The organism is Novosphingobium sp. PY1, from assembly GCF_017312445.1.
GTDB lineage: Bacteria > Pseudomonadota > Alphaproteobacteria > Sphingomonadales > Sphingomonadaceae > Novosphingobium.
Map to the genome: position 1 here is coordinate 513,541 of NZ_BLTI01000008.1, position 113,630 is coordinate 627,170.

At 64.3% G+C, this 113,630-nt stretch carries 104 protein-coding genes, 1 tRNA gene and 1 other RNA gene (2 of these 106 only partly in view); 51 read left to right on the plus strand and 55 right to left on the minus strand.

The genetic code is table 11. The annotated features are described in order from the left end of the window. The 3 genes from J3474_RS13795 to ykgO form a co-directional block, all read right to left on the minus strand. On the minus strand, positions 1-797 hold the 5' portion of the coding sequence (locus J3474_RS13795) for a circularly permuted type 2 ATP-grasp protein (protein ID WP_013833144.1). It extends 640 nt beyond the left edge of the window; only the first 797 of its 1,437 coding nucleotides appear in the window; its start codon is at positions 795-797; its stop codon lies off the left edge, out of view. Positions 798-942: 145 nt separating this feature from the next. Then, entirely contained in the window at positions 943-1,554 is a 612-nt protein-coding gene (locus J3474_RS13800; protein ID WP_207094566.1) for an HAD family phosphatase, read from the minus strand. 101 nt (positions 1,555-1,655) lie between these two features. Beyond that, positions 1,656-1,781, minus strand: a complete 126-nt coding sequence (gene ykgO / locus J3474_RS13805) for a type B 50S ribosomal protein L36 (RefSeq protein WP_004210176.1) — start codon at positions 1,779-1,781, stop codon at positions 1,656-1,658. Positions 1,782-1,995: 214 nt separating this feature from the next. On the opposite strand from ykgO, the gene J3474_RS13810 reads away from it, so the two are divergent. The 3 genes from J3474_RS13810 to J3474_RS13820 all read left to right on the plus strand — a co-directional run bounded on the left by J3474_RS13810 (position 1,996) and on the right by J3474_RS13820 (position 4,533). Then, a complete protein-coding gene (locus tag J3474_RS13810) occupies positions 1,996-2,724 on the plus strand; it encodes a DUF4136 domain-containing protein (RefSeq protein ID WP_242528404.1) in 729 nt (242 codons plus the stop codon). 64 nt (positions 2,725-2,788) lie between these two features. Then, entirely contained in the window at positions 2,789-3,397 is a 609-nt protein-coding gene (locus J3474_RS13815) for a DUF4136 domain-containing protein (RefSeq protein WP_207094567.1), read from the plus strand. Continuing rightward, complete coding sequence (locus J3474_RS13820) at positions 3,394-4,533, plus strand: M14-type cytosolic carboxypeptidase (protein ID WP_207094568.1); 1,140 nt, start codon at positions 3,394-3,396, stop codon at positions 4,531-4,533. Before J3474_RS13815 ends, J3474_RS13820 begins: the two co-directional genes overlap by 4 nt. A gap of 35 nt (positions 4,534-4,568) precedes the next feature. Here J3474_RS13820 and J3474_RS13825 read toward each other — a convergent pair whose 3' ends face one another. From J3474_RS13825 to J3474_RS13835, 3 genes are read right to left on the minus strand one after another with little or no spacing between them, the layout of a single operon-like run. Next, a complete protein-coding gene (locus J3474_RS13825; protein ID WP_207094569.1) occupies positions 4,569-5,003 on the minus strand; it encodes a cytidine deaminase in 435 nt (144 codons plus the stop codon). After that, positions 5,000-5,722, minus strand: coding sequence for a glycoside hydrolase family 25 protein (locus J3474_RS13830; RefSeq protein WP_013833138.1), 723 nt, complete (start codon positions 5,720-5,722; stop codon positions 5,000-5,002). Before J3474_RS13830 ends, J3474_RS13825 begins: the two co-directional genes overlap by 4 nt. An 11-nt stretch (positions 5,723-5,733) precedes the next feature. After that, entirely contained in the window at positions 5,734-6,216 is a 483-nt protein-coding gene (locus J3474_RS13835) for a UPF0262 family protein (protein ID WP_007011542.1), read from the minus strand. Between the two features lie 132 nt (positions 6,217-6,348). Here J3474_RS13835 and J3474_RS13840 point away from each other — a divergent pair, with 132 nt between their 5' ends. Then, positions 6,349-7,875 carry a replicative DNA helicase gene (locus tag J3474_RS13840; protein WP_013833137.1) on the plus strand — a complete coding sequence of 509 codons (1,527 nt, stop codon included), beginning with the start codon at positions 6,349-6,351 and terminating at the stop codon, positions 7,873-7,875. Further along, positions 7,868-8,608: an SDR family NAD(P)-dependent oxidoreductase gene (locus J3474_RS13845; protein ID WP_207094570.1), complete on the plus strand. Its 741-nt coding sequence runs from the start codon at positions 7,868-7,870 to the stop codon at positions 8,606-8,608. Before J3474_RS13840 ends, J3474_RS13845 begins: the two co-directional genes overlap by 8 nt. Before the next feature lie 27 nt (positions 8,609-8,635). On the opposite strand, the gene egtD is transcribed toward J3474_RS13845, so the two are convergent. From egtD to J3474_RS13865, 4 genes are all read right to left on the minus strand, one after another. Then, a complete protein-coding gene (gene egtD, locus J3474_RS13850) occupies positions 8,636-9,631 on the minus strand; it encodes an L-histidine N(alpha)-methyltransferase (RefSeq protein WP_207094571.1) in 996 nt (331 codons plus the stop codon). Between the two features lie 3 nt (positions 9,632-9,634). Next, entirely contained in the window at positions 9,635-10,870 is a 1,236-nt protein-coding gene (egtB, locus tag J3474_RS13855) for an ergothioneine biosynthesis protein EgtB (protein ID WP_207094572.1), read from the minus strand. 50 nt (positions 10,871-10,920) lie between these two features. After that, positions 10,921-12,294 (minus strand): class II 3-deoxy-7-phosphoheptulonate synthase, encoded by a 1,374-nt coding sequence (locus tag J3474_RS13860; RefSeq protein ID WP_013833133.1) that lies wholly within the window; start codon positions 12,292-12,294, stop codon positions 10,921-10,923. A 183-nt stretch (positions 12,295-12,477) separates the two neighbouring features. Next, positions 12,478-15,396 (minus strand): pitrilysin family protein, encoded by a 2,919-nt coding sequence (locus J3474_RS13865; RefSeq protein WP_207094573.1) that lies wholly within the window; start codon positions 15,394-15,396, stop codon positions 12,478-12,480. Between the two features lie 136 nt (positions 15,397-15,532). On the opposite strand from J3474_RS13865, the gene J3474_RS13870 reads away from it, so the two are divergent. The 6 genes from J3474_RS13870 to J3474_RS13895 all read left to right on the plus strand — a co-directional run bounded on the left by J3474_RS13870 (position 15,533) and on the right by J3474_RS13895 (position 19,146). Beyond that, positions 15,533-16,111, plus strand: a complete 579-nt coding sequence (locus tag J3474_RS13870; protein WP_207094574.1) for a NifU family protein — start codon at positions 15,533-15,535, stop codon at positions 16,109-16,111. 71 nt (positions 16,112-16,182) lie between these two features. Further along, positions 16,183-16,806 carry a tRNA (adenosine(37)-N6)-threonylcarbamoyltransferase complex dimerization subunit type 1 TsaB gene (gene tsaB / locus J3474_RS13875; RefSeq protein ID WP_207094575.1) on the plus strand — a complete coding sequence of 208 codons (624 nt, stop codon included), beginning with the start codon at positions 16,183-16,185 and terminating at the stop codon, positions 16,804-16,806. Next, entirely contained in the window at positions 16,803-17,264 is a 462-nt protein-coding gene (locus tag J3474_RS13880; RefSeq protein ID WP_013833129.1) for a GNAT family N-acetyltransferase, read from the plus strand. The genes tsaB and J3474_RS13880 overlap by 4 nt, the downstream gene beginning before the upstream one ends. A 158-nt stretch (positions 17,265-17,422) precedes the next feature. Next, complete coding sequence (locus tag J3474_RS13885; protein ID WP_013833128.1) at positions 17,423-17,866, plus strand: MucR family transcriptional regulator; 444 nt, start codon at positions 17,423-17,425, stop codon at positions 17,864-17,866. 79 nt (positions 17,867-17,945) lie between these two features. After that, complete coding sequence (locus J3474_RS13890) at positions 17,946-18,383, plus strand: Fur family transcriptional regulator (protein WP_013833127.1); 438 nt, start codon at positions 17,946-17,948, stop codon at positions 18,381-18,383. Further along, positions 18,367-19,146: a 1-acyl-sn-glycerol-3-phosphate acyltransferase gene (locus tag J3474_RS13895; RefSeq protein WP_207094576.1), complete on the plus strand. Its 780-nt coding sequence runs from the start codon at positions 18,367-18,369 to the stop codon at positions 19,144-19,146. The genes J3474_RS13890 and J3474_RS13895 overlap by 17 nt, the downstream gene beginning before the upstream one ends. A 50-nt stretch (positions 19,147-19,196) precedes the next feature. Here J3474_RS13895 and J3474_RS13900 read toward each other — a convergent pair whose 3' ends face one another. Beyond that, complete coding sequence (locus J3474_RS13900; protein WP_013833125.1) at positions 19,197-19,859, minus strand: hypothetical protein; 663 nt, start codon at positions 19,857-19,859, stop codon at positions 19,197-19,199. 67 nt (positions 19,860-19,926) lie between these two features. Between J3474_RS13900 and ispH the strand changes: the two genes are divergently transcribed. From ispH to J3474_RS13920, 4 genes are read left to right on the plus strand one after another with little or no spacing between them, the layout of a single operon-like run. After that, the gene (gene ispH / locus J3474_RS13905) at positions 19,927-20,889 is read left to right on the plus strand and encodes a 4-hydroxy-3-methylbut-2-enyl diphosphate reductase (RefSeq protein ID WP_207094577.1); all 963 of its coding nucleotides are present in this window, start codon (positions 19,927-19,929) and stop codon (positions 20,887-20,889) included. Positions 20,890-20,899: 10 nt separating this feature from the next. Continuing rightward, a complete protein-coding gene (thrB, locus tag J3474_RS13910) occupies positions 20,900-21,880 on the plus strand; it encodes a homoserine kinase (RefSeq protein WP_207094578.1) in 981 nt (326 codons plus the stop codon). Beyond that, a complete protein-coding gene (rnhA, locus tag J3474_RS13915; RefSeq protein WP_013833122.1) occupies positions 21,877-22,314 on the plus strand; it encodes a ribonuclease HI in 438 nt (145 codons plus the stop codon). The genes thrB and rnhA overlap by 4 nt, the downstream gene beginning before the upstream one ends. Then, positions 22,289-23,449, plus strand: coding sequence for an FUSC family protein (locus J3474_RS13920; protein ID WP_242528405.1), 1,161 nt, complete (start codon positions 22,289-22,291; stop codon positions 23,447-23,449). The genes rnhA and J3474_RS13920 overlap by 26 nt, the downstream gene beginning before the upstream one ends. A 4-nt stretch (positions 23,450-23,453) precedes the next feature. Here the strand turns inward: J3474_RS13920 and J3474_RS13925 are convergent, their stop codons facing one another. The 3 genes from J3474_RS13925 to J3474_RS13935 all read right to left on the minus strand — a co-directional run bounded on the left by J3474_RS13925 (position 23,454) and on the right by J3474_RS13935 (position 25,858). Continuing rightward, positions 23,454-23,636, minus strand: a complete 183-nt coding sequence (locus J3474_RS13925) for a DUF1508 domain-containing protein (protein WP_013833120.1) — start codon at positions 23,634-23,636, stop codon at positions 23,454-23,456. A gap of 93 nt (positions 23,637-23,729) precedes the next feature. Continuing rightward, positions 23,730-24,815 carry an FAD-binding oxidoreductase gene (locus J3474_RS13930; RefSeq protein ID WP_207094579.1) on the minus strand — a complete coding sequence of 362 codons (1,086 nt, stop codon included), beginning with the start codon at positions 24,813-24,815 and terminating at the stop codon, positions 23,730-23,732. A 65-nt stretch (positions 24,816-24,880) separates the two neighbouring features. Beyond that, positions 24,881-25,858: an alpha/beta hydrolase gene (locus J3474_RS13935; protein ID WP_207094580.1), complete on the minus strand. Its 978-nt coding sequence runs from the start codon at positions 25,856-25,858 to the stop codon at positions 24,881-24,883. 123 nt (positions 25,859-25,981) lie between these two features. Between J3474_RS13935 and J3474_RS13940 the strand changes: the two genes are divergently transcribed. The 7 genes from J3474_RS13940 (at position 25,982) to J3474_RS13970 (ending at position 33,336) form a co-directional block, all read left to right on the plus strand. Beyond that, the gene (locus J3474_RS13940; RefSeq protein ID WP_242528406.1) at positions 25,982-26,641 is read left to right on the plus strand and encodes a prepilin peptidase; all 660 of its coding nucleotides are present in this window, start codon (positions 25,982-25,984) and stop codon (positions 26,639-26,641) included. Between the two features lie 81 nt (positions 26,642-26,722). Then, positions 26,723-27,745 (plus strand): Flp pilus assembly protein CpaB, encoded by a 1,023-nt coding sequence (cpaB, locus tag J3474_RS13945; RefSeq protein WP_207094581.1) that lies wholly within the window; start codon positions 26,723-26,725, stop codon positions 27,743-27,745. After that, complete coding sequence (locus tag J3474_RS13950) at positions 27,745-29,319, plus strand: type II and III secretion system protein family protein (RefSeq protein ID WP_207094582.1); 1,575 nt, start codon at positions 27,745-27,747, stop codon at positions 29,317-29,319. Before cpaB ends, J3474_RS13950 begins: the two co-directional genes overlap by 1 nt. A 14-nt stretch (positions 29,320-29,333) precedes the next feature. Further along, positions 29,334-29,993: a CpaD family pilus assembly protein gene (locus tag J3474_RS13955; RefSeq protein WP_232512729.1), complete on the plus strand. Its 660-nt coding sequence runs from the start codon at positions 29,334-29,336 to the stop codon at positions 29,991-29,993. Positions 29,994-29,996: 3 nt separating this feature from the next. Beyond that, complete coding sequence (locus J3474_RS13960; protein WP_207094583.1) at positions 29,997-31,271, plus strand: pilus assembly protein CpaE; 1,275 nt, start codon at positions 29,997-29,999, stop codon at positions 31,269-31,271. A 69-nt stretch (positions 31,272-31,340) separates the two neighbouring features. Continuing rightward, on the plus strand, positions 31,341-32,312 hold the full coding sequence (locus J3474_RS13965; protein WP_007011569.1) for a type II secretion system F family protein: 972 nt from the start codon (positions 31,341-31,343) through the stop codon (positions 32,310-32,312). Between the two features lie 13 nt (positions 32,313-32,325). After that, complete coding sequence (locus J3474_RS13970; protein WP_207094584.1) at positions 32,326-33,336, plus strand: type II secretion system F family protein; 1,011 nt, start codon at positions 32,326-32,328, stop codon at positions 33,334-33,336. Between the two features lie 104 nt (positions 33,337-33,440). Here J3474_RS13970 and mtnP read toward each other — a convergent pair whose 3' ends face one another. From mtnP to J3474_RS14010, 8 genes are all read right to left on the minus strand, one after another. Further along, positions 33,441-34,331 carry an S-methyl-5'-thioadenosine phosphorylase gene (gene mtnP / locus J3474_RS13975; protein WP_207094585.1) on the minus strand — a complete coding sequence of 297 codons (891 nt, stop codon included), beginning with the start codon at positions 34,329-34,331 and terminating at the stop codon, positions 33,441-33,443. Then, positions 34,321-34,956 (minus strand): TetR family transcriptional regulator, encoded by a 636-nt coding sequence (locus tag J3474_RS13980; protein WP_013833110.1) that lies wholly within the window; start codon positions 34,954-34,956, stop codon positions 34,321-34,323. The genes mtnP and J3474_RS13980 overlap by 11 nt, the downstream gene beginning before the upstream one ends. A gap of 37 nt (positions 34,957-34,993) precedes the next feature. Beyond that, positions 34,994-35,779: an SDR family oxidoreductase gene (locus tag J3474_RS13985; protein ID WP_207094586.1), complete on the minus strand. Its 786-nt coding sequence runs from the start codon at positions 35,777-35,779 to the stop codon at positions 34,994-34,996. Positions 35,780-35,990: 211 nt separating this feature from the next. Beyond that, entirely contained in the window at positions 35,991-36,296 is a 306-nt protein-coding gene (locus J3474_RS13990; protein WP_207094587.1) for a hypothetical protein, read from the minus strand. A 71-nt stretch (positions 36,297-36,367) separates the two neighbouring features. Then, positions 36,368-37,834, minus strand: coding sequence for a putative 2OG-Fe(II) oxygenase (locus J3474_RS13995; RefSeq protein ID WP_207094588.1), 1,467 nt, complete (start codon positions 37,832-37,834; stop codon positions 36,368-36,370). 10 nt (positions 37,835-37,844) lie between these two features. Next, positions 37,845-39,014: an aspartyl/asparaginyl beta-hydroxylase domain-containing protein gene (locus J3474_RS14000; RefSeq protein ID WP_207094589.1), complete on the minus strand. Its 1,170-nt coding sequence runs from the start codon at positions 39,012-39,014 to the stop codon at positions 37,845-37,847. A gap of 4 nt (positions 39,015-39,018) precedes the next feature. Continuing rightward, the gene (locus J3474_RS14005; protein WP_242528407.1) at positions 39,019-41,016 is read right to left on the minus strand and encodes a tetratricopeptide repeat-containing sulfotransferase family protein; all 1,998 of its coding nucleotides are present in this window, start codon (positions 41,014-41,016) and stop codon (positions 39,019-39,021) included. Positions 41,017-41,172: 156 nt separating this feature from the next. Beyond that, a complete protein-coding gene (locus J3474_RS14010) occupies positions 41,173-44,289 on the minus strand; it encodes a TonB-dependent receptor domain-containing protein (RefSeq protein ID WP_242528408.1) in 3,117 nt (1,038 codons plus the stop codon). Positions 44,290-44,883: 594 nt separating this feature from the next. Here J3474_RS14010 and J3474_RS14015 point away from each other — a divergent pair. Then, entirely contained in the window at positions 44,884-45,420 is a 537-nt protein-coding gene (locus tag J3474_RS14015; RefSeq protein ID WP_207094592.1) for a hypothetical protein, read from the plus strand. Positions 45,421-45,794: 374 nt separating this feature from the next. Then, positions 45,795-48,818: a TonB-dependent siderophore receptor gene (locus tag J3474_RS14020; protein ID WP_242528409.1), complete on the plus strand. Its 3,024-nt coding sequence runs from the start codon at positions 45,795-45,797 to the stop codon at positions 48,816-48,818. 60 nt (positions 48,819-48,878) lie between these two features. Here J3474_RS14020 and clpB read toward each other — a convergent pair whose 3' ends face one another. Next, positions 48,879-51,458: an ATP-dependent chaperone ClpB gene (clpB, locus tag J3474_RS14025; RefSeq protein WP_013833106.1), complete on the minus strand. Its 2,580-nt coding sequence runs from the start codon at positions 51,456-51,458 to the stop codon at positions 48,879-48,881. A gap of 192 nt (positions 51,459-51,650) precedes the next feature. Beyond that, positions 51,651-52,784: a S8 family serine peptidase gene (locus J3474_RS14030; protein WP_242528410.1), complete on the minus strand. Its 1,134-nt coding sequence runs from the start codon at positions 52,782-52,784 to the stop codon at positions 51,651-51,653. 332 nt (positions 52,785-53,116) lie between these two features. Between J3474_RS14030 and J3474_RS14035 the strand changes: the two genes are divergently transcribed. Beyond that, positions 53,117-56,038, plus strand: coding sequence for a pitrilysin family protein (locus tag J3474_RS14035; protein ID WP_207094594.1), 2,922 nt, complete (start codon positions 53,117-53,119; stop codon positions 56,036-56,038). A 50-nt stretch (positions 56,039-56,088) separates the two neighbouring features. Then, a complete protein-coding gene (locus tag J3474_RS14040) occupies positions 56,089-56,391 on the plus strand; it encodes a hypothetical protein (protein ID WP_007011580.1) in 303 nt (100 codons plus the stop codon). A 116-nt stretch (positions 56,392-56,507) separates the two neighbouring features. On the opposite strand, the gene gatB is transcribed toward J3474_RS14040, so the two are convergent. The 5 genes from gatB to rpsU all read right to left on the minus strand — a co-directional run bounded on the left by gatB (position 56,508) and on the right by rpsU (position 60,953). After that, a complete protein-coding gene (gene gatB, locus J3474_RS14045) occupies positions 56,508-58,007 on the minus strand; it encodes an Asp-tRNA(Asn)/Glu-tRNA(Gln) amidotransferase subunit GatB (RefSeq protein WP_013833103.1) in 1,500 nt (499 codons plus the stop codon). Between the two features lie 5 nt (positions 58,008-58,012). Further along, positions 58,013-59,500, minus strand: coding sequence for an Asp-tRNA(Asn)/Glu-tRNA(Gln) amidotransferase subunit GatA (gatA, locus tag J3474_RS14050; RefSeq protein ID WP_207094595.1), 1,488 nt, complete (start codon positions 59,498-59,500; stop codon positions 58,013-58,015). A gap of 133 nt (positions 59,501-59,633) precedes the next feature. Next, positions 59,634-59,936, minus strand: coding sequence for an Asp-tRNA(Asn)/Glu-tRNA(Gln) amidotransferase subunit GatC (gene gatC, locus J3474_RS14055; protein WP_007011583.1), 303 nt, complete (start codon positions 59,934-59,936; stop codon positions 59,634-59,636). 133 nt (positions 59,937-60,069) lie between these two features. After that, on the minus strand, positions 60,070-60,591 hold the full coding sequence (locus J3474_RS14060) for an FKBP-type peptidyl-prolyl cis-trans isomerase (RefSeq protein WP_013833100.1): 522 nt from the start codon (positions 60,589-60,591) through the stop codon (positions 60,070-60,072). Between the two features lie 155 nt (positions 60,592-60,746). Beyond that, positions 60,747-60,953, minus strand: coding sequence for a 30S ribosomal protein S21 (rpsU, locus tag J3474_RS14065; protein ID WP_007011585.1), 207 nt, complete (start codon positions 60,951-60,953; stop codon positions 60,747-60,749). A 338-nt stretch (positions 60,954-61,291) separates the two neighbouring features. On the opposite strand from rpsU, the gene crcB reads away from it, so the two are divergent. The 6 genes from crcB to J3474_RS14095 are packed head-to-tail and all read left to right on the plus strand — an operon-like array spanning position 61,292 to position 65,257. Continuing rightward, on the plus strand, positions 61,292-61,699 hold the full coding sequence (gene crcB / locus J3474_RS14070) for a fluoride efflux transporter CrcB (protein WP_038576384.1): 408 nt from the start codon (positions 61,292-61,294) through the stop codon (positions 61,697-61,699). Then, positions 61,696-62,958, plus strand: coding sequence for an RluA family pseudouridine synthase (locus J3474_RS14075; RefSeq protein WP_013833097.1), 1,263 nt, complete (start codon positions 61,696-61,698; stop codon positions 62,956-62,958). Before crcB ends, J3474_RS14075 begins: the two co-directional genes overlap by 4 nt. Then, the gene (locus J3474_RS14080; RefSeq protein WP_207094596.1) at positions 62,955-63,605 is read left to right on the plus strand and encodes an HAD-IA family hydrolase; all 651 of its coding nucleotides are present in this window, start codon (positions 62,955-62,957) and stop codon (positions 63,603-63,605) included. The genes J3474_RS14075 and J3474_RS14080 overlap by 4 nt, the downstream gene beginning before the upstream one ends. Further along, positions 63,602-63,811, plus strand: a complete 210-nt coding sequence (locus tag J3474_RS14085; RefSeq protein ID WP_207094597.1) for a hypothetical protein — start codon at positions 63,602-63,604, stop codon at positions 63,809-63,811. Before J3474_RS14080 ends, J3474_RS14085 begins: the two co-directional genes overlap by 4 nt. After that, the gene (locus J3474_RS14090; protein ID WP_207094598.1) at positions 63,808-64,506 is read left to right on the plus strand and encodes an ATP12 family chaperone protein; all 699 of its coding nucleotides are present in this window, start codon (positions 63,808-63,810) and stop codon (positions 64,504-64,506) included. The genes J3474_RS14085 and J3474_RS14090 overlap by 4 nt, the downstream gene beginning before the upstream one ends. A gap of 10 nt (positions 64,507-64,516) precedes the next feature. Further along, a complete protein-coding gene (locus tag J3474_RS14095) occupies positions 64,517-65,257 on the plus strand; it encodes a hypothetical protein (RefSeq protein WP_207094599.1) in 741 nt (246 codons plus the stop codon). Positions 65,258-65,364: 107 nt separating this feature from the next. Here J3474_RS14095 and J3474_RS14100 read toward each other — a convergent pair whose 3' ends face one another. The 5 genes from J3474_RS14100 to J3474_RS14120 all read right to left on the minus strand — a co-directional run bounded on the left by J3474_RS14100 (position 65,365) and on the right by J3474_RS14120 (position 69,854). Continuing rightward, positions 65,365-65,922, minus strand: coding sequence for an outer membrane protein (locus J3474_RS14100; protein ID WP_013833093.1), 558 nt, complete (start codon positions 65,920-65,922; stop codon positions 65,365-65,367). Positions 65,923-66,277: 355 nt separating this feature from the next. Then, entirely contained in the window at positions 66,278-66,898 is a 621-nt protein-coding gene (locus tag J3474_RS14105) for an ABC-type transport auxiliary lipoprotein family protein (RefSeq protein ID WP_376706539.1), read from the minus strand. An 11-nt stretch (positions 66,899-66,909) separates the two neighbouring features. Further along, positions 66,910-67,848 carry an MlaD family protein gene (locus J3474_RS14110; protein ID WP_013833091.1) on the minus strand — a complete coding sequence of 313 codons (939 nt, stop codon included), beginning with the start codon at positions 67,846-67,848 and terminating at the stop codon, positions 66,910-66,912. A 9-nt stretch (positions 67,849-67,857) separates the two neighbouring features. Then, positions 67,858-68,742, minus strand: coding sequence for an ABC transporter ATP-binding protein (locus tag J3474_RS14115; RefSeq protein ID WP_207094600.1), 885 nt, complete (start codon positions 68,740-68,742; stop codon positions 67,858-67,860). After that, the gene (locus J3474_RS14120) at positions 68,739-69,854 is read right to left on the minus strand and encodes an ABC transporter permease (protein ID WP_013833089.1); all 1,116 of its coding nucleotides are present in this window, start codon (positions 69,852-69,854) and stop codon (positions 68,739-68,741) included. Before J3474_RS14120 ends, J3474_RS14115 begins: the two co-directional genes overlap by 4 nt. Before the next feature lie 182 nt (positions 69,855-70,036). On the opposite strand from J3474_RS14120, the gene J3474_RS14125 reads away from it, so the two are divergent. From J3474_RS14125 to J3474_RS14135, 3 genes are all read left to right on the plus strand, one after another. Then, positions 70,037-72,742, plus strand: a complete 2,706-nt coding sequence (locus tag J3474_RS14125) for a valine--tRNA ligase (RefSeq protein WP_207094601.1) — start codon at positions 70,037-70,039, stop codon at positions 72,740-72,742. A gap of 274 nt (positions 72,743-73,016) precedes the next feature. Next, a complete protein-coding gene (locus tag J3474_RS14130; protein ID WP_207094602.1) occupies positions 73,017-73,763 on the plus strand; it encodes a 7-carboxy-7-deazaguanine synthase QueE in 747 nt (248 codons plus the stop codon). Next, positions 73,760-75,178, plus strand: a complete 1,419-nt coding sequence (locus J3474_RS14135; protein ID WP_242528411.1) for an MATE family efflux transporter — start codon at positions 73,760-73,762, stop codon at positions 75,176-75,178. The genes J3474_RS14130 and J3474_RS14135 overlap by 4 nt, the downstream gene beginning before the upstream one ends. Positions 75,179-75,189: 11 nt before the next feature. Here J3474_RS14135 and J3474_RS14140 read toward each other — a convergent pair whose 3' ends face one another. The 5 genes from J3474_RS14140 to J3474_RS14160 form a co-directional block, all read right to left on the minus strand. Then, entirely contained in the window at positions 75,190-76,878 is a 1,689-nt protein-coding gene (locus J3474_RS14140) for an ATP-binding protein (RefSeq protein WP_013833085.1), read from the minus strand. Between the two features lie 125 nt (positions 76,879-77,003). Then, positions 77,004-77,768 carry a TIGR02186 family protein gene (locus tag J3474_RS14145; RefSeq protein WP_207094603.1) on the minus strand — a complete coding sequence of 255 codons (765 nt, stop codon included), beginning with the start codon at positions 77,766-77,768 and terminating at the stop codon, positions 77,004-77,006. After that, the gene (locus J3474_RS14150) at positions 77,765-78,679 is read right to left on the minus strand and encodes a sulfite exporter TauE/SafE family protein (protein ID WP_013833083.1); all 915 of its coding nucleotides are present in this window, start codon (positions 78,677-78,679) and stop codon (positions 77,765-77,767) included. Before J3474_RS14150 ends, J3474_RS14145 begins: the two co-directional genes overlap by 4 nt. A gap of 47 nt (positions 78,680-78,726) precedes the next feature. Then, positions 78,727-79,929: a hypothetical protein gene (locus tag J3474_RS14155; protein ID WP_207094604.1), complete on the minus strand. Its 1,203-nt coding sequence runs from the start codon at positions 79,927-79,929 to the stop codon at positions 78,727-78,729. Beyond that, positions 79,926-81,314 carry a glycosyl transferase family protein gene (locus tag J3474_RS14160; protein WP_207094605.1) on the minus strand — a complete coding sequence of 463 codons (1,389 nt, stop codon included), beginning with the start codon at positions 81,312-81,314 and terminating at the stop codon, positions 79,926-79,928. Before J3474_RS14160 ends, J3474_RS14155 begins: the two co-directional genes overlap by 4 nt. A 129-nt stretch (positions 81,315-81,443) precedes the next feature. On the opposite strand from J3474_RS14160, the gene nhaA reads away from it, so the two are divergent. Further along, positions 81,444-82,643 carry a Na+/H+ antiporter NhaA gene (gene nhaA, locus J3474_RS14165; protein WP_051010044.1) on the plus strand — a complete coding sequence of 400 codons (1,200 nt, stop codon included), beginning with the start codon at positions 81,444-81,446 and terminating at the stop codon, positions 82,641-82,643. A gap of 46 nt (positions 82,644-82,689) precedes the next feature. Here nhaA and J3474_RS14170 read toward each other — a convergent pair whose 3' ends face one another. Beyond that, positions 82,690-83,124, minus strand: coding sequence for a VOC family protein (locus J3474_RS14170; RefSeq protein WP_013833079.1), 435 nt, complete (start codon positions 83,122-83,124; stop codon positions 82,690-82,692). A 195-nt stretch (positions 83,125-83,319) separates the two neighbouring features. On the opposite strand from J3474_RS14170, the gene J3474_RS14175 reads away from it, so the two are divergent. Beyond that, positions 83,320-83,970, plus strand: coding sequence for an SIMPL domain-containing protein (locus tag J3474_RS14175; RefSeq protein WP_148275107.1), 651 nt, complete (start codon positions 83,320-83,322; stop codon positions 83,968-83,970). A gap of 78 nt (positions 83,971-84,048) precedes the next feature. Here the strand turns inward: J3474_RS14175 and J3474_RS14180 are convergent, their stop codons facing one another. Next, entirely contained in the window at positions 84,049-84,807 is a 759-nt protein-coding gene (locus J3474_RS14180; protein WP_207094606.1) for a TorF family putative porin, read from the minus strand. A gap of 241 nt (positions 84,808-85,048) precedes the next feature. Here J3474_RS14180 and J3474_RS14185 point away from each other — a divergent pair, with 241 nt between their 5' ends. After that, on the plus strand, positions 85,049-85,849 hold the full coding sequence (locus J3474_RS14185) for a metallophosphoesterase (RefSeq protein ID WP_207094800.1): 801 nt from the start codon (positions 85,049-85,051) through the stop codon (positions 85,847-85,849). Between the two features lie 43 nt (positions 85,850-85,892). Here J3474_RS14185 and rnpB read toward each other — a convergent pair. The 4 genes from rnpB to J3474_RS14205 form a co-directional block, all read right to left on the minus strand. Then, positions 85,893-86,350: RNase P RNA component class A (rnpB, locus tag J3474_RS14190), an RNA gene on the minus strand. 7 nt (positions 86,351-86,357) lie between these two features. Then, a complete protein-coding gene (locus J3474_RS14195; protein ID WP_013833075.1) occupies positions 86,358-87,062 on the minus strand; it encodes an N-acetylmuramoyl-L-alanine amidase in 705 nt (234 codons plus the stop codon). Between the two features lie 35 nt (positions 87,063-87,097). After that, positions 87,098-87,739 carry a histidine phosphotransferase family protein gene (locus J3474_RS14200; protein WP_013833074.1) on the minus strand — a complete coding sequence of 214 codons (642 nt, stop codon included), beginning with the start codon at positions 87,737-87,739 and terminating at the stop codon, positions 87,098-87,100. 195 nt (positions 87,740-87,934) lie between these two features. Further along, complete coding sequence (locus tag J3474_RS14205; protein WP_207094607.1) at positions 87,935-88,330, minus strand: Mov34/MPN/PAD-1 family protein; 396 nt, start codon at positions 88,328-88,330, stop codon at positions 87,935-87,937. A gap of 18 nt (positions 88,331-88,348) precedes the next feature. Here J3474_RS14205 and J3474_RS14210 point away from each other — a divergent pair, with 18 nt between their 5' ends. The 3 genes from J3474_RS14210 (at position 88,349) to mtgA (ending at position 91,208) form a co-directional block, all read left to right on the plus strand. Next, complete coding sequence (locus J3474_RS14210; protein ID WP_207094608.1) at positions 88,349-89,305, plus strand: RluA family pseudouridine synthase; 957 nt, start codon at positions 88,349-88,351, stop codon at positions 89,303-89,305. Positions 89,306-89,394: 89 nt separating this feature from the next. Beyond that, complete coding sequence (rpoH, locus tag J3474_RS14215; RefSeq protein ID WP_013833071.1) at positions 89,395-90,306, plus strand: RNA polymerase sigma factor RpoH; 912 nt, start codon at positions 89,395-89,397, stop codon at positions 90,304-90,306. A 233-nt stretch (positions 90,307-90,539) separates the two neighbouring features. Continuing rightward, positions 90,540-91,208, plus strand: coding sequence for a monofunctional biosynthetic peptidoglycan transglycosylase (mtgA, locus tag J3474_RS14220; protein ID WP_376706536.1), 669 nt, complete (start codon positions 90,540-90,542; stop codon positions 91,206-91,208). Positions 91,209-91,289: 81 nt separating this feature from the next. On the opposite strand, the gene J3474_RS14225 is transcribed toward mtgA, so the two are convergent. Then, positions 91,290-93,764 carry a TonB-dependent receptor gene (locus J3474_RS14225; RefSeq protein WP_207094609.1) on the minus strand — a complete coding sequence of 825 codons (2,475 nt, stop codon included), beginning with the start codon at positions 93,762-93,764 and terminating at the stop codon, positions 91,290-91,292. Positions 93,765-94,111: 347 nt separating this feature from the next. Here J3474_RS14225 and J3474_RS14230 point away from each other — a divergent pair, with 347 nt between their 5' ends. Beyond that, positions 94,112-95,092 carry a cation diffusion facilitator family transporter gene (locus J3474_RS14230; RefSeq protein ID WP_148274986.1) on the plus strand — a complete coding sequence of 327 codons (981 nt, stop codon included), beginning with the start codon at positions 94,112-94,114 and terminating at the stop codon, positions 95,090-95,092. Positions 95,093-95,173: 81 nt separating this feature from the next. Here the strand turns inward: J3474_RS14230 and clpX are convergent, their stop codons facing one another. The 4 genes from clpX to J3474_RS14250 form a co-directional block, all read right to left on the minus strand. Beyond that, entirely contained in the window at positions 95,174-96,436 is a 1,263-nt protein-coding gene (clpX, locus tag J3474_RS14235; RefSeq protein WP_007011619.1) for an ATP-dependent Clp protease ATP-binding subunit ClpX, read from the minus strand. A 133-nt stretch (positions 96,437-96,569) separates the two neighbouring features. After that, the gene (gene clpP, locus J3474_RS14240; protein ID WP_007011620.1) at positions 96,570-97,238 is read right to left on the minus strand and encodes an ATP-dependent Clp endopeptidase proteolytic subunit ClpP; all 669 of its coding nucleotides are present in this window, start codon (positions 97,236-97,238) and stop codon (positions 96,570-96,572) included. 194 nt (positions 97,239-97,432) lie between these two features. Further along, positions 97,433-99,082 carry a trigger factor gene (gene tig / locus J3474_RS14245; protein WP_207094610.1) on the minus strand — a complete coding sequence of 550 codons (1,650 nt, stop codon included), beginning with the start codon at positions 99,080-99,082 and terminating at the stop codon, positions 97,433-97,435. Between the two features lie 78 nt (positions 99,083-99,160). After that, positions 99,161-99,245 (minus strand) — tRNA-Leu (locus J3474_RS14250). Positions 99,246-99,386: 141 nt separating this feature from the next. On the opposite strand from J3474_RS14250, the gene J3474_RS14255 reads away from it, so the two are divergent. After that, positions 99,387-99,548, plus strand: coding sequence for a hypothetical protein (locus J3474_RS14255; protein ID WP_007011622.1), 162 nt, complete (start codon positions 99,387-99,389; stop codon positions 99,546-99,548). A gap of 17 nt (positions 99,549-99,565) precedes the next feature. On the opposite strand, the gene sppA is transcribed toward J3474_RS14255, so the two are convergent. After that, entirely contained in the window at positions 99,566-101,452 is a 1,887-nt protein-coding gene (gene sppA / locus J3474_RS14260) for a signal peptide peptidase SppA (RefSeq protein WP_207094611.1), read from the minus strand. Positions 101,453-101,598: 146 nt separating this feature from the next. Here sppA and J3474_RS14265 point away from each other — a divergent pair, with 146 nt between their 5' ends. Then, positions 101,599-102,579: an aspartate carbamoyltransferase catalytic subunit gene (locus J3474_RS14265; RefSeq protein WP_013833065.1), complete on the plus strand. Its 981-nt coding sequence runs from the start codon at positions 101,599-101,601 to the stop codon at positions 102,577-102,579. Further along, on the plus strand, positions 102,576-103,826 hold the full coding sequence (locus tag J3474_RS14270) for a dihydroorotase family protein (RefSeq protein WP_207094612.1): 1,251 nt from the start codon (positions 102,576-102,578) through the stop codon (positions 103,824-103,826). Before J3474_RS14265 ends, J3474_RS14270 begins: the two co-directional genes overlap by 4 nt. A gap of 132 nt (positions 103,827-103,958) precedes the next feature. Here J3474_RS14270 and J3474_RS14275 read toward each other — a convergent pair whose 3' ends face one another. The 3 genes from J3474_RS14275 to J3474_RS14285 all read right to left on the minus strand — a co-directional run bounded on the left by J3474_RS14275 (position 103,959) and on the right by J3474_RS14285 (position 106,643). Beyond that, entirely contained in the window at positions 103,959-105,266 is a 1,308-nt protein-coding gene (locus J3474_RS14275) for a lipopolysaccharide assembly protein LapB (RefSeq protein ID WP_242528413.1), read from the minus strand. An 89-nt stretch (positions 105,267-105,355) separates the two neighbouring features. Next, on the minus strand, positions 105,356-105,910 hold the full coding sequence (locus tag J3474_RS14280) for a hypothetical protein (RefSeq protein WP_207094614.1): 555 nt from the start codon (positions 105,908-105,910) through the stop codon (positions 105,356-105,358). A 13-nt stretch (positions 105,911-105,923) separates the two neighbouring features. Next, a complete protein-coding gene (locus tag J3474_RS14285) occupies positions 105,924-106,643 on the minus strand; it encodes a ParA family protein (RefSeq protein ID WP_013833061.1) in 720 nt (239 codons plus the stop codon). Positions 106,644-106,922: 279 nt separating this feature from the next. On the opposite strand from J3474_RS14285, the gene J3474_RS14290 reads away from it, so the two are divergent. The 5 genes from J3474_RS14290 (at position 106,923) to J3474_RS14310 (ending at position 111,204) form a co-directional block, all read left to right on the plus strand. Then, a complete protein-coding gene (locus J3474_RS14290) occupies positions 106,923-108,035 on the plus strand; it encodes an SPOR domain-containing protein (RefSeq protein WP_376706537.1) in 1,113 nt (370 codons plus the stop codon). Positions 108,036-108,052: 17 nt separating this feature from the next. Further along, the gene (locus J3474_RS14295; protein WP_242528414.1) at positions 108,053-109,315 is read left to right on the plus strand and encodes a DUF418 domain-containing protein; all 1,263 of its coding nucleotides are present in this window, start codon (positions 108,053-108,055) and stop codon (positions 109,313-109,315) included. 51 nt (positions 109,316-109,366) lie between these two features. Beyond that, positions 109,367-109,561, plus strand: a complete 195-nt coding sequence (locus J3474_RS14300) for a bacterioferritin-associated ferredoxin (protein WP_007011633.1) — start codon at positions 109,367-109,369, stop codon at positions 109,559-109,561. 88 nt (positions 109,562-109,649) lie between these two features. Continuing rightward, a complete protein-coding gene (bfr, locus tag J3474_RS14305) occupies positions 109,650-110,132 on the plus strand; it encodes a bacterioferritin (RefSeq protein ID WP_007011634.1) in 483 nt (160 codons plus the stop codon). Between the two features lie 16 nt (positions 110,133-110,148). After that, a complete protein-coding gene (locus tag J3474_RS14310; RefSeq protein ID WP_207094615.1) occupies positions 110,149-111,204 on the plus strand; it encodes a nitronate monooxygenase family protein in 1,056 nt (351 codons plus the stop codon). Here the strand turns inward: J3474_RS14310 and J3474_RS14315 are convergent. After that, entirely contained in the window at positions 111,194-113,275 is a 2,082-nt protein-coding gene (locus tag J3474_RS14315) for a S9 family peptidase (protein ID WP_207094616.1), read from the minus strand. The genes J3474_RS14310 and J3474_RS14315 overlap by 11 nt on opposite strands. 139 nt (positions 113,276-113,414) lie before the next feature. Between J3474_RS14315 and J3474_RS14320 the strand changes: the two genes are divergently transcribed. Next, positions 113,415-113,630, plus strand: the beginning of a protein-coding gene (locus J3474_RS14320; protein WP_013833056.1) for an AI-2E family transporter. Its footprint extends 960 nt past the window's final position; 216 of the gene's 1,176 nt are visible here — the first part of the coding sequence; it begins with the start codon at positions 113,415-113,417; the stop codon falls past the right edge of the window.

A 113,630-nucleotide genomic window follows, 5' to 3' on the forward strand; every position in this document is an offset into this window, starting at 1 on the left:
GTGCGCATCGCGACGCGGCCGTCGACGACGCGAAGGTCGCTGCCCTCCACCAGTTCCGCGCCCATCTGGTCGGCCAGGAAGGCGTGCTCGAAATAGGCCGAATTGTAGATGCCCGGAGTCAGCACCGCGACCACCGGCCGCTTGCTGCCCTTGAAGGCCGGCGGCGCGCAGGCACGCAGCGAGCGTGCAAGGCGGCGCGGATAGTCCGAGACCGGTCGCACCGGGATCCTGGTAAACAGCTCGGGGAACATCGCCATCATCGTCTCGCGGTTCTCGAGCATGTACGAGACGCCGGACGGGGTGCGGGCATTGTCCTCCAGCACCATGAATTCCTCGGGGCCGGTGCGCACGAGGTCGATGCCGACGATGTGGGTATAGACCGCGCCCGGCGGCGTGAACCCGATCATCTGCGTCAGGAACGCCTCGTTGTTGCGCAGGGCGTGGATCGGCAGGCGCCCGGATCGGATGATTTCCTGCCGGTGGTAGAGATCCTGCAGGAAGGCATTGAGCGCCCTCACCCGCTGCTCGATCCCGCGCGTCAGCTTGCGCCATTCGCGCGCGGTGATGATCCGCGGGATCATGTCGAACGGGATCAGCCGCTCTTCGGCGGCATCGTCGCCATAGACGTTGAAAGTAATTCCGATGCGGCGAAAAAATCTTTCGGCCTCGGCGTCCTGGCGTTTCAGCCAGGCCTTGTCCTGAGAGTCGTACCAGTTTCTGAAATCGGCGTAGGCAGGACGGACCGAGCCGTCCTCGTCGAGCATCTCGTCATACTTGATACTGTTAGCAGCCGACATTGTGACTCCCGTTTGTCCATGTGATGCAACATGGATGGGGAGTTGCCAAGGGTTTACGCTGCAGTTGCGAAATAAATTTTCTGCACGCGAAAGCGGCCGAAACCGGACCGATCCGCTCCCGGTCAGCTGACCGGAGCCAGTGCCTTCAGAGCAGCCCGCGCCGCGTCAGGTCCTCGCGCAGCCGGGGCGCGTCGGTAAAGTGATGGACGTTCCAGCCGAGCCTGTCCGCAGCTTCGATGTTTGCCGCATTGTCGTCGATGAAGATCATCGCGCCGGGCTCATGGCCGAAACGGCGCGAGGCGATCTCGAAGATGCGCGCATCGGGCTTGGCGATCTTCTCGTCGCCCGAAACGACGATGTCGCCGAACAGGTCGAACAGCGGCTCGCTCTCCCGGTACTCGCGCCAGAACGGACTGGCGAAATTGGTGATGGCAAAAAGCGGCACATCGCGCCCGGCCAGTTCGCGCACGATCTCGTGGCTGCCCGGAACATTGCCGGGAATGGTCTCGAGAAAGCGGGTGGCATAAGCGTCGATCAGGTGATCGTTGCCGGGAAACTGCGCCTTGCGCTCAGCGACCAGTTCGCCAAGATCGCGGCCGGCGTCGTGCAGGAAGTGCCATTCCTCGGTCACGACATGGGTCATGAACCAGTCGAGCCGATCGGCATCGTCAATCAGTTTCGCAAAGAGCCGGCGCATGTCCCACTGGACGAGCACCCGGCCCACGTCGAAAACGACGGCTTCGATTGTTCCGGACAAGACAAGACCCCCGCGAATGGCGGGGGCCTCATGTCTTTCAGAACCAATGGGCCGGTCCGCCGGTTATCCCTGCCGGGTTCGACAGGGATGGGCGAAACGAATCAGCCCTGACGCGCCTTGAAGCGGCGATTGGTCTTGTTGATGACATAAGTACGGCCGCGACGGCGGATCACGCGGTTGTCACGGTGACGGCCCTTGAGCGACTTGAGGCTATTGCGAATCTTCATCGTTTGTCTCGTCTGCGTGTGTCGGGCGGTTACCGACCGCCGGAAAATTGAAGCCGCGCCGTTAATGGTCGCTGCCTGCAAAGTCAAGCGCCGGTGGGCAATTCCTGCGGCATCCGACTGAGATTTAGGCTCCGTTCATCGCCCGGCAATGGCACGCCATCATATACCATCGCCGGGCGCGACGACACTGAACTCGAAAAAAGAGAAGACGGTAATGCACAACCACAAGCGCGCGCTTCTCGCCGCGGGCATGGCCGCCATGGCGCTATCCCCTGCCTTCGCGCCGATCCCGGCTTTCGCCCGCCCGCTGGGCTGGGGTTCCGGCTGGGACGATCCGCTGGACCGCTATCCCGACCGCCTTTCCGCGCGCGCCGCATCGCGGTCCCGCGATTCGCGCGAGGGCCGGGTAGAGGTCAGCCGCTTCGCGGCCCAAGGCGATGCCGCCGCGGCCCTGGGTCACGGCCCGGTCACCGTCGAATCGGAATCGGGCGACGGCCCCTGGTTCGATTCCGGCAAGCGGGCCACTTACGAAGCAGCAATCGAGAACGCGCTGGTCGGTGCGGGCTACGACACGCTCCATCCCGGCGCAACGCCGGGGCAGGTCGCCCGGCTGCGCATCACCCGGCAAGTGCTTGCCCCTGCCGAGCAAAAGCGCAGTCCCGTAAGCGGCACCGCCGCTATGGGCGTGAGCAATCGGGGTTCGGCCTATGGCCTTGGCATCAACATCGACCTTACCAAGCCGCGCGCCGCGCTGATTTCCACCCGGCTCGACACGCGCATCGTCGACGAGGCCAGCGGCAAGGTCCTGTGGGAAGGCTACGCCACGATCGCCACGCGCGAAGGCGACGGAGACTGGAGCGACGACCGCATCGCCAGCAAGCTGGCCACCGCTCTCTTCGACAATTTCCCCAAGGCGGACCCGGTAGCCGCCCCGGAAAACTGAGCGACTTGCATCCTCCCGGTGCAGGCGGCACACCGGCACATGCCTGAGCACCGGAGAGGTTGAAATGCGCCATACCCTGCAAGCCCTTGGCGGCGCCGCCGTCCTGGCGACGAGCCTGTTCCTGGGCGGCTGCGTCGCGCCGGTCGGACCGGTAGAAGTCACCCGGTTTCATGCCGCCGGCGCGATTCCGCTGGGCCGGGGCACGATCGCGGTCGAACCGTCCGAAGGCCAGGAGGCCGGGATGGAATTCGGTGCCTTCTCCGGCGCCGTCCTGCGCGAACTGACCCGCGTCGGCTACACCGCGCCCCTGCCCGGCGCGGCCCCCAGCCAGCAGGTCGCACAGCTGTCCGTCGAGCGCCACACCCTCGCCCCGGTCCGCAACGGCAGCCCGGTATCGGTCGGCGTGGGCGGCAGCACCGGGAGTTACGGCTCGGGACTGGGCGTCGGTCTCGGCATCGACCTGTCCGGACCGCCACCTGCGCAAGTGGAAACGCAAATGCACGTGATGATCCGCGAACGCGAAAGCGGCCGCACCATCTGGGAAGGCCGCGCGCAGTTCTCGGTCAGCAGCAAGTCTCCCCTCGCCCAGACGTCGCTGGGGGCCGCGAAAATGGCCGAAGCGCTGTTCAAGGACTTTCCGGGCCAGTCCGGGGAAACTATCCTCGTGAAATGACAGAGATCCAGATCACCTCCGCATTCGATTCCGGCAACATCGAAGTCCTTTCCATCGACGGTACCGAGGCGCGCCTTGCCATCCGGCGCGACCACGAGTCCGACTTCTACCAGTGGTTCCACTTCCGCGTCAGCGGCGCGCAGGGACGCGAAGTGACGCTGCGGATCACCGGCCTCAACGGCTCGGCCTATCCGATGGGCTGGGCAAGCTACAATGCGGCCGTCAGCGAAGATCGCCGGTTCTGGGGCCGCGCCGCCGGACAATGGGACGAGAGCCGCGACGGCGGCACCCTCACCATCACTTACCGCCCATCAGGCGATCTTGCCTGGTTCGCCTATTTCGCGCCCTATTCGATGGAGCGGCACCATGACCTGGTGGCGCGCATCGCGGCTGCGGACGGCGTCGCCTACAGCTGCCTGGGCACCACCCTGGACGGTCAGCCGGTCGACTGCCTCGAGATCGGCGATGGCCCCGTGCATGTCTGGCTCTATGCGCGCCAGCACCCGGGCGAATCGATGGCCGAATGGTGGATGGAAGGCGCGCTGGACCTGCTGGCCGACCCGGCGAGTTCGGTGGGCCGCGAACTGCGCCGTCGCTGCCGCCTGCATGTCGTGCCCAATGCAAACCCCGACGGTTCGCGCCGCGGCCACTTGCGCACCAATGCCGCGGGCGTGAACCTCAACCGCGAATGGGACGAGCCGAGCGCCGGACGTTCGCCCGAAGTGCTGGCGATCCGCAAGGCCATGGACACCAGCGGGGTCGACTTCGCCATGGACGTGCATGGCGACGAAGCGATTCCCGCCGTATTCCTGGCAGGGTTCGAGGGCATCCCCTCGCTCAAGCCCGAGCAGAAGGAAGGGTATGACCGCTACGCCGCCCTGCTGGAGCGGCGCACGCCCGATTTCCAGAGCAAGCTCGGCTACCCGGTCGCGCGGCCCGGCAAGGGCAATCTTGCGATGTCGACGAACCAGCTTGCCGAACGCTTCGGCTGCGTCGCGATGACGCTGGAAATGCCGTTCAAGGACCACAACCCGGCTGCCGACCCGAAACAGGAATGGAGCCCGGAACGCTCGATGCAACTGGGCCGCGACTGCCTTGGGGCCCTGCTGGAATGGCTGATCGAACGCGAAGGCTGAACGCCCGCTGACTTCGCCGCGCCTGCCGCCTTCGGTTACCCCAGATTGGCGGGACCGAAGGCGTGGGGCAGCAGTTCGGACAGGCGCAGCTCAAGCCCGCCGTTATCGCCATCGCACCAGATGAGCGGATCGGTACCGCCCAGCTGCGCCAGTTCGTTGAGAACCTGCCGGCAGCGCCCGCATGGCGTGACCGTGGCCCCGCTGCCCGGCTGGCCGGGCACGCTGCCTGTCACCGCCACGGCGATCAATCCGCCCCTCCCGCCGGAGGACAGGACTTTCGCCGAAGCCACCGTCTCTGCGCACAGTGACAGGCCGTAACTCGCGTTTTCGACATTGGCGCCGGTCACCACCGAGCCGTCCGCGAAAAGCAGTGCGGCGCCGACATGGAACTTCGAATAAGGCGCATAGGCCAGACCCGCCGCCTCGCGGGCCGCCGCGATCAGGGCCTCACGGTCCGGCGCCGCGCTCATGGCTGCACGACGACCCAGCGTAGGCCGTCGGCCGCCACCTCGTTTGCCAGCGCACCGTTCGCCGTCCACAGCGTCCAGGGGCGCCCGCCATAATCCGGCAGCAAGCGGTCGCGCATGAGCCAGAGGTTGCGGTCGAGCTTGTTGGCCACCTGATAACGCGACTCGAACCCGGGCGAGACTTTCAGGATCACCGCCTTGCCGGCATGGGTCTCGACCTGGTTGAGGAAAGTCATCAGTTCGCTTTCGACTTTGGCGTCGGAGACTTTCACCGGGCAGTCGCCGGCCAGCATCTCGAGATCGACGACCGGCGGCAACAGATCCGCATCGCGCGGCACCGTGGTGACGAAATTCGCCGCCTGCTTTTCTGCCGGCTGGCAAGGATCGTAGCGGTGAACCGCGCCCACCTGCATGCCGATTGCCCGTGCAGCCTCGAAATTCTCCACGAAACGCGGATCGCGGGCAAATGCGCTGGCGCTGGCGTCGATATAGGCGAAGTCGGCGCCGATGGCCTTGATCGACTTCCAGTTCACCGGACCGTCGTCGACGCCGATCTCCACGCCCTGCACCGGATAGATCGCGCGATCCGGCGTCCAGTGGCGCAAGTGCCACCAGCCCCAGGCACCTGCGACGATCGCGATGAGCAGGACCGCGCCAAGCAGCCGCAGCTTCCAGCCGGTGCCGCCTGCCCGCGCCCTTCCGGCGCTTTTTCTTCGTGCCATGTCCTGCCCCCTCAACCGCGGATATGCAGGACGCAGATCAGGGTGAAAAGCCGCCTTGCCGTGGGGAAGTCGGTCTCGATCTTCCCCTCGAGCCGTTCGACGAGCAGTTCGGCCGCCTCGTTGTGGACGCCGCGCCGGGCCATGTCGATCGTTTCGATTTCCTGCGGCGTCGCCTTGCGAATCGCCTGGTAGTAGCTTTCGCAGATCGCGAAATATTCGCGGATGGGACGGCGGAATCGCGCGAGTCCCAGCACCATCGTCTCCAGCGCGGCGCCCTTCTCGTCCGAGATTTCCAGCGAAAGGCGCCCGTCCCGCACCGAAAGCCGCAGGTGGTAAGGGCCTTCGTGACCGGCCTCGAATGCGCGTATCGGCTTGAAAATATTGTCTTCGATAAGATCGAAGATGGCGATACGCCGTTCCTGCTCGATATCGGCGTTGCGCCACAGAATGGTCGCGTCGTCGAGTTCGATATGCGTGATGCGCGGGTCCGCCATGATGCGAACGGCCTTTACGCGCTTGCAGCATGGGCGGGCAAGCCGTTCCGTATCCTTCCACAAGCTGTGGATGAAAATGGCAACACTCGTGGCTTGCTGGCAGCACTCGAGAAGAGCATTGTCGACCTCCTCATGTCGCAAGAACAGCTTCTACTTCGGGTCTCCGATACCAACGATTCCGCCCAAGTGCGGGCCCTGCCCTCCAACGTCGAGGCCGAGGCCGCGTTCCTGGGCGCGGTCCTGATCGACAACCGCGTGATCGAGGAACTGCAGACCCAGCTTGGGCCGCAACACTTCTTCGAACCCGTCCATGCCCGCATCTACGAGCGTATCCTGGGACTGCTGGACCGCAAGGCGGTGGTTACCCCGGTCACGTTGCGGCCGTATTTCGAAGCGGACGAACAGCTCAAGGCGCTGGGCGGCGTTTCCTACCTCGCCCGCCTGACTGCCGATGGACAGGGCCTGCTGGCCCCGCGCGAACTGGCCGAACAGATCTACGACCTTGCGCTCCTGCGCGAACTGATCTCGGTCGGCCGCGGCCTCGTCGAAGGGGCCATGGACACCTCCGAATCGGTCGAGCCGATGGAGCAGATCGAACAGGCCGAGGCTGCGCTCTACAAGGTGGCGGAAGGCGCCGCGACCGCGAATGAGGCGCAGAGCTTCGGCGTCGCCACCCGCACCGCCATTTCGGCCATCGAGAAGGCGTTCAATTCGGGCGGCCACATCTCGGGCAAGACCACCGGCCTCACTTCGGTCAACCAGAAGATCGGCGGCCTGCACGATTCCGACCTCATCATCCTCGCCGGACGTCCCGGCATGGGCAAGACCTCGCTCGTCACCAACATCGCCTTCAACGCCGCCGACCGGCTGCAGCGCGACCATGCCGACGGCATCGAGACCGAAAAGTCGGTGGGTGCGGCGGTTGCCTTCTTCAGCCTGGAAATGAGCGCCGACCAGCTCGCCACGCGTATCCTCGCCGAACAGTCGGGCATCAGTTCCGAAGCGCTGCGCATGGGCAAGATCAGCCGCGAGGACTTCCAGCAGCTTTCCTTCGCCAGCCAGCGACTGGCGGAACTGCCCCTGTTCATCGACGATACGCCCGGCCTTTCCATCGCCGCGCTACGCACCCGTGCCCGCCGCCTGAAGCGCCGCCACGACATCGGCCTCGTCATCATCGACTACCTGCAGCTCCTTTCGGGCTCTGGCCGCGCGACCGACAACCGCGTCAACGAGATTTCGGAAATTTCGCGCGGTCTCAAGACCCTGGCGAAGGAACTTCACGTTCCGGTTATCGCCCTTTCGCAGCTTTCGCGTGCGGTCGAACAGCGCGACGACAAGCGCCCGATGCTTTCCGACCTTCGCGAGTCGGGCTCGATCGAGCAGGACGCCGACATGGTCTGGTTCGTCTACCGCGAAGACTATTACGTGAAGGCGACCGAGCCGAAGTTCCCCAGCGACACGGACTCCCCCGACGTCAAGGACAAGTGGGAAGCCTGGCGCCAGAAGATGGAAGAAGTCACCGGCCTGTCCGAACTGATCATCGCCAAGCAGCGCCACGGCGCCACCGGCAAGGTGCGCCTGCGCTTCGAGGCGCGCATTACCAAGTTCTCCGACCTCGCTCCGGACGATCTCAGGGCCAACCAGTACGACAGTGACTGACGGCCGGGTCCTGCTGGTGGCCGGGGGCAGCGGCTCGGTCGGCAGCGCCATCGCGCACGAGGCATTGGCCGAAGGCTGGAAGGTCGCCGTTCACGGGCGCAGCGAGGACAAGGTTCACGCCCTCGTCGCCGGCCTTTCCGACCAGGGCACGATAGACGGGTTCATTGCGGATATCCGGGAGGACGAGGCCGCCGAAACGCTCGTCGCGGAAGTGGCCGAACACTTCGGCCGGATCGACGCGGTGATCGACTGCACGACTTGCGGACCGATGGGTATAACCGGCCTGTTTCCAGAGACTTCACCCGATGTCTTCACGGACTTTCTCGACGTCTCGGTGGGCTGGTTCGAGAGGCTGGCCCATGCCGCATTTGCCTTTCTCGCGCAGGAAGGCGGAACGCTGATCGCTTTCGTTTCCGATGCCGGAATCCATGCCGCACGCCGCCAGACCCTTGTCGGCGCGGCGCGCGCCGCGACCATCGGCTTCATCCGAAACTTCGCCATCGAGGCCGCGCGCGACGGGATTCGGGCTCACGCGATCTCGCCAAGCTATGTCGCTGGAACCGACACCTCCCGGCGCAAGGGCGCGGAATTCATGTCGCGCGTGTCCCGAAGGGCCGGCCTCAGCCTGCCAACGCCAGAGGATATCGCGCCGATTGCACTGTTCTTGTGCGGCGACAGGGCCCGCAGGATCACCGGGCAAGTGATCAGCATAAACGGCGGCCTGAGCGCCTGAGAGCCGCCGCTTCGCTTGCGAACGGTCTCAGGCGGAAAGATCGTTGCGCATCGCCCGGGCAAGGACGACCATGAAGCGGCTGTCTTCGTCGCACCATGTCGAGAGCGGTTCCCAGCCGCCGCCGAGAAGCAGTGTCGCAGCGCTACGCATGTCGTACTTGTGGCTGTTCTCGGTGTGGATCGTTTCACCCTCGTCCATGGTGAAGTGCCGTCCGCAGACTTCGAAACCGATGTCCCGCTGCGCTACCAGATGCATCTCGATCCGCGCGTGACGGTCGTTCCACACGGCGCGATGACGCAGGCCGTCGAGGGGCAGCGATCCATCGAGTTCGCGGTTGATGCGGGCGGCCAGGTTGAGGTTGAAAGCGGCAGTCACGCCGCGCGCGTCGTCATAGGCAGCCTCGAGAACCGGACGCGGCTTGACCCGGTCCATGCCGATCAGCAGCAGGCTGTCCGGCCCCAGCGTCTCCCGCATGGAGCGCAGCAGATCTATCGCCGCGCGCGGTTCCATGTTGCCGATGGTCGAGCCGGGAAAGAAACCCAGCCGTTGTTCCTGCTCCATCCCATCGGGCAGCAGCGCCTCTATCGCGATGGGCTGCATGAAATCGGCCTCGGCGGGTACGATCGGCAGTTCGGGATAGGAGTCCTCCAGCGGGCCGCAGGCATCGCGCAGGAAATCGCCGGAAATGTCGATGGGCAGATAGGCGCTGGGCGCCGCGGCATCGAGCAGAAGCGGCGTCTTGGTTGCGCTGCCCGCGCCGAATTCAACGATCACCCGGCCCGAACCGACGGCGCGGCCGATTTCGTCCTGCCGGTCGGTGAGTATGCCGATCTCGGTGCGCGTGGGATAGTATTCCTCGAGCTGGGTGATTTCCTCGAACAATTCGCTGCCGCGCCGGTCGTAGAACCAGCGGGCGGGGATCGCCTTGCGCGGTTGGGACAGGCCTTGCAGCACCTCTGCCCGGAATTGCGCCTGGAGTGTATCGCGCGGTATTTCGGAAAGGCAGGGTGCGGCAGTGGCCATGGCTTACAGATCCCTTGCTAGACGCAGGCCGGTGAACTGCCAGCGCTGATATGGTTGGAAGAAATTGCGGTAGGTGGCCCGTGAATGGCCACGCGGCGTGGCGCAGCTTGCGCCTTTCAGCACACATTGGCCGCTCATGAACTTGCCGTTGTATTCTCCCACCGCGCCCTCAGCCGGGCGGAAGCGGGGATAGGGAAGATAGGCCGAGCGGGTCCATTGCCAGCAGTCGCCGAACAACTGGTCCGTGCCGGAGGGATGGACCGCACCGCCGTCCCACTGCACGCCCGCTGACGGATCGCTGTCGCGCGCGGCGACTTCCCACTCGAACTCGGTGGGCAGCCGCAGCCCGGCCCAGGTCGCAAAGGCGTCAGCCTCATAATGGCTGATATGCGTGACCGGCGCATCCGGATCGCGGTCTCGCCACCCGCCGAGCGTGAAGGCCTCGCCCTCGCGCCAGTAGAACGGCGCTGCGATGGCATTCTCCTGCACCCAGGCCCAGCCGTCCGAAAGCCACAGGCCCGCCGTGCGATAGCCGCCATCGGCGATGAACGCGTCCCATTCGCGGTTGGTGACGAGCCTGCGCGACAGGGCGAAGGGTTCGAGCAGAACGCGGTGCGCAGGGCCTTCGTTGTCGAAGGCGAAGGCGGGGCCCTTGTGTCCGATCATCGCGATCCCGCCGGGATGCTCGATCCAGCCCTGATCGCCCTGCCCGCGATCCACCCCGCCCTCGGGCAGGTCGCCGTAAGCGGGACCCAGCGGATTGCGCCAGAGCGCGTGCTTGATGTCGGTGAGCAGCAGTTCCTGGTGCTGCTCTTCATGGGCGATGCCCAGCGCGATCAGGTCGGCCAGTTCATCTCGCTCGAGCAGGCCTTCCATCGCCGCGTCGACATGGGCGCGATAGTCCAGCACCTCGTCGAGCGAGGGGCGCGAGAGCATGCCGCGCGCGGCTCTGGCGTGGCGTTCGCCCTCGGCCTCGTAGTAGGAATTGAACAGGTAGGGCCAACGCTCGTCGAACAGGCCATAGCCGTTCAGATGATCGCGCAGCAGGAAGGTTTCGAAGAACCACGTGGTATGCGCCAGATGCCACTTGGCAGGCGATGCATCGGGCATCGACTGGATCGTCGCATCGGCATCCGACAGCGGGGAAACCAACGAGACGCTGGCACTGCGCAAGGTCCGAAAGCGTTCGGACAGGCTGCGGGATCGCCCCGCCGCGGACAGACTGTGCGCAAGGTCCATGGGAAGCCTAACGCCCTTGCGGCGCTCAGGCTCCCCATCGACCAATTAATTTATGCTGCCTGCTTGTGGTGAGCGGTCGCTTCGAGGTTGAGCAGGTCTGCCATTTCGAACGCGAGTTCGATCGACTGCGCGCCGTTGAGGCGCGGGTCGCAATGGGTGTGGTAGCGATCGGCCAGCGCCTCGTCGGTAATGGCGATGGCGCCGCCGGTGCACTCGGTCACGTCCTGCCCGGTCATCTCGATGTGGATGCCGCCCGCATGGGTGCCCTCGGCTCGGTGGACGGCGAAGAAGCCGCGGACTTCGCCGAGGATACGTTCGAAGGGACGGGTCTTGAAGCCCGATTCCGCCTTGATGACGTTGCCGTGCATCGGGTCGCACGACCAGACGACCGGGTGCCCTTCCGCCTTTACCGCGCGCACCAGCTTGGGCAGCCCGGCCTCGACCTTGTCATGCCCGAAGCGGCTTATGAGGGTCATGCGGCCCGGCTCGCGCGAGGGGTTGAGCGTGTCGAGCATATGCAGCAGCGCGTCGGGCTCCAGCGAAGGGCCGCACTTCATGCCGATCGGATTGCCCACGCCGCGCAGGAATTCGACGTGAGCCGAACCCTCGAAGCGGGTGCGATCGCCGATCCACAGCATGTGGGCCGAACAGTCGTACCAATCGCCGGTCAGCGAATCGCGGCGGGTCAGCGCCTGCTCGTACGGCAGCAGCAGCGCCTCGTGGCTGGTGTAGAAGCTGGTGCCCTGCAGCTGCGGCACGGTCGTCGGATCGACGCCGCAGGCCGCCATGAAGTCCAGCGCCTCACCGATGCGGTCCGCCATCTGCGAGAACTTCTCGCCCCAGGGACTGCGGTCGATGTGATCGAGCGTCCACTGGTGAACCTGCCGCAGGTTCGCATAGCCGCCGCCCGCGAAGGCACGTAGCAGGTTGAGCGTCGCAGCCGACTGCGAGAAGGCGCGCAGCATGCGCTCCGGATCGTTGCGGCGCGTTTCCGGCTCGAACTCGATGCCGTTGATGATGTCGCCGAAGTAGCTGGGCAGTTCCAGGTCGCCGGCCTTCTCGGTCGGCGCGGAACGCGGCTTGGCGAACTGGCCGGCCATGCGGCCGACCTTCACCACCGGCTGCTTGCTGGCGAAAGTCAGGATGACCGCCATCTGCAGCAGCACGCGGAACGTGTCGCGGATATTGTCGGGATGGAACTCTGCAAAGCTCTCGGCGCAGTCCCCGCCCTGGAGCAGGAAACCGCGGCCTTCGGCCACTTCGGCCAGGTCCTTCTTGAGCTCGCGCGCCTCGCCGGCAAAGACCAGCGGCGGGAACTTTGCAAGCGTGGCCTCAACCTCGCTCAGCTTCTCCGCATCGCCATAAACCGGAAGGTGGCGCGCTTCGTGCGCCTTCCAGCCGTCCGGGGTCCAATTGCTAGCCACTTCGGTTACTCCTCAAGTCGCGCCGCTCTCCCTGGCGCGCGCAAGCTAATGTAAGGCGGGCCCCATACCCTCCCGAAGCAATTTTTGCAAAGCCGGTTTGGCCGATCAGTATGATCGATTGCGCCCCGATTTCGCGGCGCCGGCCGCAAGGCCATGTGCCGCAAGGGTTTGCGACCGCCTGCTTCAGCGGCTGGCAATAGTCCCCGAAGTCTTGCCCTCGGGCATCACTTCCAGCCGCCACGAGGCATTCTTGCCCAGATAGCGGGCGGCCAGCGCCTGCATCTTTTCCGGCGTCGTCTCGGTATAATCGTAAAGGACGGTGCGGATCGTGCCGAAGCGCGAAGGCTCTTCGGTCGCGCCTTCGAGCTGGCTCATGAAGAACGAGGTGCTCGAAGCCGCGCGCGTTACCTGCTGCCGCAGCGGTTCGGTTACACGCGCCAGTTCGTCGGCCGTCGGCGGATTGTTGATCAGGTCCTGCGCGATCTCGTCGGCGGTCTGGAAGAACACGGAGACCGACTTGGGATCGACCTGCGCCATCGCCGTGATCGATCCGCCCGCCTGCAGGTCCACCGGCCAGGAGGAATAGACGTAGGGCGCGTAGCTCACGCCCAGCTTCTCGCGCACGGCATCGAGCAGGCGGTTGGTGAACAGCTGGGTCAGGATCTCCAGCTGGCGGGATTCGCGAATGCCCATCGAACCGCCGCCGGTCGGCCAGGAAATGACCGCCGCCGCCTGATCCGGGTCGCCGTGATGATGCAACACGATAGGCTTGTCGGATGGCTGGGGCACGGAGACGTTGGCAAGATCGGCAGTCGACGGCGCGGGCGTGCGCGGCTTGAGCGCGCCGAAGGTCTTCTCCAGCGATGCGATCGCCGCGGCCTTGTCGAAATCGCCGAAGATCTGCACTTCGACCGGACCGTCGTGCAGGGCCTTGCCCCACACACGCTTGAAGCCCTCGGGTGTGGTCGCCTCGATTTCGGCCGGGGTCGGCGTTGCGAAGCGCGGGTCCTCGCCGCGCTGGTAGAACTGCAGGTCGCGGTTCAGCACGCCCTGCGGCGACGTGGCGAAGGTATCGTACTGGATCTTCGCCGCTGCCTTCGCGCGCAGGAAAGGACTGGTGTCCCACTTGGGAAGGTCGAGCTTGGCCGCGAAAAGATACAGCTGGTCGGCAAGGTCGGACGGGCGCGTCTCGGCAGAGAACTGGAACGAGGCGTCCTGCACGTCGAAATCGAAGCCGAGCTTGCGCCCGGTGGCGACCCTGTCGAGATCTTCCTGGCCCAGCGTGGCCACGCCCGAGCCGACCAGCGCGTACTGGCCCAGCGTGATGTAGGGCGCATCCTTGGGATCGATCGAGCGATAGCCGCCGCCGAAGCGCACCTTGACCATGACCCGGCCCGGCTCTTCCTGAACCGGCCAGAGCAGGACCTTCACCCCGTTGGCGAAAGTCAGTTCCTCGATGTCGAGCAGCCCCACCGGCAATTCCGCCTCGGGCTTCGCCGGTTTGCCGATAGCCGGCAGCTGGTCGAACGATACGGGAGCCGCATTGGCGGCCAGACGCACGCTCTCATCCGGCTTGACCGGATCGAGCAGGGCCTGGCGCAATTCGGCATCGCTCGCCTGTCCGGCCTTCTGCGTGGTGAACAGCCCGCGCGTCACGGTGCCCGAGAACAGCGCCTGTGTGTGCTCGAGGACGGCCTTGGGCGTGAAGAGCGGCTTCGTCTCGCGGAAGATGCGCAGCACGTCCTGCGGCGCGGCCACAGTCTCGCGGATGTCGAGCGCGTTGACGAGATCGTCGGCCAGCTTCGAGCCGGGCAGGATGCGCTGCTGCTCGACCGGGACCTGGAAGGCCACATCCAGTTCGGCCACTTCGCGGTCGATCTCTTCCTGCGTCGGCGGGCGGGAGACGGCATCGGCGATGACCGCGCGCACGTCCTTCAGCGCGGCTTCCCAGTCGTCGCCGAGCGGGGTCACGGAGACGAACGTCGCATCGGCCGAGCGCGAGACGTCGTCCTGGTTGACCGAGGCAGAGAGATAACTGCCCCCTGCCCGCGCCTTCGATTCCAGACGACGGTTGATGATGGCCTGCGCGATCGAATCGATCATCAGCCCCTGATTATAGACGATGTTGTCCGTCACCTGCCGCCAGGGACGCAGGATTGCGTACATCATCGAGGGCGGCAGGTCGGGTTCGACGAGCACGCGGGTTTCGCCCACGGGGTTGCGGGGATCGGCCCCGGCCGGCGCAGCCGGATCGCCGAAGCTGGGCGCGGGAGAACGCGCGCCGCTGGCCTTCCAGTCGCCGAACCACTTCTTCACGTAGCTGGCCAGCGTCGCCGGATCGGCGTCACCCGCCACGATCACCGCCACGTTATCGGGCCGGTACCAGCGCGAATAGAAGGCCCGTACCGACTGCGGCGTCGCCGCAGTCAGGGACTGCACGGTGCCGATCGGTTCACGCACGGACAGCGGCTGCCCGGCGTAGAAGACTTGCTGCATCGCGTCCTGCACGCGCTTGGAAGCGCCGCCGCGTTCGCGCATTTCAGCCAGCACGATCGGCAGGTCGGACTTGAGGTTGGAGGCCGACAACGTGGGCGCGCTGACCATGCCCGACATCAGCTTGAAGGTCTCGTCGAGCGATTCCGGCGTCGCATTGGGCAGATCGAGCTTGAACACCGTCTGCGTCGTCGAGGTCACGGCATTGGTATCGCTGCCGAAGGTCGCGCCCAGGCGCTGGAAGGCGGCAATCGCCGTGCCCTCGGGAATGTACTTCGACTGGCGGAAGAGCATGTGCTCGAGAAGGTGCGCATAACCGCGCTCGGAGTCCTTCTCATAGAGAGAGCCGGCATCGACGCGAATGCGGATCGAGACTTGCCCGGGCGGCACGCCGTTCTTGCGCACGGCGTAGCGCAGACCGTTCGAAAGCTCGCCAAAGTGCCAATCCGGATCGTGCGGAATGTCGCTGCCGCGATAGAGCCACGGGTCGCTGTCATCGAGCTTGGCCGGAGCGGCGACTTCCTGGGCCAGGACGGGCTGGACCGGAGTCTGGCTGAGCAGCATCAGGCAGGCGAGCGAGCGAGCGGCGGCGCGCGAATAATTCGTCATCCCGCAAGCTATAGGACTGCCCAGCCTTAAGGACCAGTGAATAGCACGGAAAACCCCGTCGATGCGGCACATTTCGGGACTCTTAACCTACCGCTGCACTTGACCCTCCGGCCACATTACCTAAATCGCAGTCACCATGTTCATCGAAACCGAAACCACGCCCAATCCCGCCACGCTCAAGTTCCTGCCCGGGCGGCAGGTGATGACCGGCGGGACGCGCGAATTCACCTCGCCAGAAGATGCCGGCGCCTCCCCCCTCGCCGAAGCACTGTTCGATCTGGGCGACGTGACCGGCGTGTTCTTCGGGCAGGAATTCATTTCCGTCACCGCGGCGCCGGGGGTCGAATGGCCGGGCCTCAAGCCCCAGGTCGTCTCGATCCTGCTCGACCACTTCGTTTCGGAAGCTCCGCTCTTCGTCGGTGGAGACGCCAGCGGCATCGCCGTACCGCCCGATGCGGACGAGGATTTCGGAGACGATCCCGCCGATGCCGACATCGTTGCGCAGATCAAGGACCTGATCGAGACGCGCGTGCGCCCGGCCGTTGCCAACGACGGCGGCGACATCATCTATCGCGGCTACCGCGAGGGCGTCGTCTACTTGGCGATGCAAGGCGCCTGCTCGGGCTGCCCGTCCTCTACCGCAACGCTCAAGCATGGCATCGAAAGCCTGCTCAAGCACTACGTCCCGGAAGTCAGCGAAGTGCGAGCCGCGTGAGCCTGCGCAATACCGCGCGCTGAGCCGCCGTGACTGCAGACAACACGTTCGACAAAACCAGACCAGGAAGAATGAGAACCCTCGTAATCGACAGCGCTACCGAGGCTTGTTCGGTTGCCTTGTTCGACGGCGACGATCTTGTCGCCGGAGAGTTCCGCATGCTCGGCCGGGGCCACGCCGAGGCCCTGGTGCCGATGATTTCGGCCCTGCCCGAACGGGGCCGCGCCGATTGCATTGCCGTCGCTCTCGGCCCGGGCAGCTTCACCGGCGTGCGCGTGGGACTGGCAACGGCCCGCGCCCTGGCACTGGCATGGGGGGCCGAGACGCGCGGCTATTCGAGCCTCGCGATGATCGCCGCCATGGCCCGCGCCGAACACGGGGACGTTCCCGTCGCAGTCGCGATGACCGGCGGACACGGAGAATGGTTCACCCAGGGCTTTGCCCCCAACGGCGACACGACTCGCGCCCTCGCCTCGCTCAAGCCGGGCGATGCCGCACAGGCGAGCACCGAGGCGATGGTTGCCGGCAACCAGGCCAGAGCGCTTGTCGACAGGCGCGGTAGCGGCGAAGCGCTTGAGACCTGGCCGGACGCGCGCGCCTTTTCCCGGTTGCCGTACCAGGCGTTCCTGGCCGAACTGCATCCGGTCTATGGCCGCGAACCCGATGCGAAATTGCCGCTGGCGAAGCAGGCATGAATGACGACATAGACCGGCTCATGGCGGTCATGTCCGCCGGATTTGATCCGATCTGGGGCGAAGCCTGGAACCGTCGGCAGGTCGAAGATGCCATCGCGTTCGGCTTCACGCATTACTTCCTGATCTCTCCGGAGGGCAAAGCCTCACCCGAAGGTGAAGTTGTCGCCGGCTTTTCTCTGTCACGCACCGGTTTCGAAGAAGAGGAATTGCTGCTTCTTGCCGTTCGCCCGGAATACCGCAGGCGTGGCCTTGGGCGCATCATGCTCAATTCTTTGCGGGAATCCGCTCGCGAAAGAGGCGCAAAACGCCTGCTGCTTGAAATGAGAAGAGGTAATCCGGCCGAATCCCTTTATAGAGATTTCGGATTTGGCGTCATCGGCGAAAGACCAGACTACTATCGAACAGCCGATGGTCAGCGGATCGACGCAATTACCTTCGCCTGCGACATCTCAAGGTAAGGTGTTACAAATTGATGCAAGTGATTTGAACTCATCTACGATTGAGTCCGAATCGCTGAAATGAACTTGTATTCTTCAAAGAAATGGTTCAGTGGACGCAGCGGCTAGTATAAGCTCGCCCAATCCCCCCAGTAATGCGGTCGCAAAGAGGTCCAAACATGGAAGACATCCAAATCGATACCAATGAAACGCTGATCACGCTGACGTCCGACATCGTCGCAGCGCATGTAAGCAACAACAGCGTTTCCGTCGAAGATCTGCCTGCGCTTATCACCAACGTCTACGGTGCACTCTCCGGACTTGGCAGCGCTGCGGCCGTTGAAGAAGAAAAGCCGGAACCGGCAGTATCCGTGCGCGCTTCGGTGAAGCCGGACTATATTATCTGTCTTGAGGACGGCAAGAAGCTGAAGATGCTCAAGCGCCACCTCATGACCCACTACAACATGACCCCGGAAGAATATCGCGCGCGCTGGAACCTGCCCGCCGACTATCCGATGGTCGCCCCCAACTATGCCGAAAAGCGCCGCGAACTCGCGAAGAAGATCGGCCTCGGTCGCAAGCCCAATGCTCGTCGCGGACGCAAGCCCAAGGCTGCCGCCTGATCGACCGACAGACGGTTGAGATTCCGGGCGCATCGGCCTAACGTGGCCGGTGCGCCCTACTTGTTTTTATAGGTCAAACGTGCACCAACCCATCGACCTCGAAGCTCTTTGTCATGAACGTGGTCTTCGGATCACCGATCAGCGCCGAGTCATTGCAAAAGTTCTTTCCGAAAGCACCGATCACCCCGACGTCGAAAAACTGTACGAACGCGCCACGGCCATCGACCCGGGCATCTCGATTGCCACGGTCTACCGCACGGTTCGCCTGTTCGAAGAAGCGGGCATCCTCGATCGTCACGATTTCGGTGACGGGCGCGCCCGCTACGAAGCTGCACCGGAAGCGCATCACGACCACATGATCGACGTCGAATCCGGCGCCGTCATCGAATTCGTCGATCCGGAACTGGAATCCCTGCAGCGTCAGATCGCCGAAAAGCTGGGTTTCCGGCTTGTCGATCACCGCATGGAACTGTTCGGCGTCAGGATCGACCGCGAGGACGGTGAAGCCCGCAAGTAACATCACGGACCCGGCCCGTCTGCAGCGCATCGCGCCGCTGGGCTGGGTCCTGATTGCCTGCCGGATCGTCCTCCTGCTGGCCAGCGTGGTGACGTGCGTCGCACTCTATTACCTGTTGGCGCCCTTCACATCGGCCAATCCCATCCCCCGCCTGTTCCTCAGGCTCGTCGCGGCCATCGCCGGCCTGCGCCTGCGCACGGCGGGCGAGCACCCCGGCCCCCGCGCGTTCTTCCTCGCCAATCACGTAAGCTGGCTGGACATTCCGGCCATTGCCGGCGTCACCGGCTCCGCCTTCGTCGCGCATGACGGCCTGGCGGCGATCGGCCCGCTACGCTGGCTGTGCGCAATGAACGACACCGTCTTCATCGCCCGGCACGACCGCCGCGGCGTTGCCGCCCAGGTCCGCCTGGTTCGCGAGGCGCTTCACGATACCGGCGCGCTGACGATCTTTCCGGAAGGAACGACAGGCGAAGGCACGCGGCTCCTGCCCTTCAAGTCCTCTCTGCTGTCCGCTATCGATGCCGACATCGAGCATGTGCCGATCCAGCCGGTCTGGCTCGACTATGGCCCGCGGGTTGCGGACATTGCATGGGTCGGTAGCGAACCGGGGCTGAGCAATGCCATGCGGATACTCGCCCGGTGGCGGCCGATCCCGCTGACCATCCACTTCCTCGCCCCGCTGGTGGGTGAGGAGCGCACTGACCGCAAGGCCATCGCCCGCGCCGCTCGTGCGCGAATCGAAGCGGCCATGCACGAAACCTGACCGGAGCCTAATGGCCCCGGACAGTCACCCGCCGCACATTCTGTGAGGAATCAGCGCGTCGCGTTGTAGGCGAGTTGCTTGTCGTCGAGCTGGAAGCCGACCAGCACTTCGAAGGACGCGCGCGCCAGGGCGGCCTTCACCGTCGGGTCCGCCAGCGGATCGAGCGCGGCATCGCTTTCGCCCGCCTTGCGCTTGCGGGTGATCTGATCGCGGATTTCCGGCGGCAGAGTCGCAGCGGCGCGATCGATATAGGCGATGCCGGTGCCCTGGGCCTGCGCCCGAGCCTGTCCATCGGCGAAATTGAGCGTCACGCTGCCCACGCGCTTGGAAACAACCGATGTGCCACCCTGCAGGACAGTCACGAAATAGGGCAAGGTCACCTGGCGCGGCCCGCTGGTGTCGGTGCGGTTGGCGAACACATCGAAGCTGACATTGGCGGTGACCCTGTCGCCCACATCCTCGTTGCACTGGCTGCGCACGTTGGTCATCGCGCCCACGACGTCGATATTGGCGGCGGTATGTTCGCCTGCGCCGCGGAAAAGCGTCACGTCGCCGGTGTAGTTGGGAATGCCCACCGCCGGACAGCGACTGCGCACTGCCGTGATGCCTACGCCGGAGTCGACCACGATCTCACCCTTCTTGGCACAACCACTGAGCCCGGTCAGCGCGGCGGCAGAGCAGAGAATTGTGGCAGTCAATCGGCGTGCATTCATCTTGGCTTCCTCGAATGGCATGCGCTTGCCCTAGCGATGCAAGCGGCAAAGCGCTAGAGGCGGCAACATGAATGCCCCCTTTCCGTCCACGAGCAAGCTGCCATTGCGGCTCCTTATCGCTGCCCCGCGCGGATTCTGCGCCGGAGTCGACCGTGCCATCGAGATCGTCGAGCGCGCGCTCGAGATATACGGTGCGCCCGTCTATGTCCGCCACGAGATCGTCCATAACAAGTTCGTGGTCGATGGCCTGAAAGCCAAAGGCGCCATCTTCGTCGAGACCGTCGACGACGTTCCCGACGGGGTCCCGGTGATCTTCAGCGCGCACGGCGTTCCCAAGTCGGTGCCGGCCAAGGCCACCGAGCGCGGCCTTGAATGGCTCGATGCCACCTGCCCGCTGGTCAGCAAGGTCCATCGCCAGGCCGAGCGGCAGATCGAGGCCGGCCGCCACATCCTGTTCATCGGCCATGCCGGCCACCCCGAAGTCATCGGCACTTTCGGCCAGGTTCCCGAAGGCAACATGACGCTGGTGGAAACCGTCGAGGACGTGGCCCGCCTGCCGTTCGGGCCGGACGATGCGCTCTCCTATCTCTCGCAGACCACGCTTTCGGTGGACGATACCGCGCAGATCATCGCCGCCATTCAGGAGCGCTACCCGCAGGTCGTCGCGCCCAAGGCCGAGGACATCTGCTACGCGACCTCCAACCGCCAGGCCGCGGTCAAGGAAGTGGCGCCCAAGTGCCAGCTGATGTTCGTGATCGGCGCGCCCAACAGCTCCAACTCGCTGCGCCTCGTCGAGGTCGCCCAGCGTGCCGGGGCCTGTGCGCAGCTGATCCAGCGCGCTGCCGACATCAATCCGCGCTGGCTCGATGGCGTCGATACGGTCGGCATCACCGCCGGCGCATCCGCGCCCGAGGAACTCGTTAACGAAGTCGTCGCCCGCCTCAAGGAACTGCGGCAGGTCGATCAGGAAGAAGTGGTGACCGAAAAGGAGCACATCACTTTCAAGCTTCCGCGCCAGCTCGTGCGCTGAGGGACAGGACATGGCAGTCTATACCCGCCTCGGAGCAGAGGACATGGCCGGCATCATCGCGGCCTTCGACGTCGGCACGCTGATTTCGGCAAAGGGCATCGCGGAAGGCGTGTCCAACAGCAACTGGCTCATCGAGACGCAGGACACGAAGGGCCAGGCCCGCCGCTTCATCCTGACGATGTACGAAACGCGCACGGATGTTGCGGACCTTCCGTTCTTCCTTGGCCTGCTCGATCACCTCGCGGCGAAGCAATGCCCGGTGCCGCGTACGATTCACGATCGCGAAGGTGCCAGCTTTCGCCTTCACGAAGGCAAGGCGCTGGCGCTGATCGAATTCCTTCCCGGGGTCTCGGTCAGCGAACCGACCACGGGACAAGCGCGTGCCGTAGGCGCAACGCTGGCACAGGTTCACCTTGCCGCGCAGGACTTTCCCGCCGCACGCGACAACTCGATGGGACTGGCGGCCTGGCAGGAACTGCTGGGCGCCTGCGGCCATGACGGGCTCGCATCGATCGACCCGGATCTGGCGCGCCTCGTCGACCACGAGCTGCCGCTGATCGCGTCGCTTTGGCCATCCAACCTGCCGCGCGGCGTGATCCATGCCGACCTTTTTCCCGACAACGTGCTGATGCTGGGCGACAAGGTCACCGGCCTGATCGACTTCTACTTCGCCTGCACCGACGTGACTGCATACGACATTGCCGTGACCCACGCAGCATGGTGCTTCAGCGCCGACGGCACCACGTTCCAGCCCGAGCTGTCGAGCGCCTTGCTCGAAGGCTACGAGACGGTGCGTCCCTTGCTGCCGGAAGAGCGGATGGCCCTGCCGATCCTTGCGCGGGCAGCGGCGATGCGCTTCCTTGCCACGCGCGCCTACGACTGGCTGAATACGCCGGACGACGCGCTGGTCACCCCCAAGGACCCCATGGCCTTCGCCCGCCGCCTGCAGTTCTACGCCGATCCCGCCAACGAAGGGATTTTTGCGCGATGAAGCAGGTCGACATCTTCACCGACGGCGCCTGCAAGGGCAATCCCGGCCCGGGTGGCTGGGGCGTGCTCCTGCGCATGGGCCCGCATGAGAAGGAAATGTCCGGCGGCGAGCCGGAGACCACCAACAACCGCATGGAGATGACCGCCGTCATCAAGGGCCTCAATGCCCTGATCGAGCCGTGCGAAGTGGTGATCCACAGCGACAGCAAATACGTCATCGACGGCATGACCAAGTGGGTCCACGGCTGGCGCAAGAAGGGCTGGGTCAATGCCAGCAAGCAACCTGTGCGCAATGCGGACCTGTGGCACGAGCTGATCGAAGCGGTCGCCCGGCACAAGGTGCACTGGCAATGGGTGCGTGGCCATTCCGGCCATGTCGAGAACGAACGAGTAGACAAGCTGGCGAGCGATGCCGCCCAGTCCGCAGGACACTAGGACAGCCCCCCTGCCCGACACTGCCGATGCCGGTTCTGCCGGCCTGCTTGCCCGAACCAACGCACGAATTCGCGGCGAGCTGCATGCCCTGATCACCCCCGGGCCGCGCATGGCCGATGAATGGGCCTGCGTGGCATCCGTGCTGCTTTCCATCGTCTTCGCGCACCTGATCGGCGCGAAGATGATCGCCTGGGCCGCATTCTCGGCATACGTCCTGCTCAAGAGCGATGTCGGCGAAACCCTGCTGCGCGGCGTGCTGCGCATGACGGGCACTTCCATCGGCATTCTGCTTGCGGTCCTGCTCGTGCCCATGGCGGCCAATTCGCTGCCCATGGCGATGGTCTGCGCGGGCGTGATCGGCGCGCTCGGCCTTTATGGCATGTTGACCGCCCGGCGCGCCTATGCCTGGCTGCTCTTCGGCCTGACCTTCGAGATGATCCTGCTCGACAAGCTGGAAAGGCCCGGGCTGGACACGATGGATTTCGCGCACACACGCCTGCTCGAAGTCGCTGCCGGGACCATGGCCTGCACGATCGTGAGTATTGTTGCGGCCCTACTCGCCCGTCAGAAGTGGCTGGGTTTCAAGCCTGACAAGCCGAAGCGCATCACCTGGAACCCGGTGGCCGCACGCCATGCGGCGCAAGCCGGCGTGGCGCTTGCCGCCCTGCCCGCGCTTCACGCCATTCTCGGGCTGCGCGAGCTGGCGCAGGCGGGCATCACGATCCTCGTCGTGATGATCGTGCCGGTTTCCGGCATTGGCCCGAGCGGCTTCATCCCCGTCACCCGGCGCCTGTTCCATCGTGCACTGGGAAGCCTGGCGGGCGGCGCGCTCGCGCTGGGCGTGCTGGCCATAGCCCATGGCAGCCCGCCCCTGCTCATCGCCGGGACCTGCCTTGGCATCGTGCTGGGCCGCCATATCGAGAACGGCCTGCCCAGCGTGACCTATATCGGCCTGCAATTCACCCTGACAGTGCTCATCGTGCTGATCCCGGACAGCTACGAAAACGTCGCCATCGAACCTGCATTGATGCGGCTCGCCAGCGCTTTCATCGGCATGATCGTGCTCGAGCCGGTCCTGCTGGCCTGGCACCTGATCGCACCGCGCAAGGCGGCTCACGCAAAGCAGGAACCCTAGTCAGTCAATCGGTCGTCGTATCGACGACTTCGGCGCCCGGTCCGTTTCTGATGATCGATTCGATGGCATTCTTCGCCGAAGCCTTGCTGGAATAGCCTTCCGTCCAGAACATCGTTTCCGCGTTGTAGCAGAAATAGGCCACATACTCGCCGGCCTTGTTCTTACGGATCTCGAAGCGATGCGCCATCAAGTGTCTCCTCGGTTGGGGCTGTCCGGGTAACTGAGCAATTCCGGCAGGAGAACGCAAGGCGATTGGCCCGCCGTTGCAACCTGGAAGCTGTCAGCCAAGCCGCGCCGGAGCGTAAGGCGCGGGATCGACCGGACCGCCCGCCTCTCCCATCAGCAGCCGCGCGCCCAGTTCGGCGGCGGCAGGCGCGGTCTGGATACCGAAGCCGCCCTGGCCAGCGAACCAGAAATAGGCCGGGTCCTCGCTGGCGAAACCGTAGACCGGCAGCCGGTCCGGGGCGAAACTGCGCAGACCGGCCCAGCGATGCTCCAGTCGCTTTATCGGCCAGTCGACCACCTGTTCGAAGCGATCGATCGCAAGCGCCACGTCGAATTCCTCCGGAGCGGCATCGCAGGGGCAACTCGGCGTCTCGTCATGTGGGCTGAGCCAGAGCCGGCCGCTTTCGGGCTTGAAGTAGAAGCCGCCGGAAATGTCGAGCACGAGCGGCAGGTCGCCGGGAACCTCAGGGATCACGGCAAGCTGCACCACCGTACGGCGATAGGGCGTGATGCCAATGGGGCGCTGCCCGGCGATCCCCGCGACCGGATCGGCCCAGGCCCCTGCCGCGTTGACGAGGATCTCTGCCCGAACCTCTTGTCCGTCGGCCAATTTCAGCGTCCAGCCGGAGGCCTCGCGCCGCGCTTCGGCAAGCCTTGCCCTGCATCGCAGTTCGATCCCGGCCTTGCGCGCCTGTGCAAGGTAGTACTGGTGCAGGCTCCCGACGTCGATGTCGCAGGTGCTCGGCTCCAGCGCGGCGCACGTCCAGCCTTCGCGCAAGTGCGGCACGCGCGCTTCCATCCCGGCCCGGTCGAGCAGTTCCACCTCGACTCCGATCGCCCGATAGGTCTCGGCAAAGGCCTCGATCTCGCTTTCCTGCCCGGCCCTGCCCAGGGTCACGGCGGTGCGCGGCGTGAGCATGCCAAGTTCACGCAGGATCGGGCCGGATGCACTGGTCAGCGGCTGCACGCCGGGGCCACCGTAGCTTTCGGCCCAGAAGGCAGCGGAACGTCCGGTGGTGTGGTAGCCGGGCCGATCCTCACCCTCGATGACGAGCACCCGCGCCCGCGTCCCGATTGCCGCGGCAAGCGAGGCGCCGGCCATACCGGCCCCGACAATCACGATATCGTAACGCGCGTCCATTGCCGGGAGCCCCTAGAGCATTGCGGCAAAGCCTGTGAACCGGTTTTTATGCAACTTGCTTTGCGTTACCGGCAGGCGGGGGCGACGCGGTCGAGGAACTTGCGGATCTCGGCCAGCGCCCTTTCGCGCACCGGATCGAGTTCGCGCAGGATCTCGTGACGGCATTCCGGGCCGAAAGCGACCAGCTTGCCGCCCGGCAGGCGCTTTGCCGCCCGGGCGATGGCTCGCCACGACACGAGGCGATCCCGGGTCGTCCCCAGCAGCAGGACCGGCACCGGCACCGCCTCCAGCGCACCTGCCTTTTCCAGTCCGCGAATCGAGTCGAGCGCCCGTTCGATCCAGCCCCAGCTGGCCGCGCCCATGGTGATCGCAGGGCGCTCGCGCCGCCAGAATTGTTCGTCTTCGTAGCGCGAGGCATCGTGCGTCAGCAGCAGATTGCGGGCCCGGTGGACGAGTTCGGGCTTCTCGTCGCCCGACCATGCAGCGCGCCGCGGATCGCCGAACCGGACCATCACCTTGGCGATCTGATGCAGCACGAAACTGGGCACCCGGTCGGGCAGCAAGCCCAGCATCGGTGCCGAGAGCACCAGCGCATCGGGACGCACCTTGCCCTCGGCCACTGCGCGCAGTGCAAGGTGTCCGCCCATCGAATGGGCGACGAGAACATGCGGCCCTGGTGTTCGGGCGCACCATTCGTCCCACAGCGCCACGAGGTCATTGATCCAGATGGAGAAGTCGTCGATGTGCCCGGTCAGCGCGTCGACCCCCAGACGGCCGCTCAAAGCCTGTCCGCGCCAGTCCGCCGAGGTGACTTCCCAGCCCTCGCCATGCCACTCGTCCAGGGTCTCGAGCCACTTCTCGTAAGCATCGCCGCGCCCCGGCATGAACAGGATCGAGCCGCGCGCCTGCGCTGCCTGCGGAGCCGGCCAGTCGATCCGGCGAAGCCGCGCTCCATCGGGAGTGGTCCACCAGCTTTCGCGGGCCGCGGCGGGGATCTCCCGCCGTGCGCTGGATGGGGTCGGGCAGGTCTGTGCAACGGTCACTTGGCTAATCCCGGCCTCAGGGGCTTGGTTACTATTTGATAAGTGATAATCGGTAGAGCGGTTCCCGATCAGGGGGACCACTACATGCAAGGCGGGTATTTTTCGTACGCATTGCTGGCGGCATTGGCAACTGCACTGCTCTACGCCGCCTATACCGACGTAAAGCGGCGTGAGATCGACAACTGGCTGAACGCGGCCATCGCGCTTTGCGCGCCCGTCTGGTGGTATTCGGCCGGATATGGCTGGGCCGACGTCGGCTTCCAGTTCGGCCTGGCGGTCCTTACGTTCATCGTCACCTGCTTCCTGTTCGCCATGCGCCAGATGGGCGGAGGCGACGTGAAGCTACTGACCGCCCTCGCCTTCTGGTTCAGCCCGGCCGCCTTTATCCAGCTCATCGTCATGATGGGCGTGATCGGCGGCGGCGCGTCTGTGGCAATGGCCTTTTTCAACATGCGCCGCGTGCCCGGTGAAGTCGTTCGCGACGTGCTGGCTGGCGTGACCGCGATCGCATGGGTCTGGTGCGCCTGCCTGTTCGTCTATGCCATGGCGACGCGCCAGCCGCTGGTCGATGCCGATACGCTCAATGCTCTTGGCACCTTCCTGCCGCAGCCCTGGACGATCGCGCTCGCGATCCTCGCCGTGCTCGCACTTTTCGCATTCGGGTTCCGTCACATGCTGCGCAGGCAAAAGTCTCGCCTGCCGATTCCCTATGGCGTCGCCATCTCGCTCGCAGGCCTCTGGGTACTTAGCGAGCAGGCCTATTCGGCGGCACTTTTGAGCTGAATTCTTGGATGAACCTCATTTTAACCAATTCACCCGATGTTGAGGACAACTACTCGGGGATTTCTAGGGGGCTTCAGAGCCATGGATAAGAAGAAGCTGGTGCTGCTGGTCGTCGCGCTGCTCGTCGCAGCGGGGACGGCCTTCGTCGCCCGTTCGATGTTTGCAGGCGCCTCCGCGCCGCAAGCCGATGCCGCGCCGGCCGCGCCGACGGGACCCAAGGTCCTCGTCGCCCAGCGCGCCCTGCCGGTGGGAACCATCATCACCGCCGATGCCATCTCCTTCCAGGACTGGCCTTCGGAACTGGTGAAGGACGCTTACTTCATCGATGGCGAGGCGGACATGTCGAAGCTGCTCGGCACCGTCGTGCGCTTCCCGCTCACCGCCGGCCAGCCCGTGACCCAGGGTTCGCTCGTCGCGCCTGGCGACCGCGGCTTCCTTGCCGCCGCGCTTGGCCCGGGCATGCGCGCCGTGACCATTCCGGTGTCGGCCAAGACCGGCGTCGGCGGTTTCGTCTTCCCGGGCGACCGCGTCGACCTCGTCCTGACCCAGCAGGTCAAGGGCGAAGGCGATCCGCTGCGCACCTCCGAAACGATCCTGCGCAACCTGCGCGTCCTTGCCACCGACCAGACCACCGACAACGAGGTCGTCGACGGCAAGACCGTGGTGAAGGCGTTCCGTACCGTGACTATCGAAGTTACCCCGCGCATCGCCGAAAAGGTCGCCGTCGCGCAGGAAATCGGCACGCTCAGCCTTTCGCTGCGCTCGATCGCCGACAGCCAGGGTGAGTTCGAACGGATCCTTGCCAACGGCGAAGTGAACGTGCCCGAAGGTGCGACCAAGGAGCAGGAAAACCAGCTCGTGCGCCAGGCGATGGAACGCCCGATCGAAGGCAACACGACTTACGTCACCGGCGGCGACGTCTCGCGCTTCCAGCGCTCGAGCCGCCCGATGACGGCCGACGAACGCGCCGCGCGCAGCAATGCCATGGCCGTCGCCTTTTCCAACCGCGGTCCGGTTTCGGATGCCGCTCCGGTTCGCTCCGGCCCGATCGTTCGCGTCACCCGCGGCAAGACCACCACTGCAGAAGTCGTGGGAGCCAAATAATGGCAACCCCAACCGCAATCGATTTCTCCGCCACGAAGGGCAAGGTCATGAAACAGCGCCTTCTCAAGTCCGTGTTGAGTGCCGCCTGCGCCCTGTCGCCGCTGGCCATCGCCGTCCCGGCTCCGGCTGCAGCCCAGTCGGTAGTCCGCCCGGCGCAGGATATCTCGCTTTCGATCGGCAACGGACAGCTCATCAACGTGCCCGGCACGATGACCGACGTCTTCGTCGCCAATGAGGCGGTCGCCGACGTGCAGGTCAAGTCGCGCAACCAGTTCTACGTCTTCGGCAAGGCCGGCGGCACGACCACGGTCTATGCCAGTAACGCGGCCGGTACCGTGATCTGGTCGGCCAACATCCGCGTCGGCTCCAACCTCGACAGCGTCGACGACATGCTGCGCCTTGCCATGCCCGAGGCCAAGATCGGCGTCTCGACGATGGGCTCCAACACCTTCCTGCTGACGGGCACCGTCAAGACGCCGGAAGACGCCTCGGAAGCAGAGCGCCTCGTCCAGGCCTATGTCGGCGACAAGTCGAACGTGATCAGCCGCCTGCGCATGGCCACGCCGCTGCAGGTCAACCTGCAGGTGCGCATTGCCGAAGTCAGCCGCTCGCTGGCCAAGTCGCTGGGCGTCAGGTGGGCGACAACCGACAGCACAGGCGGTTTCAAGTTCGGCATCGGACAGGGCAACGCAGTCGGCTCCTTGTTTACTCCGGGCGGGCCGCTCGGCGTGGGCAACGTAAAAGCCAGTGAAGGCGGCTCGGACATCGTGGGCACCACTACCGGCACGACCCTTGGCGGTGCAGGAAAGCTGCTGGGCCTCAACCTGCTCGGCGCGCTCGATGCGGGCGAGACCGTCGGCCTCGTCACGACGCTGGCGCAGCCCAACCTGACCGCGCTTTCCGGCGAAACCGCCGAGTTCCTCGCAGGCGGCGAATTCCCGATCCCGATCAGCCAGGGCCTCGGTTCGACCTCGATCGAGTACAAGAAGTACGGCGTCAGCCTCAGCTACACGCCGACTGTCCTCGCCAATGGCCGCATCTCGATCCGGGTGCGTCCGGAAGTCTCGGAACTCTCGAGCCAGGGCGCGATCGTGCTCAACAACTTCGAGGTCCCGGCGCTCACCACCCGGCGCACCGAAACGACCATCGAGCTGGGTTCGGGCCAGAGCTTCATGATCGCGGGTCTGCTCAGCAACAACTCGCAGAACACGATCACCAAGATGCCCGGCGCTGGCGATCTGCCGATCCTCGGCTCGTTGTTCCGCTCGACGAGCTACAAGCGCGGCGAGACCGAGCTGGTGATCGTTGTCACCCCTTATCTCGTCAACCCGGTCGATGCGAACCAGATCGCCTTGCCGACCGACGGCTTCCAGGCTCCCAACGAACTGCAGCGCCTGCTGGGCAACATGGCCAGCGACGGCGCCAGCGAAGCCAAGCCGCCCCAGCCCACGCAGTCGCCTTCGGCTGTCGAGGGTCCGGGCATCGGCGATGCCTCGGGCAGCGGCAAGTCGAAGAAGAAGGCGAAGCGCACGGCCGCCGACGACTCCGCCAGGCCCGGCTTCACCCTGAAGTGAGAAAGGTAGTGACGATGCACAAACCGAACATGGCATTCGCCAGCCGCGCCGCCGGCACTGCCCTCGCTCTGGCCCTCGGCCTCGGTCTTGCAGGGTGCGGCGGCATTCCGTCCAACCGCTCGATGAACAGCGTCCACCAGCCGGTCGTCGAGAAGGTCAACTACACGCTCGACGTATCGACCGGCGGCTCGGGCCTTGCCTATGGCGAGCAGCAGCGCCTCGCCGGCTGGTTCGAGGCGATGGGCGCGAAGTACGGCGACAAGGTCTATGTCGACGATCCCTCCGCCAACAGCTCGACCCGCTCCGCGATCGAGGCTGTCGCTTCGCGGTACGGCCTGCTTCTGAGCGAATCCGCCCCGATCACCGAAGGTTATGTGCCGGCCGGAACGGCACGCGTGGTCATCACGCGCTCCAAGGCCAGCGTCCCGGGGTGCCCCGACTGGTCAGCCAAGAGCGATGCCAATCCCGCCAACGGCCTGAGCAGCAATTACGGCTGCGCAACCAATTCCAACCTCGCCGCGATGATCGCCGACCCCGAGGACCTCGTGCGCGGCGCCACGACTACCGGCGAAACCTCGGTCATGAGCTCTTCGAAGGCGATCGACATCTACCGCAAGGCGCAACCGACCGGCGCCAGCGGCCTCAGCAACACTTCAAGCAAGGGTGGGAACTGAACCATGAACGCTCACTGGAAGACCGGGAGCCCCAACGGACGCGACCAGTTCGCCGCCTACTTGTGCGACGAAGCCTCGCTCGACGTCCTGCGTCCTATCGCGATGGAAATGGGCTGGCAGCCGGAAAAGTGCAACAAGGGCGGCCTGCGCAATGCCGTGCAGTCGCTCTCGATCACCGCCAGCCCGAACATCCTGATGGTCGACCTGTCGGAAAGCGGCGATCCGCTAAACGATATCAACGCCCTCGCCGAAGTCTGCGAGCCCGGAACGGTCGTCGTCGCGGTCGGTCAGGTGAACGACGTTCGCCTCTATCGCGACCTCATCGCCAGCGGCATCCACGATTACCTGCTCAAGCCGCTTTCGCCGGCGCAAGTGCGCGATTCCCTCGCCCAGGCGCAGACGGTCTTCGCGGCGCCCAAGAGCCATGACGCGGGCGCGGTGCGCCAGCACATCGCCACGGCCGTGATCGGCACGCGCGGCGGCGTCGGCGCCTCGACGCTCGCCACTTCGCTGGCATGGCTGTTCAGCGCCGACCACAAGCTGCCGACCGCACTGCTCGATCTCGACATCCACTTCGGCACCGGCGCGCTGAGCCTCGACCTCGAGCCCGGGCGCGGCCTGACCGACGCGATCGAGAATCCCAGCCGCATCGACGGCCTGTTCATCGAACGCGCCATGATCCGCGCGAACGACAACCTCGCAATTCTCTCCGCCGAAGCGCCGATCAACGCGCCGCTGATGACGGACGGGGCTGCCTTCGTGCAGCTTGAGGAAGAGTTTCGCCAGGCATTCGAGATGACCGTCATCGACATGCCGCGCAACATGCTGATCAACTTTCCGCAGCTCGTTGCCGATGTGAACGTCGTGGTCCTCGTGACCGAGATGACGCTGGCCTCGGCGCGCGATGCGATCCGCATGCTCTCGTGGCTCAAGTCGCACGCACCGCACGCACGCGTGGTGGTCGTGGCCAACAAGGTCCAGTCCAGCCTTGCCGAAATCAGCAAGTCCGACTTCGAAGCCTCGATCGAGAACAAGATCCAGCTCTCGATCCCATACGACCTCAAGGCGGCATCGATGGCGGCCAAGCTCGGCCAGACTTTCGCCGATGCGAACCGTTCCAGCAAGGCCGGCAGCGCCATTCGCGAACTCGCCCGGATGATCACCGACACCGGCGACGATGCCGCGATTTCGCCGGCCGGCAGCAAGTCGCTGCTCGGCAAGCTCGATATCAAGTCGGTGATGAACAAGGTCAGCAAGAAGGCCGCAGCCGACGCCTGATCCCTGCCGGGGGGACACCCTCCCGGACGGGAACGTGGCAAGAGGCTTGGGCAGAAGGCATAGGACAGCATGAACGCACTTCAGCTGATACTGGTCGTAGCGGGAATGACGAGCATCATCGTGCTCCTCTTCTCGGCATTTTCGGGCCCCTCGCCGACCAAGGAATCCGCACGCCGCCTGAGCAGCCTGCGCTTTCGTCACTCCGAAAGCGCGACCGCGCGGGTCGAGGCCCAGATGCGCAAGGCCGTGGCCGCCCGCAAGCCCAAGATGCACCACATCGCCGGGTCCGGTTCGCGCATCGACGCGCTGGCCCTGCGCCTGCACCGCTCTGGCCTGCCCTGGACCCTATCGCAATACATCTACACCTCGGTCGGCATTGCCCTTGCCGTCACCATCCTGTTCTTCCTCAAGTCGGGCGCGTTCTTCCTGTCGCTGGCGTTCGGTCTCTTCCTCGGCGCGGGCCTGCCCCACTCCGTGGTCGGCCATTTCATCAAGCGCCGTTCGAACGCCTTCACCGTGAAGTTCCCAGACGCCATCGAACTGCTCGTTCGCGGCCTGCGCTCGGGTCTTCCGGTCACCGAAACGCTGAGCGTGGTCGCCAAGGAAGTTCCCGGCCCGGTGGGCGAGGAATTCAAGCTCGTTACCGAGCGCATCAAGATCGGCAAGACCATGGAGGATGCGCTCCAGGAAACCGCCGACCGCCTGGCGATGCCCGAATTCAACTTCTTCTGTATCACCCTGGCCATCCAGCGCGAGACCGGCGGCAACCTCGCCGAAACGCTTGCCAACCTGGCAGACGTGCTGCGCAAGCGCGCGCAGATGAAGCTCAAGATCCGCGCGATGAGCTCGGAATCGAAAGCCTCCGCCTACATCGTCGGCGCCCTGCCCTTCATCGTCTTCGCCATGATCTGGTGGATCAACCCCGGCTACATCGGCGAATTCTTCATCGACGAGCGTCTCATCGTCGCGGGACTGGGCGGCATGGTCTGGATGGGCATCGGCGCCTTCATCATGGCCAAGATGGTCAGCTTCGAGATCTGAGGGACTGGAAACGATGATCCAACAAGCATCCGGCCCGACGCTCCTCGGTTTCGACGTTGTCTTCGTCGCGACGCTGCTGGCTGCCGTGGCCGCCGTCGCGATGATGCTCGCCATCTATGCCGCGGTCACCGTGCGCGACCCGATGGCCAAGCGCGTCAAGTCGCTCAACCAGCGCCGCGAAGCGCTCAAGGCCGGCATCGCCACGACCGCGCGCAAGCGCCAGAGCGTGGTGCGCCGCAACGACACCACCGACAAGATGGGCGCCTTCCTCGGCTCCCTGAAGGTGTTGCAGGACAGCCAGCTCAAGGAAATCCAGCAGAAGCTGGCACAGGCCGGTATCCGCAACAAGGAGTGGGCCGTCGCCGTTGTCTTCGCGCGCCTCGTCGCGCCGATCGTGCTGGGCGTCACTGCCGCGATCGTGATATACGGCATCGACTACTTTCCGGAATGGAGCAGTTTCAAGAAGTTCGGCGGTTTCGCCGTCGCGCTTCTGGCGGGCTACAAGGGCCCCGACATCTTCATCCAGAACATGATCGCCAAGCGCACCGACGCGATCCGCAAGGGTCTTCCGGACGCGCTCGACCTGCTGGTCATCTGCGCCGAAGCCGGCCTGACCGTCGACGCCTCGTTCGAACGCGTTGCCCGCGAACTGGGCCGCGCCTATCCGGAGCTGGGCGACGAGTTCTCGCTCACCTCGATCGAGCTGTCGTTCCTCACCGAACGCCGGCAGGCTTTCGAGAACCTCGCCTGGCGCGTCAATCTCGATGCCGTCCGAGGCGTCGTCACGACGATGATCCAGACCGAGCGCTACGGTACGCCGCTGGCCTCGGCCCTGCGCGTGCTCTCGGCCGAATTCCGCAACGAGCGCATGATGCGCGCCGAAGAAAAGGCCGCGCGCCTGCCCGCGATCATGACCGTGCCGCTCATCCTGTTCATTCTGCCGACCCTGTTCGTCGTCATTCTCGGCCCGGCGGCCTGCTCGATCGCCGATGCCTTCTCGGGCGGCGGCCCCGGCAGCAACTGACAATCCGATCCCGGCAAACAGAAAAGCCCCTCCCGGAAGATCCGCGGAGGGGCTTTTTTGCACTCAGTAGCAACGCGGAGCGCATGCCCCTCCTCGAACGGAGGTCAGGCGCCCTCGCCGAGTATCCGACTGGCCACCGCATCCAGCCGCGCCACGAGTTGCGGATCGCGCGCTTCCGGCGCGGTCACCAGCGCGTGTTCCAGCGCGTAATCGAAGGGGCTGGGCTCACGGCGGGCCGGCAGGTTGGCGGCCAGTGCGCGCACAGCCTGCCGCGCCAGTTCGGCATTGGCCTTCATCACTTCCAGCACTTCGGAAACCTCGACCGTCGCGTCCACGCCGCGCCAGCAGTCGTAGTCGGTGACCATGCCCAGCAGGGCGTAAGGCAGTTCCGCCTCACGGGCTAGGCGCGCCTCGGGCATGGCGGTCATGCCGATGACGTCGGCGCCCCATTCGCGATACATCAGGCTTTCCGCCCGGGTGGAGAATTGCGGCCCGTCGATGGCGATATAGCAACCGGCTTCATGAACGCTGGCACCGGCCAGCCGTGCCGCCGAGGTCGCCATGCCGGCAAGGCGGCGGCAGACCGGATCGGCAAGACTGACATGGGCGACCATGCCGGGGCCGAAGAAGCTGTTGTTGCGCCCCACGGTGCGATCGATGAACTGGTCGACCGCCACGAAATCTCCCGGTGCCATCGCCTCGCGCAGCGAACCGATTGCCGACAGCGCGAGCACGTCCGTAACACCGCAACGCTTGAGCACGTCGATGTTGGCGCGGTAGTTCACTTGCGAGGGCGGCAGCACGTGCCCTGCCCCGTGGCGCGCGATGAAGGTGAAACGCACGCCGTTCAGACGGCCGGTCGTAACCGGCCCGGAAGGTTCGCCGAACGGGCTGGAAACCGGAATCTCCTGCGCCTCGTCAAGGTCGATACCGGCGGCCAGTCCCGATCCGCCGATCACTCCGATATGCCAGAAGGGGCTTTTTTCAGCGCGCAAGGATGCCTGCCATGATGATGTCGATGGTGTGTTCGCGGTAGCGGTCGCGCAGTTCCTCGGTCAACGTATCCTGATCGAAGCAATGCTTGAGCACGAGACGCGCCGAGAAGAACCGGTCCACCGCGCCGGTCACGGTAAAGTAGAATAATTGCGGATCGATTTCACGAAACGCACCTGCCTTGACCCCGTCGCCGATAAGCTGTTCGTAGGCGCGGTACATCGGCGAGAGATAGCTGTCGGCAATGCGGCGCGCTTCGGTATCGTCGCTTTCGCGGATCACGCGCATCGTCAGGCGGTTGAGATAGGGCACCGTGTAGAAGGTATCGACGACCTTCCACAGGTGACGGCGGAGCTTGGCTTCCGGGTCCCAGCCGTCCTTGGCAACCAGCGCGTCGACACTGGTGACGATCGCTTTCCAGTCCCGGTCCAGCAGCGCCTTGAGCAGCCCGGCCTTGTTCCCGAAATAGTACTTCACCAGCGCGGAGTTGAGGCCTGAGCGCAGGCTCAGTTCGGACAGCGAAATGTCGATGACATCGCCATCGCGCATGATCTCGCTGGCCGTATCCAGCAGCAGGGCGCGGGCACCGGGCGGTACGCCGGCAACCTCACCTTCACCCTTCGCCATCGGCTGCCCCTTCATCGCACTCTTCTGTCCTGCACTGTCATTTCGGCCCCATGCGGATCGCTCCGTCGAGACGGACCGCTTCGCCGTTCATGTAGTCATGTTCAAGCATGAAAAGCGCCAATGCCGCGTATTCCACCGCTTTTCCGAGCCGTTTGGGGAACGGGACCATGGCCGCAAGCGCCTGCTGCACCTGGTCGGGCATACCGGTCATCATCGGCGTTTCGAAAATGCCCGGCAGGATCGTGTTCACGCGAATCCCTTCGTTCATCAGGTCGCGTGCGATCGGCAGGGTCATGGCCAGCACGCCGCCCTTCGACGCCGCATAGGCGGCCTGGCCGATCTGTCCGTCCTGCGCCGCGACCGAAGCGGTATTGACGATGGCCCCGCGCGCGCCATCTTCGTCCACCGGATCGAGCGTCACCATTCCCGCCGCCGACCTGGAAATGCAGCGGAATGTGCCCACGAGGTTGATTCCGACCGCCTTCTCGAACAGGCCCATGTCATGCGCACGCGGCGCGCCGGTTTCCCGGTTCTTGCCTACAGTCTTGGATGCAGGCGCGATGCCGGCGCAATTGACGAGCACGCGTTCCTGCCCATTGGCCGCCCGCGCCTTTTCGAAACCGGCATCGACACTGGCATCGTCAGTCACGTCGACCGCGCAGAACACGCCGCCGATTTCAGCGGCAAGGGCCTCGCCCGCCTCGGCATTGAGATCGAAGATCGCAACCTTGACGCCCTTCGCCGCAAGAGCACGCGCTGTCGCCGCTCCCAGGCCCGAGGCCGCCCCGGTCACCACCGCAGACACAGAGCTGTCGAGTTTCATCCCGTTTCCTTCTTCCTGCACTCACCCTGCTCATCCGCAGGCGATTTAATCAATCGATTAAATGCCCCTTCGCGGCTGGTCAATGCGCAAGAAAATTATCCGGCGATATCCGCCGGCCGGAAAAGGGTCGCAAAATGCGGATCAACCGCCCTCTGCGTTTGGATCGAGCAGTTTGACTGCGGCAGTAAGATATCCGCAGTGCCGGTCCAGATCAGTGACCGATCGTGCCGCGCTCAACTTGCGAGCGTTCGATCATCGCCCTATCGCTGCGGCGCTGGGCTTCCCACTGACTCTTGCGCAAACAGACTTTCTTGGAACGGATCAGCGACCCCACTTCCTTGACCCGTTCGCAAACGACGGGGTCAGCCTCTTTCGGCTCGGCCTCCGCCGAAGCTTCAACGGAACCTTGCGCATCGGCCTTGGCGGCATCCGCTGTCTGTGGGGCTGCCGCAGGCGCTGTCGCCTGTGCTGCGAGCACAATAATAATGCTTGAAATCATAGCAATCAGCAACTCCATGTCGCATTGGAGCTTTCCAATAAAATGACTTAGATTGAGAGAGTTAAATATACATTTTTAGTACATTTCCTTCAAATACGGGCAATATCGAAGGCAATCGTCATGCGCTCTCCTTCACGAAATGGCCGGGTGCCGTGCCACATCCAGGAGGGGAACAGAACGAGCCGCCCTTCCCTCGGCTCGACCGTCTGCCGCGGCGAAAGTTTGATGCCCATCCCCTCTGGCGCGCCGCCCAGATCGAGCTGTCCTTCACCCACTTCGAGGCCACCGGGAACCGAGAGATAGAGCGCGGAACTGATCCAGCCTTGCGGATGATGATGCGCAGCGTGAAAGCCTCTGCCGCCCAGCCGCACCGACCAGCTCCCGGAAAAGCGCACCCTGCCTGTGCGTCGCTGCGAAAGCATCGGATGCCCCGGATCGACAGGCGGCAATTGGCCCCGGAACTCGGCGACGGTACTTCGCAGGACTTCGCGCATCCTCGCGATTTCCGGCTCCACCCGCGCCAGCAAGGCGCCTTCCGTCTGGGTACCGTTGCGTACCGATTGATCGAGGAACCGGCCTGACCCCTTGTGCAACCTGCGCAGCAATGCGCGAAGCGGCTCGAGACCAATGCTTTCAGCCGGCAGATCGATGACCTTCACAAGTCCGGCCCGCCCGTCGAGCCATTCGCTTCGCTCGTCCCCGGTCAACCGCCACGCGAGTGCGGCATAGGGCCACACGCTTTCGGCCCCGGTTGGCTTGAGCCAGGGCTCGACTTCAATCGCGGCAGCCCGGTAATCGCCAGTGCGCAGCCAGTGCCGCGCCCGCCAAACGGCATGACCGGCCTCCGCAGGCGCACCAAGTGCATCATGCAGCGGCCGAGCCTCATCGCTGCGTCCCAGTTCATCGAGAGCCGCCGCGCGCGCCATTTGATAGGGCGCCAGCGCGCCGCGCAGCGCAATCGCCGTATCTATGGCTTCAAGAGCTTCGGCATGGCGCTCGCCCTCAAGCAACAGATCGATGCCCAGCTTGCGCAGCGCATCGCCATGCGGGAAACGCTGCAGTGCGCGTTCAATGCTGGCCATCGCCCTATTGCCATGACCAAGTAATGCCGCCGTCTGCGCAAATTGGCGATGGCCTTCCATCCAGCCAGGATTTGCGGCCAGCATCGCATCGATTTCGGCCAGTCCCCGCTCTCCTTCCCCTTCGGCGAACCGGGCCGAGGCCAGACCGAGACGAATCTCCGCTTTCGAAGGTGCAAGAGCAATTGCGCGTTCGAACAGGGTGGAAGCAGGCAGCCCCGCCTCTAACGTGACATGAGCCAGAGCATGGGTCAGGCCCGGATTGCCGGGAGCGAGCCGCAAGGCCGCCTCCATCGAGGCGATTGCCTCCTCGCGCCGGTCCAGTGCGCGCTGCAGCAAGGCCGACCAATGCAGCAGGGTCGCGTCCTCGCCGTGATTGCGAAGCCAGGCGGCAAGGCGCGGTTCAGCCTGTTCCTCGCTGCCTTCGGCGAGCGCGCGCTCAGCAAGCGAAATCAGGGTCTGCGCATCGTCTGCCATCGGCTTTCCCTTATCCCTGACTGCCGTGCCGACCTTCAGAAGCAATCATCGCGGATACCGCCTCGCGCTCCACCGCAGACAATCCGGGGTGCCAGGCATCGAAGATGAGCACGACACGCAGGACATTGCTGGGATTGAGCGCTTCGTGTTCCATCGTATCGTCAAAAGCGAAGGCCTCGCCTTCGCGCCAGAACCGCGTCTCGGCGCCCACGCGGAACCAGCAGCCTTCGGGCACGACCAGCGGCAGGTGACAGACCAGGCGCGTATTATCTACGCCGACATGCGGCGGGATGGCGGTATGCGGGGCGAGCAGGGAGAACATGGCATTGGGCGAGGCGCCGGCGACCCGGGGTTGCGGCAGCCGAGAGAGGATCTCCATGGTGCGCGGGCACTGCGCGGCATTGCGCTCCACCGCGACGCCCTGCTTGAGCAAGTGCAGCGCGCTCCAGTCATTACTGTGGTTCAACGGCTGCCACTGCGCCAGCGCCTCGCGCTCCTCGTACTGGATATAGGGCTCCAGCTCGCCCCGTTCGGAGTGAAGGAGCGCCAGCATTTCCTCGCGGATCGCCTCGAAGCCCGCTTCCACTTCGGCAAGCCAGGGCGTTGCCTCGCGCGGATGGAATTCACGCTCGACAAGGCCCGGGTAGTGAAAATGGGTGGGTTGACTGTGGTAGACCTTGCTCTTGCGCAGGATGTTGTTGCGGAACCGGGCGATGCGCCACGCCTCGTCAGCGCTCGCCTGCTCGCGCGGTACCGCCGCAGCCTCGGCCAGTCGCGCCTCGCGCTCATCCTGCCATACCGCATGAAAAGCCTCACCTGCAGCCAATGCAGCAGCCAAGGGCGGAGCAAGCGGGGCATCAGGGCGTTGAGCCAGCGCTTCTCCCCAGGCCTCCCCGGCTTCGGGATCGCCCAGTCGCTCCAGCAGTCCTGCGCGCATGACCAGTGCCATGAAGTCCAGCGGCGCCAAAGCGAGCGCACGGTGCACCGCATCGAGCGCCTTGCGCGGCTGCCGCAAGGCTCGCCGCAATCCTGCCAGCTTAAGCCATTGCGCGACCGACTGCGCCCCTTCGACAGCCGCCTCTCCCTCGATCAGCAGCGCTTCGAGCCGCTGCGCTGCCCCAGGTAATTGCCCGGCGGCCACCATCCTGTCGACTTCGGCGAAGGCATCCGTCGACGTCATGGGGTCAGGCCTGCACCGTTTCCGGTTCGACCGGGTCATCCCAGCCGGGAACGCGGTCGTCCTCCAGCGAGTAGCCGAAGCGCTCGACCCAGGGCCTCAACTGTTCCAGCACGGGTGCCAGGTGCTTTTCGTAGCGGTGCCAGCGCCCGGCCGCCCGGGTATAGATCGGCTCGGTGACTTGCGCGTAACTGGCCGTGCGCACCACGCCGCGCGCACGCGCCGCTTCGCGGTGATCGAAATCCTCGCCCTGCCAGGGTAACCCCAGCCACTCGAACACCGGCGCCAGTTCGCGCGCCTGATCGGTGACGAGACGTTCATAGACCACCGTCTTCACCGGCAAATCGAATATCGTCCGCGCCTTCGACCAATAGGAAAAGGTCATGTCGTAAAGCTGCGCCGCCGTTTCCAGCTCGAGGAAATTGCTCATCGCGTGGTTGGTGCGGAAATTGGTAATGAAGCAGCTCAGCAGCACATCGCACGGGTGGCGCAGGGCCAGCAGGAACCTGGCATCGGGGAACAGGCGGCGAATGACCGGCACCTTGTTGAGGTGCAGCGGATGCTTGTCGATCACGCTGGTCTGCGGGCCCAGTTCACCGTGCTTGGCAACCCGCTCGAAGTAGCGCGAGCGAGCTGCTGCGATGGCGTCTGCCTCGAGTCCCGCAAGCGCCTCGATCCCGCCAAGCTCCTGCTCGGCCTCGGCGATGAAGTGCTCTTCCTCGAGCACGATGGTGTTGGGCGCCGTCATCAGCATCGTGTCGAGCAATGTCGTTCCCGAGCGTGGAAACCCGAGCAGGAACGTGGGCGAAGGCCGTTCGGCTTCGGGGGCTGGTGTCCAGGAAGAAACCCAGTCTTCAGTCAGCAGTTTGCGGCCCGTCGTCACCATATCGCGATAACCCTGGGCCCGCTGGCTCGGCTGCGAGGGTTCTGCCAGGTGCCGCCGGTTCATCTCGGCGAATTCGGCAAAGGCCTCGTCGTAGTGGCCCATGCGGTCGAGCATGATCCCACGCAGCTGATGCTTGCGATTGGCAACGACAACATCGCCCGCAGTGTCCAGCGCGGCCAGCGCTTCCTCGAAACGCTCGGCCCGCTTGAAGCGCAGGGCATCGATGAATGCCATCGTCGCTTCGTCCGCCTGCGCCTCGACCGCCCGCTCGCGCAGCGGCTCAAGCTCGGCCTCGCGATTGGTCCGCTCATACAACGCGGCAAGCCCGACAAGCGAAGGACTGAGCGCCGGCTCTATCGCCAGAGCGGCTTCGAAATTCGGCTCCGCGATAAGAAAATCATTTCGGCGCGATGCCTCCTGCCCATAGTCGGACCGAACACCTGCATCACCGGGCGCGCGGCGCGCAGCCTCGGCGAGCATCCTGTACGATCTGTCATCGTCGCCAATACGGCGATAGAATGTCGCGAGGGCCAGGACAGGCTCGGCATCGTCCGGGTCCATATCCATGGCAGTCTGGAGGGTTTTCTCGCCTTCCTCGAAGCGCTCAGCCTCGATCAGCGCATTACCGAGGTTGATGCGAATCGGTGCCGCATCGGGCGCAAGCTTGAGCGCCCTGCTCAAGGCATTGGCGGCCTCATCGTGCTCTCCCAGTGTGCTCAGGGCATTGCCGAGGTTGTTCCACAGGGCCCAATCGTCCTTGTCCCTGGCAACGACGTGGCGATAGAGTTTGACGGCACGCTCAAGATCATGGGCTTCCTGCGCAAGGTGGGCGCCCAGTCTGGCCAGCCGAAATGTCGGATCGGCCTGCGCCGAAGCATCATCGCACAATGCAAGGGCACCAGCAGCATCGCCGGTGTGGAACAGCGCTTCGGCGAGATTGACCCTGATGGTCAGGTCCTGGGGACGATGGCGGTGCGCCACCTGCAGATAGTTCACCGCGCGATCAAAACGACCGCGGTGGGATTCTACGGCTCCGGCCAGCGCCGCAAGCACGGGATCGTCGCCGTGCTGAGCAAAGCAACTCGCCGCCATGACCGCCGCTTCGTCGAGCCTGCCCATTCGTGCCAGTGTGGCAATCTGGCGGAGTTGGTCGGGCGAAGTAGCTGCAGCCATGAGAATTCCGGGTTTTACGCCGACCTTTGGCCGACCGAAAAGAATTGGGCGGCGGTCTCCCAGTGGAACACCGCCGCCCAGGCTAATCGCTTTTGAATTCGATTAGAAGTTCATCGTCACACCGGTGAACACGTAGCGACCCAGAGCGTCGTAGGTGCCCGGATACGTGTTGCCGTTACAAACGGTGCTGGCGCAAGCGCTGGCGCCGAAATTGGAGCTGCCGTTGGTGATCAGCGGCGGCTGCTTGTCGAAGATGTTGGTCGCACCCAGACGCCACTGGAGATGGTCGCCAATGTCGTAGGTAAGCGTCAGATCGAAGTAATCCTGCGACTTGATCTTGAGATCCTGATCGTAGGCGTCCGATGCAAGTGTCGTGCTCGGATTAAGGTATTCGACCTTGACCGACGAGGTGTGACGCCACTGGACCGATGCACCGAACCCGTTAGCCATCTTGAAGGTGGTACGGAACTTGTGCCGCCACTTGGGACGCGGGCTCGTGCAGGTCGGGCCGTAATATCCGACGCAGTCGTAGGTCGGATTGAGACCGTCGTCGACGACGAACTTGTCCAGCAGTGTACCGACAAGACTGAAGGACAGAGTGCCAGTGGAACCGATCTCGGTCGACCAGTTGCCGTTGAACTCATACCCGCGGGTCTTCACACCGCCGACGTTGTTCTGGATGTCGACTACGTTGCCGTCCGAAGTCAGCCAGAGCGAACCGGCCGGGTTGCGCTGGATGAGGGCGCAAGCATCGAGGTTCACGTCATTGACGCACGAAGCAAGGATGGCATCTGCGCCAAACTGCTGGATCGCGTTCTTCACCTTGATGTCGAACCAGTCGATGCTCAACGACAGGCGGGGAATCATGTTCGGTTGAACCACGATACCCAAGGTCTTGGTGGTCGCCTTCTCCGGGGTGAGATTCGGATTGCCACCGATCGTGCCGTTATACTGCTGAGCCGGGTTCAGAGTTACTCTCTGGCCAATGCTCAGACCCTGGGCGAGACAGCCCACATCGGCCGCGGTAAGGGTGAAACCGGCGCAAGGATCGGTAACACCGTCAAGAGCGACGATCTGGGGTGCGAACAGTTCCTGGATGTTCGGCACGCGAACGGCCCGGTTGTAGCCTGCGCGGATACGAACGTCGGAGACAGGCGCGAAGTCGACGCCCACCTTGAACGTGTCCGTGTTGAACGTGCGACCGTTCGAAACGCTGTAATGCGAGTAACGATAGCCGCCGTTGAACGACAGGTTGTAGACGAAGCTGTCCTGGATGACCGGGATGTCGATTTCGCCGAAGAACTCGGTAACCTTGTAGCTGCCCGAGGTATCCACGGTCGGCGCACCCTGACCGGTCAGGTCACCGGTGTTGAACGCGTTATCGGCCGTAAGTTCCAGCGAATCACGGCGATATTCAACACCAAGGGCGATGTTCACGCCATCGCTGGCAAGCGGCGACTGGACACCGTATTCGCCAAGCAGACCCGTAACCGATGCGCTGAGCACCTGCTGCGACGTCTGGCCGGTGATGATGCCGGTAGCGTTCAGATAGTTCAGCTGATCGGCCGTGATCGGATTACCGCTGAAGATATCGAAAGGTACGCAATTCGGGTCGGTACCGTTCAAAGCCGAAGCGCAGACCGGATTGCCGCTACCATCGGTCACAACATTGAGCGCGTTGCGTACGCGGGCAATGGAGAACTCGTTCTTGTAGACCTGCTTATAGTTCGTGCGACCATACTGGTAGTAGGCGTCGTAAGACCATGCCTTACCCAGTTCGCCGCGCGAACCGATAACCGTACGAAATGCCGTGTGTTGAAGGTCCGAAATACGGGCCCCGCCTTCGACGTTACGCCGCAGGAGCTGGAAGAACGCCGTGCCAGGTGCCGCAGGATTGTTATCCACGTTAGCCTGCGAATCCGGGCTGAGCGTATCGTACAGGCTCTGCACCACGGGGAAAGTGCCCAGGTAGCCGAGGACCGTGTTCTGCGGCGTGCAGACCGCGGCCTGCTGCGCCGCCGACATCAGCGGATTGTCGCAGTTGATCGTCAGCGTGTTGCCGAAGTCGCCCGAGGGAGCGATCTGCGCCAGGGTACGGTCATCCATGAACATGAATTCCATGTACGGATGGATCGCCTCGTTGATTTCGTAATCAGCAAAGACGCCGGCAGTGTAACGCTCGTCCGGACGCTGGAAATAGTTCAGCGGCGCGTAGTTGTAGCGCTGCACCAGACCACGCGTGAACGAACCCGCTCCCAGACCGCCGATGGTCGAGGTGGTGCCGGTGACATTGCCGTTTCCGTCGGTCGTCGTGTCGTAATAGATGACGGTACCGATGCTGTTGGTGAGCGATCCGCCGCACTGCAGCGGGGCATCGCTATTGAACCCGCCAGCGCTGCCGTCATTCGCCTGAATGGTGCAAGCCGAATAGTCGCGCTTGCGCTGCAGGACCGGACGTGTCTTGCGATAGCCCGCGTAAGCCGTGAGGTGGCCGCGGCCATCGTCAAAGCCCGCACCGAACACGGCCGTTACATCGTACTGACCGCCATCGGCGGAAGTGCCGGTCGGATAATCGAAGCCCGAGAAGCCGGCATTCTGACGATCGTCGAGCAGCGGCGGGACCAGGGAGTTGCGGTTATTGTGGGTGTAGAGACCGTAGTTGGCGTCGATCTTGAAGCCTTCGAAATCGGTGTCCATCACGAAGTTGACGACACCGGCGACAGCGTCAGCACCGTAGGTAGCCGAAGCACCACCGGTGAGGACGTCGACGCGCTTCACGAGAGCAGCCGGAACGAAGTTAAGGTCGGCAGCCGAGCCGTTGGTAGCGTCGTTCGGGTCGCCCGGCATGAGGCGGCGACCGTTGATCAGCACCAGGGTGCGCGACGGACCGAGGCCGCGAAGGTCGACCTGCGCGGTACCGGTGGCGCCGTTGGCAAGGCCGGAAGACTGCGAGGCGAGAACCTGCGGCAGCGAGTTCAGAAGGTCTTCGGTGCGGGTGGTGCCCGAGAGGGTGATATCGTCGGAAGTGACGGTGGTGATCGGAGCGATCGCGGTCTGGTTCGGCGCGACGATGCGGGTACCGGTAACGATAATGACATCGCCACCGGACGAGGTATCCTCGGCAGCATCCTGCGCGAAGGCAGAATTGCTGAGGAGAGCGAAGCCCAACACCAACGGTGCAGCGCCTGCCTTCAAAGCAGTCAGAGTTTGCTTGTTCACAGTGTGTCCCTTTTTCTTAGGCGCGGCGTGACCCATTGCGCCTTCGATTCTTGCCTCCAACGCGGTGTGACCCGGTGCGCCTTCAGCCTCTCTCCAGCGCGGTGTGACCCTTTGCGCCTTCGATTCCCCGACCCTTGTGACCCCCCTGAAAGAAAATCTCCGAAGGTCGGAAGATTGGCTTTCTTCGCGCAAAGGCCATGGCGTTCAAAGGGGTTTGGTCTTCAAGTTGCAACATTCGCCAAGGATTGTGGTAATTGAGCAACAAATGCTAGGAAGCTGATAATCTTACAGCCAGACCGGAAACTCGGCCGCCTTGCATATTACCTGCAGCAATGTCCGTTGCAGCGTAATAAAGTTGCGCGCGTCCAGATGTTAACATTATCAATCCGGCGCAGCGCCTGACATGCCCGTGGCTCGACAGGGAAATCGTCCTCGCACTGCCTTTGTCGCGTCGCTCAGTTCACCTAGCCCTGAATTGCGCGAATCGAATGTCGATCGATGACATAAAGGAGGCATCCGGCACCGGCGCCCTTGCCCGCACCTCCAGCCCGTTGCTACGCAGTGGCCATCAAAGTCTCCCGAGGGGAAATGAGAGTGCGCAAGACATTCCTGATTACGCTCACCGCCGTCCTGACAATCAGCCAGTCCGCAACGGCCAAGGACGACGAGGCACCTGCCCCTCCCGAAGTCTACCAGCAACTGATGGGCTGCCGCTCCATTGCCGAGGCCACCGATCGCCTCGCCTGCTACGACAGGCAGACCGAGGTCCTGGACACCGCCACGCGCAGCAAGGAAGTTGTCATTGCGGACAAGAAGGCCCTGAAAGAGGCGAGGCGAGGCCTGTTCGGTTTCACTGCCCCGATCGGACGCCTGATGGGCTTTGGCGGCAACGAGGACGACGATGCGGAGGCAGTCAAGGAAATCGAGACCTCCGTCTCCGACGTGCGCCACAGCCGCGCCGGATGGCGCCTCGATCTTGCCGATGGCAGCACCTGGGAACAGAACGACACCCGCGATTTCGTCCTTTCCCCGAAAGTCGGCAACCCCGTGCGCATCGGCCGCGGCGCCCTTGGCACCTACTTTGTCTCGGTGAACGGACAGCGCGCGATCAAGATGCGACGAGTGAAATAAGTGCAGATGCCTGGCAGGACATGGCGCCAAGCATCTAATCCATAGGGACATTCACTTCGAGCGTTGCACGCGCGGCGTACATTGATCGGTGCTGCGCGATATCCCGCTTCGCCTTGCGTGCCCGCGAGGTAGCCGGAATTGCGGTCGGGCAAGCGCCTCACCCGCCCGTGCGCGAGCAACATGGCGTTGCACATCTGTCACTTGCGTCAACACAATCTTCACCATGAAGCGATATTCATCGTGCCGCGGTTTGGGCGCGGAATCTAACTTCGCGATTTGAAAGTGCGAAGAACAGATCCTGTCACAACGGAAATAAGGGTTCGTCAATTCCAGATGCGCTGTCGATGGACAATCACAGCAGAGGGGCAAAGATAGTGAAAGCGATTCCAACCAAGGCGGTACTTCACAGTGCAATCTGCCTTGCGGCATTGGCCATTGGCGGCACTAATACTGCTTCCGCCCAGGATGCGGCCGATGCAGCGGAACAAGGCAATCCGATCATCGTCACGGGCTCGCGCATCGCACGACCGGAACTGTCTGCTGCCAATCCCGTGATCACCGTCACCAATGAGGACATCGCCTCGTCCGGCACGGTCAACCTGACAGATTACCTCCAGACGATACCCGCGCTGCAGAACTCCTTCAGTTCCTTTGACAGCAGCGGAGATCGCGCGGGCATCGGGACCACCGGCCTCAACTTGCTGGACCTGCGCAATCTCGGTGCCGAGCGCACCCTCGTGCTCATCGACGGCAGGCGCCAGGTCGCTGCCTTCAAGGGGCTCCAGGCCGTCGATATCAACACTATCCCGACCGACCTCATCGAGCGGGTCGAGGTGCTGACCGGCGGGGCTTCGGCCATCTATGGCGCGGACGGCGTTTCAGGCGTCGTCAACTTCGTCCAGAAGAAAGACTTCGAAGGCGTGACCGCCCGCGTGCAGAACGGCATCTCCAGCCGCGGCGACGCCGGTCAGCGCCTGATCGCCCTCACCGCAGGCCACAATTTCGCACAGGGCCGGGGCAACTTCGCGATCGCGTGGGAACATGGTGAGCAGGATCGGCTGACCCAGCAGCAGCGCAAGCGCTATTCGGGCACGAACCGTACAGGGTTCTATTTCAATCCTGACAAAATCTCCTCGACAGGCCAGCTCGTCGACGGGGAACCGTTCTATGTGCCGCTCGATGACGTCCACTATTTCGACACGTCGCGCGCGGGAGGGATCGACGTCAATTACGACGGCGTTCCCGATTTCTTCGGAGCACAAGGAACCCCTTTCGACCCCGGCGAAGTCCTGCAGCCCACGCCGCCGGGTGTGCAGCCGTACCTGTATCGCCGCGGCGGCAACGGCACCCTTGTCGCGGACTACGGCAACGATCTGCTGCCTGAGATCAATCGCGACATCGTCAGCGCGGTCGCACATTTCGACTTCAGCGATGCCTTCACGCTTTATGCGGAAGGCAAGTACGCCAACACGCAGTCGTTCAGCCTCGGCCAGCCAACTTACGACTATTACCTCTTCATTCAGGCCGACAATCCGTACATCCCCGAGGCTGTCAGGCCGTCCATATTTCCCTTCAGTCCATTTGGACCCGCCGGCGTCCTGGTCAATCGCGACAACTTCGATTTCGGCCGCCGCGGCGAAGACATCGAGCGCGAGACCATCCGCACGGTCATAGGCGCCAAGGGCGACCTCACGCCCAACCTTTCCTACGACCTTTCCTATGTCTATGGGCAGACCAAGGTCACCGCGGACTACATCGGCAATATCCTGAGCGACCGCTTCTACGCCGCCATCGACGCGGTGAGCGATGGCGCTGGCGGTGTGACCTGCCGGGCCAACGTGATGCCAGGATGGACACCGTTTCAGCCCGCCGTCTACACGCGCGCTCCAATCCCGCCGGTGACGTTCTCGCCGGGCGACTGTGTCCCGCTCAACATCTTCGGCGAAGGCGTCGCCTCGCAGGAAGCCATCGACTGGATCACTGCCGATACCACCGACCGCACGAAGCTGACCCAGCATGTCGTCAGCGGCGCGATCACCGGCAACACCGGGTCCACGTTCGCGTTTCCCGGCGGTCCGCTCGGCTTCGCGGTCGGCGGAGAATACCGCAAGGAAAAGAGCAACTTCACTCCCGATCCGCTGGTTGCGCAGGGCCTGACCTGGACGAACGTGCTGGGCGGCTCGAAGGGCCGGTTCGACGTCTGGGAAGCTTTCGCCGAGGTCAATGCGCCGCTGCTTGCCGACATGCCCTTCGCCCACCGCCTGGATGTGGATGCGGCCATCCGCTATTCCGACTATTCCACCGTCGGTTCCACGACGGCCTGGAAGTTCGGCGGCAACTGGGCGCCGGTTCGCGACATTGCCTTGCGCGGCACCTACTCGCACGCAGTCCGTGCGCCCAACATCACCGAACTGTTCGGGGCGACCTCGCAGACTTTCCTGCCGGTAAACGATCCCTGCAGCTTCGTGCAGGTGCAGAACGGCAGCCAATACCGCGCCGCGAACTGTCAGGCCCTGCTGACCAGCCTTGGCGTGTCCGATCCTGCCACATTCATCGGCCAGCCCAACCGGGTTGGCGGCCTCGTCACCGCCAATCCGGATTTGCGCGAGGAAACCGCCAAGACCTTTACCGCAGGCGTGGTGATCCAGCCCAGCTTCATTCCGCGCCTTGTCGTGACGGCTGACTGGTATGACATCAAGATCGACGATGCCATCAACACCGCCAGCGCGGATCAGCTTGCCGGACTTTGCGTGGACCAGCAGTCGCTCAACAACGCCTACTGCGACCTTATCGCGCGGCAGGGTTCCGGTGACGCCAACCCGGGCTACATCTCGGGCTTCACGCTTTCGCCGTTCAACGTCGCGAACTTCAAGACGTCCGGGCTCGATTTCACCGTCAGCTACTTGCACCCGACCGACAGCGCCGGCACTTTCGGTCTGCGCCTCGTGGGCAATTACCTGCATGAGCTGAAGTTCGTCCCCGTCCCGGGCGCCGATGCGATCAACAAGGCCTATCTGCCCGGATCGCCCAAGTTCCAGATCACCACCGACCTTACCTGGGCCAAGGGCCCGGTCAGTTTCGACTGGCAGATCAACTATGCATCGAGCACTTATCGCTTCGACCGCCAGACCATTGCCAGCAACCCGGATATCGTCGCGCCGGAGTACCTGAAGTACAAGGAGCGCTTCAGCCACGATCTCAGCTTCCGGGTCCAGGCATCGGATCGGTTCGAATTCTATGGCGGCGTGAACAACATGTTCGACCAGAAGCCCTCGTTCGCCCTGCTCAACTATGCAGGCGCCGAATCGGGCCTCAACACGCCGGTCAGCGCAGTCGGCCGCTTCTTCTTCGTGGGGGCGCGCGTGAAGATGGCGGACATCTTCGGCGGACCGCAGTAAGCCCGACTTATCCGGTACATATGAAAAGGGCGGGATCTTCGCAGATCCCGCCCTTTTCGTTTACTCCACGGCGATCGCCAGGGCGCCGTCGCCGTCGTCGATCCGCACGGTCGAGCCGTCGGGGATCTCGCCGGCCAGCAGTTTCTCGGCAAGCGGATCCTGCAGGTAGCGCTGGACCGCCCGCTTGAGCGGCCGCGCACCGTAGACCGGATCGTAGCCGACGCGGCCCAGCCAGCGCTTGGCGGCATCGGTCAGGTCGAGCTCGATCTTGCGGTCCTTGAGCAGCTTCTGCACCCGCGAGACCTGGATCTCGACGATCGGGCCCATGTGGTCCTGGCCAAGGCGGTGGAACAGGATGATCTCGTCGAGACGATTGAGGAACTCGGGCCGGAAGTGCGCGCGAACGACTTCCATCACCTGCGGCTCCACGCTCTCGACGTCCTTGCCATCCTCGATCTGGGTCAGGTACTGGCTGCCCAGGTTCGAGGTGAGGATGATCAGGGTATTGGTGAAGTCCACCAGCCTGCCCTGCCCATCGGTCAGACGGCCGTCGTCCAGCACCTGCAGCAGCACGTTGAACACGTCCGGGTGCGCCTTCTCGACCTCGTCGAACAGCACGACCTGATAGGGCCGGCGCCGCACCGCCTCGGTCAGCACCCCGCCTTCCTCGTAGCCGACATAACCCGGAGGCGCGCCGATCAGGCGGGCCACCGCGTGCTTCTCCATGAACTCGGACATGTCGATGCGAACCATCGCGCTGTCGTCGTCGAACAGGAAGCCGGCCAGCGCCTTGGTCAGCTCGGTCTTGCCGACGCCCGTCGGGCCGAGGAACAGGAACGAGCCGAGCGGGCGGTTCGGGTCCTGCAGACCTGCCCGGGCACGCCGGACGGCCTTGGACACCGCCTGCACGGCCTGCTCCTGCCCGATCACGCGCTCACCGATCACCTGCTCCATCTTGAGCAGCTTCTCGCGCTCGCCCTCGAGCATCTTGTCGACCGGCACACCGGTCCAGCGGCTGACGACACCGGCGATGTCGTCCTCGGTCACTTCCTCGCGCAGCAGCGCATTGGCCGACTGGTCCTGCGCCTCGGCGAGCTGCTTTTCCAGGTTCGGGATCGTGCCGTATGACAATTCGCCTGCACGGGCGAGGTCACCCGAACGCTGGGCCTGCTCCAGTTCGAGGCGCGCTGCATCGAGCTGCTCCTTGAGCTTGCCTTCGGCGGCGATCTTGTCGCGCTCGTTCTGCCAGCGGGTCGTCAGCTCGCTCGACTGCTGCTCGAGGTTCGCCAGTTCCTCGCGCAGGGACCTGAGCCGGTCGGCCGAAGCCTCGTCGGTCTCCTTGCCCAGCGCCGATTCCTCGATCTTGAGCTGAATGATCCGGCGATCGAGCTTTTCGATTTCCTCGGGCTTGCTCTCCACTTCCATGCGGATGCGGCTTGCGGCCTCGTCCATGAGGTCGATCGCCTTGTCGGGCAGGAAGCGGTTGGTGATGTAGCGGTTGGACAGGGTCGCAGCCGCCACGATCGCACCATCGGTGATCCGCACGCCGTGGTGCAGCTCGTACTTCTCCTTGAGGCCGCGCAGGATCGAGATGGTGTCCTCGACCGTCGGCTCGCCCACGAAGACGGGCTGGAAGCGGCGCTGCAACGCGGCGTCCTTCTCGACGTACTTCTGGTACTCGTCGAGCGTGGTTGCACCGATGCAGTGCAGCTCGCCGCGCGCCAGAGCCGGCTTGAGCAGGTTGCCCGCGTCCATCGAGCCTTCCGAAGCGCCCGCACCGATCAGCGTGTGCATCTCGTCGATGAACAGGATGATATCGCCCTCGGCGCCCTTCACTTCGTCGAGCACGGCCTTGAGGCGTTCCTCGAACTCGCCGCGGTACTTCGCGCCCGCGATCAGCGCGCCCATGTCGAGCGCCATGAGACGCCGGTCCTTGAGGCTGTCTGGCACGTCGCCATTGGCAATGCGCAGCGCGAGGCCCTCGGCAATGGCGGTCTTGCCTACACCGGGATCGCCGATGAGGACGGGGTTGTTCTTGGTGCGCCGGGCAAGGATCTGCACGGTGCGGCGGATCTCCTCGTCGCGGCCGATGACCGGGTCGAGCTTGCCCTCGCGCGCCGCTTCGGTGAGGTCGCGCGCATATTTCTTCATCGCGTCGTAGGCATTCTCCGCGCCCGCGCTGTCGGCGGTGCGGCCGCCGCGCAGTTCGGTGATCGCGGCTTCGAGCGCCTGCGCAGTGACATTGGCCGCCTTGAGCGCCTGACCGGCCGGCGTCGTGCTGGCAAGCACCAGCGCAAGCAGCAGCCGCTCGACAGTGACGAAGCTGTCGCCGGACTTGGTCGCAGCCTGCTCCGCCGCGTCGAGAACGCGCACGGCATCGTTGTCGAGACCCGGCGCCCCCTGGGCACCGCTGCCCGAGACCACCGGCACCTTGGCCAGCGCCTTGTCGAGTTCGTCGGTCGCGAACTGCGGATTGCCGCCCGCACGCTTGATGAGCCCGGCGGCCATGCCTTCGGGATCGTCGAGCAGCGCCTTGAGGATGTGCTCGGAACTGATGCGCTGGTGGTTCAGACGGATGGCCACGGTCTGCGCCGCCTGAAGGAACCCCTTGGCCCGGTCGGTGAACTTTTCGAGATTCATGGTCTTTCGTGCCTCCTGATCCCGACGATATAGTGTTGCATTTTTGCAACACAAGGACCGCTGCGATACTTTTTATCCGGTCCATTTGGGACCTTATGCAGCGGATTCAATTGTCCGGGATCAAGAATGCAAAAAGGCGGCCCAAGCATCGCTGCCGGGGCCGCCCGATAAATTGGTGTTGCAATCAGGAAATCAATGGATGCCGATGGTATCGGGCTTCGTATCCTTGTCTCCGGTGACGGTTCCCCCTGACGTGATGCCCCCCAGCAGAAGCAGCCCTGCCAGGTGCGGCGCCGCCATCGAAGTGCCGCTGATCGTGTTGTAGCCGCCGTCCTTCCAGGTGGAGAGGATGCTGACGCCCGGCTCCGAATAATCGATCGGCGGGTTCCCGTAATTCGAGAAGTACGCGAAGGCATCGCTGCTGTCGAAAGCCGAAACGGTATAGACGTTCTGCGCGTTCACGCGGGCCGGCGAATAGTTGTTGGCATCCGCTGCGCTGTTACCGGCCGCGATGGTAAAGCGGACTCCCGTTGCCGCCGCCGCGACAACAGCGGCATCGAGCATGTCGTCAGGCGGGCCGCCGAGGCTCATGTTCGCGACATCGCCGGTGGTTCCATTCTGCGCCACCCAATCGACGCCGGCGATGACCCCGGCATAGTCGCCGCTGCCCCTGCGGTTGAGCACGCGCACCGGCACGACTTTCGCGCCCGGCGCGACGCCGATCACGCCGATCGTATTGTTGAGCGCCGCAATGGTGCCTGAAACGTGCGTACCATGGCCATTCTGGTCCTCGTACAGCCCTTCCTCGCGCGCCACGAAGCCGTTGGCATATGCAAGGTCGACATTGAGGTCAGGATGGTCGGTATCGATGCCGGTATCGATGATCCAGGCGCGCTGGAACGTGCCTGCGATGCCGCCTTTGACGCGCTTCACGCCCCATGGAGTTTGCTGAGCCGTCGATCCACCGCCCGAGCCGCCGCCACTGCCGGGTTTGCCCTTCTCTTCGCGGATCGGTCCCAGTTCGATGACGCGGTTCGGCTCGCAGCTTTTGATCGCGGGATTGCGCGACTGCATCTGCGCGGCCGCCTGCGCGCTCATCTGCGCCGCGAAGCCGCGAATCGAATAGCGATAGACATGCGAGACCTGCCCGCCGTTCGCACCCGCCATGCGCCGCGCTTCGGATTCGACTCCGCCCCGGTTCACCGCCTTGTTGAACACGCAGATATAGCTGTTGGGAATGATGTCGCCCGACTTGGCCATGGCCGGCACCGAAAGCGCCGCAAATGGAAGCGCGGCACATGCCGCGGATAGCATCCTGAAGTTCACAAGCCCCTCCTTCTCACGAGGCCCGACGCGGCGCCCGGCCCCTCCCCGGAATGGCCCAGAGTACGCCTTCGCGCGGGCGCGTCGAGTGCAACTTCGAGCGTTAAGCCATTTCAATCACACAATTTTTCTCTCTATACGACAATCTATTGATTTACGGCGATAATTTAAAGCATCTCGGTTAGCGAAACCGTCCCATTTTCGAACCATTCCAGTGCGATAAACCATGTCAAAGGCCAACCGGTGGACATCGGGTCCGGCATTCGGCCTTGTCCTGCCGGGCGTTGATCATGGAATCGCTGGCCTGTCGGCCGCAGCGTGCTAGACCTCGGCTCATGAGAATTCTGCCCCTCACGAGCGCCACTGCGCTTGCCGCCGCACTTCTCCTTTCAGCCCTGCCTACGGCGAGCACCGCCGCCGCCGCACCACCCGCGCAGACGCAGAGCGCGCAAGTCGCCCCGGCCGCGAGCGACACCGGAACGGCGACCCCGCAGGAACTCGTCGCCAAGGTCGACATACCTTTCGAAAAGTTCGTCCTCGCCAACGGGCTGACGACCATCGTCCACACCGACCGCAAGGCCCCGATCGTTTCGGTGACGCTCTACTACAAGGTCGGATCGAAGAACGAACCGCGCGGCCATACCGGCTTTGCCCATCTCTACGAGCACCTGTTCTTCGGCGGCTCGGCCAATGTGCCCGACTTCGACGTGCCGCTCGAGGCGGCCGGATCGACGCCGACCAACGGTTCGACCTGGTACGACCGCACGAACTACGTCGAGACGGTACCGACCGGCGCGCTCGACCTTGCGCTGTTCATGGAAAGCGACCGCATGGGATGGCTGCTGCCCGCAGTCACCCAGGACAAGCTCGACAAGCAGCGCGGCGTTGTCCAGAACGAGAAGCGCCAGGGCGACAACCAGCCATACGGCCTGTTCGACTATGCGCAGGCGGACGGCCTCCTGCCCGTCGGCCATCCCTATCGCCACGCCACCATCGGTTCGATGGCGGACCTCGACGCCGCGACACTTACCGACGTTCGCAAGTGGTTTACCGAACATTACGGTCCCAACAACGTCGTCCTCGTCCTGTCCGGTGACATCGATGCGGCCACGGCCCGGCCCAAGGTAGAAAAATGGTTCGGCCAGATTCCCCGCGGGCCCGAGATCGAGCCGGTCAAGGCCGGGCCGGTCACCCTGCCCGCCCCGCTATCGCGCGACATTACCGACCAGGTCCCGGTCCTGCGGCTGACCCGCAACTGGACCGCGCCCGGCATCAACGATCCGGATACGCCCGCTCTCAAGGTCGGCCTGCACATTCTGGGCGGTCTTGCCAGCTCGCGGCTCGACAACGAACTGGTGCGCGGCAAGCAACTGGCCGTCGCGGTGACCGCCTTCGACCAGGTTTTCGAGCAGCTCAGCTTCCTGCAGATGACGATGGACGTGAAGCCCGGCGTCGACCGCGCCGTGGCCGAAGCGGCCTTCGACAAGGTCCTTGCCGACTACTTGCGCGACGGGCCGACCGAAGACGAAGTGCGCCGCGCCGTCGTCAGCACCGTTTCGGGTGAGATCGGCGGGCTCGAGCGCGTCGGCGGCTTCTACGGCAAGGGCGCGACGCTGGCCGAGGGGCAGGTCTATTCGGACGATCCGGCCAAGTACAAGCGCGACCTTGCCGCCATGGCCGCCCTGACGCCGGCACAGGTCAAGGCCGCGCTCAACAAGTGGATGTCGCGCCCGGTCTATGCGCTGAACGTCGTGCCCGGTCCGCGCACCGAAAGCGGCGACACGATGGGCGGTTGGGGCGACGAGGCCGATCAAGCCGCGCCGCCTGCCGATCCGCATGCCGAGGCCCCCGCGCTGGCCCCGGCGCCCAAGCGCGAATTCCCGCCGGTGCAACCGGTCGGTGAACTCGCATTCCCGGCCATCGAGCACGCGACCTTGTCGAACGGCATCCCGGTCGCACTGGCCCGCCGCACCGCCGTGCCCAAGCTGGTCCTCTCGATGGACTTCGATGCCGGCTATGCTGCCGACGCGCTCGATACGCCCGGTACGCAAGGCATGATGCTGGAGATGCTCGACCAGGGCACCGACCGCCTCGATGCAACCGCCATCGCCGAAGCGCAGGAGCGCCTGGGCGCACAGATCCAGATCGACGGCTCGCTCGATACCAGCACTGTCACCCTCTCGGCGCTCTCGGACAATCTGGCACCCTCGCTCGACCTGATGGCCGACCTCGTCCTGCATCCCGCCTTCAAGCCCGCCGACGTCGCGCGGGTGAAGGCGCAGGCCGAGGCGGAACTGGCGCAGAAGCTTTCCTCACCCAATGCCATGGCCCTGCGCGCGCTGGGCTCCACCCTCTTCGGCCAGCACCCCTATGCGCAGCCGACCGATGGCCTCGGCAATGCCGCCTCGCTCTCAGCGCTGACACCTGCCGCGCTGCGCGCCGCGCACGACAAGTGGCTGCGCCCCGACCTCGCGCGCATCACCGTCGTGGGCGACATCACCATGGACCGGCTCAAGCCGATGCTGGAACAGGCCTTCGGTGCATGGAAGGCTCCGAAGAGCGCTGCCCCGGTCAAGCCGCTCGGCGCTGCCGTACCGGCCGCGCAGGGGCGCATCGTCCTGATCGACCGGCCCAATTCACCGCAGTCGGTGATCATGGCCGGACGCGTCCTGCCGATCACCGGGCGCAAGGCCGATACCGAGGCACTGGGGCTTGCCAACGACGTGCTCGGCGGCGGCTTCCTCTCACGGCTGAACAAGGACCTGCGTGAGGAAAAGGGCTGGAGCTACGGCGTCTACAGCAGCGTCACCCAGCCCACCGGCCCGCGCACTTTCGTGGTCAGCGCGCCGGTGCAGGCCGACCGGACCGGCGATGCCATCAAGGCGATCATCGCCGATGTCGGCGCCTTCCCGGCCCAGAAGCCGATCACGCAGGAAGAACTGCAGCGCGTCACGGAAGGTACGATCCGCGCCCTGCCCAACCAGTTCGAGACCAACGCCGCCGTGCAGGCTGCCATTCGCAAGAACGAGCGCCTCGGCCGCCCCGAGGACTATTACGTCAAGCTGGCGGCGAAATTCCGCGGCATCGGGGCCAGGGCCATCGAAGCCTCGGCGAACGAATTCCTGCGACCCGGCGGCATGACCTATGTCGTGGTCGGCGACCGCAAGATCGTCGAACCGCAGCTCGAAGGACTCGGCCTTCCGATAGACGTGCAGCAGGCCCCGCAGGCCGCAGCCGACGACCAAAGCCCGGAATGATCCGGCAAAGACACCAGACGCCACCCCGACGCCACAAGGAGAATGACCCCATGTCAGTAGGCGGCAGCTACGATTGCATCACCAAGACCCCGCTCGGCGACCAGAAGGGAGTCCTCACCGTGATCCCGGGCGACGGCGACAGCTTCACCGGCAACATCACCGGCGATCTCGGCTCCATGGACATTAGGGACGGCCGCATCTCGGGCAATACCCTGAGCTGGCAAATGAAGATGACCATGCCGATGCCGATGGACCTCGACTGCACGGCCACCGTCGAAGGCGATGTCATCACCGGCAAGGTCAAGGCCGGCATGTTCGGAACGATGGACCTGACCGGCACGCGCCGGGCCTGAGGCCATGCGACGGGCACGCACAGTGCCCGGGCCTCACTTCGCCAGGCTCAGGGTGAGCGGCTGACGGATAAGCGATCCCCCTCCCCGTCGCACTGCAACGGGGAGGGGGCGTAACCTCAGGCCAGCTTGGCCTTCAGGATTTCGTTGACGACCTGCGGGTTGCCCTTGCCCTTCATGGCCTTCATCGTCTGGCCGACGAAGAAGCCGAACAGGGCTTCCTTGCCCGCCTTGTACTGCTCGACCTTGTCGGCATTGGCAGCGAGCACCTTGTCCACCTCGGCCTCGATGGCGCCGGTGTCCGATTCCTGCTTGAGGCCTTCGCGCTCGACGATCACGCCTGCGTCTTCGCCCGTCTCGAGCATGATCTCGAGCACCTGCTTCGCCGCCGAGCCGGAGATCGTGCCCTTGGCGATCAGGGCGAGAAGATCGCCGCCCTTTTCGGGGGTTACCGGCGATTCCTCAAGTGAAGTGCCCAGCTTGTTGAGCGCACCGAACAGTTCCGAGATCAGCCAGTTGGCCGCCTGCTTGGCGACTTCGGCGGGCTGCTTGCCGGCCGCCCGTGCAGTTTCGGCAAGGAGACGTTCGAACCAGCGCGCGGTCTCGACCTCGGCCGTCAGCACGCCCGCATTGTAGGGCGAAAGGCCCAGCTCGTTCTCGTAGCGGTGGCGCTTGGCGTCCGGCAGTTCGGGCAGCGAGGCGCGGCACTCTTCGAGGAACGCGTCGTCCAGCTCGAGCGGCAGGAGGTCGGGATCGGGGAAGTAGCGATAGTCGTGCGCATCTTCCTTAGAGCGCATCGAACGGGTCGTGCCGCTGGTCGGATCGAACAGGCGGGTTTCCTGCACGATCTTGCCGCCGCTCTCGAGCACGTCGACCTGGCGGTTCGCCTCATGCTCGATCGTCTGCATGACGAAGCGCACCGAGTTGACGTTCTTGGTCTCGGTACGGGTACCGAATTCCTCGCCCGGGCGGCGCACCGACACATTGACGTCGCAGCGCATCGAGCCCTGGTCCATGTTGCCGTCGCATGAGCCGACATAGCGCAGGATCGTCCGCAGCTTCGAGACGTAAGCCCCTGCCTCTGCGGGAGAACGCATGTCCGGACGGCTGACGATTTCCATCAGCGCCACGCCAGAGCGGTTGAGGTCGACGTAGGACATCGTCGGGTGCTGGTCGTGCATCAGCTTGCCCGCGTCCTGTTCGACGTGGATGCGCTCGATGCCGATGGTCTTGGTGTCTTCGGGGTTCTTGTCGTCCAGCGCGATCTCGATCGCGCCCTCGCCCACCAGCGGGTGGTAGAGCTGGCTGATCTGGTAGCCCTGCGGCAAGTCCGCGTAGAAGTAGTTCTTGCGGTCGAAGCGCGACCACTTGTTGATCTGCGCGTCGATGGCCATGCCGGTGCGCACCGCCTGGCGGATGCACTCGCGGTTGAGCACGGGGAGCATCCCCGGCATCGCCGCATCGACAAGGCTGACCTGCGAGTTCGGCTCCGCGCCGAACGCGGTTGCCGAGCCGGAGAACAGCTTGGAGTTCGAAGTGACCTGCGCGTGGACTTCGAGGCCGATCACGACCTCCCAGTCACCGGTTGCGCCCTGGATGCGATAAGTGCTGTCAGCCATTTCTCTTACCACCACTTGGCCGGCTTGGCCGTGAACCCGGCCCGCTGTTCGATCGCGAGGCCGGCATTGAGAACGCCCTGTTCGTCGAAGGCCTTGCCGATGACCTGCAGGCCGAGCGGCAGGCCCTCGCGGTTGATGCCCGCCGGGACCGACATCGCCGGCAGGCCCGCCAGCGAGGCGGGAACCGAGAAGACGTCGTTGAGATACATGCTCAGCGGATCGTCGGACTTCTCGCCCAGCGCGAAGGACGCGGTCGGCGTCGTCGGCGCGAGGATGACGTCGCATTCCTCGAAGGCCCTGGCGAAGTCCTGGCTGATCAGGGTGCGCACCTTTTGAGCCTGCGTGTAGTAGGCATCGTAGAAGCCAGCCGAAAGGACGTAGGTGCCGATCAGGATGCGGCGCTTCACCTCGGCGCCGAAACCGGCGGCGCGGGTGGCCGCGTACATGTCCTGCAGGTTGGCCCCGTCGGGCAGGTCGCGCAGGCCATAGCGCACGCCGTCATAGCGCGCGAGGTTCGAGGAAGCCTCGGCCGGCGCGATGATGTAGTAGGCGGGCAGCGCATACTTGGTGTGCGGCAGCGAAATCTCGACGACTTCTGCGCCCGCATCCTTCAGCCATGCAACGCCTTGGTCCCACAGCGCGGCGATTTCGGCGTCCATGCCATCCATGCGGTATTCGCGCGGGATACCGACCTTCTTGCCCTTGAGATCGGCGGAAAGACCGGCTTCCCACTGCGGCACCGGCATGTCGAAGCTGGTCGAATCCTTGGGATCGAAGCCGGCCATGGCTTCCAGCATGATCGCGCAGTCGCGGGTGTCGCGCGCCATCGGCCCGGCCTGGTCGAGCGAGCTGGCGAAAGCGACGATGCCCCAGCGCGAGCAGCGTCCGTACGTCGGCTTGATGCCGGTAATGCCGGTGAAGGCGGCAGGCTGGCGGATCGAACCGCCGGTGTCGGTGCCGGTCGCGGCCGGGCACAGGCGCGCCGAAACGGCAGCGGACGAACCGCCCGAGGAACCGCCCGGCGCAAGTGCGGCATTGCCGCCGTCGTTGCGGCGCCAGGGCGAGATCACGTTGCCGAAGTAGCTGGTCTCGTTCGAGGAGCCCATCGCGAACTGGTCGAGGTTGAGCTTGCCCAGCATGCCCGCGCCCGCGTCCCACAGCTTCTGCGAAACGGTCGATTCGTACTCGGGCCTGAAGCCTTCGAGGATGTGGCTGGCAGCCGTGGTCTGCACGCCGCGGGTGGCGAACAGGTCCTTCATGCCGATGGGCACGCCGCCCATCTTGCCCAGCGCTTCGCCCTTGGCGCGCCGGGCGTCGGTGGCCCTGGCGGCTTCGACCGCAGCTTCGGGGGTGGCGACGATGAAGGCGTTGAGCGCCTCCTGTGCGGCAGCGACATTGGCGTTGAACGCCTCGGCCACTTCGACGGCGGTGAATTCGCCGCCGGCAACGCCGTCGCGGATCTGGGCTACGCCGAGTTCGGTAAGGTCAGTCATGCTGCTTCCAGCCGATAATGTTGCGCGCGTGCCTCGACAGGCTCGGCACGAGCGGAGGTAGAAAGACGAATTTCGCAGACGTCCGCACGCCCTGCGCTTGTCGCGGGGCAGGCGCGGCGTCCGCGACCTGGCACTATTCGATCACCTTGGGCACGCCGAAGAAGCCGTGCTCGGCAGCCGGCGCATTGGCAAGCACGGCATCGCGCTTGTTGCCGCCGGTCAGCGGATCGGCGTCGATCACGTCGTCGCGCAGGCGCAGCTTGTTGGGGATCACGGCCGTCATCGGCTCAACGCCGGTAACGTCGACTTCGCCGAGTTGCTCGACCCAGGCGAGAATGCCGTTGAGTTCAGGGACCATCGCCTCGAGCTCCTGCTCGCTCACCTTGATGCGGGCGAGGCTGGCGATCTTGGCCACGGTTGCGGTATCGACCGACATGGCTGTTCCTCAATGATGACGGGGCCGACGCGCGGCCCCGTTTCGATAAATGGGCTGTGAGCGGGCGCTAGCACCCGCTCCTGACCGCATCAAGCGGCGAAGCAGGCGCGGATCAGCCCGGATCAGCCCCGGATCAGGGGTGAGCCGGTGCTTCTGCGCCCGGCATGCCGCCCTGCGACTGCATCTGCTGGAGCTGCTGGAGGATGCGCTGCTGCTGCTCGATCTCGGCGCGGCTCTTGAAGTCGATCAGTTCGATTTCGAAGGTCAGGTCGGTGTTGGCGGGAATGTCGCCGACGGCCTTGTCGCCATAGGCCAGCTCCGAGGGGATCTCGACCTTGTACTTGCCGCCGCGCTGCATCTTGACCAGCGCCTTGGTAAAGCCCGGGACGACTTCGTTAAGCGCCATGGGGACCTGCTTGGCCTCGTCGAAGACCTTACCGTCGGGCAGCGTGCCCTTGTAGTTGATCAGCACGACGTCATCGGCGGTCGGGGATTCGCCCGAACCGGCGGTCAGCGTCTTCACGTCGACCGAAGGCGGAAGTGCGGCATAGGCCACGCCGCCGGCCGCCAGGGCAATTGCGGCAACGCCGAGCCAGATCTTGGTGACGGCGCCCTTGGCAACAGGCTGCAGCGGGACGCGGGTGATCTCTGTCATCTTCGTTAGGCCTCGTACGAAAATTCGCCCCACAGGCAGATACACAAAGGGCGCGGATGGAAATTCCGCGCCCTCATGGCTCAAGCAGATGCAGCGTTCAAGCACGAACGCCGCGCTCAATGGATGTTTCCCGCATTTGCAGCGGGAAAGGCGTCTTACTTGACGCCGTCGCGCTCCATGCGCTTGCGCTCAAGCTTGCGGGCGCGGCGCACGGCAGCGGCCTTTTCGCGGGCGCGCTTTTCCGACGGCTTCTCGTAGTGACGGCGCAGCTTCATTTCGCGATAGACACCTTCCCGCTGCAGCTTCTTCTTGAGCGCACGAAGGGCCTGATCAACATTGTTGTCGCGAACCATGATCTGCATAAACCGAAACACCTCACAAAAATAACGAACGAAGCTCGCCCCGCGTCGTTTCCCGCGTGGCAAACTGCGAATCTGAAAGCCAAAAACAGGGCCGCACCCCGAAAGAGTCCGGCTCGATTGGGCGGGCCGTTAGCAAAGCGACCGCACAAAGACAAGCAGAAAGGCCTGAAACCAACGGCAATCCGGCCCTACATTCACACAATATAGTGACACGAAGGCCACATTTCAACGCCGGGAGGGGGAGTCTGCTCCCCCCTCTCCCGCAGCCCCCACGGCCTGGGCAGCACGGTCATGCGGGAAGAATTGGATTATTGCCGATTCGCCGCTAAGGCGACGCGATGCCTCATCCCTCCTTTATAGTAGCCTCGCTCTACGTGGCGTTCGGCGGCGGATTCGGCGCCTGGCTGCGATTCCTTGTGGGTCGCGCCTGGGTCGCCGCGATCGGGCCCGTGCGTGCCAGCGATTTCCCCTGGGGAACGCTTACCGTCAACGTCCTGGGCAGCCTGTTCATGGGCCTGCTCGTGGGCTGGCTCGCCCGCTTCGGCAGCCATGGCGAAGGCACCCGCCTGTTCCTTGCCGTCGGCGTGCTCGGCGGCTTCACCACGTTTTCTTCCTTCAGTCTCGACATCGTCAGCCTTGCCGAGCGCGGCCAGCTCGGGCTTGCGGCTTTCTATACCGGCATCTCCCTGATCGCCGGCGTGATGAGCCTGTTCCTTGGCCTTTCGATCATGAGGCACGTTGCATGAGCCGCCCCGAAAATAACGACATTGTCCGCCAGTTCACCGTCGGCGCCGACGATGAAGGCGTCCGCCTTGACCGCTGGTTCAAGCGGCACCTGCCGCAAGTCGGCTTCGCCACCGTATCGCGCTGGGCCCGCACCGGGCAGATCCGCGTCGACGGCAAGCGCGCCGACGTCGCCGACCGGCTGAGCGCGGGACAGGTCCTGCGCGTCCCCCCGGGCGGCGAGGTCAAGCCGGGCGGCAAGCCAGCCCGCACCCGCCGCGAGCTGACCGAGGAAGAACTGGAACTCGCCGATTCGATGGTCCTCACGCAGGACCGCGCCGCCATCGTGCTCAACAAGCCGCCGGGCCTTGCCACGCAGGGCGGCTCGGGCATGAAGCAGCACGTCGACGGCCTGCTCGACGCCTATGCGCCTGACGGCCCGCGTCCCCGCCTCGTCCACCGGCTCGACAAGGACACCTCCGGCGTCCTGCTGATCGCCCGCACCCCGGGCAGCGCCGCGTTCTTCTCCAAGCGCTTCTCCGGCCGTTCGGCGAGGAAGATCTACTGGGCTCTCGTGGTCGGCGTGCCCAGCATCTCGGACGGCATGATCGAACTGCCCCTTGCCAAGCAGCCGGGCACCGGCGGCGAGAAGATGCACGTCGACGAGGAAGGCGGCCAGCCCGCGCGCACCCGCTACCGCGTGCTCGACCGCGCCGGGAACCGCGCCGCGTGGGTGGAACTGCATCCTCTGACCGGCCGCACCCACCAGCTGCGCGTGCACATGGCGGCAATCGGGCACCCGATCGTCGGCGACGGCAAGTACGGCGGGCAGGACGCCTTCCTGACCGGCACGATCAGCCGCAAGATGCACCTGCACGCGCGCCGCCTGATCATCGACCATCCCGACGGCGCCCCGCTCGACGTGACCGCCCCGCTGCCCGAGCATTTCGCCAATTCGTTGGAACAGCTCGGCTTCGATGAGGCCGACGGCGCCGAACTGCCCGAAGCTCCGCCCGAGCCGGGCAAGGACGAGCAGAAGCGCGCGGCCAAGGCCCACTCCAAGCAGTACCGCAAGGAACGGCGCGGAGAGCGGCGCTCACGCGGGGACGGCCCGCCGCCGCGCGGCGGCAAACCGGGTGCGCGCTCGGGCAAGCCCGCCCGCCCCGGCGGCAAGCCTGCGCGGCCCGGCGGAAAGCCCGGCCCCGGCAAGCCTGCCGGTGGACGGCCGACGGGAGGCCGGAGCGGCGCGAAGAAGCCCGGCGGCCCGCGAGGCAAGCGGTGAAGCTGGCCGTCTTCGACTGTGACGGCACGCTGATCGACGGACAGGCGGCGATTTGCGAGGCGATGGAAGCGACTTTCGCCGAGCACGGCATCGCCAGTCCGCCGCGCAATACGATCCGCCGCGCCGTCGGCCTGTCGCTGCCGCAGGCGATGCGCCAGCTGCTTCCCGGCAGCGATTTCGAACAGCAGCAGGCCATGGCCGAAAGCTACAAGGCAGCCTTCCGAGCCGCACGCGCCGAAGGCCGCGTTTCGCAGCCCCTGTTCGAGGGGGTCGAGGACTGCCTGCGCACGCTCGCCGCATCGGGCTGGACGCTCGGCGTCGCCACAGGCATGTCCGACCGTGGCCTGGCGCATTGCCTTGCCAACAACGGCATAACCGACCTGTTCGTTACCCTGCAGACCGCAGATCGCCACCCTTCCAAGCCCAATCCGGAAATGCTGGAGCAGGCCCTGTTCGAAGCGGGAGCGCAGCCCGGCGAAGCGGTCATGATCGGCGACACCGGCTACGACATGCAGATGGCGCGCTCCGCCGGCACCCGCGCGGTCGGGGTCGACTGGGGCTATCACCATCCCGAAGAACTGAAGGCGGCGGGCGCCGAATGGGTCGCGGAAACCCCGGCCGAACTGCTGGCCTACCTGCTCAAATGAGCGAGCGCGATCCGGCGGCGGCCCGCTTTGCGGTGATCCAGATCGTGCGCCTGCTGGGCGTGGCCTTCGTCGTGGCGGGCATCCTCGTCGCCAACGGCGCTTACCCCCTGCCCTCGTGGCTGGGCTATATCCTCATCGCCGTCGGCCTGGCCGACACCTTCATCGTCCCCAAAGTTCTCGCGCGGAAGTGGCGCACACCCAAATGAAGCGATTCTACAAGGAAGTTACCGTCGGCGAGACCGACTCAGGCTGGCGCGTCCTGCTCGACGGACGGCCGATCAAGACAGCCGGAGGCCGCACGCAGATCGTGCCCACCAGGCCCCTGGCCGAGGCGCTGGCCGAGGAATGGGCCGCACAGGGCGAAGATATCGACCCGGCCGGCTTCGTCCTGCGCGACTTGTGCGATTTTGCCATCGACGCCGTTGCCGTCGACCGCGCCGAGGCGATCCGGAGCATGGTGCCCTACGCCGAGACCGACACCCTGTGCTATCGCGCAGACCCGGAAGATGCGCTCTTCCAGCGCCAGCAGGAGGTCTGGGAACCCCTGCTCAAGAGCGCCGAGGAGCGCTGGGGCCTGACGTTCACCCGCGTTTCGGGCATCATTCACAAGCCGCAGCCGCCCCGGACCCTTGCCCGCCTGGAACAGCTTCTGGGCGAGCAGGACGACTTCACCCTGGCGGGCCTGCGCATGCTCACCAGCCTCGCCGCTTCGCTCGTCATCGGCCTCTTCGCGGCCCAGCCCGATGCGGACAGCGAAACGCTGTGGCGCGCCGCCAACCTTGAAGAGGACTGGCAGATCGAGCTGTGGGGTGAAGACTGGGAAGCCGCGGAGCGCCGCAAGACCCGCCTCGAGGCTTTCGAGCTGGCCATGCGCCTCACCCGGCTCGCCCGCGAAGGCTGAGGCGGGCGGCGTGAAGCTCGTCTTCAGCCGCAAGGGTTTCGACACGACAGCGGGCGGAGTGCCCTCTCCGATTCTGGGCGGCGCACCGGTCTCCCTGCCGATCCCCGCAGCGGACCGCTCTCGCACCAGCTTTGCCGAACGCGGCCTCGGCGAACTGGTGACCGCCCTCACCCGCGGCCGGATCGGCGGCGCCGACCTGTGCCATGACGACCCGATGTTCGGAGACGGGCTGTGCTGGTTCGGCCAGTGCGGCGCGGCGCAAGGTCATCTCATCAAGCACGGCGTCGGCCCGGGCGATCATTTCCTGTTCTTCGGCCTCTTCGCCGATCCCGACACGGGCGAGCGCCATCACCGCATCTTTGCCCATATGCGCGTCGAGGCCTGCGCTGCTCCCGAGGTCCTGCGACAATCCCCCTGCTGGCGCGAACCGCCAAGGCCACACCCCCATGCCGAAGGCGAATGGCCCGCAAACAATGCGATCTGGTTCGGCCCCGGCGCCACGGCACGCAGGGCCGTGGACGAATTGCGGCTGACGCAGCCGGGCGGGCCGCTCAATCTCTGGCAAGTGCCGCCATGGCTGGGAAAACGCGGCCTCACCTACCATGATCGTCCGGAACGCTGGATCGGGCGCCGAGGTCTCGATTCCGCGCGGCGCGGGCAGGAATTCGTCTGCGACATCGGCCGGGCCCGCCAGCCGCGCGCCTGGCTGGAGCGCATGATCGCCCTGATCGAAGACCAGCCCAGCGACTGAGGTTCACCGCCAAAAGAAAACCCGCCCCGGCCTGAACCGGAGCGGGCTCGCATGCTTGTGGTTGGGAGAGGCTAGAGGCGCCTCACCCTATCCTTGCCAGGCAAGGATCAGAACTGGAAGCCGAGGCCGACCAGCACATTGTGACGGCTGAAGTCGCTTTCGTAGTTCGTGTAGCGATATTCACCCTTCACGAACATGTTGTTGCTCAGCGTGTACTGCGCGCCGGCACCGAGACGGAAGCCGTCGCCGTTTTCGCCGATCGAGTCGCTGTCGACGCCATCGTTGTAGGTCAGGCGAACGCGTCCGTTGGCGTAGCCACCCAGAACGTAAAGCTTGGTGCTTTCGCCAACGGTGGTGCCGAGACGGACCACGGCGGCGAGATCGCGGCCGGTCTTCACGCAGAGCTTGTCGCCAACGACGTCAAAGTCGCGGACGCATTCCTTGGTGCTGCTGTCGGCAACGGTGCCCTGAATACCAACGAACATGCCACCCGACAGAGCGACGTCGTAGCCAGCCGAAGCGCCATAGCTCACGCCTTCGTCGGACTCGCCGCCGATGGAAACGACGTCGAGGCCGGTCTCGGCCTGCACCCACGCCTGAGCGTTGGCGGCGGCGGGAACGACGAACAGTGCGGCAGCGGCGCCGGCAATGGCAAACTTCTTCATGTAAAACTCCTGCATTTTCTTATCCTCCCTGCCCGGCAGAACCGGGGGGAGGCGCCGCGTACGGAGAGGGTAAAACGCAGTCAATCCATGGAGATGAAAGGAAGTGTGACCCAAAGGAGACGTGTTGCACTGCGGCAACACGGGCATCGCGCAGCGGGGCACCGAAGTCTCGCTAAAGTGCGGATGCAATCCATTGCCAAGAAGTGTGACGGAACATTGCGAAGAATTATTTCGCCCCCACCTCTTTTCATAAGAGGAGGCGCCCCCATGGATTGCACATTACTGCAACCACGCTTGAAATTTTATCAATTCAGGCTTCGAAATACGCATCCCAGCCCGGGTGTAGCGCCGTCGATCAGCCTTCCTTGACCCACTGCGCGACCTGCCGGGCCACGTCGTTCGCGGCCTGGTTCAACGCGGGACCGACCCAGTCGGCCTTCGGCTCGACGTTGTTGACCACGGATTCGAAGCGGCGCGTGACGATTTCACCACCGGGTTCACGGCGCATGGCGTCGAAGCGGACCACGACGGAACTGCTCGGGGCATCATAGCCCATGTTGAGCAGGCGGCCGCCGATCAGCGTCTTGCCGGTCACTTCGAAATCACCGCCTTCGACGACCAGCTTGCCGGTTTCGGCTCGCAGCGTTTCGGCAAGCAGGTTGCGGAACTGGCGGGTGGGCTTTTCGATCCACGAAGCGTCCTTGAGATAGGCAACGCTGGATTCGTTGATCTGGACCGGCACGCGCATGACATCGAGGCTGCGGTCGGCCTCGGGATCGAGCACGACGATGGCATCGCTGAGCTGGCCGCTGGCCGTCGCCCCGGCCGGAGCGCTGACATCGGGCGTGAGCTTGATCAGCTGTTCGGGCACTTTCGCACCGAGGCTGATGCATCCCGGCAGCGTCAGACAGGCTGCCGCGATCACCGCCCCGCGCCATGCGCCGGACTTGCGCCAACCGCTCATCGCATTCCCCATCCTGAATTCCGTCATGGCTTGTAGTCCGGCAGTTTCTGGCCCTTGAGCAGCGCACCTGCACCCTGCTCGTCGATCTTCTCGGTTACGTTGCGCAGCGCCTTGCTGGTCGCGCGAAGGTCACGGATCGCGGCTTCCGCGGCGGGCAGCGTCTGCTGCGAAACCTGGCGCAGCGCGGGCTGGGCCGTCTCCATCGTCTTGTCGAGCTGATCCATCGACTTCTGCGCGGAACTGAGCGTGGCGCGCAGCTGCGCCGCCAGCGAATTGCCCTCGCTGCCGAGCAGAGAGTCCGCCTTGGTCGCCACGCCCTCGAATGCGGCGAGCGTCTTGGTCGCCTGATCCAGGGTGCCCTGCAGTTCGCGCACAGTCGCCTCGATCTGCGGCGTGGCGCGCGACAGGTCGCGGGTCATCTTGTCGGTATTGCTCAGGATGCCGGTGATCGAACGCCGGTTCTCCTCGGAGAGAAGCTGGTTGAGGCTTTCGGTCAGGGTGGCGAGACGTTCCAGCAACAGCGGCGCGTTGGAGAGAATCTCGCCAAGGCCGCCGCGCTTGGTCGGGATGACCGGCACGCCTTCGGGGCCCGGTTCGGTCAGCATCGGGGCGCCCTTGACCGCGCCTTCGAGCTGGATGTCCGAAACGCCGGTGAAGCTGCCCTGGATCGTCGCGGACGTACCCACCGTCACCGGGACCTTCTCGTCCACCTTGATGCGCACGCGAATGAAGCTGGGGTCCTTGGGCCACAGCTCGATCTGCGAGATCTGCCCCACGGGAACACCCGCGTAGTTGACCTCGGACCCCTTGGCGAGCCCGTCCACCGACTGCTTGAAGAAGATGTCGTATTCGGTGCGCTCGCCTTCATTGAGGCGGGCGATCCAGATGATGAAGGCCGCCAGCAGCGCCAGCAGCACCAGCGTGACGGCTCCGACCCAGACATTGTTGGCGCGCGTTTCCATGTCCCGTGCCTATGCCCCCGCTTTTCCGGACTTGTCCATGGTCTGCCCTTCGCCCCTTTCGGTCTTCTCTTCATCAACGAGCCCTGACCCTGCATGTTCCGGGTGCACTTCGGGATCGTCCTTGGCCGCCAGTGCGGCGCGGCCGCGCGGGCCGTTGAAATATTCCTGGATCCACGGGTGATCGAGCGCCAGCAGTTCGGGAATCGTCCCGCAGGCGATCACCTGCTTGTCCGCCAGCACCGCCACGCGGTCGCAGATCGCGTAAAGCGTATCGAGGTCGTGCGTGATGAGAAAGACCGTAAGGCCCAGCGTTTCCTTCAGTTCGCGCGTCAGCTTGTCGAAAGCGGCCGCGCCGATCGGGTCGAGGCCCGCGGTGGGCTCGTCAAGAAACAGCAGCTCGGGATCGAGCGCAAGCGCACGGGCAAGGCCGGCGCGCTTCTTCATCCCGCCCGACAGCTCGTTGGGATACTTGTAGGCCGCTTCCTCGGGCAGGCCCGAGAGCTTGACCTTGAAACGGGCGATCTCCTCGCGCAGCTGGTCGGATATCTCCGGGTAGAACTGCTTGAGGGGAACCTCGACGTTTTCGCCCACGGTCAGCGTCGAGAACAGCGCGCCGCCCTGGAACAGCACGCCCCAGCGCGAACGGATGTCGATTTCGTCCTCGTCATCGGCATGTTCCATGTCATGGCCGAGCACGGTGACGGTGCCCGCGGTGGGCCGCTGCAAGCCGATGATCGAGCGCATCAGTACCGACTTGCCGGTGCCCGAGCCGCCGACGACGCCGAGAATCTCGCCCTTGCGGACTTTCAGCGAGAGATCCTCGTGGATCACGTGCTCACCGAAGGCGTTGCGCAGCCCCTCGACCTGGATCGGATATTCCTGGGTGTCGCTCATTTCCAGCCGATCTCCGTGAAGAAGATCGCGAAGAAAGCGTCGAGGACGATGACGGTGAAGATCGCGGTGACGACCGACTGGGTGGTGCGGCTGCCCACTTCCTCGGCGTTGGTGGTTACCTGCATGCCCTGATAGCAGCCCGCCAGCGCGACGATCAGCGCGAAGACCGGGGCCTTGAGCAGGCCGATCCACACGTCCGTGATCGGCACCACGGCCTGGGTGCGCTGCAGGAATGTCCAGAACGGAATGTCGAGCGCGAAGTTCGAGATGAAGGCGCCGCCGATGATCGCGAGGATCGCCGACCAGAAGCCGAGCAGCGGCATCATGATCATCGAGGCGAGCACGCGCGGCACCACCAGTGCTTCCATCGGCGAGACGCCGATGGTGCGCATGGCGTCGACTTCCTCGGTCAGCTTCATCGTCCCGATCTGCGCCGCGAAGGCGGAACCCGAACGCCCCGCGACCATGATCGAGGTCATCAGGATACCAAGCTCCCGCATCGAAAGGCGCCCAGTCAGGTTGATGGTGTAGATCTCCGCGCCGAACTGGGCGAGCTGCACCGCGCCCTGCTGGGCAATGACGATGCCGATGAGGAAGCTCATCAGGCTGATGATCCACAGCGAGTTGATGCCCACGTACTGCATGTGATGGACCAACGACTTGACCCGCAGCCGCGAGGGGTGGCGGACGATCGTGCCCAGGCTCATGATGAGTTCGCCCAGGAAGGCGACAGCGCTCATCGCTCCGCGCCCCCACAGGGTCACGACACCGCCGAATTCCGCGACCGTGCGGCGCAGCAGCGGAGGCTCCGGCGCGATCTCCGCTTCCTCCCCCTCGACGCTGCCGATGGCTGCGAAGAGCCGCCGCGCCTGCTCGCTTTCATGAACGATTGCCACGCCTCGCCGGTCGGCAAATCGCGAGACCAGCCACGCGCCTGTCGTATCGATATCGGTAACGCCGGAGAGGTCGATCTGCTGAAAATGCCCGTCGACAGCCTCAAGCTTGTCCTCGAGATCGCCCAGCGAATGCACGCGCAGGGGCCCCTGCAGCGCCAGCGTAGGAACACCGCCTTCGTCGCTTTCCGACAGAGTGAATTCAGCCCATTCCCGCATGTGCGCTCGTATTGGGGGAAAAACCGTGGACCGGCAAGAGGTTCCCCGGCTGCGACGAATTGTTCGCCGCCACGTCGATCCCGTGCTTTCGCAAGGCCGTGCGGCGAAACAAAGGCACGGACCCGCGAGAGGCCGCACTGGCAACTTGCGCGACTTGCCCAGCACTGGCAAAGCGCCGCGCCATGACCGACCAGAATCCCGCGCCTGCGCTCGACAAGACTTTCGACCCCGCCCCGATCGAGGCGAAGTGGTATTCCCACTGGGAAGACAACGGCCTGTTCCGCCCGGAGCGCCCGGACGCGCAGCCGTTCACCATCGTCAATCCGCCGCCGAACGTCACCGGTTCGCTGCACATCGGCCACGCGCTCGACAACACGCTGCAGGACATCGTCATCCGCTACGAGCGCCTGCGCGGCAAGGACGCGCTGTGGGTGGTCGGCACCGACCACGCCGGCATCGCCACGCAGATGGTGGTCGAGCGCCAGATGGAAGCGAAACAGGACAAGCGCACCAACTATTCGCGCGAAGCCTTCGTCGACAAGGTCTGGGATTGGAAGCACGAAAGCGGCGGCACCATCACCCGCCAGCTGCGCCGCCTGGGCTGCTCGATGGACTGGAGCCGCGAGCAGTTCACGATGGACCCGCACTTCACCAGGGCGGTCGTGAAGGTCTTCGTCGATCTCTACAACCAGGGCCTGATCTACCGCGACAAGCGGCTGGTGAACTGGGACCCCAAGCTCAAGACCGCGATCTCCGATCTCGAGGTCGAGACGCGCGAGATGCAGGGCGGTTTCTGGCACTTCAAGTACCCGCTGGCCGACGGCGTGACGCTTGCCAACGGGCAGGACTACATCGAGGTCGCCACCACGCGCCCGGAAACGATGCTGGCCGACATGGCCGTGGCCGTCCATCCCGAGGACGAGCGCTACAAGGCCGTAATCGGCAAGGAGATCCTCCAGCCGATCACCGGCCGCCGCTTCAAGGTGGTGGGCGACGAGCACGCCGATCCGCAGCTGGGCTCGGGCGCGGTGAAGATCACGCCGGGCCATGACTTCAACGACTTCGAAGTCGGCAAGCGCGCCGGAATCAAGCCTGCGGACATGCTCAACATGTTCGATGCCGAAGCCAACGTGGTGCAGACCGCGGATGGCCTGATTCCCGAAAAGTACCTTGGCATGGAGCGCTTCGCTGCGCGCGATGCCGTGGTGGCCGAGATGAAGGAACTGGGCTTCCTCATCCCCCACGTCACCAGGGACAAGGAAGGCAATGAAGTCGAGCACGACGCCGAGCCGCGCACGATCCAGACCCCCTTCGGCGACCGCGGCGGCGTAGTCATCGAACCCTGGCTGACCGACCAGTGGTACGTCGATGCCGAAACGCTGGCCCAGCCCCCGCTCGAGGCAGTGCGTTCGGGCAAGATCGAGATCGTCCCCAAGACCTGGGAAAAGACCTTCTTCAACTGGATGGAGAACATCCAGCCGTGGTGCGTCAGCCGCCAGCTCTGGTGGGGCCACCGGATTCCGGCGTGGTATGCCGAGGACGGCGAAGTCTATGTCGCCGAGACCGAGGAAGAAGCGCAGGCGCTGGCCGGCAACAAGAAGCTGACCCGCGACGAGGACGTCCTCGACACGTGGTTCTCCTCGGCGCTGTGGCCTTTCGCCACGCTGGGCTGGCCGGACGAGGACGCGCCGCTGCTCAAGAAGCACTACCCCAACGACCTGCTCGTTTCCGGCTTCGACATCCTGTTCTTCTGGGATGCGCGCATGGCGATGCAGGGCATCCACTTCATGAAGGAAGTGCCGTGGAAGCGGCTCTACCTGCATGGCCTCGTGCGCGCGGCGGACGGGCAGAAGATGTCCAAGTCCAAGGGCAACGTCGTCGACCCGCTCGGCCTGATCGACAAGTACGGCGCCGACGCGCTGCGCTTCTTCATGTCGGCCATGGAAAGCCAGGGCCGCGACGTGAAGATGGATGAAAAGCGCGTCGAGGGTTACCGCAACTTCGCGACCAAGCTGTGGAACGCGGCCCGCTTCTGCCAGAGCAACGGCATCGGCGCCTCGACCTCGGTGGAAGCCCCGGCGGCCACGACGGCAGTCAACAAGTGGATCATCGGCGAAGTCGTCGAGACCCTGGCCGAACTCGACAAGGCCATGGCCGAGCTGCGCTTCGACGCGGCGGCAAACACCATCTACCACTTCGTCTGGGACCAGTTCTGCGACTGGTACATCGAACTGGTAAAGGGCAACTTCGACGCGGAGACCAAGGCCGTCGCCGGTTGGGTGCTCGACCAGATCCTCGTCATGCTCCACCCCTTCATGCCCTTCGTGACCGAAGAACTGTGGAGCAAGATGGGCGAGCGCGGCGATTACCCGCTGATCACCGCCAAGTGGCCTGCGCCCGGCGCCGCGGTCGACGGCGCCGCCAAGGCCGAGGTCGAGTGGCTGATCGCGCTGATCGGCAACCTGCGCGGCGCCAAGGCCGAACTCGGCATTGCGCCGGGCGCACGCCTGACTGCCTACCTCGCCGATCCGAGCGAAGCGACAAGGGCCATCGTCGGGCGCAACGGCGCGGCGATCGACCGCCTTGCCCGCCTCGATGCGATCCACTTCGAAGCGGCTCCGGCAGGCGCACTGCTGCAAGTCGGCGCCGGCGATGCGATGCTGGCGATCCCGCTGGAAGGCGTGATCGACATCGCGGCGGAAAAGGCCCGCCTCGAAAAGGCACTGGCCGCCTCGCAGAAGGAAGCCAAGTCGCTGGAAGGCCGCCTCTCGAACCCCAAGTTCGTCGAAAAGGCCAAGCCCGAGGCGGTCGAGAAAGCCCGCAGCGACCACGCGCACCACACCGCCGAAGCCGAGCGCCTTGCGGCGGCACTGGCGCGCCTGGGGTAAGCCAGGCGCCTTTGGCCTTCGACAGGCTAAGGGCGGGCGGAGCGAAACGTCTCGCTCCGCCCGCCCTTGCCAGGCCTGTCGACGCACCCGCAACGCACCGGCACCACGCCATCTTCACCATTTCCTACACGGGCCGGGTCTGTCACTGTACCGCCATGCCCGTCCCTCAAAGCCCTTGCAAAACAGGTGTAATCAAGGCGGCCCACAGAGCGGTGCCAATTGCCTCTGGACTGTGTAAACCGTGTAAACCTGTCGGAACCGAAACCCGCCTTCGATGCCCCTGATCCTTGCCACGACCACGCCGGGTGAACCAGAAATCTTCGCTTCGCTGCAGGGCGAAGGTGCGTCGATGGGACGGCCGAGCACTTTCGTGCGGCTCTCGCGCTGCAACCTTGCCTGCCAGTGGTGCGATACGGCCTACACCTGGCGTTTCGAGGGTGACAACCGCCCCCACCGCGACGACACTGCCTTCAAGCGCACGGCGAACCAGCTCTCGCTGGCGGAAGCGGACGTGGCGGCGCAGGTTGCTGCCCTGCCTCCCGACCGGCTCGTGATCACCGGCGGCGAACCGCTGCTGCAGGGTCCGGCGCTGGCCCGCATGATCGGTGAACTGAACGCGCTGCGCCCCGGCATGCATGTCGAGATCGAGACCAACGGCTCGGTTGCGCCCCACGCCGCGCTCGATCCGCTGATTCACCAGTTCAATGTCAGCCCCAAGCTCGCCCACAGCGGCAACACGGCGGACCTCGCGCTGATCCCGCAGCGCCTCGCGGCATGGTCGGCCGATCCACGCGGCTACTTCAAGTTCGTCATTGCCGAGCCGGAAGACCTCGACGAAGTGCTTGCGCTCCAGCAGACTTACGCGATTCCGGGCGAGCGCATCTTCCTAATGCCAGAAGGCCGCTCGAGCGAGGTGGTGCGCCAGCGCTCCGCCTGGCTGGCCGACTTGTGCGTGAGCAGGGGCCTGCGCTTTACCGACCGGCTGCACATCCACCTCTGGGGCGACACGCGGGGAACATGAGCGAAGCGGTATCGATGGAAGCTGAGGCCCTTGCCGAGGGCACTCACGGCAAGACCCAGCGCGGTGACCTGACGCAGGGACCGATCCTGCGCACCCTGCTCCTTTTCTCCATCCCGATGCTGCTGTCGAACGTGCTGCAGACGCTCAACGGCTCGATCAACACGATCTGGGTCGGCCGGCTGTTGGGCGAAAGCGCGCTGGCGGCAACCGCCAACGCCAATATCGTGATGTTCCTCGTAATCGCCGCGACGATCGGACTGGGCATGGCGACGACGGTGCGCGTCGGCCAGCATTTCGGTGCCCGCGACATCGAAGCCCTGCGCGCGACATTCGGCACCGGGCTCGGCCTGTGCGTCGCCCTGTCCGCCGTGACCGGCGCGCTGGGCTGGTACTTCTCGCCCGCCCTGCTCGACGCTCTCGGCACGCCCAAGGCCAGCGTGCACGAGGCCCTCGCCTACTTGCGCGTGATCTTCGTCACCGTGCCGTTCGGGGTGATGTCGATGATCATCTCCATGGCCCTGCGCGGCGCCGGGGATTCCAAGACGCCGCTATACGCCATGATCCTGACGGTCATGCTCGACATCGTGCTCAACCCGCTGCTGATCATGGGCCTGGGGCCCGTGCCCTCGCTGGGGATCGCCGGGTCGGCCATGGCGACGGCCTTCGCCAACTTCTCCGGCACGATATTCCAGATCCGCCAGATCTACCGCAAGGACCTGCCGTTGCGGCTGCGCGGAGCCGAACTGCGTTATGTAATCCCGCGAAGCGAAGAGCTGAAGTACATCGTGACCAAAGGCGTGCCGATGGGCGCGCAGATGCTGCTTTTCTCATCGGCCGGCGTCATCATGATCGGGCTGGTGAACCGCGAGGGGCTCAACGCCGCCGCAGCCTACGGCGCGTCGCTGCAACTTTGGAACTACCTGCAGATGCCCGCATTCGCCGTGGGCTCGGCCGTCAGTGCGATGGTGGCGCAGACGCTGGGAGCCGGCAATCATGCCCGCGTCGGCGCAGTGACCCGCGTCGGCGTGCTGAGCAACCTGGCGATGACCACCACGCTCGCCGCGATCATCGTCCTGGCCGACCATCCGCTGCTTGCCCTGTTCCTGGGCGGGAACAGCCCGGCCATGCCGATTGCCGAACGCATCCAGCTCATCTGCACCTGCGCCTACCTTTTCATGTCGGTGACGATGATCCTGTCGGGCACCATGCGCGCCTACGGCGCCGTCGTGGCGCCGCTGATCATCATGGCCATCGCGCTCTACCCGGCCCGCCTTGGCTTCTATTACGCGCTATACCCGCAGATGGGTGGCGATGCCGTCTGGTGGGCCTTTCCGGTAGGGGGCATCGCCTCGATGCTGCTGACAATCGCCTACTATACGAAGGGCAATTGGCGGCGCGCCTTCGCAAAGGACTAGACTCCCTTCGTTCAGCGACCCTGAGCGCGCCAGCGCTGAACCGTGCGCTGGACCATCTCTTCCTCGCCGCCGGACGTATTCCAGAGCTGGGTGAAGGACGGATCTTCCGAAGCCGGACGCTTGAATTCCTCGAGGTCGTCGAAGGACACGCGGATCGGGATCGAAACGCCCTCGCCGCAGATGATGCACTCGCGGTTGCGCAGCGCCGGTATGGAATCGAGGAAACCGCGCGCACCTTCCGGCATCGCCGCGCGCACGAAAGCCTGGTCACGGTCGTTGTTGAGGCGCATCGAGATGATCGTGCCGCACTGCGACAGCACGCCTTCGGCAAGGTCTGACGGACGCTGTGTGATCAGGCCGAGCGAGATGCCGTACTTGCGGCCCTCCTTGGCGATGCGCGAAAGGATGCGCCCGACCGAGGAACCGTCGGCGTTCTTCTCGTTGGGAACGTAGCGGTGCGCTTCCTCGCACACGAGCAGGATCGGGCGGGTCTTTTCCTCCCGCGACCAGATCGCGAAGTCGAAGACGAGACGGCTCAGCACCGCAACGACCGTCGAAGTGATGTCCGAAGGCACGCCCGAGACGTCGATGATCGAAATCGGCCGCCCGCGCGAAGGCAGGCGGAACAGCGTCGAGATGAAGTCCGCCATCGTATCGCCGACGAGCATGCCGGAGAACATGAACTGGTAACGCGGATCGCCCTTCAGCTCGTCGAGCTTGTTGCGGATGCGCATGTAGGGCGCGCTGGAGTGGCCCTTGTCGAGCTTGCCCATCGCGTTGCTGATGATGTTGCCCAGGTCCGAGAGCAGGTAGGGGATCGGCGAATCGACGGTGATCTTGCCCATCTGCTCGGCGAGCCGGTTCTTCGAACGCGCCTCGAGCAGGCACTTGCCGAGGATTTCGGCGTCGAGCTGGCGGTCGTCGCCGCGCGAAGTCAGCAGGACTTCGCAATGCTCCTCGAAGTTCATCAGCCAGTAGGGCATCTGCAGGTTGGAGACATCGAGGATCACCCCGGTGCTGCGGAACGCCGCGGAATATTCGCCGTGCGGGTCGACCATGATGATATGGCCTTCGGGCGCATGCTCGCAGATCCGGTGCAGGATCAGTGCCGCGCTGGTCGACTTGCCGGTACCGGTTGAACCAAGCAGCGCGAAGTGCTTGCCCAGCATCGCATCGACATAGAGCCCGGCGCGAATGTCTCGGGTCGGATAGACGTTGCCGATCTGGATCGCGCTGCGTCCGTCGCTGGCATAGATCTGCCGCAGGTCCTCGCTGGTCGCGGAATAGACCGGTGCGCCGGGGACCGGGAAGAAGGTAACGCCGCGGCGGAAGCTGTGAATGCGCCCGGTAAGGCGCTCTTCCTCACCCTCGCCCAGGAAATCGGCGTCGGCGGCGATACCGCCGGGGACCGCATTGTCCTGCTTCTGGTTGCGTACGCTGGCAAGCAGCCAGCCATTGCCGACTCGGATCTTGATCTGGCTGCCGACCTGCCCGGACAGAGCGACGGTGGGATCGGGATCTTGAGAAGACAGCGAAAGTTTCTCGAGATCGAACGCGATGCGCGTTCCGGCACCTGCTACTTCCAGGACCACGCCAATCGGCTCAGCCGTGCTCTTGCGCGTCACGGGTTTGAACGACCCATCGACGTTCCGCTCAGCAGGAGTTGCACGCTCAAACTCATCGATACGCATCTGATCCATCAAGCACCTGGAAAGCCGCCAAGGATCTTGGTTTCTAGGTCTGTCGAGTTAATTTCCGGCTAAAATGCACACACGATTGCATCGACGCACAGGGACGCCTCTTGCAGGCGCCAGCCAACCTGGGATCAGATCAGTGCGAACAGGCGGCCTGCAAGCCAGCCCATGCCTACCGAGACGAAGACGGCGAGCAGTCCATAGACGAAGCCGTAGTTATCCGAGAAATTCGCCACGGCGCGCTCGAAGCCAAGCTTGCGCACCTCCACTTCGCTCGAGGCTGAGGCGACCACACGACCCTTCGATATCGCAAACGTTTCAGCGGTATAGGTACCTATCGGCACGCTGGACGGCAGGTCGATGCGCGCCTGATAGAGCACCTGTTCGCTCACCTTCACGCTGCCCTCGCTGTCACGATAGAGGCCGTGCTTCTGGTTCAGTTCCACAAGCCCTGCCGAAAACCGCGACTGCTCTTCCGGATTGATCGCCCCAATGGGTGAAAGCTGCAGCCACTGAAGGCCCAGTTCGTAGATGGCGGCGGTCTTGTCGTCGACGATTTCGGAGATGGGGCGTGTCGAGGCGATCGCATAGTAGGACGGAGCGGAGCGGAATTCGGTACTTGCCGCATTGATCCAGATCCCGGCGACCTTCTGCTTCTCGCGCAGGACGATCGACTGTGTCGGCCCCTTGAGAACAACGACGATGTCATAGTCCTGCGCCGCGCGGGAGCCTTCCGGCGTCAGGATCGCTCCGAAGAGGAGCAGTTCGGTGCCGGTGAAGCCTTGCTGGAGATCGACTTCGTGCTGCGAGACTTCGGGCACGAGGATCGGATCGCGGGCTCCCGTCAGCAGGAACAGCGCCATCAGCGCGCACAGCGACGCCCGCAGGCGCTTCACAGCGGCGCCATCGTGTAGATGTCGTCAGGCCGGTATCCCAGCCCGAGCGCCATGCGCGCCGCAACCACGAGGACGATGATGGCCAGCACGAGGCGCAGTTTCACCGGGCTCGCCTTCTGCGCGAACTGCGCCCCCAGCTGCGCGCCCGTCACCGAACCGAACAACAGCAGCGAGGCGAGGACAATGTCGATCGCGTGGGTCGTGAGGGCGTGCATCATCGTCGTCGCCATCGTCACGAACAGGATCTGGAACAGCGACGTACCGACCACGACATTGGCGCTCATGCCCAGGATGTAGAGCATCGCCGGCACGAGGATGAAGCCGCCGCCGATACCCATGAGCATCGTCAGGATGCCGGTGCCCATGCCAAGCAGGAGCGGCGCAAGCGGCGAAATGTAGAGCCCGGATCGATAGAAGCGCCAGCGCATCGGCAGGCTTGCGACCATCGGGTGGTGGCGCCGCTTCTTCGCCGCCATCGGAACGCCGCTGCGCTCCGCCCTGATCGACTGGATGCTCTCCTTCGCCATCAGGCCGCCGATCGAACCGAGCAGGACAACGTAGAGAATGTTGATGACGGTATCGATCTGACCGAGCTGGGCAAGCAGGTTGAACAGCAGGGCGCCGATCCCGGTGCCGATGATACCGCCCGCGACCATGACTGCGCCCATCTGGTAGTCCACCCCGCCCCGGCGGGTATGCGCGAAGACCCCTGACACGCTCGCACCGGTCACCTGGCTGGCAGCCGATGCCGCGGCGACCGTGGGCGGTATGCCGTAGAATATCATCAGCGGCGTCGTCAGAAATCCGCCGCCCACACCGAAGATCCCCGAAAGGAGGCCGGTGATCGCGCCAAGACCGACGATGATCAGGCCGTTGACCGAGAGATTGGCGATGGGAAGATAGACGTCCATTACTGCTATCTCGCTACCGCAGCGTGGCGGCGGAGAAAAGCAGCGATTCAGAAACCTGCGGAAAGAGTCACGGCTGGACCCGAATCGGGGTTTGCATTGCCCAGGAAACGGAAGCGCCAATCGAATGCAAGGCGCCCGAAGGCTCCCCTTCCCAGCGGCCCCGTTACCGTTGCCGAAGGTCCGAAATCGAGCCGCCCGGCCCCTTCCTGGACGCCGCCCCACATGCCGGCACCCAATCGTGCCTGGAAGCGTCCTGCAGAAAACAGGTCGCGATCAGCACGAATCTGGCCATCGGCGAAAGCCGTCGCGAACTTTCCGCCGACGTAGCCTGCCTGTCCGTAAGCCTCGCCGCGCAGGCCCATTGCAAGTCCAAAGGGTGCCAGTTCCGTCACTGCCATTGCGACAGGCTGGAACCTGCGCGTTCCGGCATCGTCGGTCATCCGCCCTTCGACCGCCCCGACGATCGGAAGGCCCGGAACCGGCCGCGCGGAAATACCCAGAGCCGCTGAAGTCTGCCGCACCGTCCCGAGAGTCGAAGTCGAGCGAAGATAGGCCGTCGGTCGATAAGCGCTGCCCGGGGCAATACGATATCGCAGCACCGCGCCCGACTGGCTTGCCCCGTAAGTCGCCGGCAAAGCTCCCTTGACGAGCGCCACATTTCCGCTTCCGCGTATCAGGGCCCAGGCATCGCCGGACCAGCGCTTGGGCTTAACCGCAGCGCCTGCCTCTCGATCCGGCCCCGCCGGTATCCTGGCCGCGTTCGCGCCCGACCCGACGACGGATGGAGGCGCAGGCTGAGCTGCAAGTTGAACGCCCGGCAAATCGTAGATCCCAACGCGCGGCAGCCGATCGGGACCGAACCCGGCCGCAGCCGGGCCATTTGTCAAATCCGCAAGGTCCCAGATTACAGGAAGCCATGCGGGCGCCGTTCGACCCGGCGCATTGTAGCTCCGCTCCTCCAGCCCCGCCCCGTTCCCGAGGAAGCGCGAATCCGATTGCGGGCTCTGTTCGCGCCCGTCGTGAACCGTGGAAAGGCTGGCTTGTGGCGCGGACTGGGGCCCTGCGGTAGCGTCGAAACGGAGCGGTCCATATTGCCTCACGCCAGCCGGCCCACGCGCACCTTCACTGGCCACGGCTTCCTGGATCAGGGTCGGCGGTTCCCATGTGATGGCGCGACCGCCGATCCAGCCGCCGGCTACCGCGAGCAGCGCAACCAGCGGTTGACCGCGAACCTGGGTTCCTGCGGTCATCGGACGCCTCCAGTCCGGGACGAGACGTGGGCCGGATGAACATCGTGCCGGGTCTTGTCCCAGGTTATCGCCTCCCCGCGCAAGGTCTGGATGTAGCGCGCCAGCGCACGGCGCCCCGCCATGATCGTGATGATGTTGGCAACCGGTATCCGCAGCACGGCGCGCAAGCCTTCGGCCAGGCCATATTCGCGCGCGGTAAACACGAAGCGGACAAGCGCACGCCATAGGAAGCTGGCGAAGCACAACAGAAGCATGGTTCTCAGCGATGACGATATGACCACCTGCGAGTGCCATCCGGCAAGCCGGAACACGCCAAGCACACCTTCCACCAAGAGCAGAATGTAACCCATGCCCAGAACGAGGGCTGTGAGCGGGCCCCGCCTGTCGCGCAGCGCCATCCAGAAATCGGCGAAACCCTGATCCCAGCCAAGCCGGTCCCAGCCCTGAAAGGCGATCCCGTGGATCCAACGCGTCTTCTGGCGAACTGCGTCTTCAAGGCGGGACGGGAAATAAGCGCGGGTGGCAACGAGCTTGCCGTCGGCATCGCGTGCCCGCAGGAAAACCGAACGCCCGCCTTCCCGCCTGACCAGCACGCCCAGTTCATAATCCTCGGTCAGGCACTCCGACGCAAAAGGACCCGGGCCACCCTCCGCATGGCGAAGCCCGGCAATGCGGGCCATGATCTCTCTTGAGAAGCCGCAGGCAACACCTGCCGCCGGGATGGCCGCGCCAAGCGCATTGCGTACGACCAGCGACTTTGCATGGGACTCGGTGAACTCATCCGAGTAGTGCCCGCCAACCCAGGGGGAATTTGGCTGAGGCTCGGGCCAGACCGGCAGTTGCACGAAGTCTGCCTCGGTGAGCGCACCATCGATGACGGCAAGCTCGGCCGGGTGGACCATGTCCTCGGAATCGTGCAAGACTATGCTCTTGAAGCGGTATCCGTACCGCCTCTCATCGTCACATACGGCGATGTAAAGGCGGTTCAGACAATCTGCTTTGGTCGTTGGCCCGGCATTGTGGTGGATAACGACCCTCACACGTGGATCATTTCCGGCACCTGCCATGGCCGCCGAAACCGTGGCTGGATCGTTGCTGTAACAGCCGACATAAAGGATGAATTCAGCTTGCTTCCAGACCGAGAGTGCATGGTGGATTGTATGGCCGATAACCTGCTCTTCCTGCCAGGCGGCAATGAAGACGGCTGCCCTCCCGGCGAGCGGCGCCTCGGCCGCTTCGCGGCTGACGTATCCCGCGCATGCACGGCCGGTCAATCGCAGCCAGATCCAGCACAAGTCGACGGCGACCTCATCGATCGCTCCCAGAAGAAACCAGAAGGCCGCGAACAGAAGAAGTTCCTGTTCCACAAGTTGCAGGACTGCCATCGCAGACCGTATGACTTCAATCGAGTTCAAACCACCCCCATCCGTCCAATACATGCCAGTTCTCTCACGCGAGCATCACGCAAGTATTCGAACGCACCGTTCACCAGAAAGTCTGACTGAAACAGAATTATGAGCCTGAAACGACACTTCGCCAACAATTTGGCGCGCGCTTTCACAAAGTTAATGGGCGGTGAAGCCTCTGCAGGCGTCCTGCTGATCATCGTCGCAGGGCTTGCACTGGTCGCAGCGAACTCGCCGCTGGCGCATGATTACCATTACCTGTTCCATCATGAACTGTCCTGGACGCCGGTCGCCAAGCTCGACAGTCTGCACCTGTGGATCAACGACGCACTGATGGCGATTTTCTTCTTCGTCGTCGGGCTCGAGATCAAGCGCGAGATCCTTGACGGCGAACTGTCGAGCGCATCCAAGCGACGGCTTCCGGTCCTCGCCGCCGCCGCCGGCATGCTCGTCCCTGCCCTCATATATATCGCCACGGCCGGCAGCGGGCAGCCAATGCAGCGTGGCTGGGCCATCCCGGCCGCTACCGACATCGCCTTCGCCGTAGGCGTGCTCGGTTTGCTCGGCAACCGCATCCCGCCCTCGCTTCGCCTGTTCCTGCTGACTGTCGCCATCGTCGACGACCTTGGCGCTGTCGTCATCATTGCGTTGTTCTATACCGCCGAGATCAAGATGATCTGGGGCGTGGGCGCGCTGCTCATGCTAGCCGGCCTGATCCTCGCCAACCGGCGCGGTGTCCACCACTTGTGGGTCTATCTGATACTGGGACTCGGACTGTGGTACTGCGTCCTGAACACGGGCATTCACGCCACGATCGCCGGCGTCGTCATGGCCTTCACCATCCCGCTTAAACCGCTGCATCGAGGCGACAGCATGTTACTGCGGCTCGAGCACGCGCTCGTTCCATGGAACAGTTACGTGATCGTGCCGCTGTTCGGATTCGCCAATGCCGGTGTGGCCTTGAGCGGAATCGGCTTCGACGGGCTGCTTGACCCCGTTCCGCTGGGCGTTGCCCTCGGTCTGTTTCTGGGCAAGCAGATCGGCATCTTCTCGGCGATCGTCGTCTCGGACAAGGTCGGCTTTGCCCCGAGACCGGCCGGCGCCTCATGGGTCCAACTCTGGGGCATGGCGGTGCTGTGCGGGATCGGCTTTACAATGAGCCTGTTTATCGGCGCACTCGCCTTTCCAAGATACCCGCTCCTCATCGAAGAAGCGAAACTGGGTGTTCTTGTCGGTTCGCTCTTCTCCTCTCTGCTGGGGTATGCGATCCTGCGCTTCGCCAAATCGCCGACGCCGAGCGCATCCTGAAATTCCGGTGCCGGCCCGAAGGCGGCCGGCACCGCATTCCGGAATCCTACCAACTACCGACGTTCGGCATGCTCACCCAAGGCTCGGTGGGCTCGAGGCGCCCATCGCCTTGCAGGAGTTCTATCGAGATCCCGTCCGGCGTGCGCACAAATGCCATGTGTCCGTCGCGCGGCGGACGGTTGATCGTAACGCCGGCATCCATGAGCCGCTGGCAGGTTTCGTAGATATCATCGACTGCAAAGGCGAGATGGCCGAAATTTCGTCCTCCGGTGTATTCTTCTCGGGATCCGTCTTCCGCTGGCCAATTGTATGTCAATTCAACCTCAGCTTCCTCCTGACCCGGTGCAGCTAGGTAGATCAGCGTGAAGCGCCCCTGATCGCTGGAGAAGCGGCGGGTCTCCTTCAATCCGATCAGCTCGAAAAAGCGCAGAGTGGCGTCGGGATCGCTGACACGGACCATTGTGTGGAGATATCTGAGCACGAAAAATCCTTCATTTCGTCGATAGAACAGAACGGTTCATCGCAGATAAAGCCGTTCATCGGCATGAATGCAGGCCCAAGAGGGAGACCTGCGATGCCTGATCTTAGCCCAGAAAATGCTAAACGCTCCACCGGGTTCTTCGCCCAGGACACAACGAAACGATGGCTGGCCAGTTCCACCGTTCTGGCGATCGGCATGATCGTCGGCGGCTTCGGTCTGGGCGACGGCCTCAAACGCGCCCAGCATGCAGACAGGTCGGTTACGGTGCGCGGCCTGGCAGAACGGGACGTGACTGCAGACCTCGCAACGTGGACGATCGCCTATTCGGCCAGCGCCGGGAACCTGTCGGAGGCGCAGGGCAGCGTCGATCGCGATACAGCGCAGATCCGCAGCTTCTTTCGCGAACTCGGCTTCCCGGCAGACGCCCTGCAGCCGACTGGCGTCAACGTATCGCAGTACAAGGACAATGGCGTACCGACTTTCACGGTGCGCCAGCGCATGACCTTGCGCAGCACGGACATCAAGCGTGCGCAGGATGCGGTAAGGAAGCAATTCGAGCTGGTTCGCCGCGGCGTGGTGCTCGAGGAAGGTTCAGGCATGTCCTATGCCTTCACCAGGCTTAACGACATCAAACCTGAAATGGTGGCAGAAGCGACCAGGGACGCGCGCGCTGCAGCCGAGCAGTTCGCGAAAGACAGCGGATCGCAGGTCGGCTCCATCAAGAACGCCACCCAGGGTTACTTCTCGATCGATGCCCGCGACGGCGAGACCGGCGGCTATGGCGTCTCTGACACACCTTACAAGAAGGTTCGCGTCGTCACGACCGTCAACTTCTATCTGAAGTGACCTGAAGCAGGCGAAGAAAAACCCGCCCGGAAACTCCGGGCGGGCCCTCCTGCGAATTCAATCGCGTTCAGCTATCGATCAGAACGAGACCGAGAGCGAGCCGACAACGGCACCGTCGACGAAATTGTACGTGGAACCGTCGCCGAAGGTCGTGCGGTTGCCCTGTGCATCGACGTACGAAACGCCGACCGACAGGTTGCTGTTGACCGCGAATTCAGCGCCGATCGACCAGTCGAAGGCGGTGCCGTCATTGGTGTAGGTCAGGAAACCGTCGGTGTAGCCAATGTGTCCCTTGAGGCTGACCGGCGTGTTGGGCACGGCAACGCCGAGATCGCTGTAGACGTAGAAGTTGTCGGTGCCGCCGAGCGAGTCCTGCTTCGGAGCGTAGGCAACGCCAACGGTCGCATCCACGGGGCCGAGAGTCTTGCTGAGCGAGCCGTAGAATTCGACGTAGTCGTAGTCACCGGCAGGAGCGTTCGGGTAAGCGTAATAAAGCACGCCGATGTCGCCCGAAACGCCGCTTGCGATCTCACCCGACCAACCGCCGTAAAGGTCGAGCTCGGTGTGACCGTAACCGACGGTGTCCTCGTCCAGCGAAGACCCCCAGGTGCCGACGTAGAAGCCGCTCGAGTGGCTGATGTCGACACCGCCCTGAACGGCAATATCGCCGCCGGAGAGGTCAACGCCGCGGAAGCGGTATTCGGTAACCAGCGATGCATTGCCCGAGATGGTGATGTCCGAAGGGACACCGGCGTCATCGGCAAATGCAGGAGTTGCTGCGAGTGCAGCACCCGCGAAAAGTGTTGCAGCAAAAAGACCACGGACGGACGTAAGCATGTTCATTCCCTCACTAACTTTCTTATCAATGCATCGTCCCACCTGCGCTTGGCCGTCAGTCCTCTTCATGGAACCGATCTTGCCAGCCCAGCAATGCTGCACTGCACCACCGCATGGCACAAGAAAAATTTCGATTGAGCAACACACGAGAAAGAAAGTGTGGATTTTTTGCCACTGCATGAAACGCGAGGCACATTGCCTTGTCCGTCGATCCCTTGAGGCCTATAACCCGCTCACCAGAATGTTCACGAAGATCCGCACCATGCTGGGACGTCAAAAAGCGGCCCAAATTCCGAGCCTGAATTCAGGAGATCGGATCTATGCCATTGGTGACATCCATGGCCGAATTGACCTGTTCGATTCACTGATCGGTGCCATTGAGCAGGACGATGCCGCCAAGGCGCGCGCAAACACCACAGTGATCCTGCTGGGTGACCTGATCGACCGCGGGCCAGACAGCGCAGCGGTTGTTGCACGCGCGAGGGAGTGGGCGAGAAACCGCCACCTGGAATTCATCAAGGGCAACCACGAGGAAATGCTGATTGCCAGCCTCGAGAACGCCGATGTCCTGCGCGGTTTCTTGAAATACGGCGGACGCGAGACAATCATGTCGTATGGCATCGACGAGGCTTTCATCGACCATGCGAAGCCCGAAGAGCTGCAGCAACGCATGATCGAGGCGATCCCGCGCGGCGACATCGAATTTCTCGACAGCTTCACCAAACTGATCCGCAACGGCGACTATCTGTTCGTGCATGCCGGAATCCGGCCGCAAACGCCGCTCGATCACCAGCTTGGCCGTGATTGCCGCTGGATAAGAGAGCCGTTTCTCAGCCACAATGGCGATTTCGGCGCATTCGTCATCCACGGCCACACGATCGCCGAGGAGCCACAGGTGCGCAGCAACCGTATCGGCATCGATACGGGCGCTTTCGTCTTCGGCGCGCTGACCGCCATCGGTATCGAAGGAACCGAGCGCTGGTTTCTCCAGGCACGCGAAGACGAAGCCGGCGCCATCTCCACTTTTGCCGCGGCGGCCTGATCATTCATTCTGAAAAGTCGGCTCGCGTCAACGACGCGAGCCATTTGCCGGGGAGCCTGTAAGCCGGGTTCTGTGCCTGGCGTGGTCTCCCAAGACTGGGACCTTACGCCGCGGCGGCAGCCATTCCTCTCGGCGACGCATTGCCGCGCCGCTCCAGCGACCAACCCGGGCTGCCTGGGTCCGAAACCGACCCGCCTGTCGGCCCGAAAGCCTAAGGCCAGCAGCCCCTATTCGGTCTTGCTCCGGGTGGGGTTTGCCATGCCGCTTGCCGTTACCGGAAGCGCGGTGCGCTTTTACCGCACCCTTTCACCCTTGCCTGCCTCGCGAAGAGGCATCGGCGGTCTGCTCTCTGTGGCACTTTCCCTAAGCTTCCCCTCGCCTGCGCGAGAGTCGCCCGGCGGGCGTTACCCGCCACCCTTGTTTCGTGGAGCCCGGACTTTCCTCGGCCTTTGCCTTGCCCATCAAGAGCCTGACGAAGGACGCGGCTGCCCAGCTCCCCGGCGAGCGGTCACCTAGCACGACCGGTGTCACGCTCCAACAAGAGTTCGAACAGGATTCCCCCGATCTCCCCATCGATTTCACCATCGATGATCTCTGGCCGCCAGCGCCGCTGGAAAGCCCGCACGGCGGCGCGCCCATCGGTGATGTCGTAACCGAACCGTTCCAGCGCGAGGTAGAAGGCCCCTGGATTATCGTAGAACAGGTTCATCTTGGCCTTGGGAATATCGAGCGCGAGGCCTAGTTCGCCGAGCCTGACCCAGTCGAAGTACTCGCCCGGGTCCTGCTTGCGGGCCGGCGCAACGTCGGAATGACCGACTACGTTGGCGCGCGGAATGTCGTGACGATCCATGATATCCGCCAGGAGCGGCAGCAGCGCATCCATCTGCGGCTCGGGGAACGGGCGATAGCCGAATTCATGCCCCGGATTGACCAGCTCGATCCCGATGCTGGCCGAATTCACGTCAACCTCGCCGCGCCAATAGGAGCGCCCGGCATGCCAGGCCCGCTTTTCCTCCGGCACGAGGTTGGTGACGACCCCGTCTTCGTCGATCATGTAGTGAGCGGAAACCTCGGCCTGCGGATCGCACATCCGCTCCAGCGCTTCCTGCGCAGACTTCATGCCGGTGTAATGCAGCACGACCATCGAGATCGGCCGTTTGCGCATGTTGCAGTTGGGAGACGCGACGACGTGATTGACCAACCATCGATTCATCGTCGGGCTCCCATCTGAGCGATACCTGCGATCCTTCAGGCCCCCGGAAGAACCGCGCCGAGTACCAGCGCATCTTCAGCGAGGGCAAACTGCAGCCCGCCCCCGGCATCCTGCGCCAGTTGGTGCAGCATCGCCGCCGGGGCGGTCCGGCTCGACAGTTCGCCTTCCGGCAGTGAGCCTTCCAGCGCGCGGCCGATATCACGGTCGAAGGCGATCCGCGGACCGGCGGAACGTACCACGATCTCGCTGGCACCGTCGCGCAACTCCGCAGCGAAGTCGATGGTACCGCCGCGGGGCAGGGCCTCAATGCCAATCAGCCCGAAATTCAGCAGGGTCTTGATCGCGGGCTTGGGCATGACATCGCTGGCCAAGGCCCAGTTGACCGAGATACGCGCATTGCTGGCAACCAGTGCATCGATCAGGGCCCGCGCCTCGTTCACCGGAATCATTTCACCGAAGCCGCCGGCGGCGCCGAAAGCAAGGCGGAAGAACTTGAGCTTGTCGGCCGATACGCGCGCGCTCTGGTCGAGCAGCTCGAAGCAGCGCTGGCGCATCTCCGGGTCCTTCTCGTCCGCCAGCAGCTCAAGGCCGTTGGTCAGGGCACCGACCGGGCTGAGCATGTCATGGCAAAGGCGCGAACACAGGAGGCTGGCAAGTTCGACGGGACTGATGGTCATCAATCAAAGGCTCTCGTTTTTTTCAGTCCGGGTTTCAGGCAATTGCCTGCAGGTCGGCGACCATCGCCGCCCGCGCAATCACCATCCCGTTTGCGGGGGACCTTTCCCGCTCTGGCGCCAGAAAGCAACCGGCGTGGCCGACGAATTCCGTTCGACCGTTCCGAATGCCGGTGGATTTCTTCGAAATGCCCCGCTTCAAGCTTCGGTAACGCGCATTTCTATCCTCTCGAAGCCTTCAGCGGCGTCCATCCAGAGAGCAACTTGCTCTCCGGCAACGATTGCCCAGACCCGCCGGTCGCCCGAAGCGTGTTCACAGTCGGTTGCCGAGGGAACCGGATGACCGACCGGATGCGAATGGTAATAGCCCACGACCTGCCTGCCGCCCGCGCGCGCTTCCTTGTGCGAGGCGAGCAGGACCAGAGGATCGATCTCGAACCGGCGCTCGGGCTCGGGCGCCAGATTGGCGGCTGCGCGCACCTCATCTATGCGCGTTCCCTGCCCCATCAGCACCCCGCAACATTCACACGGAGCCGCCTTTTGCGCTTCTTCGAGCAATCTTGCCAGAACGGCACTTGTCACTTCGACGACCATCCCCAAATCCTAGCCACAATGGGGGCCAGTTCCAACATCACTGAAGATCTGATCGAGGGCTGCATCGGCCCGGGCGGCGGGAGGCTGGACAAGACGCTGGCCGAAGCGAGCGGCCTCTCGCGTGAGCGGGTCAAGGCGCTGCTGGGCGATGGCCGCGTAACGCTGGACGGAAAATCCGCGACGCAAGCCTCGCTCAAGGTGAGCGAAGGCACGCCCTTTGCGATTCGCGTGCCCGCAGCGGTGCCCGCCGAAGCCGTTGCGCAGGACATCCCGCTCAATGTCGTGTTCGAGGACGAGTACCTCATCGTCATCGACAAGCCGGCCGGGCTCGTCGTTCATCCGGCAGCCGGCAATCTCGACGGAACGCTGGTCAACGCCCTGCTCCACCACTGCCGCGGCCAGCTTTCGGGAATCGGCGGCGTCGCGCGTCCCGGCATCGTTCACCGAATCGACAAGGACACCTCCGGCCTCCTTGTCGTCGCCAAGACCGACAGGGCCCACGAAGGTCTGGCCGCGCAGTTTGCCGACCACTCGATCGAGCGGGCTTACAAGGCGATTGTCGGTGGGCACCCGCTTCCGATCACCGGCACCGTGACCGGCGCAATCGGTCGATCCAGTTCGAATCGCAAGAAGATGGCGATTGTCGAGGAAGGCCGCGGGAAGCACGCGGTGACGCATTACCGCACCATCGAAAGGCTGAGGAACGCCTCGCTTGTCGAGTGCCGCCTCGAGACCGGACGAACCCACCAGGTCCGCGTTCACATGTCGTCAATCGGCCATCCGCTATTAGGTGATCCTGTCTATGGACGTACACCTTCAGCGCTTCGCCCGATTCTCCAGAGGCTCCAATTTTCCCGCCAGGCGCTTCACGCCGCGGAACTTGGCTTCATCCATCCCGTTAAGAAGGAGAAGGTGCACTTCGTCAGCCCAGTCCCCGCCGATATGGCGGCACTCATTGATGAATTGCAAAACTGAAATCGGATTTATGTGCTATCATGAACAGGTGGCCACAAGCTAAGACGCCTAGCAAGGGTCTTTGACCGATGGCCGACCGGAAAGGACGGATGAACGTGAGCAACAACGAACGCAATCTCCCGGCTGTGCCGACTCTCGGCGGTGAGCAGAGCCTCAACCGCTACATGAGCGAGATTCGCAAGTTCCCGGTGCTTTCGGCCGAGCAGGAATACATGCTCGCGAAGCGCTACAAGGAACATGAGGATCCGGAGGCTGCAGCACAACTGGTAACCAGCCACCTGCGACTCGTCGCGAAGATCGCGATGGGCTACCGCGGCTATGGCCTTCCCGTTTCGGAGCTGATTTCCGAGGGGAATATCGGCCTGATGCAGGGCGTGAAGAAATTCGAACCCGATCGGGGCTTCCGCCTCGCGACTTACGCGATGTGGTGGATCAAGGCCTCGATCCAGGAGTTCATCCTGCGCTCGTGGAGCCTCGTGAAAATGGGCACCACCGCCGCGCAGAAGAAGCTGTTCTTCAACCTGCGCCGCATGAAGAAGAACCTCGACGCCTACGAGGATACCGACCTGCACCCGGACGACGTCGCCAAGATCGCGACGACGCTGGGCGTCTCGGAAACCGAAGTGGTGAACATGAACCGGCGCATGATGATGGGCGGCGATGCCTCGCTCAACGTCTCGCTGCGCGAGGAAGGCGAAGGCCAGTGGATGGACATCCTCGCGGATGACCGCCCGCTGCAGGACGAAACCGTTGCCGACGCCGAGGAAGCCTCCGTCCGCCACGACATGCTGGTCGAGGCCATGGACTCGCTCAACGACCGCGAACGCGACATTCTCACCGAACGTCGCCTGACGGACGATCCCAAGACGCTCGAGGAACTGAGCCAGGTCTATCACGTCAGCCGCGAGCGCGTGCGCCAGATCGAGGTGCGCGCCTTCGAAAAGCTGCAGAAGGCGATGAACCGCATCGCTGGCGAAAAGCGCCTGATGCCGGCCACCTGAACGCAAGCGGGCTGATCGCAGGCGGCCTGGGATCAGGCCAACCGCGAACCGGACAAGAGGCCGGGCCAACCCGTTGGGGGTCGGCCCGGCCTTTTTGATTGGCGCCCTTTCTGCCGCGCCGAATGCCTGTCCAGCGGGGCGCTTTTCCGGCCGCCACAAGATCGCTAGTAGATCACCGGGGCCGCGACGCATTCGCCAGCGGCCACCACCCTGTTTTCCGGAGCCTTGCCCCCTTGCTGCGCATCCTTGCCAAAACCGTCGTCTGGTTCGTCGCCATCAGCGTGGGGCTCACAGTCCTCTATCGTTTCGTACCACCGCCGGTCACTGTGACCATGGTGCTGGACGGCAATGGCATCACCAAGGACTGGGAGCCGCTGAGCCGGATAGACCGGAACATGGTTGCAGCCGTCGTCGCCGCCGAGGATGGCAAGTTCTGCAGCCACAGCGGCTTTGACACCGAGGCGATCGAGAAGGCGTTGGAGCGCAACGCCCGGGGCGGCCGCCTGCGTGGCGGGTCGACGATCAGCCAGCAGACCGCCAAGAACGTGTTTCTCTGGCAGGGCGAAGGTTGGACCCGATACCTGCGCAAGGGCCTGGAAGTCTGGTTCACCTTCCTGATCGAGAACCTATGGGACAAGCGGCGGATCATGGAAGTCTATCTCAATGTCGCCGAAACCGGCATCGGCACTTACGGCGTCGAGGCAGGCGCGCAGCGCTATTTCGGCAAGCCAGCAGCGAATCTGACCCCGACCGAAGCCGCGCGCATAGCCGCTGCCCTGCCCAGCCCCAAGACCCGCGCGGTGAAGAGCCCCTCGGGATTCACCCGCCGCTACGGCAACACGATCGCCGCGCGCATCGGCACCGTAAAGCGCGACGGCTACGACGCCTGCGTCTACCAGTAAGCCGCTGGCGATCACGCACAGGAAAGGGGAGGGAACCGCAGTCCCCTCCCCTCGCAGGTTCCGGTCTTTCGTCGGCTGCGATCAGAACTGGAAGTTGATCGAGGCCGAGAACGTGCGCGGTGCACCGAGATAGGCGTAAGTCGTCGCCGTATCGCTGACGCCAGCGTCATCGAACGAGCCGTAGTAGAATTCGTCGAACAGGTTGGTGACGTTGGCCTGCAGGTAGGTCTTGTCGCCCATGCCCAGGAAGCCAAGGTCGAGGCGCGCGTCGAGATTGACCACGGTATAGCCAGGAACCTTGGCCGCCCAGATCTGATCCCCGGCCTTGTTGAGGGCAGGCGTGTTCAGGCTGTTGTAGTAGCGCGAACCGGTGCGCTTGGCTTCAACGCCGATCGAGACCGGACCGGCATTGCCTTCGACACGGCCACCGAAGGTGTACTTCGGCACGCCGCCTTCCATGTTCCCCGAGGTCTCGGCAAAGCTGTCCGTCCCGGTCTGCACGTCGTCGCGGATCTTCGACCACAGGTATGACGCGAAGACATAGGCCTTGAAGTGGCTGTCCGGGCTGACGGCGAGCGTACCGTCGAGGCCGTAGCGGTCGACCGTACCGAGGTTGGTATAAGTCGTGCGGTCCGTTTCCGGATTGTAGGCCGAGGAAAGACGGTTGGCGAAGATCGTGTACCAGCCACCGAACGAACCCTGGATCATGCCGCTGCGAAAACGCAGGCCAAGGTCGAAGTTGTCGGAGGTTTCCGGCTTGGCCGAACGAGCCCCCTCGGTGCCGGGTGCGTAGTAGAAGGAATTGTAGAGATTGTCGGTGCCGGGGACCTGCACGCCCTTCGAGTAGTTGAAGTAGAGGCTGGCTTCAGGCGTGAAATCGTACGTGAAACCTGCCGTAGGCAGCACGCGGTTGTAGTTGAAGACACGGTTGTCCGGCGCGCCGTAGCCAGGATTTTCGGCAGCGCGGGTCGCTTCGTCGGCGCTGTTGGTGGCAAAGCAGTCAACGTATCCAGAAGAGCTCGTGGTCAGGCAGTTCTGCGTCAGGTTACGGCGGAAGAACGGCACGCGCACACCGGCCACGACATGCAGCGAGTCGTTCGCGAAGTCGCCGGCATACTCACCGGAGACCTGATTGAGAATCGCATAGGACAGGCGATCGCGCTTCTCCAGGACGTTTCCGGCAGCGTCCATCAGCGGATTCTTGTTGTTGAAGTAATGCTCGGCAAGGCCATTGGCCTTGAGGAAGCCGACCTCACCGGTCTGGCGATGACGGCCGCGATCGTAAGTATAGGCCAGGCGGACGCGGTTGTTGTCGCCCAGGTCGTAGCGCAGCGAAGCGATGACACCGATGCGGTTGGTAACGGTCTGGCTCGGCGTCGAAACGAGGACCGAGTCGCGCGTATCGCCATCGCCGTTCAGGTCTACTCCGCCGAAGTAGGGGCTGCCGCCGATATAGCCGCTGGTGATCGTGTCGCTGAAGGTACCCTCGTAGCCGACGCTCGTGCCGCCGCCGTTGGCCGAAGTGTACTGGAAGTACGGGTCGACGGTCAGAACCAGGCTATCGCTCAGGGTGAAACGCGAATTGATGCGGATATTGCCGGTCTTCGACGGGTTGTAGCGATATTCCCAAAGCGATCCGCAACCGTACTTGTCCGCGACGTCCTCCACACCGCCAATCCCCGCCGGAATCGTGCAGCGCTCCACCACATAGTCGTCACGCTCGGACTTGGTGAGCGGAATGCCGTCCGTGGTCGTCAGCTTCCAGTCGGAGGACATGTTGTTGCGGTTGTTGTTGAGATGTCCGGACACGGCGATGAAGTCGCCGTTGTCGCCGAGCGGCTGGTAGATCTTGGCGTTGAACTGCGTCTTCTTGATCTCGCCGAAACCGCCGAAAAGGGCGTCATAAGTGTCACGCGAAGCGGCGAAGTAGGCGCGGGTTCCGGAGTCGTTGAGGTCTCCGGTGTTGATCATGCCGAAGATGCGCATCTTGCTCTGGTCACCGACCGTGCCGACCATCCGCGCGCCGAACTCGTGCGTGGGCGTCAGCGAACGGTAGTTGACGGTCGAACCGGTGGCCGATGCCGTTGGCGAGTCGACATCGGTCGTGCCGAGGTTGACGTTGACCTGCTCGATCAGTTCCGGATCGAGGTTCTGGTTGGTGTAGAGCGCGTAGTTGCCGGTGTCGTTGGCCGGGATACCATCGAAGGTCTGCGAAATGCGGGTATCGTCGAAGCCGCGGATCATCAGGTTGCCGCCGGAGGAACCGAAGCCGTCGTAGTTCTGGAAATTGACGCCCGGGATCAGGTTGATCGTCTCGTTGATCGTCTGGCCAGGTGTGCCGCGGCTGATGAACTCCTGGGTCAATACCTGCTTGGCCTTGGGCGTGTCGGGCAGTTCGACGCCGGCAACCGAACGGTCGATCCGTCCGGTGACGATGATGGTGTCGTCCTCGAAATCGACCGAGCCGGTCGACTGGGCAAACGCCGGAACGGAAAGGAAAGCGGCTCCCACGGCCAGCATGCTGGTCGCGGTGTTCAAAGCGGTTTGGAACTTCATGGGGGACCCCTGAATTGTCAGATCGGGTTGCAGCGAAACGAGCGGAAGCAAATTTGCGGTGGGAGAGAACCGCGTCGGATTTGCTGCAGCCGCTAAGAGCACTCGCACATGACAACTTTCTGACGCCATGGATTCCTTTTAGATCTCAATGGCGTAATTTTCAAAATTCCCCTCAGACGCAATATTGCCAGAAATCTGTAATATCGCATTAATTCAACAACTTAATTAAGAGACTTCAATATTGCTATGCGGCATAAATGTCACGCGTCGACCGGACGATCATCGACACACCCATTTTTCCTTTCAGAAAGAATGACATGTGATGATACTTCATAGCTTGCTGGGGCATGCGCCGCCGTGCGATGGAGTGGCGCATGGGCAGCGGACATCATCACGGGCATGATCATTCCCATGGTCACAGCCACGGGCACCACCATCATGCCCCACCGCCGCCGGGCAATGCGAGCAAGGCCTTCGCCATCGCAGTCGCGCTCAACATCGGCTTTGTCATTGCCGAAGTCGTCGCCGGCCTGATCAGCGGCTCGATGGCATTGCTGGCCGACGCCGGGCACAACCTTTCGGATGTCCTGTCGCTGATGCTGGCATGGGCCGCAAGCGTACTGGCCGCGCGGCCACCCTCGGACCGTTTCACCTATGGCTTGAAAAGCTCATCGATCCTCGCGTCGATCGCCAATGCCGCGCTCCTGTGGGTCGCCATCGGCGCGATCCTCGTCGAGACGATCCAGCGCTTCAGCGATCCTGCGCCGGTGGCCGGGATGACCATGATCGTGGTGGCCGCCATCGGCATTGCGGTGAACGCGCTGTCCGCCCTGCTCTTCGCGAAAGGCAGCAAGAGCGACCTCAACCTGCGCGCCGCCTTTGTTCATCTCATGGCGGACGCGGCGGTTTCCGCCGGTGTCGTGCTGGCGGGGCTGGCGATCTACTGGACCGGCGCGGCGGTGATCGACCCGATCACTTCCCTGCTCATCACTGCCGTCATTGCCTGGTCAAGCTGGGGCCTGCTGCGCGATTCGCTGCGCATGGGCATGCTGGCCGTACCAGACCACATCGACGTGGCGAAAGTGCGCGCCTTCCTTGAAAAGCAGCCCGGCGTCATGCGGGTCCACGACCTTCACATCTGGCCGATGAGCACGACCGAAACTGCGCTCACCGCCCACCTCGTCATGCCCGGCATCAGCCGGGAAGGCGCTTTCCTGCGTCAACTGGCTCACGACCTCGAACGCGAATTCAGCATCGGCCACCCGACACTGCAGGTCGAGACCGATCCCGATGCACCCTGTGCGCTTGAAAGCGAAAAGGTCATCTGACCTTAAACGCGGCGCCCTGATGCAAAAAGGCCGCCCGCATCACTGCGGACGGCCTTTTTGCAGTCTGTCAGCGCTTAAGTCTCAGGCGGCGGCTTCGGCCTTGTCGCCCTTGAGCACGCGAACCGGTTCCTTGCGACCGTCGACCACTTCCTTGTCGACCACTACTTCGGCGATGTCGGTCTCGGTCGGCAGGTCGTACATGGTGTCGAGCAAGAGGCCCTCGACGATCGAGCGAAGGCCACGCGCACCGGTCTTGCGGTCGATCGCCTTCTGGGCAATCGCCTCAAGCGCCTCGTCGGTGAAGGTCAGCTCGACGTCCTCAAGCTCGAAGAGCTTGCGGTACTGCTTGATCAGCGCGTTCTTCGGCTCCTTGAGGATCTTCACGAGCGCGGCGATATCGAGATCTTCCAGCGTCGCGATGACCGGCAGGCGGCCGACGAATTCGGGGATCAGGCCGAACTTGAGCAGATCTTCCGGCTCCGACTTCTGCAGGAGCTCGCCCACGCGGCGTTTGTCGGGATCGGCGACATGGGCGCCGAAGCCGATCGAACGCTTCTGCAGGCGGTCGGCGATGATCTTTTCGAGACCCGCGAAGGCGCCGCCACAGATGAACAGGATATTGGTCGTGTCCACCTGCAGGAATTCCTGCTGCGGGTGCTTGCGGCCGCCCTGCGGCGGAACCGAAGCGGTGGTGCCTTCCATCAGCTTGAGCAGCGCCTGCTGCACGCCCTCGCCCGAGACGTCGCGCGTGATCGACGGGTTCTCGGCCTTGCGGCTGATCTTGTCGATCTCGTCGATGTAGACGATGCCATGCTGCGCCTTCTCGACATTGTAGTCGGATGCCTGGAGCAGCTTGAGGATGATGTTCTCGACGTCCTCGCCCACGTAACCGGCTTCGGTCAGCGTGGTGGCGTCGGCCATCGTGAAGGGCACGTCGAAAGTTTTCGCCAGGGTCTGCGCCAGCAGCGTCTTGCCCGAACCGGTCGGGCCGACGAGCAGGATGTTCGACTTCGAAAGTTCGACGTCGCCCTGCTTGCCGCTGTGCTTGAGGCGCTTGTAGTGGTTGTGCACCGCTACCGACAGCACGCGCTTCGCGCGGTCCTGGCCGATCACATAGTCGTTAAGCGTCTCGCAGATTTCGCGGGGAGACGGCACGCCGCCGTCCTTCTTGCCCGCGATCCCGGCCTTGGTTTCCTCACGAATGATGTCGTTGCAAAGCTCGACGCATTCGTCACAGATAAAGACCGTGGGTCCCGCGATCAGCTTGCGCACTTCGTGCTGCGACTTGCCGCAGAAGCTGCAGTAAAGGGTGCTTTTCGCGTCAGATCCGCTCAATTTCGTCATTTTCCGTCTTTGGCCCCCGTTTGAGGCGACTCGATTAGTCTACTCTGCGGGGGGCCGGTTTTGCAATCCTAGGCCGAATTCGTTGAGACTGGCTAAATGGCTAACACCGCGTATTGCCAATCAGCCCTTATCGTCATCCTTCGGTCTGTTTCTCGGCATCGGGCCGTGTTTCGAAGACCTTGTCGACCAGACCGAAGGCCAGCGCTTCCTCGGCTTCGAGGAAGGTATCGCGGTCCATCGCCTGCTCGATTTCGTCGAGCGACTTGCCGGTGTACTTCACGTAGAGATCGTTCAGCCGCTTGCGCATGCGCAGGATTTCGCGCGCCTGGATCTCGATGTCGGATGCCATGCCGCGCGCGCCGCCCGAGGGCTGGTGCACCATGATGCGGGCATTGGGCAGCGCGATGCGCATGCCCGGCTCCCCGGCGGCGAGCAGGAAGCTGCCCATCGATGCGGCCTGACCGATGCACACGGTCGATACGCGCGGCTTGATGTACTGCATGGTGTCATGAATCGCCATGCCCGCCGTGACAACACCGCCCGGCGAGTTGATGTACATCGAGATATCCTTGGAGGGATTTTCCGATTCCAGGAACAGCAGCTGAGCGACGATGAGCGAAGCCATGTGGTCCTCGACCTCGCCGGTCACGAAGACGATGCGCTCACGCAGCAGGCGCGAGTAGATGTCGAAGCTGCGTTCACCGCGACTGGTCTGCTCGACGACCATGGGCACCAGGGCGCCGGTCACGGGATCGGTGGTGAACTTTCCTTGGGCGCCCGAGGCGCCAAACAGGTCGAGCATGGGAGTCCTCTTCTGGTTGGACCGTCTATGTCGCGTGCCGTTTGCCGATGTTCAAGGGGATTAACCGATCAATCGACATCCGGAATGGGACAATCGTGTCACGGATACCTCGAATCCGGCAGGGACCGGGATGCGACAACGGCCCGGCGTGCCTGAGCACACCGGGCCGTCGATCGCAAAAGCACTGACCGGGATCAGTCTTCGGTCTTCGCGGCAGCCTTCTTGGCCGGGGCCTTCTTGGCAGCCGGCTTCTTGGCGGCAGGCTTGGCTTCGCCTTCCGCGTCGGCATCGTCGGCCTTCTTGACAGCGGCCTTCTTCGCCGGAGCCTTCTTGGCAGCCGGCTTTTCGGCTTCGTCCGCGTCGGCGTCGTCCGCCTTCTTGGCGGCAGCCTTCTTCGCCGGAGCCTTCTTCGCGGCAGGCTCCTCGGCATCGCCCTCATCGGCGGCGACGTCGGCCTTCTTGGCGGCAGCCTTCTTCGCCGGAGCCTTCTTCGCAGCCGGCTTCTTGGCGCTCGCTTCGTCGGTGTCGGCTTCGATGGCGGCCTGCAGTTCGTCGCGGGTCACTTCACGCTCGGTGACTTCGGCCTTCTCGATCAGGAAGTCGACGACCTTGTCCTCGTAGAGGGGCGCACGCAGCTGGGCGGCCATCATCGGGTCGTTGGCGACGTATTCCATGAAGCGCTGACGGTCTTCGGGGCGGTACTGCTGCGCCGCCTGCGAAACCAGCATCGACATTTCCTGCTGCGAAACCTCGACGCCGTTGGTCTGGCCGATTTCCGACAGGAGCAGGCCCAGGCGCACGCGGCGCTCGGCGATCTTGCGGTAGTCGTCCTTCTCGGCTTCGATTTCCTTCAGCGCAGCCTCGGGATCTTCCTCGTGGCTGGCTTCGTGGGTCAGCTGCTGCCAGATCTGGCTGAACTCGGCTTCGACCATCGTCGGCGGCACGTCGAAGTCGTGGCCGGCGGCAAGCTGGTCGAGCAGCGAGCGCTTCATCGCGGTACGGGTCAGGCCGGCAGTTTCCTGCTCGAGCTGGCCCTTCAGCAGTTCCTTGAGCTGGTCGAGACCCTCAAGACCCAGTTCCTTGGCGAAATCGTCGTCGATCTTGGTTTCGGCCGGAGCCTTCACCTCGTGGGCGACGATGTCGAAGGTGGTTTCCTTGCCCTTCAGGTTTTCGGCCTGGTAGTCCTCGGGGAAAGTCACGGTGATGGTGCGCTCGTCGCCGGCCTTGATGCCGACGAGCTGCTCTTCGAAGCCGGGGATGAAGCGGCCCGAGCCGATCACCAGCGGGGCCTTCTCGGCCTTGCCGCCCTCGAATTCGACGCCGTCGAGCTTGCCGGTGAAATCGATGATCACCTGGTCGCCGTCTTCGGCCGCGCCGTCCCTGGTCTCAAAGCGCTGCTGCTGCGAGGCGATCCGCTCCACCGCTTCATCGATCGCCGATTCGGCAACCGGAACGATCAGCTTTTCGAGCTTCAGGCCGTCGATCGCAGGAGCCTCGATGACCGGGAGAACTTCGAGGCTGACGGTGAGCTCGGCGTCCTTGCCCTGCTCATAGCCTTCGCCCAGCGCGACGTCCGGGTTCATGGCCGGGCGCAGCGAATTGTCGGCGACGAGCTTGTCCATCGCTTCGCGAATGGTGGTGTTGAGCGCTTCGCGGTGAATCGCCTCGCCGTGCATCTTCTTGACGAGGTTCGCTGGCACCTTGCCCGGGCGGAAGCCGGGCATGCGCACCTGCGGCGCGATCTTCTGGATCTCGCCCTCGACGCGAGCGGAAATGTCCTTGGCGGGGATGGTCACCGTGTAGGCGCGCTTCAGGCCCTCGTTGGTGGTTTCGACGATCTGCATTTCGATGCCTTCCTGTGCAATCCTTTAGGTCGCGTGCGCGACCGACTCTCTCGCCCCATCCTCTCACCGCGGCGAAACTGGTGCGGGCGAAGGGACTCGAACCCCCACATCTTTCGATACTGGTACCTAAAACCAGCGCGTCTACCAGTTCCGCCACGCCCGCATTCGGATGAAGCCTGAAACTCAAGGGACGTGCCCTTATAAGCACGCGCGGAAAAGGGCAAGCGCTGCGACTCGTCATCATCCCTTGCGAGGCGATCCATTCGCCCCCACGTTGAGTTCGAACAGCACCAGAGAGGTAGCCATGGCGACGCAGCCCGGGGACGTCCCCGCGAACAATCCGCCCGAAACCCCGGTCCCGCCGGCAGAACCGACCGAGCCGGGTCAACCTGCGGAAGCGCCGCCCTATTCGCCGGATTTCGACCAGCCGGACGAGGCCCCCGAGGAAATGCCCCCGCAGGACTGAACGCCGCCTGAGCGGCGCTATTTCAGCCCTGCCAGGGCCCCGATCCTGGCCATCAGCGACAGCCCCTGACCCGCTTCGCGCGGATCGTCCATAGACGGCAGATCAGGGCATTCCAGGCAATAGGCCTGCGCTCCGCGGCTTCCCGTGAGGTCGGCAAATTGCGCTGCGATCCGCCGTGCCCGAGCCTCCTGACGCGCGGCGACCTGGCCGGTCAGGTCGTAGACCGCTTCGCTATCGCTTGGCCCTGCAAACATGCGCCGCAGCATCGATTCGAAGCGGCCTTCCTGCGCGCCGATGTACTCAGCGTGCCACTTGCCGTTGCCCACGCCGCCTTGCTTCGCTGCATAAGCCAGCGCGGCATCGAGATCCCCCATCTCATCGACCAGCCCCAGCTCCTTCGCCTCGGCTCCCGGCCAGACGCGCCCCTGGGCAACCCGGTCGATCCTTTCAGGAGTGGTCTTGCGCGACTTGGCAACGACTCCGAGAAACTTGCCGTAGATGTTGTCGACCGACGCCTGCAGCATGCGCTCGACCTCGGGCGTGAAGCCGCCGAGGATGTCGGGCTGTCCGGAGAGCGGCGTCGTGCGCACGCCGTCGCTGGTCACCCCGAAATCGGCCAGGGTCTTTTCGAAACTGGTGACGACGGCAAAGACGCCGATCGAGCCGGTTACCGTACCCGGCTCGGCGAAGATCCGCTCGGCCGGCGTGGACACCCAGTAACCGCCGCTGGCCGCCATGTTCGCCATCGAGACCACGACCGGGATCTTGCGCGCCTTGTAGCGGTCGATGGCGCGGCGGATGCGCTCGGCGGCCATGACCGAGCCGCCCGGCGAATCGACTCGCACGACGAGCGCCTTGAAGCCCTCATCGATGTTGTCATCGAGCAGCTGGGCGATCCGGTCGCCACCGGCCTTGCCCGGGCCCGCCTCGCCGTCGACGATCTCTCCGGCAATGGTGATGACGCCGATGCTGGCACCCTCGGCCCTGGCCGGATTGGCCGCCAGCCAGGTGTCCAGGCGGGTATGGGCATAGGCGGGACCATCTCCGCCCGCCCCCTTCCCGGCGATCTCGGCAACCCGCTTTTCGAACTCGGTCTTGTCGCCGATGCGGTCGACCAGTCCGGCAGCCTTGGCTCCTTGCGCGAAATCTCCCTTCGAAGCCTCGACCCAGGCCATGGGGTCGCCGGCAATCTGCTCGACCTTCGAATTGGGCCGCGCCTGCTTCACGTCGGCCTTCCAAGTCGCCCAGATCGAGCCGTAGAGATCCGCGTTGGCTTCACGCGCGGCAGGCGACATGTCGCTGCGAATGTAGGGCTCGACGTAGCTCTTGTAGGTTCCGGCGCGATAGACGTGAGCATTCACCTTGAAGCGATCGAACAGCCCCTTGTAATAGGTCTGGGTGCCGCCGGGTCCGGCTACGAAGGCCCCGCCCATGGGATCGACCCACACTTCGCTGGCATGGGCGGCCAGCAGGACGCCGTCGTCGGCATATGCGTTGGCGAAAGTCAGGACCGGCTTGCCGGCCGCCCGCACCTCGTCGATCGCCCTGCCGATCTCCTGCAGGTGGACCATGCCGCCCCCAAGGAAGCGCGACATGTCCAGCACCACCGCCTTCACGTGATCGTCCTTGGCTGCGCCGCGCAGGGCCCGTTCGATGTCGCGAGCCTGGTACTCGCCGGCCGGAGCCTCAGCCGACAGCAGGAGCCGCAAGGGGCTGACCTCGCTGCGCTCCTCCACCACGACTCCGTCGAGATCGAGCAACAGTGCACCGTCGACGACACGGCCCGGGGTTGGCCGCGACGCCAGTGCGCCGTAGATGAGTCCGAAGAACAACAGCAGGAAAAGCAGGGCGAGTGCATCCTTGAAGGCGACCAGCAGCTTCCAGACCTTGCGCGCGAATTGCATGAAATTACCTGCCTTTCCGAGGGCACCCTTACCTGCCCCGCTGCGCAGTGCAAAGAAGTCCCGGGGGCAGTGGCTGGGGACATCGTGCATCTCCGGGCCGAATCGGCTTGAGCCGGGGAGCAGGCACGCCTAAGGCATCGTCTTCAATGACATCGCCAGAATTCACTTATCCGGAAGGCAGCGCCGCCTTCCCGCACCGTGGCCTCGTAGGCATCGCGGGCCTCGCCCCGCATGAGATCATGTTCCTCCTCGACGAGGCGCAGCAATGGGTGGAGCTGAACCGCCATGCCCAGAAGCGGCGGGACCTGCTTTCCGGCCTGACGATCATCAACGCCTTCTTCGAGAACTCGACACGTACGCTTCTCAGTTTCGAGATCGCGGGCAAGCGCCTGGGCGCGGACGTCGTCAACATGGCCGTGGCGACATCGAGTGTGAAGAAGGGCGAAACGCTGATCGACACGGCGATGACGCTCAATGCCATGCGCGCCGATGCCATTGCGATCCGTCACGGCAGCTCGGGCGCGGTCCAGCTGATCGCGGACAAGGTGGACTGCCCCGTCATCAATGCCGGTGACGGCCAGCACGAGCACCCCACCCAGGCCCTGCTCGACGCCCTGACGATCCGCCAGGCCAAACGCGCCTTCAACGGCCTGCGCGTAACCATCTGCGGCGACATCCTGCACAGCCGGGTCGCCCGCTCGAACATCCTGTGCCTCACCTCGCTTGGCGCCGAAGTGCGGGTCTGTGCGCCCCCGGCACTGATGCCCGCCGATATCGAGCGGATGAACGTGCAGGTCTTCCACGATTTCGACGCGGCCCTTCAGAATGCCGACGTGGTCATGATGCTGCGCCTCCAGCTGGAGCGCATGCAAGGCCAGTTCATCCCGTCCCCGCGCGAGTATCGGCACCTCTACGGCCTTTCGCTGGAGCGTCTCGCCAAGGCAGAGAGCAACGCCCTCGTCATGCACCCGGGCCCGATGAACCGCGGCATCGAGATCGACAGCAATGTCGCCGACCTCGTCGACCGTTCGATGATCACCACGCAGGTCGAAATGGGCGTGGCGATCCGCATGGCCTGCCTCGACGTACTGACCCGCAAGGCGCGCGGACTGGAGGGCTGGGCATGAGCATCCACGCACCCCTGACCGTCACCGGCGGCAAGCTGGTACTGCCCGACGGGCGGATCGAGGCCGGAAATATCCGCTGCGAAGGCGGGTTCATCACCGCCATTGGCGACGTTTCGCCGCAGGCGGGCGACATCGTCCACCAAGCGGGCGGCAAGCTGGTCACGCCCGGCCTCGTCGACGTGGCCGTCTTCTCGATCGACAAGCCCGCCTTCCACTTCGGTGGAGTGACGCGCGCGGCGCTGATGCCCGACCAGGACCCGCCGCTGGACGTTCCGGCCCGCGTGCGCTTTGCCGCGCAATCGGGCAAGCCTGATTTCTGGGTCCACCCCCTCGCCGCAGCGACGAAGAATCTCGAAGGCGATTCGCTGGCCGAGATCGCGCTGATGCGTGATGCCGGAGCACGCGCCGTCGCCACCGGGCGCAGCTGGATCCGCGATTCGGGCACGATGCTGCGCCTGCTGCAATATGCCGGGATGCTCGACATGGTCGTGGTGACTCATGCCGAGGACTCCGGACTCGTCGGCAAGGCCGTCGCGACCGCCGGGGAAATGGCGACGCGCCTGGGCCTGCCCAGCGCTCCGGCCGAAGCCGAGGCACTCGCAATCGCACGCGACATTGCCCTGGCCGAACTGGCCGGCGCGAAAATCCACTTCCGCAAGGTGACCACCGCGGCCGGCCTCGACCTCGTGCGCCGCGCCAAGGAGCGCGGTGCGAAGATCACGGCAGGTGTCAGCCCCGCCTACTTCATGCTCTCGGACCTCGCCCTCGCGAATTTCCGCACATTCGCGCATCTTTCGCCGCCGCTGCGCTCCGAGGCCGATCGCAAGGCAGTGATCGCCGCCATCGCCGACGGCACCATCGACATGATCGGTTCGGGCCACGATCCGCGTGGCCCCGAGGACAAGCGACTGCCATACACCGATTCGGCACCGGGCATGGCCGGTTCGGAGACGCTCCTGCCGCTGACGATGACGCTCGTTCGCGACGGCGTGATCTCTATGAACCGGGCTTTCGAGCTGCTGTCCGCCAATCCCGCAAAGCTGCTGGGCGTCGATGCCGGACGCCTTGCCGAGGGCATGGAAGCGGACATCGCCGTGATCGACCCGGACCGTCCATGGATCGTCGATTCGGACGAAATGGCAGCCGCGGCGGGCAACACCCCGTTCGACAAGCAACCGATGCAGGGCCGCGTGCTGGCGCTGTTCAAGGGCGGCGTTGCCGTAAAGGCAAAGAAGCCCGCCGCCTGAGGCCATCGAGGCCCTAAATGAATGCCTGCGCTATCGCCTGCCGCCTCCGAAAGGCGAGCGGGGCAAAAAAGAGGCCTTCGTCCGAAGACGAAGGCCTGCAAGGTTCACATGGAACTGTTTGGGTAGGAGACTTCAGCGCCGCGCGCGCAGCGGGGCTCCTACGGCGCCGCCCTTCGGCAGGGCGCCGGGCAGCGATTGCGATTCGGAATAGGCCAGGCAACCTTCACCGCGGTTCCTGACCGAAGAGCACAGCGAATGCGCCGATGCCCGGTCGAAGCCTTCAGCGGCCACGCGGTAGTAGCGCGCGCCGTTCACGACGGCTTCGGTGATGCGCATGGTGTGATCCTTCAGTGAAGGATTGCGCTTCACGAAGATGCCCCAGGCTCGCTCGGCCCCTTCGCGAGACTGGAACGATCCCAGTTGCACGAGATGGGCCTGGATTTCGGACCGGCTCGACTTGGCCTTTTCGGGCTGGGCGATCTTCTCGGTCGACATCCGTTCGAAAGTAGCCTGGAAATTGCTTTCGCTCTTGGCGACCTTCTGGATCACCGGCTTGGCAACGAAACGGCTGGAGGGTCCAGTCTCGACGTGTTGTTCGACAACCTCGTTGACGGCAGCAAGCGAAGCCCGCTCAACCGGACGCGCGGCCGGTGCCGGAGCCGGATCGGCCTGATCTGAACCACCCCAGAAGCTCTCGCCGGTCTTCACCGGCGGCAGTTCACCGGCAGGCGCCTGACCGAAGGCAGGAGTCGGAATATCGGTACGTGCAAGCCGGACTGCATCGTCCTTGTTGCCCAGTGCCAGCGCGGTTGGCTGCCCCGGGTCGGCGCGCAGCGGCGCGCCAAGCAGGCCGGCCACGCGGGCACGCGACGCATCGGGGCGAGCCTTCGAAGCCCAATCGCTCAAACGCGCATCGAGCTGGTCTGCCGGAACATCCTGCCCCGCGATCAACCGCGCCTGCATCCACTGTCCCTGAAGGGCATAGGCATACGCCAGGTTCTGCCGGGCCTTAACGTTGTTGTCCTCGCTGCGCACTGCGTCGGTCAGCACGGCAACACCCATTTCGGGCTGCCCGGCAAGGGCAAGGGCAAGGCCGAAGTCGCTTGCCGGAATATCGTTGCGCCAGCGGCCCAGTACCGAGATCGCCTCGGCATTGCGGCCTGCCCCGATATAGGCCAGCGCCATGCCGAGACCGATGCGGGCGTTATCCCCACCCAGCGTGACGGCATCCTCAAAGGTAGTCGCCGCCGAGTCGAAGCGTCCGGCAGAAAGGTAAGCCTGCGCCAGTTCAGTGCGCGCCGAGGCGCTCTCGGGAGAACGGGCCACGCGCTGTTCCGCGCGAGCCACGGCGGCGCCGGAATCGGCATCGTTGAGGCCGCGCGCCACCGGCGCCCGCGCGCTCGATGCGAACGGCGACTGCCCGGCGCAGCCCGAAAGCATGACAACCGCCATTGCCGAGCATAAAGTCAGCCCTGTCGTCCGGGTCCGGTTTTCTAAACGTCGCATTGTTCTGCCCCCCTCTGCCTGCTTCAGCTAGGCTTGCGCGCAGTGCCGGTCAGCGCGAACAGCTCCGGCATTTCAGAAAGATACTTGTCGAGCGCCTCGGTCACGAGGACCTGCGCACTGCGGTTGAGAACCACGCCGGCCATCTTGAGGCGGAAATGCCGTTCCGCATCGAGGCGCAGTGTGAAAGCGGCGCGGCGGCCCTCCGGCATGGTCCTCGCCGGCGGTTCGCTGCGATGGATGCGATGAGCCAGCTGCTCGATCTGGCGCAGCACATCGGGCACCTCATGGACGCCGCCCGATTCGTCATGGTTACGGGCCGGAGCCTGTTCGGAATGCGCGAGCGTCGGACGGTTGGCTGTCAGGCGCGATGCCGGCCTCGGCGCGGGTGCCGCACCAGTGCCGCCGCCGTGGCCTTGGCCAAAGTCGTTCCAGCCCAGGTCGTCCATCTTGTGCGGATCGATCGGGATCCCGCCAGCGGTGAACTTCGACGTATCCTGCGGACGCATCGCCGGCCGAGCACCGCCCTTGCGGGCGAGAAGCCTCGGCGAGAGCGAGGCGAAATCGCGTGGCTCGCTCATGCCTTCTCCCCCCTCAGGAACCGGCTACGCGGCGACCGAAGCCGCCAACGGGACGATGATTGCCCTGAACCATCGGCGCGCCCATCGGGGCCGAGAAGACGGTGCGGCGGAAATTCTTTTCGAGACGGTCCGCGACATAGTTCCACAAGGCCGTGACTTCCTGCGAGGAACGCCCGTTGGGATCGACTTCCATCACAGTGCGCCCATCGATCATCGAGGCGGCAAAATCCGTGCGCTGGTGCAGCGTGACCGGTGCGACCGTGCCATGCTGCGACAGGGCGACGGCGGCCTCTGCGGTGATGCGCGCCTTGGGCGTTGCCGCGTTGACCACGAAAATCAGCGGCTTGCCCGACCGTTCGCACAAGTCGACCGTGGCGCCCACGGCGCGCAGGTCATGCGGACTGGGACGGGTCGGAACGACGATAAGTTCGGCAACCGAGATCACGCTCTGGATCGCCATGGTGATGGCAGGCGGCGTGTCGATCACGGCCAGCTTGAAGCCCTGCTGGCGCAGGACCTGAAGGTCGCTCGCAAGGCGGGCGACCGTCGTTTGCGCGAAGGCCGGGAATTCGGCTTCACGTTCGTTCCACCAATCGGCCAAAGATCCCTGAGGGTCGATGTCGATCAGGACGACCGGGCCAGCGCCGGCGCGTTGGGCCTGAACGGCAAGATGCCCCGAAAGCGTGGTCTTGCCGGAACCGCCCTTTTGCGATGCCAAAGCCAGTACTCGCAAATCAAAGTCCCCCGAGAAGTTGCGATACGCAGTAAAAGTCTCGAGAGGTGGGATCGCAGATCGGTCCTAATTTCCGGTTAATCAATGCCGGATGGCTACCGGGATCCGATTTCGCGTCGTCATGCGGTTTTTCCGGCCTTGGAAAGATCCCCTTCACCATTCCCGTTTAGGAAACCGGCCAGTGCAAATCGGCGCCGCCCGGATCCGGGGACTGGTACCCGCACCGTAGTTTCGCTTACCATTGCGGAACCTGGCGGCAATCAACGAGTAATTTTCGCTGTGAAGAAGTTTCTCCGATTTTTCCGCAATCTGGGCCTTTGCGCGACTCTGGCCACGCTCATGGCCGCCCCGGCCCTGGCCGACGTCAAAGCAGGAGTCGACGCGTGGAGCGCGGGCGACTACGCTGCTGCCGTGAGGGAGTGGAAACCGTTGGCAGCCGCGGGTGATCCGGACGCGCAGTTCAACCTCGCCCAGGCCTATAAAATGGGCCGGGGCGTGCCGGAGGACATTGCCAAGGCCAAGGATCTTTTCGGCAAGGCCGCCGCGCAGGGCCACATTCAGGCCTCCGACATCTACGGACTGCTGCTGTTTCAGGACGGTGAACAGGCCAAGGCCATGCCTTACCTCGAATCCTCCGCCGCGCGCGGGGATCCGCGGGCGCAGTACATCATCGGCGTTGCGCACTTCAATGGAGACTATGTCGCCAAGGACTGGGTTCGCGCCTATGCCCTCGTCAGCCTTGCCCAGCAGGCCGGCCTGCAACAGGCAACCAATGCCCTCAAGCAGATGGACGAGCACATTGCGCTGGAGGACCGCCAGAAGAGCGTTGCCCTCGCCTCGCGCATCGCCGCCGACGCGCAGGCCACGCGGGAGCGGGAGAGCGCGACTGCCCAGCTGGGTAACGGCACCCTGCCCACCTCCACCAGTGGTGGCAACGTACGCCCCCCGCAGATCGTCGCCGCCGAGAATGCCGTAGCCGAAGCGGTGCGCGCGACCGGCAGCGCCAACCCGGCGACCGCCGGGGCCGACTACACGCGCAGGAGCGTTCCGGCGCCCGCCATGCCATCCGCATCAGGCACGAATGCAAAGGTCCTTGCGAACCCGGCTCCGGCCAAGCCCGTGGATGCCGCAAGGCCCGCCCCGGCACATGCACCTGCAACCGGCGGCCCCTGGCGGGTCCAGCTTGGCGCATTCGGCGTGGCCGGCAATGCCGACAAGCTCTGGTCCAGGGTCGGCAGGCGCCCCGAACTCGCCGGACGCGCAAAGATGCTCGTGCCCGAAGGAAGGCTCACCAAGTTGCAGGCCGGCGGTTTCGCATCCAAGAGCGAGGCCGACGCGGCCTGCTCAAGACTGACGGCGGGCGGTTTCGCCTGCCTCCCCGTGAGGGACTGATCGACGCGGCATTCGCCTTGCAGTCGCCCAGGGCGATCGCAGGCAGTGCCGAGCGTCTGGTCACGCTGGATCTCATCCGCGGCGTTGCCGTGCTGGGCATCCTTGCCATCAACATCGCAGGCTTCGCCGGCCCGAGCATCAATTCGATCACGCCCAGTCTGCCGCATCAGGCCGGCCTTGCCGACGAAGCGGCCTGGGCTTTCGGATTCGTCTTCTTCGAAGGCAAGATGCGTGCGCTTTTCGCGATCCTGTTCGGGGCCAGCCTCTCGCTCTTCTGCGAGAGGATCGAGGCAATCGGCGGCAACGGCGAACTGCTGCAGGTCCGCCGCCTGTCCTGGCTCATGCTCTTCGGAACGCTGCATTATCTGCTGCTGTGGTGGGGAGACATCCTGTTCGTCTATGCCACCTGCGGCATCGTCGCCCTGCTCTCCCGCCAGCTTTCGACCAGGCTGATACTCGGCCTCGCGCTCGCCATCCTCGCGACCACGCACATCTGGGAAATCATGGCCGCCCTGCCCGTCGTCCACGCCGAGGAAGCGGTTCGCCTGGGCACGGCGACAATCGCTCAGCAACAGGCGGTGCTGGCCCGGCTCGATCTGTACTGGGACGAAAGCGCGCGAGAGCTGGCGCTCTATACATCCTCCTATCTCGACATCGTGATCGCCAAGCTGCGGGACGACCCGTTCTGGCTCTTCACCATGGCCAGCAGTACTTATGGAGAGATCCTTCCGCTGATGATGCTGGGCATGGCCATGCACCGGCACGGCTTCTTCGCTGGCGACTGGCCGGCGCACCGCATGAAAGCCGTCGCCATTTGCTGCACGACCTCAGGACTGGCCCTCACCCTGGCCGCGCTGGTCTGGGCCTGGCCGCGCCATTTCCCGCCCATCGCCATGTACATGCTGATATCGCACGGTCTTGTCGTACCGCATGTGCTGTGCGCCATCGGCTACGGTGCGATTCTCGCGCTTGCCACGCCGGCGTTGGCGCGAACGCGAATCGGACAGCGCCTGATCGCCGCCGGCCGCATGGCCTTCAGCAATTACATTTGCACAAGCGTAGTGATGACCGCGATTTTCTATGGCTGGGGTCTTGACCTGTTCGGCCGGGTCGGCCCGGCCGGACAATGGCTGTTCGTGGTGCTGGGCTGGACGCTCATGCTGGCCTGGAGCGAACCGTGGCTTCACCATTGCCGCCGCGGACCGCTGGAATGGCTCTGGCGCTCGCTTGTCATACGCAAACTTCTGGAAAACCGTCGCAATTCCGCGATTTCAAAATGATATTGCGATCCATTCTCATTTGCGTATGATGACGGGCAAGAGGATTCGCCCATGTATGTCTGCATCTGCAATGCTATCAAGGAAACCGACCTGAGGGCGGCCGCGCGCTGCTGTCAGGGCAATGCCGAAACGCTCTACGCAGCCCTTGGCCGCACCCCGCAATGCCGCCAGTGCCTCGAGGAAGCGGAAGAGATCATCGCCGACGAACTATGCGGAGACCGGTCGGCGGCCATGACCGCCCATTGATCCACGCCATTGATTTTGCGCCAGTCGGCCTTGTCAGGCCAACCCCCGGCGCCCATATTCGCGGCTCGTTTGAAAAGGAGCACGCGCGATGAAGGGCGACCCACAAGTCATTGATTTCCTGAACAAGGCTCTTTTCAACGAGCTGACCGCGATCAACCAGTACTGGCTCCACTACCGGATGCTGGACAACTGGGGCATCAAGAAACTCGCCGCTTACGAACGCCACGAATCGATCGACGAAATGAAGCACGCGGACGTGCTGGCCGATCGCATCCTGTTCCTTGACGGCCTTCCCAATTTCCAGGCGCTGGGCAAGTTGCGCGTCGGTGAAAACGTCGAGGAGATCCTCAAGGCCGATCTCGCGCTCGAACACGATGCCATTCCACTCCTCAAGGAAGCGATCGCCCACTGCGAAGCCGTGCGCGACTACGTCAGCCGCGAGGTCTTCGAGCGCATCCTCGAGAGCGAGGAAGAGCACGTGGACTGGCTGGAGAAGCAGTTCGACATGATCGAGCGCATGGGCATCCAGAACTACTGCCAGCTGCAGAGCGAGCCCGCAGGAGAATCGTGAGGCCAAGGCGGTGTTCTTGGACTTCATCTCGGGCCTGGGCCTTTCCATACCGCTGATACAGGCACCGATGGCGGGCACCTCCACGCCCGCCCTCGCCGCGGCCGTGTGCAATGCCGGGGCGCTCGGTTCCATCGCGGTGGGCACGCTGACGCCCGAAGCCGCAGCGCAGGACATCGCCCGGCTTCGCGCCGCGACAGACCGTCCCTTCAGCGTCAATCTCTTCGTCCATGCGCCATGCAAGGCCGATCCGCCGCGCGAGGCTGCGTGGCTGGACAGCCTCGCTCCAGCTTTTGCCGAATTCGATGCCGAGCCGCCCGCACAGCTCGAGACGATCTACCCGACGCTTATCGGCAATGCCGAAATGCTGTCTACGCTCGTGGACCTCGCGCCGCCGGTGGTGAGCTTTCATTTCGGCCTGCCCGAAGCCGAGGCGATTGCAGCGCTCAAGGCTGCGGGATGCCTGCTGCTCGCCACCGCTACCTCGCTCGACGAAGCCCGGCGTGCCAAAGATGCCGGGATCGACGCGGTGGTTGCTCAAGGGTGGGAAGCGGGCGGCCATCGCGGCGTGTTCGATCCCGATGCGCCAGATGACCGCCTCGGCACCCTGGCCCTGACCCGCCTGCTGGCCGCGAAGTCCGGACTGCCGGTCATCGCCGCGGGAGGGATCATGGACGGCGCCGGCATTCGCGCCGCGCTCGATCTGGGAGCAGTGGCCGCACAGCTCGGTACTGCCTTCGTCGCCTGCCCGGAAAGCAATGCGGATGCCGCCTACCGCGCCGCGCTTGCCAGCGAAAGCGCGCGCCACACGACGATGACTGCGGCGATTTCCGGCCGTCCGGCCCGCTGCCTTGCCAATCGCTTCACCGCATTGGCCGCAAGCGAAGCTCTGCCACCGGTCGCGCCCTATCCGCGCGCCTATCATGCGGGCAAGGCGCTGAACGTCGCCGCCAAGGCTGCAGGCGAAGGCGGCTTCGGCGCGCAATGGGCGGGCCAGGGGGCGCCCCTTTCCCGCCCGATGCCCGCCGCCCAGCTGGTCGCCCAATTGGCCGCGGAGCTTGCGGCTACTCGCTAGCGGGCTTGGCGCCGGTCCGGTACTTGTCGAACCACGCAAGGATCGCGGAAGCCTTCGCTGCCGACTGCGAGGGCCGCGCGGCGATACCGCCGTGGCTTGCGCCCGGCACCTTCACCATCGCCGTCGGCACCCCGCGGATCTGCAGCGCGGCGTAGTATTGCTCGGATTCGCTGACCGGCGTGCGATAGTCGTCGCTGCCCACAACCACCAGGGTCGGGGTCTTCACGTTGCCGACGAGGCTGAGCGGCGAGCGCTTCCAGTATGCCATGGGATCTTCCCAGGGCTTCTTGTCGAACCAGTAGCGCGAGGTGAACGGCGTGGAATCCATCGTCAGCGCCTCGCTGATCCAGTTGATCACCGGCTTTTGCGTGGCCGCGGCCTTGAACCGGTCGGTCTTGCCCACGATCCATGCCGTCAGCACGCCGCCGCCCGAACCACCGGTCACGAACAGGTTGTCCGGATCGGCCACCCCATCGGCGACCGCCGCGTCGACCGCCGCCATGAGGTCGTCGTAGTCCGTGCCCGGATAGGCGCGGTCGATGAGGTTGGCGAACTCTTCGCCATAGGACGTGCTGCCGCGCGGATTGGTGTAGAGCACGGCATAGCCATGCGCGGCGTAGAGCTGGTAATCGGTGGCGAAGACAGGCGCATAGGCGGTGTTCGGCCCGCCGTGAATTTCGAGAATCAGGGGCGCGCGCTGGCCGGCCTGCAGACCGGGAGGGGTTACCAGCCAGGCGTCGATCGGCCTGCCATCGGGTGCGGTCACGGCCAGCTTGCGGACCGGCGCCATCGCCTTGTCGGCCATCCAGGTCCCGTTGAGGTCGGTGAGCTTGCGTCCCGATCCGCCGTTCGACACCCACAGGTCCGCCGGATGGCTGGTGGTCCCGGCCGTATAGGCGATACGTCCGCCCTTCGAGACGCTGAAGCTGCCGCCGGTGTAGGGCCTGTCGTAGTGCCCGCCGGGCGTCAGGCCGGACACCACCGGCTTGATCGACCCGTCGAGACCGACGCGGGCGACCCGGGTCTGCGCCTCGTCGTCGTACTGGACGTAGAGGCTGTTGTTGCCTGCCCACTCCAGCGCGTCGATCGAACGGTCGAGCTTCGGTGTCAGCAGCCGCACGCCGCTGCCATCGGCATTCATGACATAGAGATCGGAGTTTTCGTAGGAGCGGTTGACGTCGTCGTAGCCGAGATAGGCGATGTGCTTTCCATCGGGAGAGACAAGCGCCCCGCCATCGGGGCCCTGCCGGGTCGTCAGCGCACGGATCGCGCCGCTTGCGATGTCGACACTGTAGACTTCCGAGTTGTTTATGTCGCGTTCCCAGTCCTCGTGCCGGTTGGCGCTGAAGACGATGCGCCTTGAGTCAGCCGTCCAGGATAGCGGACCGCCATCGTCGAATTTGCCGAAAGTCACCTGCCGCGGCGCGCCTCCGTCGGCCGGAACGACGAAGATATGGTCGAAGCCCGGTTCCAGATAGCCGGCACCGTCGAAGCGATAGGTTACGCGGTCGATCACCTGCAGCGGCTCGGCCCATTGCGCGCCTTCGGGACGGGTTTCGGGCTGCGAGCCCAGCTTCTCACCTTCGCCCGGAACACGCATGGTATAGGCGATCTGCCTGCCGTCCGGCGACCACGCCAGCGCGCCCGGGCTATCGGGCAGGTCGGTGACGTTGACGCTCGCGCCGCTGGCCAGCCACAGGACGTAAAGCTGCGGCGCGGAACTGCCGTCGCTCGAAACATAGGCGATACGCTTGCCATCGGGCGACCAGCGAGGGGACATATGCGCGCCCGGCCCGGCGACGAGCGGACGCTGCTCGCCCGTGGATACATCGACCAGCCACAGTGACGGTTCGACCTTGTCGGTCATGATGTCGGCGCTGCTGCGCACGTAGACGATCTTCGAACCGTCCGGCGAGATCTGCGGATCGGTAACGCCCTGAAGCTTGAACAGGTCATCGGGCGTGAAACTGCGCTGCGGCCCGGCGGCGGCAGAGGACGGCTTCGCTACAACGGCGGGAGCCAGCGGGACGCTCGCCAGTGCCAGGGCGCTGACGGCGATTCGAAATTTCATGGTGGAAATCAAGAGAGCGACCTCGTGATGTGGGGGGATGAGCTGTTGTCTCGCCCGCTTCGACGAAAAAATCCACCCCAGTCTTGCAGCTGCGAAGATCGGGGATGGAATTGCCGGATTTCATGATATTGCTCCGCCAATGGAGACAAAGCGCCCCTCAGCATACGGCCTTGAAGACTACGCGTTCATCGGCCTCGTCATTCTTGTCACTGTCGCCTTTGCCTGGTTGCTGGCCCCCTATTTCGGGGCAGTCCTGTGGGGCATCGTCGCCGCGATCCTGTTCGAGCCGATGACCCGCAAACTGGAAGTGAAGCTGGGCGGCAGGCCCAATACGGCGGCGGCGCTGGTGCTGCTT

Excerpts from the sequence above, each read along its gene's own strand:
- J3474_RS13990 (WP_207094587.1), bottom strand. The coding sequence starts at position 36,296 with ATGGAGTTGCTGATTGCTATGATTTCAAGCATTATTATTGTGCTCGCA.
- J3474_RS14060 (WP_013833100.1), bottom strand. The coding sequence starts at position 60,591 with ATGACAGAGATCACCCGCGTCCCGCTGCAGCCTGTTGCCAAGGGCGCC.
- J3474_RS14255 (WP_007011622.1), top strand. The coding sequence starts at position 99,387 with ATGGCGACGCAGCCCGGGGACGTCCCCGCGAACAATCCGCCCGAAACC.
- J3474_RS13920 (WP_242528405.1), top strand. The coding sequence starts at position 22,289 with ATGCCGCCCAGTCCGCAGGACACTAGGACAGCCCCCCTGCCCGACACT.
- clpP (WP_007011620.1), bottom strand. The coding sequence starts at position 97,238 with ATGCTCGACCTGTTTGGCGCCTCGGGCGCCCAAGGAAAGTTCACCACC.
- J3474_RS14120 (WP_013833089.1), bottom strand. The coding sequence starts at position 69,854 with ATGCGGGAATGGGCTGAATTCACTCTGTCGGAAAGCGACGAAGGCGGT.
- J3474_RS14265 (WP_013833065.1), top strand. The coding sequence starts at position 101,599 with ATGACATCGCCAGAATTCACTTATCCGGAAGGCAGCGCCGCCTTCCCG.
- J3474_RS14005 (WP_242528407.1), bottom strand. The coding sequence starts at position 41,016 with ATGGGCAGGCTCGACGAAGCGGCGGTCATGGCGGCGAGTTGCTTTGCT.
- rpsU (WP_007011585.1), bottom strand. The coding sequence starts at position 60,953 with ATGCAGATCATGGTTCGCGACAACAATGTTGATCAGGCCCTTCGTGCG.
- nhaA (WP_051010044.1), top strand. The coding sequence starts at position 81,444 with ATGAGCCTGAAACGACACTTCGCCAACAATTTGGCGCGCGCTTTCACA.
- J3474_RS14180 (WP_207094606.1), bottom strand. The coding sequence starts at position 84,807 with ATGCTTACGTCCGTCCGTGGTCTTTTTGCTGCAACACTTTTCGCGGGT.
- J3474_RS14205 (WP_207094607.1), bottom strand. The coding sequence starts at position 88,330 with ATGGTCGTCGAAGTGACAAGTGCCGTTCTGGCAAGATTGCTCGAAGAA.
- J3474_RS13960 (WP_207094583.1), top strand. The coding sequence starts at position 29,997 with ATGAACGCTCACTGGAAGACCGGGAGCCCCAACGGACGCGACCAGTTC.
- cpaB (WP_207094581.1), top strand. The coding sequence starts at position 26,723 with ATGGATAAGAAGAAGCTGGTGCTGCTGGTCGTCGCGCTGCTCGTCGCA.
- J3474_RS14200 (WP_013833074.1), bottom strand. The coding sequence starts at position 87,739 with ATGACCATCAGTCCCGTCGAACTTGCCAGCCTCCTGTGTTCGCGCCTT.
- clpX (WP_007011619.1), bottom strand. The coding sequence starts at position 96,436 with ATGACGAAATTGAGCGGATCTGACGCGAAAAGCACCCTTTACTGCAGC.
- J3474_RS13970 (WP_207094584.1), top strand. The coding sequence starts at position 32,326 with ATGATCCAACAAGCATCCGGCCCGACGCTCCTCGGTTTCGACGTTGTC.
- tig (WP_207094610.1), bottom strand. The coding sequence starts at position 99,082 with ATGCAGATCGTCGAAACCACCAACGAGGGCCTGAAGCGCGCCTACACG.
- J3474_RS14315 (WP_207094616.1), bottom strand. The coding sequence starts at position 113,275 with ATGAAATTTCGAATCGCCGTCAGCGCCCTGGCACTGGCGAGCGTCCCG.
- J3474_RS13885 (WP_013833128.1), top strand. The coding sequence starts at position 17,423 with ATGGAAGACATCCAAATCGATACCAATGAAACGCTGATCACGCTGACG.
- J3474_RS14275 (WP_242528413.1), bottom strand. The coding sequence starts at position 105,266 with ATGCTTTCGGGCTGCGCCGGGCAGTCGCCGTTCGCATCGAGCGCGCGG.
- J3474_RS13950 (WP_207094582.1), top strand. The coding sequence starts at position 27,745 with ATGGCAACCCCAACCGCAATCGATTTCTCCGCCACGAAGGGCAAGGTC.
- J3474_RS14150 (WP_013833083.1), bottom strand. The coding sequence starts at position 78,679 with ATGGACGTCTATCTTCCCATCGCCAATCTCTCGGTCAACGGCCTGATC.
- J3474_RS13980 (WP_013833110.1), bottom strand. The coding sequence starts at position 34,956 with ATGGCGAAGGGTGAAGGTGAGGTTGCCGGCGTACCGCCCGGTGCCCGC.
- J3474_RS14125 (WP_207094601.1), top strand. The coding sequence starts at position 70,037 with ATGACCGACCAGAATCCCGCGCCTGCGCTCGACAAGACTTTCGACCCC.
- J3474_RS13965 (WP_007011569.1), top strand. The coding sequence starts at position 31,341 with ATGAACGCACTTCAGCTGATACTGGTCGTAGCGGGAATGACGAGCATC.
- J3474_RS13900 (WP_013833125.1), bottom strand. The coding sequence starts at position 19,859 with ATGAATGCACGCCGATTGACTGCCACAATTCTCTGCTCTGCCGCCGCG.
- J3474_RS14155 (WP_207094604.1), bottom strand. The coding sequence starts at position 79,929 with ATGACCGCAGGAACCCAGGTTCGCGGTCAACCGCTGGTTGCGCTGCTC.
- J3474_RS14175 (WP_148275107.1), top strand. The coding sequence starts at position 83,320 with ATGATCGTCGGCGGCTTCGGTCTGGGCGACGGCCTCAAACGCGCCCAG.
- J3474_RS14185 (WP_207094800.1), top strand. The coding sequence starts at position 85,049 with ATGTTCACGAAGATCCGCACCATGCTGGGACGTCAAAAAGCGGCCCAA.
- J3474_RS14230 (WP_148274986.1), top strand. The coding sequence starts at position 94,112 with ATGCGCCGCCGTGCGATGGAGTGGCGCATGGGCAGCGGACATCATCAC.
- rnhA (WP_013833122.1), top strand. The coding sequence starts at position 21,877 with ATGAAGCAGGTCGACATCTTCACCGACGGCGCCTGCAAGGGCAATCCC.
- egtB (WP_207094572.1), bottom strand. The coding sequence starts at position 10,870 with ATGGACCTTGCGCACAGTCTGTCCGCGGCGGGGCGATCCCGCAGCCTG.
- J3474_RS13985 (WP_207094586.1), bottom strand. The coding sequence starts at position 35,779 with ATGAAACTCGACAGCTCTGTGTCTGCGGTGGTGACCGGGGCGGCCTCG.
- J3474_RS14140 (WP_013833085.1), bottom strand. The coding sequence starts at position 76,878 with ATGGATCAGATGCGTATCGATGAGTTTGAGCGTGCAACTCCTGCTGAG.
- J3474_RS14300 (WP_007011633.1), top strand. The coding sequence starts at position 109,367 with ATGTATGTCTGCATCTGCAATGCTATCAAGGAAACCGACCTGAGGGCG.
- J3474_RS14225 (WP_207094609.1), bottom strand. The coding sequence starts at position 93,764 with ATGAAGTTCCAAACCGCTTTGAACACCGCGACCAGCATGCTGGCCGTG.
- J3474_RS14075 (WP_013833097.1), top strand. The coding sequence starts at position 61,696 with ATGAGCCGCCCCGAAAATAACGACATTGTCCGCCAGTTCACCGTCGGC.
- J3474_RS14090 (WP_207094598.1), top strand. The coding sequence starts at position 63,808 with ATGAAGCGATTCTACAAGGAAGTTACCGTCGGCGAGACCGACTCAGGC.
- rpoH (WP_013833071.1), top strand. The coding sequence starts at position 89,395 with ATGAACGTGAGCAACAACGAACGCAATCTCCCGGCTGTGCCGACTCTC.
- J3474_RS14115 (WP_207094600.1), bottom strand. The coding sequence starts at position 68,742 with ATGAGCGACACCCAGGAATATCCGATCCAGGTCGAGGGGCTGCGCAAC.
- J3474_RS14105 (WP_376706539.1), bottom strand. The coding sequence starts at position 66,898 with ATGGGGAATGCGATGAGCGGTTGGCGCAAGTCCGGCGCATGGCGCGGG.
- gatB (WP_013833103.1), bottom strand. The coding sequence starts at position 58,007 with ATGGCTGACAGCACTTATCGCATCCAGGGCGCAACCGGTGACTGGGAG.
- J3474_RS13880 (WP_013833129.1), top strand. The coding sequence starts at position 16,803 with ATGAATGACGACATAGACCGGCTCATGGCGGTCATGTCCGCCGGATTT.
- J3474_RS13815 (WP_207094567.1), top strand. The coding sequence starts at position 2,789 with ATGCGCCATACCCTGCAAGCCCTTGGCGGCGCCGCCGTCCTGGCGACG.
- J3474_RS14270 (WP_207094612.1), top strand. The coding sequence starts at position 102,576 with ATGAGCATCCACGCACCCCTGACCGTCACCGGCGGCAAGCTGGTACTG.
- J3474_RS13840 (WP_013833137.1), top strand. The coding sequence starts at position 6,349 with ATGTCGCAAGAACAGCTTCTACTTCGGGTCTCCGATACCAACGATTCC.
- J3474_RS14110 (WP_013833091.1), bottom strand. The coding sequence starts at position 67,848 with ATGGAAACGCGCGCCAACAATGTCTGGGTCGGAGCCGTCACGCTGGTG.
- J3474_RS14135 (WP_242528411.1), top strand. The coding sequence starts at position 73,760 with ATGAGCGAAGCGGTATCGATGGAAGCTGAGGCCCTTGCCGAGGGCACT.
- J3474_RS14130 (WP_207094602.1), top strand. The coding sequence starts at position 73,017 with ATGCCCCTGATCCTTGCCACGACCACGCCGGGTGAACCAGAAATCTTC.
- J3474_RS14210 (WP_207094608.1), top strand. The coding sequence starts at position 88,349 with ATGGGGGCCAGTTCCAACATCACTGAAGATCTGATCGAGGGCTGCATC.
- J3474_RS14040 (WP_007011580.1), top strand. The coding sequence starts at position 56,089 with ATGTCAGTAGGCGGCAGCTACGATTGCATCACCAAGACCCCGCTCGGC.
- crcB (WP_038576384.1), top strand. The coding sequence starts at position 61,292 with ATGCCTCATCCCTCCTTTATAGTAGCCTCGCTCTACGTGGCGTTCGGC.
- J3474_RS14280 (WP_207094614.1), bottom strand. The coding sequence starts at position 105,910 with ATGAGCGAGCCACGCGATTTCGCCTCGCTCTCGCCGAGGCTTCTCGCC.
- J3474_RS13835 (WP_007011542.1), bottom strand. The coding sequence starts at position 6,216 with ATGGCGGACCCGCGCATCACGCATATCGAACTCGACGACGCGACCATT.
- sppA (WP_207094611.1), bottom strand. The coding sequence starts at position 101,452 with ATGCAATTCGCGCGCAAGGTCTGGAAGCTGCTGGTCGCCTTCAAGGAT.
- J3474_RS13825 (WP_207094569.1), bottom strand. The coding sequence starts at position 5,003 with ATGAGCGCGGCGCCGGACCGTGAGGCCCTGATCGCGGCGGCCCGCGAG.
- J3474_RS13820 (WP_207094568.1), top strand. The coding sequence starts at position 3,394 with ATGACAGAGATCCAGATCACCTCCGCATTCGATTCCGGCAACATCGAA.
- egtD (WP_207094571.1), bottom strand. The coding sequence starts at position 9,631 with ATGGCCACTGCCGCACCCTGCCTTTCCGAAATACCGCGCGATACACTC.
- J3474_RS14000 (WP_207094589.1), bottom strand. The coding sequence starts at position 39,014 with ATGACGTCGACGGATGCCTTCGCCGAAGTCGACAGGATGGTGGCCGCC.
- thrB (WP_207094578.1), top strand. The coding sequence starts at position 20,900 with ATGGCAGTCTATACCCGCCTCGGAGCAGAGGACATGGCCGGCATCATC.
- gatA (WP_207094595.1), bottom strand. The coding sequence starts at position 59,500 with ATGACTGACCTTACCGAACTCGGCGTAGCCCAGATCCGCGACGGCGTT.
- J3474_RS13810 (WP_242528404.1), top strand. The coding sequence starts at position 1,996 with ATGCACAACCACAAGCGCGCGCTTCTCGCCGCGGGCATGGCCGCCATG.
- J3474_RS14160 (WP_207094605.1), bottom strand. The coding sequence starts at position 81,314 with ATGGCAGTCCTGCAACTTGTGGAACAGGAACTTCTTCTGTTCGCGGCC.
- tsaB (WP_207094575.1), top strand. The coding sequence starts at position 16,183 with ATGAGAACCCTCGTAATCGACAGCGCTACCGAGGCTTGTTCGGTTGCC.
- J3474_RS14085 (WP_207094597.1), top strand. The coding sequence starts at position 63,602 with ATGAGCGAGCGCGATCCGGCGGCGGCCCGCTTTGCGGTGATCCAGATC.
- ispH (WP_207094577.1), top strand. The coding sequence starts at position 19,927 with ATGAATGCCCCCTTTCCGTCCACGAGCAAGCTGCCATTGCGGCTCCTT.
- clpB (WP_013833106.1), bottom strand. The coding sequence starts at position 51,458 with ATGAATCTCGAAAAGTTCACCGACCGGGCCAAGGGGTTCCTTCAGGCG.
- J3474_RS14100 (WP_013833093.1), bottom strand. The coding sequence starts at position 65,922 with ATGAAGAAGTTTGCCATTGCCGGCGCCGCTGCCGCACTGTTCGTCGTT.
- J3474_RS13865 (WP_207094573.1), bottom strand. The coding sequence starts at position 15,396 with ATGACGAATTATTCGCGCGCCGCCGCTCGCTCGCTCGCCTGCCTGATG.
- gatC (WP_007011583.1), bottom strand. The coding sequence starts at position 59,936 with ATGTCGGTCGATACCGCAACCGTGGCCAAGATCGCCAGCCTCGCCCGC.
- J3474_RS13955 (WP_232512729.1), top strand. The coding sequence starts at position 29,334 with ATGCACAAACCGAACATGGCATTCGCCAGCCGCGCCGCCGGCACTGCC.
- ykgO (WP_004210176.1), bottom strand. The coding sequence starts at position 1,781 with ATGAAGATTCGCAATAGCCTCAAGTCGCTCAAGGGCCGTCACCGTGAC.
- bfr (WP_007011634.1), top strand. The coding sequence starts at position 109,650 with ATGAAGGGCGACCCACAAGTCATTGATTTCCTGAACAAGGCTCTTTTC.
- J3474_RS14035 (WP_207094594.1), top strand. The coding sequence starts at position 53,117 with ATGAGAATTCTGCCCCTCACGAGCGCCACTGCGCTTGCCGCCGCACTT.
- J3474_RS13995 (WP_207094588.1), bottom strand. The coding sequence starts at position 37,834 with ATGGCAGACGATGCGCAGACCCTGATTTCGCTTGCTGAGCGCGCGCTC.
- J3474_RS14195 (WP_013833075.1), bottom strand. The coding sequence starts at position 87,062 with ATGAATCGATGGTTGGTCAATCACGTCGTCGCGTCTCCCAACTGCAAC.
- J3474_RS13925 (WP_013833120.1), bottom strand. The coding sequence starts at position 23,636 with ATGGCGCATCGCTTCGAGATCCGTAAGAACAAGGCCGGCGAGTATGTG.
- J3474_RS13930 (WP_207094579.1), bottom strand. The coding sequence starts at position 24,815 with ATGGACGCGCGTTACGATATCGTGATTGTCGGGGCCGGTATGGCCGGC.
- J3474_RS13830 (WP_013833138.1), bottom strand. The coding sequence starts at position 5,722 with ATGGCACGAAGAAAAAGCGCCGGAAGGGCGCGGGCAGGCGGCACCGGC.
- J3474_RS13870 (WP_207094574.1), top strand. The coding sequence starts at position 15,533 with ATGTTCATCGAAACCGAAACCACGCCCAATCCCGCCACGCTCAAGTTC.